This window comes from Nocardia terpenica, assembly GCF_013186535.1.
In the GTDB taxonomy this organism is placed as follows: Bacteria; Actinomycetota; Actinomycetes; order Mycobacteriales; family Mycobacteriaceae; genus Nocardia; species Nocardia terpenica.
Genome location: NZ_JABMCZ010000003.1, coordinates 731785 through 845050, shown reverse-complemented (window position 1 = coordinate 845050; position 113266 = coordinate 731785). Strand labels below are relative to the sequence as shown.

The window sequence follows — 113266 nt, the reverse complement described above, 5'->3', positions numbered from 1 at the left end:
ACCGAACCCGATGCGGCCGAACCGCCGCGGTCGATCGAGCTGGTGCCGCGACCGGCCGCCGACCTGATTCCGGTGCGGACCTCGCCCGGGCGCGCCGCCACCGGGCTGGTGCGGGTGGCGGTGGCGGCGGTGACCGAGGTGACCGCGTGGGGCGTGGGCACCGCGCTGACCGTGACCGGGACCGTGGTCCGCGGCGGCATGGCCGGTCGGCCGCCCGCCGAGGTGCTCGCGGAAGCCGGTGAGCAGGTGCGTGATTCGGTGCGGCGGGCCCTGGGCATTCCGCCGCCCGCCGAGGGTGCGGCCGCCCCCGTCTCCCCCGCCCTGCGCGATCGCGGCGCGGAGCTGCTGCGGCTGTCGGCGAGCGTGCACGGCGCCGACGACGATCATCCGGCCTACGCCCGCATGCTCACCGAACTCGCGCCCGACGAGGCCCGCATCCTGCGCGTGCTGTATCTCGACGGCGCCCAGCCCGCCCTGGATATCCGCACCGGGCGCCCGTTGAGCCCCGGCGCCGAGCGCGCCGCGATGGGCGTGAATTCGATCGGCGAGGACGCGGGCCTGCGCTTCCCCGACCGCATCGACCCCTACCTGACCAACCTGTCCCGTCTCGGCCTGATCGAATTCACCCGCGACCCGCTCGACGACCCGACCCGCTACCAGCTCCTGGAAGCCCGCCCGGAGATGCGAAAGCTCCGCAAACGCACCGCATTCGGCGCCAGGGTCCACTACCGCAGCATCGCCCTGACCGCCTTCGGCTCCGGCTTCGTCCGCACCTGCCTCCCGGTGCCGCCGGTGGGCCGGGCCCTCTGATCCACCTCACCCCACCTGGTCGGCCAGCTCCAGCCAGCGTTCCTCCGTGCTTTCCTTCTCCGACTGGACCTGCTTGAGTTCCGTGCCGAGGCCGACGAGTTTGTCGGGGTCGGTGGCGGCCTCGGCCAGGGCGGTGTGCAGGCGTTCCTCGCGTTCGGTGAGTTTTTCCAGGGCGCGTTCCAGCTTGGCCAGTTCCTTGCGGGCGGCGCGGTAGGCGGCCGAATCCGTCGCGGCGGCGGGCGAATTCGCGGCGACGGGGGTGGCCGCGGGGCGGCGGGCAGCCTCGGCGCGGCGGCGCAGATACTCCTCGATGCCGCCGGGCAGGTTGGTGAGCCTGCCGTCGCCGAACAGCGCCCAGGTCGAATCGCAGATGCGCTCGATCAGGTAGCGGTCGTGGCTGATCACCACCAGCGTGCCCGCCCAGCCGTCGAGCAGATCCTCCAGCTGCTGCAGGGTGTCGATGTCGAGGTCGTTGGTGGGCTCGTCGAGCAGCAGCACGTTCGGCTCGCTCATCAGGATGCGGGTCAGCTGCAGGCGGCGGCGCTCGCCGCCGGACAGATCGCCCACCGGGGTGCGCTGCTTGGCCGGGGTGAAGCCGAGCCGCTCGGCGAGCTGGCTGGCGGTGATCTCCCGGTCCCCCAGCATGGTTCGCTCGGCGACGTCGGAAACCGCCTCCAGCACACGCATATTCGTGGGGAGATCGTCGAGTTCCTGGCGCAGCCAGCCGATTCGGACGGTCTGGCCCTGAATGCGCTTGCCCGCGGCGAGGTCCGAGTCCCCGGCCAGGGCGCGCAGCAGGGTGGTCTTGCCGGAGCCGTTCACCCCGACCAGGCCGACGCGCTCGCCCGGGGCCAGCCGCCAGGTCAGATCGCGCACCAGTTCGCGCCCGTCGGGCGTGGCGAGGGTGGTGTCCTCGAGCTCGATCACCACCCGCCCCAGTCGCTTTCGGGCGAAGGCGGCCAGCGCCACGGTGTCGCGCGGGGCGGGGACGTCGGCGATGAGCGACTCGGCGGCCTCGACCCGGTAGCGCGGCTTGGAGGTGCGGGCCTGCGGGCCGCGGCGCAGCCAGGCCAGTTCCTTGCGGGCCAGATTGCGGCGGCGGGCCTCGGTGGCGTCGGCCTGGCGGGCGCGTTCGGCGCGGGCGAAGATCCAGTCGTTGTAGCCGCCCTCGTAGGTCTCCACCGCGCCGCCGACCACCTCCCAGGTGCGGGTGGCGACGGTGTCGAGGAACCAGCGATCGTGCGTGACCACCACGAGCGCGCTGCGCCGGGCGAGCAGATGCTCGGCCAGCCACTGCACGCCCTCGACATCGAGATGGTTGGTGGGCTCGTCGAGCACCAGCAGATCCAGTTCGCGAACCAGGGCCGCGGCCAACGCGACCCGGCGCCGCTCACCGCCGGACAGATTGGCGACCGGGGTATCCATGCCCAGCCCGGCGATACCGATGCCCTCGAGAATCCCCCGAATACGCGGATTGGCCGCCCACTCGTGCTCGGCGACACCATCGGTGCGAGCATCATCGGCCAGCCCCGCCAGCACCACCTCCCCCACGGCCGCCCCCTCCGGCAGCGTCCCCCGCTGGGTCACCACCGCCAGCCGCAACCCCCCGCGCCGACTCACCCGCCCCCCATCGGGCTCCTCGATCCCGGTCAACACCTCGAGCAGCGTCGTCTTCCCCCCACCATTGAGCCCCACCACCCCGATCCGCTCCCCCTCCTGCACCCCAAGGGAGACATCGTCCAGCAACGGCTTGATACCGAAGCTCTTACGGACTTGCTCGAGATTGATCAGGTTAACCATGGCCCCTCTGTCATCGCCGCTTACCACCAGCAAGCGTACTGGCCTCCCCACCCCAACTCCCACCGTCATCCGGCACGCGCCCTACCGCCATCCCGGCACGCACCCCACCGCCATCCCGGCACGCACCCCACCATCATTCCGGCATGCGCCTCACCGTCATCCCGGCATGCGCCTCACCGTCATTCCGACACGCACCCCACCATCATTCCGGCACGCGCCTCACCGCCATCCCGGCACGCGCCTCACCGCCATCCCGGCACGCGCCTCACCGCCATCCCGGCACGCGCCCTACCGTCATCGCGGCATGCACCCCACCGTCATCGCGGCATACACCCCACCGTCATCGCGGCACGCACCCCGCCGTCATCCCGGCACACGCCCCACCGTCATCCCGGCATGCTTTTGGCCGGGATCAGCGTGGTGGGTCCTCGATTACTCTCGCTCCCGGGACCGGGGCGGTGGCGGTGCGGACGCTGCGGCAGACGCCGGCGCCGGAGAGTTCGGCGGCTACGGCGACTGCGGCGGCTTCGTTGTCGCAGAGGAAGGCGCAGGTGGGGCCGGAGCCGGAGATCAGACCGGCCAGGGCGCCTGCGCCGACGCCTGCGCGCAGGGTGCGGCGGAGTTCGGGGCGCAGGGTCAGGGCGGCGGCTTGCAGGTCGTTGCCGAGTAGGGGGGCCAGGTGCCGGGCGTCGCCGGATGCCAACGCCTGCAACAGCTCCTGCGGCTCCGCGACGCGCGGCGGGTCGCCCTGGTCGCGCAGCCGGTCCAGCTCCCCGTACACCGCGGGGGTGGACAGGCCGCCCTTGGCCAGCGCCAGCACCCAGTGAAAGGTGTTGCGCGCCAGCACCGGGAGCAGGTCCTCGCCCCGGCCGCGGCCCAGCGCGGTGCCGCCGTACAGGGCGAAGGGCACATCGCTGCCGAGTTCGGCACCGATCGTGGCCAATTCGTCGCGGGACAGCCCCAGCTCCCACAGCTCGTTCAGGCCGACCAGGGCGGCGGCCGCGTCGGCGCTGCCGCCCGCCATGCCGCCGGCGACCGGAATGCCCTTGCGGATGGCGATCTCCACCAGCGGCGCACGTCCGGCCAGGTGCGCCAGCCGCACCGCGGCCTGCCACACCAGATTCCGGCGGTCGGTGGGAACTTCGTCGGCACCGACGCCGACCACTCGTACCGACAGCGATGCCGCCGGGGCGATCTCCACGTCGTCGCTGAGCGAGAGCGCCTGGAACACCGTGGTCAGCTCGTGGTAGCCGTCAGCGCGGAGATCACCCACACCGAGGTGCAGGTTGACCTTGGACGGTGCCCGCACGATCACGGGTCTGGGCACAACGGAAAGCACGAACCTACAGCGTACTGGGGTGCGGGCGTCCATGCCGCCACAGCACGCGAGCAACGCGCCGTCGAGACCCGGAAAAGGTGCCGGGGATCACTTGCGCATGGTACCCATGGGGGGTATTTTCATCGATGTCGGGTGATACCCCTACACCGTATAAAAGTCAGATTGAGGAGTCGATCATGGCCACCAGCACCTACACCGTCACCGGCATGACCTGCGACCACTGCGTGTCCGCGGTGCAGCAGGAGATCGGCCGGATCGACGGCGTCACCGGTGTCGAGGTGGATCTGGGCACCGGCCGCGTGCAGGTCGAGTCCGCCGCGCCGATCTCCGATGCCGCCGTCACCGCCGCGGTCGACGAAGCGGGTTACCAGGTGGCGTGATGAACTCCGGATTGCAGACCGCACAGTCGGTCGAACTCGAGATCGGCGGGATGACCTGTGCGTCCTGCGCCGCGCGAATCGAGAAGAAACTCAACCGGATCGACGGCGTGAGCGCGACGGTCAACTACGCGACGGAGAAGGCGAAGGTCTCCTTCCCCGCCTCGGTGACGCCGCGGGATCTGGTCGAGCGCGTGGTCGACGCCGGGTACACCGCCCGCGTGCACGAACCCGCCGAAACCACACGCCCACAGGACGATTCGCGACCCTCGCCCGCCGACCGGCTGCGGCGGCGGCTGCTGCTCAGCCTGGCCCTGGCGGTGCCGGTGATCGTGATGGCCATGGTCCCGGCGCTGCAATTCCGTAATTGGCAATGGCTTTCGCTGGCGCTGGCGGGCCCGGTGGTGTTCTGGGGCGGGGCGGGCTTCCACCGCGCCGCCTGGACCAACGCCCGCCATGCCACCGCCACCATGGACACCCTCATCTCGCTGGGCACGCTGGCCGCCTTCGGCTGGTCCGTGTACGCGCTGTTCTTCGGCGATGCCGGAATGCCCGGCATGAAGCACGGTTTCAGCCTCGCGGTCGAGCGCGGCGGCGCGGCGTCCAATATCTACTTCGAGGTGGCCGCGGGCGTCATCGTGTTCATCCTGGCGGGCCGCTACTTCGAGACGCGAGCCAAGGAGCGCGCCGGATCCGCGCTGCGGGCCCTGCTCGAGCTCGGCGCCAAGGATGTGGCGGTGCTGCGCGATGGCCGCGAGATCCGGGTTCCTGTCGAGGAATTGCGCGTCGACGACCTGTTCCTGGTCCGGCCGGGAGAGAAGGTCGCCACCGATGGTGTTGTGGCGGAAGGCAGTTCGGCGCTGGACCTGAGCCTGCTCACCGGCGAATCGGTGCCGGTGGAGGTCGGCCCGGGCGACCAGGTGATCGGCGCGACCGTGAACGCCGGGGGCGTACTCACCGTGCGCGCCACCAGGATCGGCGCCGACACCCAGCTCGCGCAGATGGCGGCGCTGGTGGCGGAGGCGCAGAACGGCAAGGCGCCGGTGCAGCGGCTCGCCGACCGGGTCGCGGGGGTGTTCGTGCCCATCGTGATCGCGATAGCCGTTGTGACACTGGGCTTCTGGCTCGGCGGCGGGGCATCGGTGGCGACCGCGTTCGGGGCCGCCGTGGCGGTGCTGATCATCGCCTGCCCGTGCGCGCTCGGCCTGGCCACGCCCACCGCGCTGCTGGTCGGCACCGGGCGCGGGGCACAGCTGGGCATCCTCATCAAGGGACCGCAGGTGCTGGAGTCCACCCGGCGCATCGACACCGTCGTGTTGGACAAGACCGGCACCGTCACCACCGGGAAAATGACGCTGGCCCAGGTGATTCCGGCCGCCGGTGCGGACGCGGACGAGCTGCTGGCGGTGGCCGCCGCGGTGGAGCACGGCTCCGAGCATCCGGTGGCGCGCGCGGTGGTGAGCGGCGCGGCCGAGCGCGGGCTGACACCGGAACCGTTGCGGCAGTTCGTGAGTCACGGCGGCAAGGGCGTGCAGGGCATGGTCGGCGAGCGCGCGGTGATTATCGGGCGCACCGAGCTGCTCGACGACTGGGCGATCCGTCTGCCGGAACCGTTGACGCAGGCCAAGATCGAGGCCGAGGCGGCCGGGCGGACCGCGATCGCGGTGGCCTGGAACGGCATTGCGCGCGGCGTGCTGGTGATCGCGGACGCCATCAAGCCGACCAGCGCGGACGCCATTGCCGACCTGCGCGCCCTGGGCCTCACCCCGGTGCTGCTGACCGGCGACAATGCCGCCGCCGCCCGCTCGGTCGCCGATCGGGTCGGCATCGACGAGGTCATCGCCGAGGTGCTGCCCAGCGACAAACTCGCCGAGGTGCGGCGGCTGCAGGACGGCGGCAAGGTGGTGGCGATGGTCGGCGACGGCGTCAACGACGCGGCCGCCCTCGCCCGCGCCGACCTGGGCCTGGCCATGGGCACCGGCACCGACGTGGCCATCGAGGCGGGCGACATCACGCTGGTCCGCGGCGACCTGCGCACCGTCGCCACCGCCATCCGCCTCTCTCGCGCCACCCTGCGCACCATCAAGGGAAACCTGTTCTGGGCCTTCGGCTACAACGTGGCCGCCATCCCCCTCGCCGCGGCGGGCCTGCTCAACCCGATGCTCGCCGGCGCAGCCATGGCCCTGTCCAGCATCTTCGTGGTCAGCAACAGCCTCCGGCTACGCACCTTCCGCTGACTATGGTTCCGCGAACGGCCCGGTACCCACACCGGGCCGTTCCTACGCCTGCCGAAAGCCCGCCCGATTCCAACGCCCCCACCATCATGATTCCGGCATGCTTTTGGCCGAAATCCGGTGAGATCCCGGCCAAAAGCATGCCGGGACCAAAGAGTGGAGGTGCACGCCGGGACCAAAGAGTGGAGGGGTGCACCAGGACCAAAGAGCGAAGGCACGCACCAGGAATAAGGCGTGAGGGCACGCACCAGGATCAAAGAGCGAAGGTACACACCAGGACCAGAGAGCGAAGGCACACACCAGGACCAGAGAGCAAAGGCACACACCCGGACCAAAGAGCAAAGGCACACACCCGGAATAAGGCGTGAGCGCGCCCGCCGGACGATGGCCGCTATGCCTGTTGGGCCAGGCGGACGAAGGCGGCGGTGTCCAGGGTTTCGCCGCGGGCGGTGGGGTCTATGCCTGCGGCCAGTAGGCGGCGTTCGGACTCTGTGGTGGAGCCTGCCCAGGGGGCCAGGGCGGCGCGTAAGGTCTTGCGGCGCTGGGCGAATGCGGTGTCGATGACGGTGAAGACGCGTTCGCGGTGGGCGGCGTCGATGGGCCAGGGAGGTTCGGTGAAGCGGTCGATGCGGACCAGGCCGGATTCGACCTGCGGGACCGGCCAGAACACCTGGCGGCCGACGGCCCCGGCGCGGCGGACGGTGCCGAAGAACCCGGCCTTCACGCTCGGGACGCCGTAGATGCGCGAACCCGGTTGGGCCGACAGGCGATCCGCCACCTCCGCCTGCACCATTACCAGAGCCGTTGCGAGACTGGGCAATTCGGCCAGCAGGTGGAGCAGCACCGGAACCGCCACATTGTAGGGCAGATTCGCGACCAGCGCGGTCGGCGCGGCGGGCAGGTCCGCGGCGCGCACCCGCAGCGCGTCGGCGCCGACCACCGCGAGCCGATCGGCCAGCTCCGGCGCGCGATCGGCGACGGTCCTCGGAAGATGCTGCGCCAGAACGGGATCGATCTCCACCGCCACCACCCGGTCCACCACGTCCAGCAGCGCCAGCGTCAGCGACCCGAGCCCCGGCCCGACCTCGAGCACCACGTCCTCGCGCCCCACGCCCGCGGCCGCCACGATCCGCCGCACCGTATTGGCATCATGCACGAAGTTCTGCCCGAGCTGTTTGGTCGGCCGCACCCCGAACCGCTCCGCCAACACCCGCACCTCGGCAGGACCGAGCAGCTCGGCCTGACCGCGGGCAGCAACAGCAGGTTCGGACACGCCCGACAAACTACCAAGCCGGGCGGGACCGGCGACGCACCGGCTAGCGCTCGGTCGGTGTCGCCAGCACCCGGGCGGTGAACTCGTCGATGGCCGACCACATCTGCGGGTTCAGCTGGACGTGCTTACCGGTGCCGACCACCGTGCGGAAGTCGACGCCGTTCGCCGCGAACTGGGCGGCCAGCGCGGCGTGCAGCGGGGACGGAACCGTGGTGTCGGTGGCGTTGACCAGCAACAGGATCGGGGCGTCGTAACCGCTCGTGGGGACGGCCATATAGTCGGTGAGCGCGGTGCGGAACCGGTCGTCGCCGAGCGGCTTCGCCAGCATGTCACCGAGGGACACGCCGTTGGTGCGGTCGATGATGCGGTCCAGGCACAGGTCACCGATGCTGTCGAGCACCTCGCGGCCGCGCGGGCTCAGATAGCCGTTCACATCCAGGTCGGGCCGCGACTCCCGCAACCCCGCCAGGGTCATGGCGATGAACGACGTGGTCACGCCGTCGCTGCCCGGCAGGTCCGGCAGGTGCGGGCCCGCGAGCGGCAGCACCTTCTCCACATCCGATTCCGGATCGATGGCGATGGTGCCGCGGAAGTCCAGGTCCGGCGCGTAGGTGCGCTGCAGATGCGCGGCGCCCAGCGCCGCCTGCCCGCCCTGCGACGCACCGGCCACCGCCCAGGTCCGCGACAGCTCCGGATGCGTGGCGCGGGCGGCCCGCACCAGATCGATGGTCGCGGTGGCCTCGGTCTTCAACTCCAGATACGGGTGCGGCCCGGTCCGGAACCTGCCCAGCCCCAGGTAGTCCGGGGCCACGACCGCGAAGCCCTTGGACAGGAAGTAGCGCAGCGTCTGCTCTTCCTTGGCCCGGCTCGCCGGATAGGGCGCACCGTCCGGATCGGACTGGCCGCCGCAGTTCGCGCCGAGGCCGCTGGTGCCGTGGTCGTAGGCGAGGATCGGCCAGCCACCCGCGGGTGCGGGCCCCGACGGCAGGAACACCGCGCCGCTGGCCGGTTGCGGCGTGCCGTCCGATCCGGTCATCCAGTAGTCGACCGCCTCGCCGTTGCTCAGCCCGTGCCAGCCGTCCGGCCGCGGCGTCACCTCGATGGTGGTGCCGGGCACGCCCGTACGCACCGGGGCCGCGACCGCCGGACCCGCGGTGAGGCTCAGCGCGGCACCCGCCGTCACCGCTACGGCGAGGACCGTCCGTCCCCACGAACCGGGCAATCGCATATCGGCACCACTTTCCAGCTCTCCGGGCAAAACTTGAACGAGCGTACAGTCTGTTTTTGAGAGCAGTGTGTGAAGCTACGACGGCACCGATGCCCGCACCTCGTCCAGAAAGCAATCCAGCGCCGACCACATGGCCGCGTTCAGCTGCACGTGCGCACCGGTGCCGACCACCATCCGGTACCGGACATGATTCGCGGCGAGTTGCGCGGCCAGCGCGGCGTGCAGCGGCGAGGGCACCGCGAGATCGGTGGCATTGATCAGCAGCAGGATCGGGGCGTCGAAGCCGCCGGTCGGAACACCCATGTAGTCGGCCAGCGCGGCACGAAAATGCGTGTCGCCCAACGACTTCGACAGCACATCGCCGATTCCGATCCCGTGTACCCGCGTCACGATCGCGTCCAGGCAGAGCCGCCCGATGCCATCGAGCAGGCGGCGACCCCGCGGTGTCAGATAGTCGTCGACCCGGGCATCGGGCCGCGCCGCACGCAATCCCGCGAGAATGCTGGCGACCGCCGCGGTGAGGGCGTCGCCGATCTCCCCGGGCAGATCCGGCCCCCACGGCCCGGCCGCCGGGAGCAGGTGCTCCACATCCGATTCGGGATCGATGGCGACCGCGCCGCGAAAATTCAACTCGGGCATAAGGTTTCGCTGCCGATGCGCGATACCCAATGCCGCCTGCCCACCCTGGGACCCACCCAGCACCATCCAGGTCCGCGACAGCCGCGGATGCGCGGCGCGGGCCACGCGCAGCAGATCCAGCGTGGCGCTCACCTCGGTGGTCAGCTCCAGATACGGATGCGGGCCGGTGTCGAACACCCCGAGCCCCAGATAGTCCGGCGCGACCACCGCGAATCCCTTCGACACGAAGTGCCGCAGGATCCGGTCCTCGCCCTCCAGCGCCTTGCCGAACGGCGCCCGCTCGGGGGCCGCCTGCCCGCCGCAGCCCGGCCCGAGCCCGCGGGTGCCGTGCTCGAAGACGAGGATCGGCCAACCACCGGCGGGGGCCGGACCCGGCGGCACGAACACCGCCCCGCTGGCCGGGCGCGGCGCGCCGTCCGATCCGGTTGTCCAGTACCGCACCACCTCACCGCCGGACATGCCGCGCCAGCCGCCGGGTTGCGGGGTGATCGAGAGGGCCGTGCCCGGAACCGCGCTCGGCGCGGCGGCCGCGCTCGCCTCCCCCAGCGCGAGCGCCGCCACGACGACAATGCAGGCCGCCAACCGCATCGAACACCACTCTCCGTTTCGAGGAGCACGAGCCGAATAGTCCGTAGCCAGCAGATTGCTGTTCGAGCGTGACGATCGTACCCGTTGACGCGAATTGATACACGTTCTAATTTCGGAGTGTTCGCGGAAGTGGCGGCGGCACAGCGGCTCCCGCCCCGGACGTACCCAGGAGGGACGAAACGCCATGCAGCGCAGGTTCGACGGAAGACGGGTGTTGGTCACGGGTGCGGGTTCCGGCATAGGCCGCGGGGTCGCGCTGCGCCTGCTGGCCGAGGGCGCCGCCCTGGTGGCCGCGGATGTCGCCGAGGAGGGTCTGACCCAGACCGTCCAGGCGGCGGACGACGGCGACCGCGAGCGGTTGCAGACCGTTCGCGTGGATGTCGCCGATCAGAAGTCGGTGCGGGCGGGCTGCGCGACGGCGATCGAATTCCTGGGCGGGCTGGACGTTCTCGTGAACGCGGCCGGGATCATGCGCACCGCGCACACCCACGAGATGCCGCTGCAGGCGTGGAACCAGGTCATCGGGGTGAATCTGACCGGCACGTTCCTCATGATCCAGGCCGCGCTGCCGACGCTGCTGCAGGCCGAGCATCCGGTGATCGTGAACTTCTCCTCGACCTCCGCCTTCGGGGCGCATCCGTACATGGCCGCGTACTCGGCCTCCAAGGGCGGCGTGAACGCGATGACCCACGCCATCGCGCTGGAGTACGCGAAAAAGGGCCTGCGCGCGGTGAATATCGTCCCCGGCGGCATCAACTCGGGCATCACCTCGGGCCTGGCCGTCCCCGAGGACACCGATTGGAGCCTGTTCGCCCGCCTCACCGGCTGGCTGAACGGCGGCGCCCTCGGCAATCCCGACGACGTCGCCGCCGCCGTCGCCATGGTCGCCTCCGAGGAGGGCCGCTACATCACCGGCTCCGAAATCCGCGTCGACGGCGGCGCCCTCATGTAATTCGGGCAGACGAGAGCCGTCGCGGCGGGCAGACGAGGGCCATCGCGTCGGGCAATTGAGAGCCATCCCGTCGGGCAGACGAGGGACGGGCTCAGCTGATTCCGAGGCGGCTGGTGCAGGCGGGCCAGGCGCCCCAGCCCTGGCGGGCTCGGGTGACCTCGGCGATGGCGATCTGTTCCTCGCGGGTCGCCAGGTCGGCGCGGGGGGCGTAGCGCAGGCCGCCCTGTCGCGCCCAGGTGTTCTCGTCGAACTGGATGCCGCCGTAGTATCCGTTGCCGCTGTTGATCGCCCAGTTGCCGCCGGATTCGCACTTGGCCAGCGCATCCCAGGTGCTGCCGTCGCGCACCGGGGGGACCTCGGTGCCGGGCTTGGCGCCCTTGCGAATGGTCTTGGGCTCGGCCGGGACGATGACCTTGTTGCCGATCGGGTCCTTGCTGCTCTCCTTGCCGTTGACGATGGCGACGGCGTAGGTCACGTCCTGCACGCCCGGCTTGCCCGGATTCTCGACGACGGTTCGGCTCATATTCATCGTCGGGTCCTCGATGACGTTCTCCGGCGGATCCAGCGGCACCCGCTCGACCCGGTCCTCGACCCGCTTGCGGGTGACGGTGATCTTCATGCCCTCGGTGAGCGGGGTGTTCGCGGCCGGAACCACCGAGTCCTGGTCGACCAGCGGCGTGCCCTGCACCGTCAGCAGCTCGCCCACAGTCGGCGCGGCCAGGCGCACATACCCGGCGGCCTCGCCGTTGTCGGACAGCAGCACCGTGCGCGGACTCGTCACCGCCATGGCCGCGCCCTCCAGCGGCAGCGGGGTGGGCCGCGACGGCGAGACGAAGACGTCGCTGGGAATCTGCAACTGTGACAGCGCATCCGCGACGGTGTAGCCGGTGGTCCACACCTGCTTGGCCCGGCCGTCGAAGGTGAGCGACACCTGCCGGGCCCGATTCAGCGTGACGGTCGCCCCGTTGGCGACCGAGTCACCGGCGGACGGGCTGACCGCGTCCTTGCTGTGCACCACGAACCCGGCGGCCTTGAGCACCCCGCGCGCATCGCCCGCCATGGTGGTGAGCGTGGACTTCTGCCCGTCGACTATGACCGTGACCGTCTTGCGGTCCACGATCGCGAATACCGCCCCGACAATGAGCGTGACCAGCATCGCCGCGATGGCCGCGTACAACAGCGGCGATCGCGACGAGTTGATCCGCCGCAGGGCGGACGTCCGAGAGTCCGGCATGGTCACAATACGATAACGAGGGGGTCAGAGCCTGACAACCACAAGCCGTGGAACAGGCATTTTCCACATCACGGGGCGATATCGAGACTGCGGAGAGATTACGACTCGGTAATACTAGTGAATCCGGCCACAGACCGTACAGCAATCCCTCGCGTTGTGACCTAGCGCACGTTGGGTCCCGGCCAAAAGCACGCCGGGAAAACATGAAGAGGCACGCCGGAAAACATGAAGAGGCAGGTCGGGAACACAGGAGGTAGGTCGAGAACACAGAAGGCAGGCCGAGAACACAGAAGGCAGGCCGAGAACACAGAAGGCAGGCCGAGAACACAGAAGGCAGGCCGAGAACACAGAAGGCAGGCCGAGAAGGTGAACGGGGCGGTGGCTAGTAAAGGCCGTACACCCGATAGGCGTTGGCGGTGGTGATCTTCGCCAGCTCGAGTGGGTCCTGACCGCGCAGGTCGGCCAGGGCGCGGACCGTGTAGGGCAGGCAGTACGGCTCGTTCGGGGCGCCGCGGAAGGGGTGCGGGGTCAGGAAGGGGGCGTCGGTCTCGACGAGGATCCGGTCGTCCGGCACCACCTTCGCGGCCTCCCGCAGCTCGTGGGCATTCTTGAAACTGACCGTTCCGGAGAAGCTGAGCACGTACCCCTCCTCCACGCAGGCGATGGCCATATTCGTGTCGGAGGAGAAGCAGTGGAAGATCACGGTGTCCGGCGCGCCCTCGTCCAGCAGCACCGCGAGCAGGTCGTGGTCGGCCTCGCGGTTGTGGATCATGAGCGGCTTACGCACGCGTTTGGCCAGGTCGATGTGCCAGCGGAAGCCCTCCACCTGGTCCTCGATCGTGGCGCAGCCGTCGAGCTTGCCGGGCCAGTAGTAGTCCAGCCCGGTCTCGCCGACCGCCACCACCCGCGGGTCCGCGGCCAGCTTCTCCAGCTCGGCCTCGGCCGCGTCGTCCAGCGCGTTCGCGCGGGTCGGGTGCAGCGCGACGGCCGCGTACACCCGCTGGTCCCAGTGCGCGGCCTCGACCGCGAACCGGGCGGCGGCCAGATCGTCGGCCACCGTCACGACCCGGCCGACGCCCACCGCGGCGGCCCGATCGACCACGGCCGCAACCGATTCCGCGTCGGTGGCGCCGCACGCGTCCAGGTGGGTGTGCGCGTCCACCAGGGGGGACAGCGGTTCGGGGGGTTCGGGAGCAGGTCGTTTGCTAGGCATCGGCAACCGGGATATTCGCGCGAGCGGTCGAAGGCACGCAGATTAGAGTAGACACACCATGAGCGCCTCCGAACGTCCCGCCTTCTATATCACCACGGCCATCGCCTACCCGAACGGTGCGCCGCACATCGGGCATGCCTACGAGTACATCTCGGCCGACGCCCTCGCGCGGTTCAAGCGCCTGGACGGATACGACGTGTTCTTCATGACCGGCACCGACGAGCACGGCCAGAAGGTGCAGCAAGCCGCGCGCGCCGAGGGCATCCCGGTCGAGGAGTACGCCGCGCGCAACTCGGATGTGTTCGAGCGCATGGACAAGACGCTGGACGTCTCCTTCGACCGGTTCATCCGCACCACCGACGAGGATCACCTCGCATCCTCGATCGCGATCTGGGAGCGGATGCGCGAGGCCGGGGACATCTACCTCGACACCTACTCCGGCTGGTACTCGGTGCGCGACGAGGCGTTCTACACCGATGAGGAGACCACCGTCGGGGAGGACGGCATCCGGGTCGCCACCGAGACCCGCACGCCGGTGGAGTGGACCGAGGAGTCGAACTACTTCTTCCGCCTGTCCAAGTACCAGGACAAGCTGCTCGAACTGTACGAGCAGCGGCCCGATTTCATCCTGCCCGCGACCCGCCGCAACGAGATCGTGAGCTATGTGAAGGCGGGGCTGAAGGATCTGTCCATCTCCCGCACCACCTTCGACTGGGGCGTACCGGTTCCGGGGGATCCCGCGCACGTCATGTACGTCTGGGTGGACGCGCTCACCAACTACATCACCGGGGCGGGCTTCCCGAATACCGAGTCGGAGTCGTTCCGCCGGTACTGGCCCGCGGATCTGCACATCATCGGCAAGGACATCACCCGCTTCCACACCGTGTACTGGCCCGCGTTCCTGTTGTCCGCGGGGATGGAAACGCCGAAACGGGTGTTCGTGCACGGGTTCCTGTACAACAAGGGCGAGAAGATGTCGAAGTCGGTCGGCAATGTGGTCGACCCGCTCCGGCTCGTCGAGGAGTACGGGCTCGACGCGGTCCGCTTCTTCCTGCTCCGCGAGATCTCCTACGGCCAGGACGGGTCCTACAGCCACGAGGCGATCGTCGGCCGCATCAATACCGATCTGGCCAACGAGTACGGCAACCTGGTGCAGCGCAGCCTGAAGATGGTGGCGCGCGACTTCGGTTCGGCCGTACCGACTCCCGGCGAGTTCACCGACGCCGACCGCGCCCTGCTCGACCGCGCCAACGGTCTGCTGGAACGCTCCCGCGCCGAATTCGACCAGCAGCAGTTGCATCTCGCGCTGGAGGCGATCTGGCTGACGCTGGGCGAGACCAACCGCTACTTCTCCGCCCAGCAGCCCTGGGCCCTGGCCAAATCGGGCACCCCCGAGGACGTGGCCCGCGAGGCAACGGTCCTCTACGTCACCCTCGAGGTCCTCCGCATCGTCTCCATCCTGGTGCAACCTGTAATCCCAGGCTCGGCAGGCAAGATCCTCGACCAGCTGGCCCAAACCGGCCGCACCTTCGCCGACCTCACCACCCCGATCGAACCGGGCCTGTCCCTCCCCACCCCCGAGCCGGTCTTCCCGAAGTACGTGGAGCCGAAGAACTAGCGCCTGTTCACGAGCACACCCGCACCCCAGCTCCCGACGCACCCACCCCAGCTCCCGGCGCACCCACCCCGGCTCCCAGCGCACCCCCAGTTCCCGGCATGCTTTTGGCCGGGACCTCGCAAGATTCCGGCCAAAAGCACGCCGGAATCATGAGGGTGGTTACGTGCGGAGAAGGACAGCGCGCGAATTAGTTGGCGGCGCGGGCGGCGAGCACGGCGTCGTAGAGCTCTCGGCGGGAAGCCCCCGCCGTCGCGGCTATCCGGGCGCAGGCGTCCTTGAGGCGGAGGCCCTCGGCTACCAGGGCTTCTACCTCGTCGACCAGGTCGGCGGGGTCGGTCGAAATCGGCTGGGCGCCTTCGAGGACGACGGTTATTTCGCCGCGGGCGCCGTCGGCGGACCAGGCGGCCAGCTCGGCGAGGGTGCCGCGGACGACCTCCTCGTAGGTTTTGGTCAGTTCGCGGCAGACGGCGGCGCGGCGGTCGGGGCCGAGGACGGCGACGGCGTCGGTGAGGCAGTCGGCGAGGCGGTGCGGGGCCTCGAAGAAGACGACGGCGCGCGGCTCGGTCGCCAGGGTGCGCAGCCACTCCTTGCGCTGGCCGGACTTGCGCGGCGCGAAACCGTCGAAGCAGAACCGCTCCATCGGCAGGCCGGACAGGGCCAGGGCGGTGGTCACCGCGGATGGGCCCGGCAGGCAGGTCACCGGCAGTCCGCGCTCGACACACGCGGCGACCATGCGGTAGCCCGGATCGCTCACCGACGGCATGCCCGCGTCGGTGACCAGCAGCACCGTGTGCCCCGCCTCGATCTCGTCCAGCAGCAACGGAATTCGCGCGACCTCCACATGATCGTAGAAACTCACCACCCGCCCGGTGATCTCCACCCCCAGCGCCTTGGCCAGTGCCCTGGTGCGCCGGGTGTCCTCGGCCGCCACCACCTCGGCCCCCGCCAGCGCCGCCCGCAGCCGCTGCGACGCATCCCCCACATCCCCCATCGGCGTCGCCGCCAGCACCAGCCGCCCCGCCCCGGCCCACTCACTCATCCCGCTACCGTCCACGCCTCCATCACACCGCACCGACGAGGTGGTGCTCCGTTCGGGCCATGTGTGCAGTGGATCCCGGCCAAAAGCATGCCGGGAACGCAGTGGGAGCAGGCCGGGAACGCAGGGGAGGCGGGCCGGGACTGTGGTGGACTACTCGTTGAGGGCGGCGCGGATGTAGCCGAGGGCGGTGTCGTCGTCCAATCCGAGGCGGCGGACGACGGTGACGTATTCGGTTGCCGCGCGGCCCGCTACGTCGCGGGTCGGGTCGCCGGAGGAGGCGATGAAGGAGCCGAGGCGGCCGCGGGTCTCGAGGACGCCGTCCTGTTCCAGTTCGCGATAGGCGCGGGCGACGGTGTTGGGGGCCAGGCCGAGCTGGGCGGCGAGCGCCCGGACCGTCGGGATCTTGGTTCCGGCCGTCAGCTCACCGGACCGCACTCGGGCGATGATGCCCTGTCGCAGTTGCTCGTACGGCGGAACCGTCGAGTGATGGTCGACCGGAATGTCCAGCATCGGTCCCTCACACCTCGTCCCGAGACAGCGGGCAGGACATGCAGCGGGGCCCGCCCCGGCCGGAGCCGAGTTCGGAACCGGGGATGGCCAGCACCTCGATGCCCGCATCCGCCAGCCGCGCGTTCGTGTTCTCGTTGCGTTCGTAGGCGACGACCACGCCCGGCGCCACCGCCAACGTATTGTTGCCGTCGTCCCACTGCTCCCGCTCGGCGGTGACGCCGTCCAGCCCGGTGACGATCACCCGCAGCTTGTCGATGCCCATGGCCTCGGCCGCGGCGGGCAGGAACGGGTCCGGCCCGCGCATGCTGACGCGGTGGTCGTCCTCCTTGCGAATGGTGAACGCGCACAGCTCGTCCTGGATGGCGGGGTACATCACGACGGCGTCCACGTCCACCATGGTGCACACGGTGTCCAGGTGCATGGTGGCGCGATTCTGCGCGATCGGCACCACCAGCACGGTATGCGCGAGACTGTCCTCGAACAGGCTGCGCGCCAACGCCTCCGCCCCGGCCGGCGAGGTCCGCTCGCCCACCCCGATGGCCACCACGCCCGGCGAGAGCAGCAGCACATCGCCGCCCTCCATGGGCGCGGTATGCGATTCGTAGGCGCGCCGCACGCCGAGGAAGCGCGGATGGAACGCGTAGACCAGATCGGTCAGCGAGGTCTCCCGCGCCCGCGCGGGCAGGGCCAGCGAGGTGATGGCCACCTTCGGGCCGACCCAGAACGAGGAGTCGCGGGTGAACAGCAGATTCGGCAGCGGGTCGATGACGAAGTCGGTGCCGTGGTGCATGCGCCGCACCAGCGAGGTGGCGTCGGGGTCGAACGGCAGCTCGTCGAAGGTCATGCCCGCCATGAGGATTCGGGCCAGGTCGGCGGGCGGGACGGCGCGCAGATAGCCCTTGAGATCCTCGGCCAGCCCGTGCCCGATGCGGCGCGCGTCCACCGCGGCGGTGATGCCCATGCTGCGGCCCGGGCGACTCTGCGCCAGCGTCTCCACGAGCAGATCGGCCAGCAGCAGCACCTCCACCCCGCGGCCGCGCAGGGTGTCGGCGAAGATGTCGTGTTCCTGCTGGGCGCGCTCCACCCAGGGGATACCGTCGAACAGCAGTTGGTCGTTGTTGCGGGGTGTCAGTCGGCGCAGCTCGTCTCCGGGCCGGTGCAGTAGCACCGTTCGCAGGTTGCCGACCTCGGATGTCACGGAAAACGGTCGCGCTGCCGGCACAGCCTCTGTTTCCATATTCTGACCGTAATGGTCGGCCGCGACATTGGCACGGAATTCGCTGGGCATCCGGACCGGCACAAATGTGACCCCAGTTCTTCCGTTCGGCGGCAATCTGCGCCATACCTGAAGTATTGTTAAGGTATGCAGCACACGACATGGCAAGCCAAGGAGCTCACCCCGGGACAGTTGTCCGAACGCAGCGGGGTCGCGGTGTCGGCGCTGCACTTCTACGAGCGCGAGGGCCTCATCACCAGCCGCCGTACCAGCGGCAACCAGCGCCGCTACCCGCGTGAAACGCTCCGTCGGGTCGCGTTCATCCGCATCTCGCAGCGAGTCGGCATTCCGCTCAGCGAGATTCGCAAGGCGCTGGACACCCTGCCCGAGGGCCGCACCCCCAACCGTAAGGACTGGGAGCGGTTGTCGGTCATCTGGCGCGAGGACCTGGAACAGCGCATCGAACAGCTGACCCGCCTGCGCGACAGCCTCACCGGCTGCATCGGCTGCGGCTGCCTGTCGCTGGCCAGCTGCCGCATCATCAACTGGCACGACAAGCTCGGCGACGACGGCCCCGGCGCCCGAGTCCTGGACGTCAACATCACCCCTGGCGAATCAGAGGGCTGCGCGGCCGCGGAGTTACCCGAATCCTCCGGCGCCGCGGGCGCTTAGCGCAGGAACGTGTGGAAGCGGTCGTTGGCCTTGCGCATGACCAGCTCGTACGGGAGGGCGAATTTGCGGGCCCACCAGTAGCCGAAGCGCACGTCGAAGGACGTGTAGACGAGGAAGTGGTTGCGCGCGATGCCGCGCAGGATCTGCGCGGCGACCCGCTCCGGCGGGGTGGCGTGCTTCTGGAAATGCCGGACGTAGCGCTGCACCCGCGGGTCCTCGCGGTCCACCCCGGCGATCTCGACGGTCTGCACCAGATGGGTGTTCACCGCGCCCGGCACCACCAGGTGCACGGTGATCCCGTGCCGCGCCAGATCGAACCGCAGCACCTCCGACGCCCCGCGCAGCCCGAACTTGCTGGCGCTGTAGGCCGCATGCCACGGGAATGCCAGCAGGCCAGCCGCCGACGACACATTCACCAGTGCGCCACCGCGTCCCGCCTTCACCATCGGCGGAACGAAGTTCTCGATGACGTGGATGGGGCCCATCAGGTTGACGTCGATCATCCGCCGCCAGTGCCGATGCTCCAGGTTCTCCACCGTGCCCCAGGCCGAGACCCCGGCGACGTTCATCACCACGTCCAGGCTGCCGTGCTCGTCGTGCACGTCGGTGGCGAAGGCGGTGACGGCGTCGTAGTCGCTGATGTCGAGGGGCCGCGAGGCCAGCACCTTGCCGCCCGCCTGCTCGATGAGCGCCACCGTCTCGGCCAGCCCCGCCGCGTCGATGTCGGTCAGCACCAACTCCGCGCCCTCGCGGGCGGCGGCGAGCGCCGTCGCCCGCCCGATCCCGCTGGCCGCGCCGGTGACGAGGGTCTTCTTGCCGCTCACGGACTTCAAGCGATCACGCACGCCATTCCTCGATGGTTGTAGGCGGCGACCGAATCGCGACGAATCACCCGACCCGAACGCCTGACATATTCCAGTGCTGCCGAGGAGCATACGGCCTACCCCCAACCCCGGTTCGATTCCATACAGCCCGCCCCCACTCCGACTCCCCCGGCTCAGCGGTCACGCCCACCCGCCCCGCTCAACAATCACGCCCGCCAAGCACTTCCAGCATGCCCGCGACTGCGGCGGGCCAGGTGAATTGTTCGGCGCGGATGCGGGCGGCGCGGCGGCGGGCGGCTGGGGGGAGGGCCAGGACGTTGTTGACCGCGTGGGCGAAGGCGGTGGGGTGGTCGTCGGCGACGGCGCCGCAGTCGGCGGTGACGATGTCGGCCAGGGCCGAGGAGCGGCTGGCTACCACCGGGGTGCCCGCGGCCAGGGCCTCGAGGGCGGCGAGGCCGAAGGTCTCGTGCGGGCCGGGGGCCAGGGAGACGTCGGCGCTCGCCAGCAGCGTCGCCAGGCGGGCGCGGTCGTCGATGAAACCGGTGAAATGGACCGCGGGGCGGCCGTCGTGGAGCGGGGGCAGGCCACGGGCCAAGCGGTGCAGGGACTCTCGGCGGGGGCCGTCGCCGACCACGATCAGCCGCGCGTCCACCCCGGCTCGCCGCAGCGCGTCCACCGCCTCGATGCTGCGGTCCACGCGCTTCTCCACCGACAACCGTCCGCAGTGCACCAGCAGCGGATGTTCGGATCCGCCCAGTCGCGCCCGCAGCGCCCGATCCCGTCGCCGCGGGCTGAACAGCTCGAGATCCACGCCCAGCGGCACCAGCGCCACATTCGGCACGTCGATGCGCTGAAACTCCGCGCGGGCGAATTCCGTTGTGCAGACCACGATGTCGTAGTCGCGCGCGGTCTGCCGATTGGCCGCGTCGGCCGCCCGCCGCGCCATCGGCCCCGGCAGCACCTGCCCCAGCAGCCGGTCCAGCCGCTCGTGCGAGATCATCACCCCCGCCACGTCGCGCCGCCGCGCCCAGCGCCCGAATCCGCGCAGCGTCAACCGATCCGACACCTCGAGCACGTCCGGCCGCAGCCCCGCCAGCACGTCGGCCACCCGCCGCGGATTCGCCGCCCGATACCCGCCCGTCCACGGAATCGCCAGCGCCGGAACGGTTATCCGCACCACCCCGCTCGCCAGCACCTCCTCGCCGCGGCGCGCACCCGGCACGATCAGCACGACCTCGTGCCCGGCCGCGGCGTATCCCGCCCCCAGGTGATGCAGTGCGGTGCGTAGGCCCCCCGACCGCGGACCGTAGAAGTTCGCCAGCTGAGCGATGCGCACGCGCCGATCGTGCAGGCAAACCGGACCGCCCGGGCCAACAGGGCGTGAACTCCGGCGGAAGGCTGGTCAACCGAGCGGTTCGGGCCAGACGCGCAGCATGCCGTGCGAGGGCTGGTGATGATGCAGGCCCGCGAGCTCGGCCCCGACCGCGATCCACTCGGTACCCGGAAACCGCACCCGGAACCGCAGCACCGTTCCGTCCCGCTCGGCCCCGCCGACCACGGACAGGTGCGCGGCCCGGTACGCCTCGACATCGTCCGGGTGGATCTCGGGAAGCTCGGTCGCCCACCGGTCCAGGGGCGGCGGCGGTTCCCGGACCCACTCGTACACCAGCCCCGTCGCCATGGTCAGCCCCACGCCGTTCGGCAGCGCCCGCGACGCCGCCCGCAGCATGGTCAGCTCGGTGCTGGGCGCGGACGGCACCACCATCTCGTGCATCAGCGCCCGGATGAACGGCTCCCCGTCCGGATGCACCCGGGTGATCATCTGGAAGTGCCGGACCGCGCCGTCGTCGCCGAGCATGTCGACCTCACCCTGAAAGCACGACCCCGGCTTCAGATCCTGGATCAAGCCGAAGTACGCGAGGCGGTCGTCGAACCGCACCATCCGCCCGAACGCCTCCGGCGGCGTCCGGATCACCCGCACGTCCTCGGGCGCCCGCGCGAAGATCAACTCCTCCAGACCCGGCCCGTGGTGCGCCAATTGGGTGTCGGAATTCCAGTCCCAGCAGGCCACCCGCCGCCGCGGCGGCGGCATCGCATTCAGCCGCCCGGCCCAGACCTGCACGCCGTGCACGGTGCCGAACGCGCACCGCACCGGCACCGCCACCACCCCTACGCCGGAATCGGCCAGCACCACCTCGGCGTCGGAGCTCTCGCTCGCCGCCCGCACCGCGTCGGTGATCAACCGCCGCCCCACCGGACCCAGCCCGGCCCGCGCCCGCCAAGGACTCGTCCAATCCCGCCGCTGCCCGCCGTCGGCCACCACCGTCGGTTCCGGCCCCATGATCTCGACCAGCAACCATTCATCTTCCGGCATAACGGATTTCAGGTCCGCGGCACACCCCGGGACACCCGGGGCAGCTCCAGATCCAGCGGGATGCGGCCCGCCGCCAGATGCGCGTCCAACTCGGCGGCGGGCATCGGCCGGGCGATGAGGAAGCCCTGCGCGCGATAGCACCCCAGCCCGACCAGGGTGCGCGCCGCCACGGCCGTCTCCACGCCCTCGCCGACCACCCCGAGCCCGAACGAACCGGCAAGGCCCACAATGGATTTCACGATCGCCAGATCGTCGGTGCTGACCCCCAGGCGCTGCACGAAGCCACGATCGATCTTGACCGCGTCGACCGGCAGCGCCTTCAGATGCGACAGCGAGCTGTACCCGGTGCCGAAGTCGTCGATGGCGATCTGCACGCCCATCCGCTTGAGGCCGCGCAGCGTCACCTGCGTGCGGGTCAGATCCTGCACCACGACGTGCTCGGTGATCTCCAAACACACGGAGCTGCCGTCGATTCCGTGCCGGCGCAGCACATCCTCGATCGATTCCACGAAGTCCAGGCTCACCAGCTGCACCGGCGACACATTGATCCGGATGACCACATTCGACGCCAGCCCGCGCCGCCGCCACCGCGCGAACTGCTCGCACGCCGCCTTGATCACCCACCGGCCCAGCTCACCGGCCAGATTCGTCGCCTCCGCGACACCCACGAACGCCCCGGGCGGCAGCAGTCCCCGCGAGGGATGCTGCCAGCGGACCAGCGCCTCCATGGCGACGATCCGGCCGGTGCGCAGATCCACCTCGGGCTGATAGTGCAGGACCAGCGATCCGTCCGTCACGGCGCTGCGCAGGTTGAGCTCGACGTCGTCCTGCAACTCGAACTGGGCGCGCATCGCGTCGGTGAACACCGCGACCCCGTTGCCGCCACCGGATTTCGCCGACAGCAGCGCGTGGTCGGCGCGCCGCAGCACCTCGGTCACGGTCGTCTCCCCCGGAATGCCCAGCGCGACTCCGATGCTCGCGCCGCGGCTGACCGACTCGCCGCCCACGGTCACCCGCTGCGCGATCAGCTGCTGCAATCGGGTGGCCTCGAGTTCGGCCGCCACCGCGTCCATCGGCTTGGCGGGCACGATGACGAACTCGTCGCCGCCTAGTCGCGCGATCATGTCCGTCGGATCCATGTGGTCGCGCAGCCGTTCCGACAGCGTCCGGATGAAGTTGTCCCCCGCGGTGTGACCGAGAAAGTCGTTGAGCGCCTTGAGCCGATCCAGGTCCAGGAAGAAGGTGGCCACCGGGCCGGGGCTGCCGAACCGCAACCGGTTCTCCATATGTTCCAGCAGCGCCCGCCGGTTCGCCAGCCCGGTCAGGTCGTCGTGCATGGCGATGTAGCGCAGCCGCTCCTCGGCCTCCACGCGCGCCTGCAACTGCGCGAACAGCGCGGCGATCGCCTTGAGTACATTCAGCTCCCGGGTGCTCCACTCCCGGTCACCGTGCTTGATGAAACCGAGCAGGCCGATCGGCTCCCCGCGCGACAGCAGCGGCACCGCCGCGGAGGTCACCTCGTCGAATCCCGAGGCGCGCCGGACGGTCGCCTGATACTCGGCGAACTGCGGGCCGGGCCGCACGATGGTCGGCTCGGTGGCGTGTTCCACGGCGCGGAAGGAGGAATCGGCCTGATCGAAGTAGACGACGCCGAGCGGATCGGGGTCGGGCACACAGGCGCGGCGCGGCCATTCGGCCACCAGGACCGTGGCCCGGTGCTCCCGGTCGGTGTGTCGGAGGTAGCAGAAGTCGACATCGAAGTGCTCGACCAGACTCGCCAGCACCCGTTCCGTCGCCGCCACCATCGTGGTGGCGTCGACGCCCATCAACTCGGAGGCAACCTGTGTCACCAGTGAGTCAAGTGTCCGCCGCGGCACTGTATCTCCGATCGCGTCAGCTGCGGGGCCTCGTACGCCAGGATCTCATGCACAGGCACTTCCAGTAGGTCCGAGAACCTGCCCCGAAGTGACGTCAGTGTATCGGCGAACTGGGAGGAAATCGCGTTCAACTCGTTGTTCCTACTCCGTTGCTGCGCGGTGGCGCGCGGCCTGGCCGGGGCGTCGCGACCACCGTCGATCCACGGCCGCGCCCGGGGTGTGGTCGCCTAGGCAGTATCCGTCATCGAACCAGAATTGACCAGAAGACTGGCAAATCTTCCGAAACCTAGAGGGTAGGTCTGAAATCCGCCCAGGTCAGCCCGAAGGTAGCCGCGAAGCGACATAACGGGAAGACCGGTTGGTTCCGATATAGTTACCAATCCGCAACCTAGTTGAGGATTAGACCAGTATCGAGATCAGCAGCTCCACCTCGGCGGAACCGCGCCAGATCTCGATCTCCTCGCGGTAGGCGCGGGTGATCTCGGCCGAGGCCGTCGCATCGTCGACCTGCGCCCAGACATCCTCGACCTGATCGTGGTAATCGCCGTTGGGCTCGAAGCGGGCGTAGACGCCCTTCGGCACGCGGATCATCACATCGCCCACCGGCACCGCGTCCACGGCCGGATAGTCGTAACTGACCAGTACGTTGTAATTTCCGGCCGGATCGGGCACGTACACCGTGTAGAGCGGTCGCTGCGAGCCGTCGCGGTCGCGTAACCGGTCGCGCAGGAATTCGATGAGCTCGCTGTTGCTGACCTTGAAGCTCGGGCGCATCCGAGGCACCACCAGACCGGCATAGGTGGACTCGTCGCGGACCACGATCGAATAGCTCATCTCGGGTCGACCGCCAGGTAGAGATCGATCTTGTAGGCGTGCGGGTAGCACTCGAAGTCCCCGGTGTGGGTGCGCCGGATCTGGTTGTGCTCCTCGGCGAAGGCGATCTGGGTCCACAGGTCGGTCATGATCTGCGGGAAGTTGCCGACCGAGGAGAACCGCGCGTAGGTGCCGCCCGCCAGCCGCGTCGCGATGTGGCCGCGGGTGACCTCGTCGAACGACGAGCACTGGTAGCCGACGATCTGGGTGTTGTAGGTGCCGAGGTCGGGCTGGAAGTCGGTGTAGGCCGACGCGAGCGGACCGCCCAGTTCCTGATGCAGCACGGCGGCCCAGGCCGCCTCCAGATCGTGGTCCCGCAGTTCTCCGAGCGCACGTTTCGGGCTTCGCACCGGTAGCCCGGCGACCCATGTCTCGTCTCGCTCGACGATCTCAAACTGCATGGAAGGAAACTCTCTCGACAATGATCGCGTGGGCTCGGCGCCCGCATCCCGTCCGGCCAGGAACGTCATGCTATCAACCCCTCCTGTGAGAGATCGGTGACATGTCCGCACCGCGACAAATGGTGCAAACCCATGGTTATCGATGCATAGTAGGCATGATCGAGCGGCGAACACACCACATCGGGGCACCACCGCGAACTCGCCGGGCCGTCCGTGCCGCTCGGCGTGCCCGGTACCGGGCCGCCGCGGCGATGAGCGTATGCCTGGGATCATGACCGACACGCCCGCTGCGCCCGACGGGTACCGCACGCTCGCCGCCATGGACGCCGACCTGATCGACTGCCGCGCCTGCCCCCGCCTGGTGGCCTGGCGCGAACAGGTGGCCCGCGACAAGCGCGCCGCCTTCCGCGACGAAACCTATTGGGGCCGACCGGTTCCCGGCCTCGGCCCCGACAACGCCCGTCTGCTCGTGGTCGGCCTCGCCCCGGCCGCCCACGGCGGCAACCGAACCGGCCGCATGTTCACCGGCGACCGCAGCGGCGACGTCCTCTTCGCCGCCATGCACGCGGTGGGCCTCACCAACCAGCCGACCGCCGTCCACCGCGACGACGGCCTCCGCCTCCTCGGCACCCGAATCACCGCCCCCGTCCACTGCGCCCCACCCGACAACAAACCAACCCCCACCGAACGCAACACCTGCCGCCACTGGCTCACCACCGAACTCCACCTCCTAGCCCCCACCGTCCGCACCATCCTCACCCTCGGCGCCTTCGGCTGGCAGTCCCTCCTCCCCGCCCTATCCACCGCAGGCTGGCAAATCCCCACGCCCCAACCGAAATTCGGGCACGGGGTGCGGTACAGGCTGGAACCGGCCGCACCCCACCTGAACCCTGTCGAACTATTCGGCTGCTACCACGTGAGCCAACAGAACACGTTCACAGGGAGATTGACTCCGGCCATGCTCGAAGATGTTCTCGCCCAGGCCAAGTCGGCGGCCGGGTTGTAAGCGGTCGACCACCACTTCGGCCTCCGGCCGCATGGCTTTCCCGTCATTCCGGCCCCCTAGGGCCGGAATGACGGGATCTCAACGGAACATCACCCGATCGCCCGCGAGAACCGCCCCGCTTGTGTCAGCAACGTTCGCGGAAGATCGAATACTCACGCAGGTTCTCGGCGAGATCATTGGGGACGCCCGCGAAAACGACCAGATCCTCGACGCAGGCGAGCCTGCAGACTCTCGATGCCGCAGCAATCTGGGAGGCCAATTCGGTAGTGACACCTGGCAATTGGGCAAGGATAGATTCGGGAACGTTGTTGATATCGACGAGTCCGCCGTCGTCGAACTCGCGTCGCAGATCCGGACGCCCGATCGCCAGCTCGGTCGCCAGATTAGGGTCGGTGGACAGCAATTGGCGTGCCTGCGCGCGACGCGCGCGACGCTGCAGCGCCGCCTGTACTACGGGTTCGGTCACTATTGCCGCCTCCGGCGCCGGTGGATGGAGCGCGGCAACCTGCTCTCGATGTGAGGCTTGCTGGGTCATCGCCCCGACCACGCGATCGCGGACCCACACGGCGTGGCCTGTGGCTCCGAACATCAGAATCACCAAGACTGTCGCGAAGATCGGGTCGCTATGCTTCACTGCCACGAATTCGATCACGGTTGCCACTGCGTAACCGGCCGCGCTCAACGCCAGCGACCGTGACCGTGCCGCAGCGGCCGCGACAGCGAACAGCACGGCGGTCAGCAGTCCCAAACTGAACAGCGGTACAAATGCCGCGATCCAGCTACCCGCTACCAACGGTCGTGACGGGCGGTGGTCCGAGATCTGTGCGGACGACATAACGAGTTCCTTCCGTGCCCCTCCGACTGACCCGAGGTGACAGAGAAGGTATCGGGAGTGAGTGCCGATGTGTTTCGTCCCGGTAGCCGGGACGGTGCCATGCGGGCGATTCACCACGGTGCTGATGGACTCGAAGCCGTGCTGACCGATGCCGAGGCGGCCGCCGGTCCGGTCACGTCCGACCTTGCGGGGCGCTCGCGATCAGCGCCAACCGCTCACACGCGAAATGAGCTGCCCGCCAGCCAGACCCAACCAGTACTTATCGGGAGATCAACCAACAGATCACGTTCACAGGAAGGTTGACTCCGGCGATGCTCGAAGACGTTCTCGCCCAGGCGAAGTCGGCGGCTGGGTTGTAGGGATCCCGTCGTCCCGGCCCTGGGGGCCGGAACGACGGGAACAGAGGGAGACCGTCGCCTTTACTGAGGTTCGTGACGCGATGTCGCCACCGGCCCCGACTCTCCTCACGCACCACCGGCCCCGACTCTCTTCACACACCACCAGCCCCAACTCCCCTCACAACCTCACCCGGCCCTCACCTCTACTCGACCATCATCCTTTTCCCGTCATTCCGGCCCCCTAGGGCCGGAATGACGGGATCTCAACAGGACTCACCCCACCGCCCGCAGGAACCGCCCCGCATGCAAACTCGTCCCGAAACCCTCTGCGAAATCACCATTTTCATGCACCACCGTGCCATTCACGATGGTCGCGGCGACGGCGCTACCAGACCGATTGACCATTCGATTCACCCCGGGCGCACCCGGCATCGGGGCCTCATGATAATCCCCACTGCTGCCATCGAATCCGGCAGGATCGACGACCGCGAGGTCGGCCCGGGCACCAGGGGCTATGCGGCCGGTGTCCAGCCCGTACCACTGGGCCAGTTCGCCGGTGAGGCGGTGTACGGCGCGTTCGACGGGCATGATCCGGTCGCGGTGGACGCGTTCCAGGAAGCGAATTCCCATGTTGTAGAAGGCCATATTGCGCAGGTGCGCGCCGGAGTCGGCGAAGCCGATCTGCACCTGAGGGGAGCGGGCGAGCCGGTTCAGTTCGGTATCACGATCGTTGGCGATGGTGGTGCGCCAGCGGAGGGCCGAACCGTGCTCCACTACCAGGTCCAGCAGTGCGTCGGGGGCGAGAATTCCTCGGTCGTCGGCGATTTCGCCGAAGGAGCGGCCCACCAGGTCGGCGTCGGGACAGGCGACGATTTCCGCGTCGTAGAGGTCACGGTGCCAGACGCGGGTGCCGAACTTCTTCGACATGTCCTTGCGGAAGGCGCGCCGAAAGTCGGGGTCGTTCAGAAATTCGTGCCGCCGCAACAGATCTCGGATATTGAGCGCGGTCACGCCGGACCCGAACTCCTCGAAGATCACCAGATCGACGCCGTCGGCATACACCTCGAACGGAACCGGTAGGTGCTGCCACCGGAAGTCGGCACCCAGCACCCGATTGGCCAGCGCCGCAACGACTGTCGCCAGCCGCACCACATTCCGATCGGCCTTGATGTCGGCGGCGGAGATGAGCGTCGTCTTCAACGGCCGCCCGTGCCGCCAACCCCCGCTCTGCAGCAGGAAGTTCGCGATCTCGAGCCGACGAGTCAGGTTCGGGGTGCTCTGATGGACCCGATGCCGTTGCCGCAACACATCATTGAGCGCCCGGAACTCCCGCCATCGAGCATAGGTGGACGGCAGCTGCCGCCCCGGATACCGCTTACCCTCCAGCTTCGAGAACGAACTGCGGATCGTGGACAGTCCCACGAACCCCGCATCGAGGGCATCGCCGAGCATCCGCCGCATCTGCTGCACCTCGGCCCGCGTCGCCCGCGCCCGCCGATCCGAGGCCCGCGCCAGCCCCATCGTCGCCACCCGGATATCCGAATGTCCCAGAAACGCCGCAACATTCACCCCGAGCGCCTTCGACTCCAGCGCCGCCACATACGATCTCGGATCCACCCAGTCCCGATGCTCCTTCACCGCGGAATGCACCACATCCCACGGCAGCGCCTCCACCCGAGCGAACATGTCCGCACAGTCCTCCGCCCCGGCATACACCGTCGACAGCGAACAGTTCCCCATCACCACCGAGGTAACCCCGTGCCGCACCGACTCCCCCAACCCCGGCGCGAACAACACCTCGGCGTCGTAATGGGTGTGCACATCAATAAACCCCGGCACCACCCACCGCCCCCGAGCATCAACCGTCCGCACCCCCTCCCCCAACTCGACCCCGATCGCCGCCACCTTCCCCCCGACAACCCCCACATCGGCCCGAACGGCCCCCACCCCCGTCCCGTCGTAAACCAGCCCCCCACGCACCACAACGTCGTAACCCACCATCACGACCTCCCATCTACCTGCTACACACCGTATCGGACACCCGTCCACCCCCTCCACCCCCAATCCCCACCCCTCCCCACCCGCCCCGACCAGCCGATTCGTCCCCAACCCACCCCACCTGCTAAAGTTCCTGACCGTGGCTCGGCAACGACCCACGGGGCTATAGCGCAGTTGGTAGCGCGTCTCGTTCGCATCGAGAAGGTCAGGGGTTCGATTCCCCTTAGCTCCACTCTTTCCCCAGATCAGGGCCGGTTTCCGCAGCGAGACCGGCCCTTCTTCGTTCCCAGATCTTCCAACTAAGTCCCAACAAATTCGCCTGCCGTCCCAGGTCAGAACTGCCCGCTGACGGCACGATCAAGCGCATCGACGGCAGCCTTGTGCGCGCGTCCACGAGCCATGCAGTGCCGCTGGGTCATGGCCGGGGCGACGTGCATCAACACATCCGCCCTCACTCGCGCCGATAGCCCAGCGTCATCGAGGATCGTCGCGACCGCGCCACGGAAGCTGTGCGCGGTCACATCGTCGGGGACACCGAGCGCATCGCGGACCTGCTGCCACTCGTGGCCCACGTTCTGCGGGTCGCGCAAAGTCATACCGCAGACGGGAACACCAGATCCAGCACCTTTGCCTTGGGGTTCGGCGGCGAGGCCAACCTACGGGCAGCCAGATCGGGCTTACGCCGTTTCAATGTCTCCACTGCGAACTCAGGCAGGGCGATTACGCCCTTGCGGTTCTTGGAGTCGTCGTCCTTCTCGACACGCACCAGGCCCTTACCCTTGACGCGAACCACCTTGCCGCTCATCCGGAGCGTGCGCGCCTTCAGATCGATGTCGGACCACAGCAGGCCGAGAATCTGGCTTCGGCGCAGTCCGGTTGCAGCGAGCAGCGTCACCCAGTCAGCCAGATCTGTGCTCTCGCAGTAATCCGCAACGGTCGGTGGCGTGTAGGACTTCGCCGGCGTCTGACGGTCCCGTTCGGCCCCGCGAAACTTGCGTGGACACGGCAGCTGCGAGATTCGCACCGCTGCCAGCATGAACCGCGACAGATCGGAGTCGACCCGTCCACGCTCAGCTCGAATATCGCTGGCTTCACCTCTGTCCGTGGATTCAAAACGATGCGGCGGCCACGACCTTCTACGGACCTACGCGGTCAATGTGCGGTCGCAGATCTCCGCAGTCTGCGACATCGAGCGCGGGGAAGCCGGAACTGAATTCGTGCCGGTGTCGCGAATATTGTGGTTTCCCGTTGCTGCCCGGCTGACGGTTCCGGCTGCTGGCGCAAGGAAATTATTCCGTCGCGCCCAATCGTCCGTGAGCCTGATTGGAGGATCACGGTCGCCGCTGAGGGCGGCGCACCTCCGGCTAAGAGCTCCTAACAGGTTCGGTGGGTTGCTGATGAATCATGGTGTCGGGCAGTATGTTTCGTTGTGGCGGCACCGTGGATCGTGGATGACGAGTTGTGGTCGGTGATCGAACCGCTACTGCCGGTGAAACCGGCCGGGACACCGGGGCCGCCGCAGATGGACAGCCGGAGGGCGCTGCAGGGGATCTTGTTCGTGTTGATCACCGGGATCGGGTGGGAAGACCTGCCCCAGGAGCTGGGGTTCGGGTCCGGGATGACGTGTTGGCGCAGGTTGCGGGACTGGCAGGCCGCTGGGGCGTTCGAACAGATCCATCAGGCCGTGCTCGCCCGCTGCCACGCCGCCAGGTTGATCGACTTCGACTGGGTCATGGTCGACGGCTCGCACGTGCGGGCGAAAAAAGGGGCGCCGCAACAGGACCGAGCCCGGTCGACCGCGCCAAAACCGGCTCCAAGCACCACCCTGTTGACCTGCGGGAACGGATTCCCGCTCGCGGTGGCGCTGTCGGGCGCCAGTGTCAACGACCACCTGATGTTGCCCACGCTCCTTGACCATGTGAAGCCCCTTCGCGGGCGTGCGGGCCGCCCCAGACATCGGATCACCACTCTGATCGCGGACAAGGGCTACGACTATCCCAGCGTGTATTCCGAACTGTGGCAACGCCGTATCACTGGCTACATCGCGCGCCGCGGCACCCGTGACAAGGTCACCGCCGGCCGCTGGATCGTCGAGCAATCCTTCGCCCTGCTGCACCAGTACCGGCGGCTGGCCATCCGATGGGAACGACGCACCGACATCCACCACGGCTTCCTCGACCTCGCCACCGCACTGATCTGCTGGCGACGACTCAGCAACCGAACCCGATAGGAGCTCTAATCGTGGTCATTGCGGCTACCCACCGCTGCTATAGCGACGTAGCTGGCCAGCGAACAACTGATCGACTTCTTCGTAAGTCTTGGCCGCCGACTGCGACGCCTCCGACATCTGCCGAACGTTACCGCCGATGACACCATATGCCTTGATCACGGCATCACTGGCCTGCGTCGACAATGCCTGCACCGGCGAATCGGGCATCGTGACTGCGGTCGAGATCTTGATTTGGCCGATAGCGTCGGCGTGTCCGGCCAGTGCGCCGCCGAGCTGGTGCAGCGTGTCCTGGTCGACCTGAAGCATGTAGCCCAACGATCCCCCCTGAAGAACCGAGTTCCAACCCGCAAAGCCTCCTGGGGACACTAGCATGTCGCCCCTGACCAGGGCATCCGCCGAAAGGTAGGAACCCGTATTCGCCTCCGTCTGCTCCGCCTCTTGGACCCAGGTGTGCACCGATTGACGCGAGACCCGGTACCAGGCCGCGACCTGGCCACAGGATCTGCCCGGATCAGTAACTGTGCAGTGAAGTCCAAGCCTGATGGGCTTTTTCAACTTCCTCCATCAAGATCGCGATCTTGGGGAACTCGTCCTCCAACATGCCCCAATCGCAATTCAGAGAAGAGTCGAGAGCCGTCGTCCAGACATCGACAAAGCGTTCAAGCGATTCGACGATGTGGTTGACATACACGAACGGATCTCGGACCGGCTCAGAGGCCGGCACGCGGCGCACAAATGCGGTCCGCTCCGGCGAGGGGCCCCGCTCGGGGTCAAGAATGCCCGTACCGCGCTGGTGCAGGTCGTTGGTGTGGAGAATCAAGTCATCGAAGCGGCTACGATCGACATCGCCGACTACCCGCTTGAACTCACCAACCAGATACTGCAGGTATGTCGCATCCGGGAGACCATAGCGCGGGCGGAGCCGTGCGGCCAGCCATCGCGTGCGATCGGCAACCTCCCGCAGCCGGGCGATCTCACCCTCCCACTCCGCCAGCCGCTCCGTCGTATCTCCTCTTCGCGAGTAACATCATCGTCGATCATGCAACCTCCCCTTCTGCGATGAATAGCGTTTGTACACAACGTAATCCATCAACGTCTCGTACGGCAGAGGTGACCGGGACAAACGCGCACTCAACGCGCGTGCATCAACGGAAGAGCGGCTACTGCCAGGCGAGCGGCTCTCGCTGTCAGGTGGCCCGGAATGGCGGCACCACATCCGCAGTCGGGCGGGTGCGCCGCCGACAGCACAGCAGTACGGGCTTCGACCGCAGTCCTATGACCGCCTGATCGCTACCACCCTGACCTCTGCGTTCATGGTGCGAAGCTCGATCAGTGACCTGACCAGCGAGATCTGAGAGAACGGGAACAGCGAGTCGGTAGTGATCTCCTCGCCATCGTTGAGCAGAATCGCAAACACGACCTTCAGGGTGCCGATGTCACGAACCATCGGGTGGTCAGGGTTGTGGCGCGCGATGCGGTCGCGGAACTTCTTCGCGACGTCCCTGTCGTTGCGCAAGGCCGTCACTGCGTTGATAGCCTGCGCGAACAAGTGGCTCAGCGGTGCGCTGCTGGTGGCCTTCTTGACGCAGATCAACTCGCAGTCGGGCCCGAGAACGTCGCAGATCTCCAGTCCTCCGCCACGATAGAAACCGGTGACGGAGTTCTTCTTGTCGAAGAGCTGGTAGCTGGCCTGCTCAGCAAGCTTGCGGTTGAACCAGTCCTCGTCGTGGGAGTCCTGCCCCTTCTTCGGTCCGCTGGTGCGCCGCTTACCTTTCGGCCAGGCCGGGACAGTAACTTCAGTGGTCGCGCTGAGGAGCTCGTCAAGCTCTTCGCGCAGGGTCTCCAGATACCAGGCGCCGATCTCGTGCCAGCTGCCCTGCCCGTAGTAGTAGCGCTCGTCATCGGATTCGACTTCCGCAACCAGCCAATCGGTGCCGCGGGTTTCCGGGCCGATCAGCATGGTCTGGCCCGCGTCCTGGTACATGGTGATCCGAAGGCGATGCAGGTCTTGCAGACGGCGATGTTCGTCGCGGTCGCGGATTCGCTCGAGCAGTACAGCCAGATCGATCTCACCGAACACGGTAGCGCTGCCGCCCAGCGTGATACGAAACGACCGCGCAGCGCCGTAATAGCCGACGCAGTTGTCGGGCAGGGTAATGCCGAGCCGGGCGTTGCTGGGGTCGCCGAGCAGCTTCGCCAAGACCTCGTCAGCGGCCAGCGCCGCCGGGCTGTTCTTGTTCAGCTTCCGGAACCGGTGGACGAAGGCGAGGCCGTCAAGCGGGTCTTCCTTATCGCAGACCCGCTCGATCTCGGCGAGGTCGGCCAGGAACTGGGCAGGGGTGGTCGCGAGTGGCAATTTGATGGCATGGCCGGAGCATTCGACCCGCACCGTCCGTGACGTGTGGGACTTAGCGGTGAGATTCAGATGTGCACCGCCGCAGATCCTCCGGACCAGCGCGCTGAACTTGTCGAGACCGAATCCGGCGATGTCGCTACCACCGAGCACGGTGTAGTCCTCGACGCGACCGCGGCGGTCCATGATCTCGTTGCGGAACCGAGTGACATCGGTTTCATCGAGGCAGCGGACCGCGAACCCGAGTCCGAAGTCGTCGTCACGGTAGGCGGGGTCGAGGATATGGTGGCCGAGGCTCCCATAGGTCAGGGCGTAGAGCCTACCGGTGGTGCGGGTGAGCAGCAGGCCGCCGGTCTGGCTGGTGGTCACCGATACCGGCAGGCCGGTCAGCCCCTCTGCTGCTGGGCACCATTCGGCGCGCTCCGGCGGCTTCGCGCCACTGACCAGCAGTCCGGCGAGCCCGTCGTGGCTGAATTCGCGTATCTCATAGTTGTTGTCGTCGAGGTATTTCTCGCGGATAAAATTGCGCAGGTCGATGGGGGTGCCGGCGGGGTCGGTCAGGCGGTGCAGGCTCGACCACCGAGTACCGGCCTTCGGTGCCTTCATATTAGCCATGCTGGTCTCCTTATTTAACATTGCTTAATAGCGGGTGCGCCATGCGCGAATTGGGAATATCGAGAAGCGGCGATGTCCATCGGCTTGCTGGTGGAATCAGGCTCCACCCCTACGGTATGAAGTCAGGAGTCCGCAGGTTCTGGCTGGTCAGGTGCCAGCCGTCGCAGACCCGACAGTGATAGATCCGCTGCTCGCGGCGTTTCGGATCGTCACGAGAGATGCCGGCCAAGGCCAACTCCGCGTCCGCGGCGGCAAAGTACCGATCTTGCCAGTCGCACACCGCGCCACGCGGATCAACGGTGACAGACCAGTGAGGTCGGCGCCGCTGTGCAGAGCCAGCTCGCGGCCTCCCATATGACGCGATCGGTGCCGACACTGCCTAGCTGGCTGGTTGGTGCTCATCGCGACCTCCGTGTTCGGTGTGTGATGCCACAACGATGCAGCCGCTACTAAGCGAAGTCGATGTAGAGCACTGATAAGGGGGTTTATCAGGCAGACATCTTCCGGCGGAAACCTGAGCCTCGTACCGTTGCTCTCATACCCCTGGAAGGAGACGAGGGCACCGATGGAGCATCCGACCACCGAACCGACACTGACGCTGCAGGACATCGCCGACCTCGCGAAGGTCAAGCGCTCAGTGGTGTCGACCTGGCGCAACCGGAGGTCGATCAAAAGTGAGCACGTCGCTTTCCCTCGGCCGGTCGCGGAAATCGGAGGAATCGCTCGCTTTGCTCCCGCGGAGGTGATCGACTATCTGGAGCGCACGGGCCGGGGCAACAACACCGAATTCCGCTTGGACGCGGCGGCGGTCGGCGCCCCGGACGGAGTGCAGCTCGAAGATTTGGTGACATTGCTCTGCTTGCGCCAACTGGCCGGCGATCTGGAGCAGCTGTCCGCCGACGAATGTCTCGCCGCCGCCTGGGAACACGATCCCGGCAACGAGATGCTCGCCGCCGAGGTGGCAGGGTTGAACAACACGCGCCAGGCGCGCGTATTCATCGATGGTCTGGTGGCGTCGAGTTTCGGTGGCACGGATGCGCTGGCGAAGCTCGAATCCTCGCGTGTCGGCCGTGAATTGGCGGTGCGCGACCTGAACCCGGATGCGGTGGCGCTGCTGGGCACCGTCGTGAACGCCTGCCGGATGGAGCTCGGCACGTACACCGCACAGGTGGTCTCGGCAGGCGACGAGCCGAGCGTGGTGCTGGCCCTGTCCGACGCCCACCCGGATATTGAGGTGCACGCGCTCGGCGACACCCCAGCCGCGCGGGCATTGCGCCGCCGCATGGTGATTCGTGAGCAGGAACAGGCGTCGGGGTGTGGCCCGCGGGTGCGGCTGTTGTCGGTTGTCGGCGCGGAGCTGTCACAGGCCCTGGACAATGTCGACTACGTACTGGCCGGTCTCGAACCCGGTGAGATCGCCGTGATCCTGGGGGCTGCCTCGGCACTGTGCGATTCGATTCCCCGAGTGGGAGCGCGAGCGAACATCCGGAGGGCAAGCGGGCGGACACCTTGAGGTTCGGTGGTCTCGCTGCGGCGTTGAAACTGCCCCGGGGGCTGTGGAAGGAGGCTCCCCGTCAGGCGCTGGGCGTCTGGGTGTTCAGTGGAGGGGCCACCATCGATCTGCCGATGGTCGCGGACCTGGGCGCCGTCCTCCCGACCGAGCTCGACCACGACGCGCTGGCCGCCGACCTGGCCTCCGCACTCGGTGATCGCGAAGATCGGATGGCTCGCGCCTACCGCTACGGTCGGATGGTCAAGCTCAGTGACATCCTGGCCGGGCACGCCGTGGTCTCACCCGGCACGGTGGCGGTGTGGGTGCGGGCACCCGAGGCGGTCGGCGAGTTGAACCGCGTGTACGCCGCGACACTGGTGACCTCGGTGCCTGATCACGGTTTCGACGTGGCGGCCCGCGCCGGTGCTCGTTCCCTGCAGGTGCGCCACCGCCCGCTCAGCGAACTCTCCGACCGCAAGCAGATCGTGATGCGCAAGGGCAACAAGATCGACCGATCGCACCACGACCCGAATGGCACCGTCAGAGTACTGTCGGCAGACGGTAGCTCCGCGGGGATTCAGTTGGACCCGCTCGACGCAGTGAGTCGCTATCCGCGTGCGACCCGCACCGAGGCCGGTGACGTCGTGTTCTGCGAACACCCACCCCGGGCGCTGGTCGACGAGACAGGCGGCAACTTGGTGTTGTCGCCGTCGCGGATCTTGCGGTTGTCACCCGATGCCGGTATCGGCCCCCGCGCTCTAGCGGCGCTGATCAACCAATCGCCTGCTCATCACACCGACTGGAGGTCGTGGAACGTGCCCCGCCTCACCGATGACGAGTCGACACGGCTTGAGGCAGTGCTGGCCGCTGCCACCGATTACATCGCGCGGCTGCGAGCGCGGCAGGATGCAATGGATGATCTGTGCCGTGCCCTGATCGGCGGGATCGGCGCGGGCACGGTGAGCCTGTGCGTACCAGCCGAATCGGTCCACTAATCACATGAAAGTTGTTGTCGGAGAACGAGGAGAGGAGCCCCGGGTGCCCCCCAGGAAGCGACAGGCGAGCATGCATCAGGCGCCGTCGACGATGAAGGAGCTGAAGGACACGCTATGGAAGGCAGCCGACAAACTCCGGGGTTCGCTGTCAGCGGCCCAGTACAAGGACGTGATCCTCGGCCTGGTATTCCTCAAGTACGTATCCGACGCCTACGACGAACGCCGCAACACCTTGCGCGAGGAACTCGGTGGCGACAACGCGGACCCCGTGCAGCTCGAGATGGACCTCGACGATCCCGACGAATACCAGGGGTACGGGGTGTTCCTGGTCCCAGACAACGCGCACTGGAGCTATCTGTCGGAGCACTCGAAGGGCCGCAACGTTCCCGGCGAGCCCGCCCAGTCGATCGGTCGGCTGATCGACGAGGCGATGGACGCGGTGATGGCGGCCAACGAGTCGCTGCTGGGCACCCTGCCTCGAATCTACAACCGCGACAACGTCGATCAGCGCCGCCTCGGCGAACTGGTGGACCTGTTCAACAGCGCCCAGTTCAGTCGGCAAGGCTCGCACAAAGCCCGCGATCTGATGGGCGAGGTGTACGAGTACTTCCTCGGCAACTTCGCTCGCGCGGAAGGCAAACGGGGCGGCGAGTTCTTCACCCCGCCCAGCGTGGTGCGCACCATCGTGGAAGTGCTGGAACCAAGCAGTGGCCGCATCTACGACCCGTGCTGCGGTTCGGGCGGCATGTTCGTACAGTCGGAGAAATTCGTCGAATACCACGAGGGCGACGCGCAAGACCTCGCCGTCTACGGCCAGGAAGCCATCGAGGAGACCTGGCGGCTGGCGAAGATGAACCTCGCCATCCACGGCATGGACAACAAGGGCCTCGGCGCCCGCTGGGGCGACACCTTCGCCCGCGACCAGCACTCCGGCGTGGACATGGACTACATCATGACCAATCCGCCGTTCAACATCAAAGACTGGACCCGCAACGTCGAAGACCCACGCTGGGTATTCGGCGTACCCCCGGCCAACAACGCCAACTACGCCTGGATCCAGCATGTGTTGTACAAGCTCGCTCCGCACGGCTCCGCCGGCGTGGTGATGGCGAATGGGTCGATGTCGTCGAAATCCAACGGGGAAGGGGACATTCGCGCCCGCATCGTGGAGGCCGACCTGGTGTCGTGCATGGTCGCGATGCCGACCCAACTGTTCCGCTCCACCGGGATTCCGGTGTGCGTATGGTTCTTCGCCAAGGATAAGAAAGCCGGGCAGGGCGGGGCCATCGACCGGAGCGGGGAGGTGCTGTTCATCGACGCCCGGGAACTGGGGTACATGGTGGACCGGGCCGAGCGGGCACTGGCCGATGACGACATCGCCAAGATCGCGGACACGTATCACGAGTGGCGGGGGACGCGGTCGGCTGCGATGAGGGGTCTGACGTATGAGGATGTGCCGGGGTTCTGCCGGTCGGCGACGGTCGAGGAGATCAAAGCGGCGGACTACGCGTTGACGCCCGGGCGGTACGTAGGGGCGACCGAGGGAGAGGTCGACACGGAGCCCATGGATATGAAAGTGAAACGCCTCAGCGCTGAATTGCTGGATGCGTTGAAGATCTCCGATGACGCTGGCCAGGCGGTCCGGATTCAATTGAAGAGGTTGGCATGAACGCATTCACGGAGCGGTCGCTCCTTGACTTGACCAGCTTCATTGTAGACAACCGAGGACGCACCTGTCCCACCGCTAATGATGGCATACCTTTGATCGCGACGAATTGCTTGAAGGCAGGAAGTCGTGAGGTTGTGTTCGAGAACCTACGCTATGTCGACGACGAGACATACTCAACCTGGTTCCGGTCACATCCCAAGCCCGGGGATATTCTGTTCGTCTGCAAGGGTTCGCCGGGACGTGTCGCGGTTGTCCCTGACCCCGTCTCGTTCTGCATTGCGCAAGACATGGTTGCCTTGCGGGCGGCGAACGATGTTTGGCCTGGCTATCTATACTATCGCATTTTGGCACCTGACGTGCAGTTCGGAATCCAGAACATGCACGTAGGAACAATGATTCCTCACTTTAAGAAGGGCGATTTCGGTAACCTCGCCATTCGCGTCCACCACGACGTCGGCGAACAGCGGGCGATTGCGGAGGTGCTGGGGGCGCTCGATGACAAGATCGCCGCCAACAAACGACTGATCACCTGCGCAGAGTCGCTAATGATCGCGTACGCAAGCGAGGCGACTCGTTCGACGAAGATTGGAAGTCTTGCGAGCCATTCAACTCGATCACTGAGCCCTGAAGAGTTCCATAAAACGGTGGCACACTACAGCTTGCCCGCCTTCGACAGTGGCGCACTTCCGGTTACCGAAGAGGCGAGATCGATTAAGAGCAACAAATTTATAATCGACAGCCCCAGCGTTCTCATTTCGAAGTTGAACCCGAGAATTCCACGGCTCTGGAATATTGTTGAGCCGACAGGAATTCAGTCAGTGGCTTCAACGGAATTCGTCGTTCTAGTTCCGAGAAGCAACTCGACCTCGGTATTGTGGGCACTGCTGGCCCAGCCTGCTGTATCGATCTACATTTCCAGCAAAGTAGCCGGCACATCAGGGAGTCACCAGCGTGTCAAGCCGCTGGAGATCCTAACAACCAGAGTAGGCGACCCTGAATCGCTCGACAAGGTTGTAAGAGATCTTATAGACAGCTTGGGGCGTCGCATCAACGGAGCGCGGGGAGAATCTCAAGTCCTCGCCAAAACCCGCGACGAGCTCCTCCCCCTCCTCATGTCCGGAAAGCTCCGCGTCAAGGACGCGGAAAAGAAAGTGGAAGAGATAATCTGATGATCGAGAATGTCGGTGTCAGTGAGGACCAGCTCGAGCAGATCATGGTCGACCGGTTGGGGGATTTTCACGGGTGGCAGCCGTTGGCTGGCACCGACATCGCTCCGGGGCGAGATCTGGGCCGCGAGTCGTGGCAGGACCTGGTACTGCCGGGGCGGATGTTGGAGCGGCTGCGGCAGCTGAACCCGGCGGTGCCGGTGGAGTATCTGGAGCAGGCGCGGGCGGAGGTGCTAGCGCCCACGTCGCAAGACGCGATCGCGGAGAATTTCCGGCTGCACGAGATCCTGGTCGACGGGTATCGCGGGATCAGTTACGTCGACCACCTTGGGGTGGAACAGAATCCGACGATCCATTTCCTCAGCGATCGGGTGGAAGACAACGAGTTTCTGGCCGTGCGCCAGGTCGACATCCGGTCACGGGAGCATCGGCGGCGCTTCGACATGGTGCTGTACCTCAACGGACTGCCCGTCGTGATTGTCGAGCTGAAGAAGCCGGGGACCCGGGCAGCCGATCTGGCATCGGCGCATGCGCAGCTGGCCACCTACCTGGACGAGTTCCCGATGACGTTCCGGTTCACGGTTTTGACCGTGATCAGCGACGGCGTCACTGCCCGTTACGGCACCCCGTTCACGCCGTTGAATCACTACTCACCGTGGAACGTGGACGAGAACGGGGAGCCGCTGGCGTTCGGTGCCCGCCTCGAGGACGAGGATGCCGGCATCCAGCTGGAGTACCTGATCGACGGAGTCTTGCAGACCGAACGGTTCCTGCAATTGCAGCGCGACTATGTCGCCTTCGACAAGACCCCCGACGGACTGGTGAAACGAATCGCCAAGCCTCATCAGTATTTCGCGGTTTCCAAAGCGGTCGGTTGCACCATCGAGGCGATGCGCAGCAACGGCAAAGCCGGTGTGGTCTGGCACACCCAGGGTTCGGGCAAAACGATGGAGATGGAGCTCTACACCCACCTGGTAGGCACCAAACCACAGCTGAAGAACCCGACCATCGTGCTGGTCACCGACCGCACCGAACTCGACGGGCAGTTGTTCGCGGCATTCTCGAAATCGACACTGCTGCAAGAGGAACCGAAACAGATCGGCAGCCGCTTCGAACTACGCACCGCGCTGGCCGACCGGCAGACCGGCGGCATCCTGTTCACCACACTGCAGAAGTTCGGGCTGTCCAAGGACGAGAAGGAATCCGGGTCCAGCCACCCACTGGTGTCGGATCGGCGCAACGTCATCGTGATCGTCGACGAAGCCCACCGCAGCCACTACGACGATCTCGACGGGTATGCCGCACACCTGAAGTCGGCGCTGCCCAACGCAACGCTGATCGCGTTCACCGGCACCCCGATCTCGTTCGAGGACCGCAACACCCGCAAGGTGTTCGGCGACTACATCGACATCTACGACCTGGCCCGCGCCGTGGACGACGGCGCGACCGTACGAGTGATCTTCGAGCCGCGGCTGCCGGAGGTGAAGGTGGCCGAGGATGTCACCGACGCCGAGATCGACGGCGCCGCAGATGCGGCGGTCGTGGGGCTCGACGACATCGAACGCCGCCGCGTCGAGCAGTCGGTCACCGTGCTCAATGCCCTATATGGGGCGCCGGAACGGTTGGCGAAGGTCGCCAAAGACATCGTCGAACACTGGAAGGATCGACGGGAGGTGATGGACGAGTTCATCGGTGGCCACGGCAAGGCGCTGATCGTCTGCGCGACCCGCGAGATCTGCGCGAAACTCTACGAGGAGATCATCGCGCTCGAACCCGGCTGGGAATCGGACTCGCCGGCCGATGGTGTGGTCAAGGTCGTCTACTCGGGCAGCGCCAAGGACCTACAGCCGATCCGCAAGCATGTGCGCCGCGAGTCGGAGAACAAGGTCATCACCAACCGGCTCAAGGACGAGAACGACCCGCTGGAGCTGGTGATCGTGCAGAACATGCTGCTCACCGGATTCGACGCACCACCGCTACACACCCTCTACCTGGACCGGCCGATCCAGGGCGCGCTGCTCATGCAGACTCTGGCCCGGGTGAACCGCACCTTCGAAGGCAAGAAGGACGGCCTGGTCGTCGCATACGCGCCGATCGCCGACAACCTGGAGAAGGCGCTCAAGGAATACACCCGCACTGCGGGCCGAGAACAACCGGTGGAGACGACACCGGACGAGGTCATCGAACTCACCCGGCAACTGGTCGCGGCGCTGGACGCGTTGTGCGCGGGGTATCCGTGGCGGTCGAAACTCAACGGCAAGCCAGGCCAGTTCATGCGGGTCGTCACCGGTCTGCTGGAGTTCCTACGATCCCCCACCACCCCGGGAAACCAAGTGGCCCCCGGTGATCCGACACTCGGCGACCGGTTCCGGGACTTCGCCAATCAGCTCGGCCGGGCCTGGGCGGTGTGCCAGGGCTCACAGACCCTGGCCGATCTGCGGCCGGTGATCAGCTTCTACGAACAGGTCCGGGTCTGGATGGCCAAATGCGATGCCGAGCAACGCAAGGCCGAAGGACGGCCGCTACCCGCCGACATCAAACGAGTCCTCGACAAATTGCTGGCCGATTCCACAGCCTCCGGCGCGATCATCGACATCTACGCCGCCGCGGGCATACCCAAGCCGTCACTCACCGAGCTCACCCCTGAATTCGAACGGCGGACAATGGAATCCGAGCACCCGCACCTTGCGATCGAAGCATTGCGGGATGCGCTGACCGACGAAGTCCGCCGCAGCACCCGCAACAACCTGGTCCGGCAGAAGGCCTTTTCCGAGCGTCTGCGCGAGCTGATGAATAGGTATACCAACCAGCAACTCACTTCCGCGCAGGTGATCTCCGAGTTGATCGAGTTGGCTCGCGAGGCCGCCAAGGAACGCGACCGCGGTGCCGCGTTCACCCCACGGCTGGACGAGGATGAGCTCGCGTTCTATGACGCCGTCCATGAGAACGAGTCCGCGGTCGTCGAAATGGGCAACAATATTCTCGGCGACATCGCTCGTGAATTGGTCGCCGTTATGAAACGGGATATAAAGACCGACTGGACGGTTCGCGACGATGTCCGAGCGAAACTCCGCTCCACGATCAAGCGGCTCCTGCGTAAGTATGGGTACCCGCCGGACAAGCAGCCAGCCGCGATCCGGCAGGTGATCGACCAGATGGAGGTATTGGCACCGAAATACGCGGAGGCAAAGCGAACAGCGGAGTCTGGGAGATTGCCGCGATAAGCAGAGAGCCTGCGTCGATGAGCTCACTGGTGCGCTCGAATCCCTTGCCCAAATCACAACCACCGACGGGAACGAGAGTGAGAACCGGCGGCCAGCACCCCCAGGACGGTGTGCTCAACGCTGCAACGCGGAGGTCAACGAGGGCCCCACGGCTACCAATCACCGGACTGTCGCCGACCTGCCGGTCGATGCCGACAGTTCTCTGGTGGTCGCATCGGTGGAGTTCGCCACCAAGGCCGTCGACGGCAATCGCAGCCGAGCCGAGCCTGTGGTCGCGGTAGAGTCGACCAGCATCAGATGACTTCTGTCGATATTTCGAGAATTGACGCTGGGACGGCGAACGACAACAACCGTCTACAGCTGGTAATCGGCTTCGATCACCAGCTGTCCCCGAAAACCTGACTTGGGACAGATGTTGATCTTGGCGATGGTTGCTGGCTCGTGATCAGCGGGGCCGTTGTCGAGCAGGCTTGAATTTGCACAGTAAGCCAATCTTCGTGCCTGGTTCGGGTGGCCTACGTGCGGACGGTGAAGATCGCGTCGGGCGACTGCGGTGCAGATCGTGCGGTCGACGCGGCGTGGTGCCCGCGATATCAAGCATGTCGGATCGGCGCACGACGACGCCGAGTTGGAGGCGTTGCGGGCCGCGGCGAACCAGCGCCTGGCCGCTGGCATGATCTCTGAAGCCCCAACCAAATCGCGATCGCCGAGGCCGGTCTGTCGTTCATCCTCGGCACCCGCATCCCCCGCAAACGGCAAGTGATGACCGAGTGGCGACAAATGCACCCCGGCAAGGACATTTCCGACGGATACGTATTCACTCAGCCCTGGGCGGCGACCGGCAAGGAGAAAGCGCGCGGGATCCTCGACACCGTCATCTACTACCAATACCGAGCCGATCGGGCGCGGCGCACACTGCGCGGGATCGACGAACAGGTCGCGAAGGCGGAGAAAGCCGTCGACGGGAAGGTTCCGGTGAAGAAGAACCGGTTCGTGAAACTCATCGGTGCCACCAAACCGTCGATCGCACCTTGGAAGCCAAAACCCGGGCGCTGGTCGGACTCAAGGGCTACACCACGAATCTGACCAGCCCCAACGCTGAGTTCGTCATCGGCGCCTACCACCACCTGTGGCGAATCGAGAAAGCGTTCCACATGTCCAAAAACGACCTGCAAGCCAGACCGATCTACCACTACAAACGCGAATCCATCGACGCTCACTTGACCATCGTGTTCGCCGCCCTCGCGGTCTCGCATCGGATCGAGACCCGCACCGGATAGAGCATCAAGAAATTCATATAGACCGCCCACCGCTACCGCACCATCGAGATCCGAGCCTGGCAACCGAACCCTCACCGCCGCCGACCCGCTACCCGCCGACCGGGCCGAGGCCCTGACCAAAACCCACCGAGACCGCCGAGCCGAGCCCGGCGACTTGCACACTAACTTGTCCCAAGTCAGGTCTACAGCTGGTAATCGGCTTCGATCACCAGCTATCCCCCGAAACCCCCAGGTCGTCCCGGTTCCCATGTTCGGTGCGCCCTTCCGAGGGCACGAACCTGCGGCGCTGGCCGAATTTCATGATCGTCCCTGGGTGTCCCTGATAACGATTCCCCGCTCACGAAGCCTGGCATGCACCGTCGCACGTCCACATCCAGACGCTCTCCCCCCGGGCCAGAGACCAACCCAGCTCGTACAGATGCACCGCTTCGTCGATCTGCTCGGCCACCAAACCGCGCCGACGCATCGATACCCCGTGCGGGCCCACACAAGTGCAGATGTTTGTTGAGGGCCAAGGCTTCTCGCACATGCACATCTCTCTGACGGAAGTTACGTTCAGTTGATGTATGCCCTCCACGCAGTCTCCCCCGTGGCGCGGAATCGTTCGGATCGGAGTTGACAAGGTAGTGAACCAGCGACTGGCTAGAGCCTTGAGTGTTGCTGCCCTCGGCATCGCTACCACTGGACTCTTCATTCCCCGGGCTGGCGCCCAGCAGGCCACCAATCTCGCGCCAGGTGTCGATTGCCACTGGTTATCGTGCACCAACAACGACGAAATCGGACTTCCACAACACATTGGTACTCGCACACAGCACGGACAACTCTATCGAGCAGGACTGTAGGTCAGGCCACCCGGTCGATGTGTATTACACGTCGGCGTCGGTCTTCAAGCCGATGCCACCTCGACCAGGGACCGGCTCAGCCAACTGAGCCCACAAGATCGCTCCGGGCTCAACCCGACTGCTCTCGTCGCCGAAATCTATCCCGCCGCCACCGAATTCGAGCCGCGGAATCGGCGCAACGCTGCCGCCAATGCGTCGGGTTGCTCCAGGGGCATCATGTGCGTGCCCGGGTCGAGCAGGACGTACTCGCTGTCGGGGATGCCGCGGGCCGTTCGGCGCATGTCCTCGGGTGTGGCCGAGAGGTCCTGTTGTCCGGCGATCACGAGGGTGGGGGCGGTGATTTGCGGCAGCCGGTCTACGACGTCCAGGCGGGCCATGGCCCGCCATGCCGCGGCCCAGTCCGCGACGCGGTCGCGGCGGACGCATTCGCGGGCATATCGGACTGCCCAGCCGTCCTCGGCGATGGTCTCGGGCAAGAACCAGCGCAGCAGCGAAACCGGCACCTGCGCCTGCATCCCCTGCTCCTCGGCGGCGGTGGCACGTGCTTCGAGCAGTGCGCGAGGCGATCGGGACGCGGTGGCGATCAAGGCCAGCGACCGGACCCGGGTCGGATACTCGAGCGCGACATGCTGGGCGATCGCGCCGCCATAGGAGGCCCCGTAGATGTCCGCGGCGGGGATGTGCAGGGCGTCGAGCAGGTCGATGGTGTCAGTGGCGAGCTGGTCGAGCCCGGTTGTGTCGGGCGCACCGCGGGCGTGGCCGTGGCCGCGTATGTCGTAGGCGACGACCCGGCCGAGTCCGGTCAGGTGCGGCCACACCGCGCGCCAGAATCGGTGATCCAGCGACAGCGCGTGGATCAGCACCATCGGGACGCCGTCGCCGCCGCTGTCCCACACCATCGTGTCGTGATCGCGCAACCGCACCCGTATTTCCTTGGCGGAGCGCAGGTCCGGGGTACGCAGGTCGGCGAGTCGGCCACCGAGAGCCCGGGCGGCGTTCACCGCGCGCGGCGCGCCCGCATAGGCCAGGGCGAGACTGATCACGTCGGCGATTTCCGCGTCGGTGGCGCCATGCCGCACCGCCGCGTCGAAGTAGACGCCCAGCTGGTCGTCGGTGTCGCCGAGGGCCGTCAATACGGCCAGGGTGAGCAGCGCCCAGTCGCGGTAGCCGATGGCGCGCCCGGCCAGCGGCCCACCGAACCCGTCCAGCAGCGAACGGTGTAGTTGCGGACTGATCGCCGCCAGTTCGTCGACCTTCTCCATCAGGTGCGGACCGGCCAGGGTGATTGCCTCGTGCCGGGCGATCGAATCGTGAGCCGCGCCGGGATCGGCGCGGCCGAATACTGCTGACATAACCAAACCTTTTCTGCCGAAGCCACTTTCACGCTCAGAGGACGGCGTCGATGCGCAGTGGTCCGGCGGTGATACGCCAGGTCGCGATGCGCGCCGGGTCGGTATCGGCGAGGTAGAAGATGTGCATGAACGGGGCCTGCACGACCTCACCGGGTGCGGTCTTCTTCGCCATCCTCGCCTCCCCGCGCAGCAGGCACACGCCGCCGGGGGCGGTCCAGAATTCGAGGACCTCGTGGGTGATGTGCAGGGGCTCATCGATCCGCACGAAGAATTCCTGGATGGCCTGCGCACCGACGATATGCGCTGTCCCGAGATACATTTCGGTGTCGTCGGTGAGATGCGCGAAGCCGTCCCCGAAGGACAGGGTGTCGATCTCCCGCATGATCTGGCGCACCCAGCGCGGCACCGGAGCCGCGACCGCGGTCATGACCGGGCTCCGGCAGCGGCGGGCAGGGCGGTCAGGAACGCGTCGATCTCGGCATTGACCGCGTCCGGGTTCTCCCGGGCGGCGAGGTGACCGGTATGCAAGAGCACGCGGAAAGTGCTGCCCGGTATCGCATCTGCCATCTTCCGCACCACGTGCACCGGGAACTGACTGTCCTCCTCACCGGCGATGATCAGCACCGGGATATCCGGGGAGATGGTCGCCAGCCGGCGGTGTTCGTCCTTGCGGCCGATCAGGATGCTGCGCAAAGCCCACGCCACCGACTTCGGATCGTCCCGCAGAACGAAATCGGTGAATGCCAGGAACTCCGGATTGCTCGCTTCGGCGGTCGGCCCGGCGAAGGCGCCCCGGGCGGCCCGCGCCGCGAGTGCGGGCATCGTGGCATGCAGCGATAGATAGGCCGAAAGTGCTGTGGCCCAGATGCTTTCGAACATGGTGGGCAAGGAGGCGGTAGCGTTGATGCCGATGGCGGCGGCCGTCCGGTCCGGATAGTAGGCGGGGAAGACACCGGCGAGCATGCCGCCCCAGCTGTTGCCGATCAGCACGCATTTGCCGATGCGGAGAGCGTCGAGGATCTCCACCAGCGCGTCGGCACAGTCCTTCAGGTCGATGATCTTGCGCAGCGCCTCGGACCGGCCGTGACCGGGACTGTCCACCAACACGATCCGATAGTCCGGGGCGAAGTGCTCGTACTGATACCGCCACATCGTGCCGTCCATCATCAGGCTCGGCCAGAACACCAGGACCGGACCGTCGCTACGGCCACCGTCGCGCACGTTGATCAGACCCAGCGCGGTCGGGATCAACCGCTCGGTCACGTCTTCCAACTGGTCGCCAGTCATCATGACGACTCCGTTCAACTAGTACTGATTACCTACTAGTCAGAATTTAGCACTAGCTGGATGGCGGCGCCAGAGGCTCCAAGGTGGCCGCTTCGATGGGCCGCCCGCAGCTACTACAGGCGAGATACGGTTCGGTTTCATCGCCACAGGTGGTGTGCCGCAGCGGTCGAGCATCGATCCGCTCACCGGCGGCCCGACTCTCCGCCCAGCGAGCGACCGCGACCAGCGCGGGAACGACAAGCCTGCGCGCATCGTCGGTAAGCAGGTACTCATACCAGCCCTTATCCGGCCGATACACCCGCTTCTCCAGCAGACCCAACTCCGCCAACTCGGCCAACCGCGTCGTGAGCATGGTCGCCGAAATACCCAGCGCGCGTTTGAGTTCCCCAAACCGCCGCACCCCGAAGAACACCTCGCGCAGGATCTGATAGTTCCAGCGCTCGGAGATCGCGGCCAGGAAAGCCTGACTGTACTGGAAGGTGACGTGGTCGACCATGGGCGCTCCTAGTAGTGAATTACAACTAGTTTGATGGTAGTACTTTCCAGGGTCGCGCAGAGCGCCACGGGCGAAGCCGTCAGGATCATCGTTAACGACAACCTCGCTGACCACGGGTGTCAACTGCGGCTGCCCGGCGTTGAATTCGACCACCCAGCGGACAAGGCGCCGATAACTGCGCGGTCGCTATCGGCCGCACATTTTCGGCGTGCTGCTCTAACGAGACGCCGAGACCGTAGCTCCGATGTCGTCCAGCTGTGTCCCAAATAAGATCCGGGACCATCGACAAGTATCGACGGTCATTGACCGGGTAGACATTGTGGCGTCGAAACTGGAGCGTCGTGCCCGCGACCCGTGCGAGGCTTGGGCATGGCGCGTAGCGGCCCGATTTCCGGTGTTCAGCTGGACGTCCTGAACTGGGTGTCCGAGGGATGTCCGGACGGAGTCATGATGGGCCACACCTATAAGCACAGTGCGAAGGCCCTGGAGTGGCGTCGCCTGCTCACGGTGTCAACGAAGGGCGGCGCCTGGCGCGCGGCGTTGACGGAGGCTGGCCGCTATTATCTCGACCACGGCCGGTACCCGGATGGTCACTGGGACAGCAAACGCAAGGCAAGAGCACCTCGTCGACCTGTCCGGCGGCAGGATCAACACGAAACACCTGACCGGCGCCAGCGTGTCCACGCCGATGCCGCGGTTCAGCGTGACGTGGTAGGCGGCGTCGATCGCCCCTTCGGGGATGAGAGCGAAACCAGGGGCGCCCGTTCGCCTTTGGCGGACTCCTTGCCAGTGGAAGAGCCAGTTGCTCAGTCCAAGAGGAAGCCGCCTCGCCCGCGCCCGGTCGACAATTTGATCGCTGACATCATCGACGCCGACGGAACACTCCTTGTCAGCCGGACAGCCGACGGCCCCAACTACGACAGTCTGATCCGTTCCGCTGTGCGATTGGGCAAAGTACCGAAGGGCAAGCTGCTAGTGGCCGGGCGCGGGCAGGACCCCCGAGAACTGGCCATCAGGCTGCTGGATGAGCCGAAGCCGATTATTGTGCCGATTCGACGCACGTTGTCCCATTCGGCCGTAATTCGCCTCCGGGACGACGAGAAGAGCATGCAGATCACGCCGTCGGTCCGAGTGTGGGCACTTGGCGTGCTGGATGTGCTCGCCTCGGCGCTCACAGCGCAGGGCGCCGACGTCTCCGCGGTGCCGGGACACGATCATCGGGGCGGCTATTACAACCGGCGCAACAGTTCACCACGAGTGCTACAGATCAAGATCAAGGGGCATTCCTTCGGCGTCCAGCTGGTCGAACCGACCGAGAAGGTTCCGCACGAGGCGACGACGACCGAACTCGCCCGCGCCGCAAGGGATTCCGCGTATACGATCACCAAATACGATGTCGTTCCCAGTGGTCGGATCACGCTGACGATCGCAGACGGTGTCTCATGCCTCGAGTCGTCGTGGACGTACAGTGACGACGAGGGCGTAGTCGACTTGGCCCACGTTGTGCTGGAGCTGGAACTGCGGGCAGCGGAGGCCGAGGTGAACCGGCTTGCCGACGAGCGCGACGCAGCCGAACGCCAACGCCGGTGGGAAACAGCAATGGCGACCGCCGAGTCGGCATTCGCAGATGCCCACCGCGCGAAGGTCTTCCGGGAACAGGCCAAGCGTTGGCGCCAGCTGCATGAGCTCGACGAATACCTGGCAGCGATGCAATCCCACATCGCTGGTATCGACGATGAACATGACGCGGAGGAGGCGGCTCGCTGGCTGGAATGGGCGTCGAACCACCGAAAGGAACTGGATCCGTTGCACGGGAGGCTGGGCATGCCTGCCATTCCCAAGCCCAGCGCGGAGGATCTGAAGCCGTATCTCAACGGCTGGAGCTACTACGGTCCGGACCACTCGTCGAGGTGGTGACCGAGCACGGCTTCACCACCACCTCGGCGCACGTACCTTGATGATCCGGACGGGCATTTCGGACGGGTGCTTCGGACGTTCGATCTCGGGCCGGACATTGGCAGGTGTAATGCGTTCGGTCTCGTGTTCCCGTTCGATCACCTCGGCCAAAATGTGGTTATGGTCTCGAACGACGTCGAGTAGCCGCCGCACGATGCGATCGAGTCGAAGCACTTCCGCCTCGGCGGCGGTCACCCGTTCGTATGTGGTTACAGCCCGGTGGCCGCACCACTGACGTAGCAACTCGTGCTGTGGCCGGTCGTGTTCGATGTACCACTTGTACTCCCATTCCGGATCCGAGGTGCATTCGCCCGACCTGTCATGAGCCTGGAACTTACGCCCGCTGATGCACAGGTCTCGCGCTTTTTCCTCGGCCTCCATCACCCAATCGAGAATGGGCGCGGGATTGTGGAGGCACGCCAACTCGGCGACCATCAGCGAGCCTGCCGGTGACAGTATCAACGTGCCGTCGAGCTCGAACGACGCCACGGCAGCGGTGATTTCGTCGAGCGTGGTGCCGATGAGCTTCTCGAATCCGATTCGGTCGTGGACTACCGTTACCTCTTTGACCTGCTGCCCCCAGCACGTCGCGATCTCGTCAGGTATCAGCAGTTCGAACACCGTGTCGATGGCCCATTCCTCCGGCTCGCTGATGTCGCCCTCGGCAGCGAGGCGACTCCAGTTCCCCATGAGCTCGTCATATCTCTGCACGGAGCTCCAAGGACCACGGAGCCGACCCGAAGGAATATTCTCCCGCTGCCCGGCCTTCTCGCCGTCGAGGAACTCGACGTCGACGCGTACGCTCCGCGGTCGCGTGTCGATCGCGAGTACCCGCACACGCTCAGATCGCGAATAGTCACGCAAGCAGTAGATCCACTCACGGCCGACGTCCGCCTGTCCCGGCACGGTACGAAGCTCGTCGTTGGGCGGCGGAGGCGTCATGGCCGAAGCGTCGCACACCTACCGCGATGAGGTCGGCGGATCGGCCGATCGTCGACGACGTTGGTCGATGCGTCCGTACTGTGCTCCTGCAGGGTGGTGCGGACGGACCGGATGACCGCGGCGAAAGGTCCTATGCGGAGTCGCTGTTTGGTTCCCATGGGGTGTCTTCGCGTAGATGTAGTCCTGCTCTGTGCCGAGTCCGGCACTGCACTCCAGCGCCGCCGTTCTTGCATGGCAAGCGGGTCGAGGTCGGCTGGCCACAGATTTCGTGCCAATCACCGGTGAACTCGTTGCGCGCCAGGAACATATGTGCGCCAGTCTCGGCAGTACCCTCGATTGTTCGGTTGGCGTAGGTCCGTTCGACGGTAATGCGGTCGGGGACGTCTGGGACCCGCTCCCATGCCGGAGGCTCGACCGGCTTCCATCGCTTGATCTCCACGACTGCACCGATGACGGGTGGCGTATCCACCTCGCGTTTACGCTGTTCGGCGGCTCGGGCTTCCTCGTGGGCGATACGGTCGGCTTCCTGCGCCCGCTCGATATCCCAGAGTGTGCGCCCTCGCGAGCGTTTCTGATGGTTCCCGCGGGGCTGCCCTTTCGTATCCACGCATTGCGTCCCCGGAGGGACCTCGCAGACCGGGCACTCATGGTATTTCCTGGCTGGATCGTCGATTACGACGACGGTGTCATCATACAACCCCGTGCCTCGCGGGTCGACGAACCGGTCGATGAACTTCGTGGTCCCGTAGGTGACCGATCGGAACCCACCGTTGCGGCCCAGCTCCAGCTCTGTGATTGGACCGTACTTGCGTACCGCTTCGGCCGGGGTCAGACGCTCGGTAATCGCTACGTAGCCGTCCCGAGTCCATTCCTGCCCGATGACACGCTCGCCAACCCGCACCCACGCGATGGGCTCACCACACCAGCCGTCGTAGAGAACTCCGCCACCCATAGCCTCATCGTCCCAACAGCTCAGCCGATGTGTAAGCGTTCGGCTCTGATTCGCTCCCGGTGGGGTGATAGCTCTGCGTGAGTGATGCGCCCCAACTCTCGCCGCTGACGCAGCACGCGTCGCCCGTAGTTGTTGGTGCCGACAACGCGATCCAGCTCCGCACCGGTCGGTGTACAACCCCTCGTCCCCACTCGGCGCAGGAGTGCGCCCACATCCTCTTTCGGCCGTCGCCGTCTCATCCTGCCGAGACCCGCCCGCGACGACTACGAGACGGGGCGGCCGTTCGGTCTCGGTGATCTCGTCGCTGGTCTCTCGGGTCGTCTCGGCGCAGAGTTGCTCTAGCGCGTGGTTGAGCAGCACCTGCCACTGTCAGAGAGTTCGGGCTGTGGGGCGTTAGCTCCACAAGGAGCGCGCAGCCGCAGATCTCTTGACCTGCTGCTTTCTGTTTCGCCCGGCGGCGTGTTGCATGTCTGGTCCCACAGCCGTCATTCGCTGCTGGCGAGGGCCGATCTGAGTCGGCTTGTCGCACATGCCACAAGACTGGTCGCTTCGGCTGCCGTCAGATTGACGCGGGCGGCAACTTGGTCCAAGGGTATGCCTTCGACCAGATGGAGCATTATGACCTGGAGCGCAGTCTCCGGCGAGGGTAGGTCTACCAGAGCCTTGGCAATTGAGGCGCTCAGCTCGATGTCGGCGAAACCCGCCGGAGTCGGCTCGGCGACCTGTCGATACGACCCGGGCTCGTCGCCGATCGGCAGGTCGAGCGATACGGTCCGGATGTTGGCCAGTCGGACAAGAGTCTCGACTTTGGATGGTGGAATCTTCAGCGCCTCTGATATTTCCGTGCAGCTGGCAAGCCCGGTGTGGATGCCTCCTTTCCGGATGTAGGCATCTATCCGCACGACGTGATATCTGGTCTGCCGATCCAGGTTTGGATATTTTTCCTCAAAATATGCCTGCAACATAGTTCCTCGGCACGATGCGTATGCATATCTGGCGAACGAATGGGTCGGGACGTGGTTCAGGATCGCGAACAGTATCGTCTCGTTGCAACGCTGGACAAGCTCTTCTCGGTGCCCTGCGCTTCGAGACCATCGCCGCGCGACATTCTCGGCGATTAGTTTGTGACGATCGAAGAGCTGATTGCGTAGATCCCGCTCTGCCCGCGACCCTGCCGGAGTGCCTATCAGCTTCCAAAAGAGAATTTCGTCCATGCTGTCGACCGGCTCGGTCCCGTAATACTGCACATACGTTCGCCGAAGAGCTTCTGTCAGTATGCGGTTGGGCATGTCAACAGCATCCCGGATTTTGCGAAGAACTATGACGGGCGGTGGGGTGATGCGGCGAGTTTCCATGTAGGAAACACGACCGCAGGACAGGTTCACATGGGTGGCGAACCGCGGTCGCGTCATGCCCTGGTACAAGCGAACTGCCCGAAGCCAGTCTCGTATCGAATCGAAAGCAGCCGGATCAGGCGTCGTCTCACCAGTGGGAGCCATGCGATAGCGGTAACCCCACGCCTCGGCAAACTCGTTCCACAGTCCACCCTGGCACAGAAATTGGCGATACATTCGCAGTATCATGAGGTCCGAGCTACGAGCGCCGAGAACTTCGTATCGACGCACCGATTCAGTACTGATATCCAGAAGTCGAGCCGTCTCGACTCGACTCAGCCTGTTCAGAGACCTGAATTGCCGTAAGTAGTGACCGATCGATCCGGTCGAGCGAGGGTTGGGAAACTTCATGTCCATCCCATAAAGTGGAGGGGAATAACTCAGCGAGCAGAAGGCTACTTGCTTGCCGCCGTCGAAATTAGGTGCCATCAGTCCCTATTATGGAAGCACCCTGGCCTCAACTTCGCATTTATTATCATTCCAGGCAATCCAGTCATATGAGCCATACAATCCGGGCCGACATCGTGGACATCGACCGCAACATCATCCCGGCATCGAGGGATGCCGTGCCCTGAAGTTCACTGGACGCTCTTGATCGGTTGCTTCAGGATGCGGCGGTACGTCCCATCGCAGTGTGACCTGTCGAATCAGAGTTGACTGGCTGGCACCTTTTGGCGATTCGGCTTCGGATACATAGTCACTCAGCGCGCTGTACGACCTCTCCATCCGTGAAGCCGATCAGCGCGTGCCGAATCACAGACCACTGGCAACGTTGGCCGCGCCCGCGTATCGGCATTTCTGTCATCACTCGGCCGACCGAGCCCTGCTGCGCTACCCCGTCAGTTGCTCCTCAACCCACTCCCCCACAACCCGTTCAAATAGCTCCGCCTCCTCCAAATACGGATAATGCCCACTACGGTCGAACACTACGAGCTGTGCCCCCGGTATCGCTGCTGCGATTCGTTCGCTGTTGGGTAGTGGGCATTGGGGGTCGTGTTTGCCGACCAGTATCAGTGTCGGGCAGTTGATCGCGGGGAGTTGGGGTTCGAGGTCGAAGCTGTCGAGTTCGGTTAGGAAGGACTGTAATCGGGGGGTGGAGGTGGTGCCGTCGCGGTCTGCCGGTGGGGGTGTGGAGCGGTGGGGGTCGGCGACGCTGAGTCGGAACATGGCTGCTCGGTAGGCGGCTGCGCCTTCCGGGCCTCCGTCGAGTAGGGCGTGGGCGGCGGCGGCCTCGGCGGCTCGGGGGTGGGCGGGGTCTGCGAGGCTTCCCGTCGTGAATCGGTGGCTGGCGGCGGTGCCTACCAGGATGAGTCCGCGTACGCGCTGCGGATGGCGCAGGGTGTGGAGGAGGGCGACCATTCCGCCCGTGGAGCCGCCGACCATTACCCAGGGTGGGAGCGCGGCGGTCGCGTGGAATTCGGCCAGGTCGTCGGCGAATGCGGTCATGCCGAGATCCACGTCGGGCGAGTCCAAGCCGACGGGGTTGACCGCGTGGACGCGCAGCCGCGGCAGTAGTGCCTCGGCGATCGGCTGACGCGTGGAGACTTGTCGATACTGGTGGACCAGGCATGCGTCCGGCCCGACGCCGTCGACGTCGAATTCCATTGCGCCCCTGGTGATTTCCCTCGTGGCCATCGCACCGCTCGTTCAGTTAGTCAGAATACTGATGATCAATATCCTGACTATATCGCATGGGTGCGATGATGTCAGGATGCCGTTTCCCTCGTCGCGCCTGCCGCTGTTGGTCGTCGCCCTGCACGCCGATGTGCGGGCGCGGGTCGAGCGGGCGGTGGCGGCGATAGGCGCCGACCTCAAACAGGGCATGGCCGTGTACTGCCTCGGCGAGTGCGGACCGCTGCCGCAGGGCGAGCTGGGCAAGCGCATCGGGGTGGACCGAACCACCATCGTCGGCGTGGCCGATGCGCTCGAACGTGCGGGCCTGATCGAACGCCGCCGCGACGCTTCCGACCGCCGCGCCTACGAACTGCATCTGACCGCCTCGGGCCGTCGGCTTCAGCGTTCCATCGACCAGGCCATGAACGACGCCGAGCGGGAGATCTTCAGCCCGCTCACCGCCACGGAGCGGGAGCGGTTCATCGAACTGTGCCGCCGACTGGTCGCGGGCGGCCCGGCGGCCTCGGCAGCGACCGGTCAGCCGCAGTCGTAGAGGCGGGCGTCGATACCCTCGGCGGCCCAACCCTTCAGCGTCCGGGCCGCAGCGTCCGGACCCGAATCGACCCGGCGGCAATGGTTGCGGATCCACTCGGCGCGGTCGTCGCCGGTGTAGGCCGACTCGAGCAGCACGAGGCGCAGCTGTCCGTCCGCCACCATGCGCGCGAGCCCTTCGACGCTCGGAACCGGTGCGGCACCGAGGAATCCGCCGATCGGCCGAACCTCCGCGCCGGTGGCGAAGATCATCGGGGCCGCCAGCAGCGAGGTGTATGCGGCTAGCACAGGGTCGTCGTCCGCGCCGAGATCGGTGACGACCGTCCCGGCGCCTTCGCGGGCCGCGTGCAGGGCGGTGTGCGTCACCCGGCTGACCGCTACCGGCTGGAATGCGGTGTCGAACGCGCCGCCGCCGTCGGTCACGACCGCGACCGACGCCGCGGCAGGCGGGAGCAGTATCGCGACGATCAGCGCTGCCGTGCAACGAATCCCGCGCAGTCCGGCGGCCGTTACCGCGATCGCCACGGCGAGCACGGGAACGCCCCACCGCACGGCATTACTCGCCGGGGCGAACAGCCACCACGCATACCCGGCGGTGGCGATGGCGGCGGCCGGGCCGTAGCGCCTCAGGGGGCTCGTGCCGAGTTGTCCGGCGAACTCCGCTGCCCCGACACCGAGGACCGCGGCGATGGCCGGGGCCAATACGGCCAGGTAATACGGATAGACGGTGCCCGCGACGAGGAATACCGCGGCATGTCCGACCAGCCATGACCCCCACAGCGCCAACCCTGCGGTCAGCGGGTCCGCCCTGCCGCGGTGACGGATGGCGCGAATCGTCAACGCGATCAAGCAAACCAGCGCGATCGGAACGAGCCAGCCGATCGAGCGCCCGCCCGCACCGCCGAGAAGATGATCGAACCGGTTCGCCGGACCGAGGACCAACGGCTCCGCGGTCGTGTGCCGACCCGGAAGATTGTAGACGAATACCTGCTCGAACAGCGAATTGTGTTGGCTGGCATCGACATAGGGCCGTCGATCGGCGGGGATGAGCGATACGACCGTCATCCAGCTGAACGAGACGACTCCCGCGACGGCGATCATTGCCGCCGCCCACCCCATCCGCTGCCGCCACCGACCCGCGGGGGTGCCGACGAGCCACGCGAGCAGGAACACCGGAAGTATCAACCAGGCCTGAATCATCTTGGCCTGGAACGCAAGACCGACGAGCAGGCCGGTCGGTAACAACCATCTCGGCCGGTTGGCGAGTATTGCCGTCGTCATCGTGTCGGCGGCGAGCACCAGCAGCAGAATCAGCAGCGTGTCGGAGATGTTTCCGCGATTCAGCGCGACCGTGACCGGCGTGCATGCCATGGCCGCGGCCGCCACCAGACCCGCGACGGGTCCCGCGATCCGGCGAATTGCCCGGTGCAGCACCAGGATTGTCAGCACACCCTCGATCGCCTGCGGCAGCATCACAGCCCAGACGTGCGGACCGAAGATCCGTACCGAGGCAGCCTGTATCCAGAAGGCGCCGGGCAGCTTGTCGACGCTGACGGTCCCCTCGGGATCGAAGGCCGCGAAGACGAAGTTGTGCCAGCTGGTCGACATCGACCGAGCGGCGGCCGCATAGAAGATCTCCGGCTCCACCGCGCCGATCCCCCAGCAGTAGGTCACGGCGGCGACTGCCGCAATGGCCCACAGCGCCAGTGTGGTGGTGTGCTCGGCCGCACGACATTTCACAGTAGCGAATGCCAAGGGAGCGTCATCGACGGTTGCCCCCGCGCCGATCGTCGAGATAGCGGGCCGCCGCTCTGGCCACTGTGCCCGCCAGCTCGCTGCGGGAGGTACCGGGGGCTGCGGGATCGGCCACATGCCTTGCGGCAGCACGGGTCAGCGGCTCGACGGACCGGCGGACCTGGTCCATCCCGCCCCGGCGCTTCAGGCGCACGGCGACGGCAAAGACACCCAGACCGACCACCACGAGAGCACCCGCGACCACGGCGAACCTGATCAGCAGCAGGGTGAGCATCGAACATCTCCTTCGAACGGTTTTTATCACAGCAGTGATAAAAACAAAGTATCACACCTGTGATACAAAGGGGCATGCCCAAGTTGGTGGACCGGGACTCTCGGCGTCGGGAGGTGGTCGATGCCCTGTTTCGAGTGGCCGTCCGCGATGGCCTGCACCGCGCATCGCTGCGTGCCGTGGCCGACGAAGCCGGGCTCAATATCGGATCCGTGCGGCACTACTTCGCCGACCAGCGGGAGCTCATGCGTTTCGCGATGCAGACCATGCTGGATCGGGTCGACGAGCGGCTGCAGCGCCGGATCGACGAGGCGGGAGATCCCAGCGCCTTCGGTCCGGCACGGTTACGGCATCTGGCCGCGGACCTGCTCGCCGAATTGCTCCCGCTCGATGAGACCCGCCGGGCCGAGGCCGCGGTCTTCATCGACTTCATCACGGCGGCCCGGACCAACCCCGCGATCGGCGGCGACCTCGCCCACCAAGCCGCGGTCGGCACCAGAACCCTCGTCAGGCGAATCCTGGTGCGCATCACCGAATCGGCCGCACCCCGGCTCGATCTCGACACCGAGACCGAACGCCTGACCTCACTGCTGGACGGACTCAGCCTGAACGCGATCCTGCACCCGGACCTGATCGACCCCGGGGAGTGCCTCAAGGTTCTCCAGGCCCACCTCGACCAACTGGCCGACTGACGAATTCGATCGAGAACCGCTGTAATGCCGCGCCAGGTCTGTCGGCGCTGTGGTCTCGTTCACACGCACTGGACCTCAACACCTGTTCGGGTTCCATCCTTGGATAGTCGGCGAAAGACGATGCAAGGGAAGGTGATCGGGGATGGACGCGGATGAGATCCTGCGGGCGATACAAAACAGCTGGGACGCCGGTGACAGTGCCTCCTATGCCGCGTTGTTCGCCGAGGAGGCGGTCTTCATCGACGTGCTGGGCAGGATACAGCGGGGGCGGGCGGTGATCGCGAGCGAACACCAGAAGCTGTTCGACAGCATCTACCGCGGTAGTCGATTCCGCGGGCGCATCGAACACCGCGAGGATCTGGGCAATGGCGTGGTCGTGCTCAATACCGTCTCGGAATTGTCGGTGCCGGACGGTCCGCGAGCGGGCGTGACACCCGCCGTGCAGACCATGGTCCTCGTCGACGGCCTGATCGCCTACTTCCACAACACTTTACGCACCCGGCTGTCCGAATTCGCCCACCACGACTCGACTCTCGCCGCCCTGTCCCCACTCGACTGGACACGAGACTGATTCCCAAGCCGCCTCGATCATTCGGAAGATCTCGTCCACCGCGGCCTGCGGGTCGGCCGCCTCGCGGGCCAGCGTAAAGGCGTCGATCGCGAACCTTGCGATCGTGCGGCAGGCCACGGTGGGCTGCGGCAGGTCGAGGTCGGTGGCGATGGCCGCGGCCAGGGATTCGGCGTGGCGTAGCCGCATCGACTCCTCGTATTGGCGGAGGGCGGGCGAGTTGTCGATCATGTGCCAGATCGGGGCGGCGGCGTCGGCGGTGCAGTGGCGGACCATGGCGTGGATTTCGCGGCGGAGCGCGGGGATGAGCGGCTCGTTCGGTGCGCGGTCGGCGACCGCCCGGGTGAGGCGGTGTTCGAAATTCTGGTCCTGTTCGAAGACCAGGGCCTCCTTGGCGGCGAAGTGGGAGAACAGCGTGGTGACGGCGACGTCGGCCTCGGCGGCGACATCGCGGATGCCGACCGCGTCGTAGCCGCGATCGAGGAACAGTCGCAGGGCGGTGTCGGCGATTTTTTGGCGGGTGGCCGCCTTTTTGCGTTCGCGGCGTCCGGTCGGCGCGGTCATCCTCTGATGCTATCAGTCACGAAAACGTAGTTGTTCCAAAACACTAACCGTTAGTGCTACGGTCGACGGCATGAAGAAAGTGAGCTTCGCCGAGTTCGGCGGCCCGGATGTGCTGCGACTCGTGGATGCCGAGGAGCCCCACGCGGGTCCGGGCCAGGTGCGCATTGCCGTGCGGGCGGCGGGCGTGAACCCCGTCGACTGGCGGATCCGCGAAGGCCAGTTCCTGCAAGCACATCCGATCGAGCTGCCCGCCAGTGTCGGGCTGGATGCCGCCGGGGTGGTGGACGAGATCGGCGCGGGTGTCGACGGGGTCGAGGTCGGCGATCACGTGTTCGGCGAAGGCTCGAGCACCTACGCCGAGTTCGCCGTGCTGTCGGCCTGGGCCCGCATGCCCGAGGGACTGACCTTCGAAGAGGCGGCCGGATACCCCTCCGTGGTGGAGACCGCGCTGCGCATCATCGGCCAGGTCGGTGTGCGGCCCGGGCAGACGCTGCTGGTCAGCGGCGCGTCGGGGGGAGTCGGATCGGCGGTCCTGCAGATCGCCCGCGACCGCGGCATCGCCGTGATCGGGACGGCCGGGGCCGCGAATCAGGACTATCTGCGCAGCCTGGGTGCCGTCGCCACGACATACGGGGAGGGCTGGGTCGAGCGGGTACGGCAGCTCGGCCGGGTCGACGCGGCCCTCGACTTGGCAGGCACGGGCGTGATCCGCGAGCTCGTCGAGCTGACCGGCGATCCACAGCGGGTGATCTCCATCGCCGATCTCGGCGCACCCGAGCACGGCGTCCGATTCTCCGGCGTGGCCGGAAGCATGCCGGAAGCGCTCGCCGAGGCGGCACGGCTCATCGCACACGGAAGGCTCCACATCCCGGTCGAGAAGTCGTACCCGCTCGCCGATGCCGCGGCGGCACACATCAACAGCCGGGCCGGGCACACCCGCGGACGTCGGGTCATGATCGTCTGAGCGTCTCGGCACCGTCGATCTCCTTACGGCCCAAGGGATTCGGGGGTCGGGCAGCTCCGTCGGACCGATCGGCGGTACCGTCACGGCCATGACGTCGACATCCCAGCTTCTCACCGTCGCGGTGCTCAACCGCATCGACAACCGTCTGGCCGTGTGGCACGTGGACGTCGGGCCGGGGCTGGGGCTGGCTCGGTTGTCGGGGGCCTGGGTGCTGGATATCGGGCAAACCACCGAGATCGGGATTCTGACGGACGGGCACTATGCCGTCGATTGCAGTGCCGAACCGAGGCTTCCGGAAGGGATCACCACCGCGGGGCGGCTCGACATCGATGCCATGGCCGCTGCCGTGCGTTCCGAAATCGATTCCGCCGATGCGCTTTTCACCGAGTACGTCGCGGGACTGCCGAAGTCCAAACACCCCGTGCGACCCGACTGGCCGACGGTGGCCTATCCGGCGAACACCTCCGCCCTGACGCAGCGCGCCGACGAGGTGGTTCGACCGGCGCTGGCCGCCGCGCACAGCCTGAAGGACCTGGCCGCCAACTGGTTCGAATTCGAGGGGCAGCGGGTGGCCCGGTCGTTCCTCGTCGACCACGGCGGCCCGGAGGTCCGCCCCTTCCCGCTGGTCTTTCGGTAACCAGCCGTCCGCGGGCTGTCATCGCCCTGCGGGCAACTGCCCGAGATGATCCTGCACCCACTCATACAGCCTGTCCAACAATGCAATTCCCTCCTCGAAGCCCCCCGACTCCGGATCGGCCCCCACCGTCACGGCCGTCCACCCGTCTCCGTTCGGAATCACGCCCAACTGCCGAACCATATGCGCCCCACGCGCATCCGGCCCCCACCCCGCCTTGGTGGCCGCGCCGGGGAACCGGGCCAATCCCCAGTGATGTTCGGGGACAAGCGCTCGCATCAACGCGAGAACGTCGCTCCCGGTCGCTATGTGGGGCAGGTGGGCGGTGAACAGGGCCTGTTGGGTGAGGCTCCATTCCGTCTGACCGAAGGCGGTGTATTCCGGGCGGACGCGCCGGGATTGCACTCGCGTGCGGTGGTCCCCGGCCTCGCGCAGGACGGCCTCCACCGCCGCACCGGCGTCGGCGGGGGCTCCGAGCAGCGACCACAGCTCCTCGGAGGCGGCGTTGTCCGACCAGGTAATGGCCGCTGTCACACGGTCTTTCGCGGCATCCGGGGCCGCTCGCAGGGCCGCGATCGCCACCGGCACCTTACTGGTCGACCAGGCAACGCCCCCGCGCCACTCCCCCAGCGCCACCACCCGCTCGCCCCCGACCGGGGCATACGCCAGCCCTACGGTTCCGGGCAGCGTCTCGGCGTAGGAATCGAAGCTGGATGCCAGGCTGGAAATTTCGTCGGTGGGCATAAATTCAGCATGCTCCTCCCTCGGCGGATCGAACGGGGGAAAATGGCGATCTGGTCGTGTGGGGTCGCACGGTCGTTGTCGGAAGACGAAGGGGGTGGCTATGGCAGCCGCCGAATCCACCGCAGCTCCGGGGTTGGCGCGAGGCGCTATCGGGCTGCGGGAGGTCTTGTTTCAATCCGTTACCTCGATGGCGCCCGCGGGGGCGGTGGCGTTGTCGATCGCGGTCGGGGCGGGGTATGCGGGGGGTGCGCTGCCGCTCGCCGTGCTGCTCGCGTTGGTCGCGTGTCTGCTGGCCGCGAGCTCGATAGGACAGCTTGCCAAGCATCTGCCGTCGGCGGGGAGCATCTACACCTACCCGGCCGAGGCCCTGCACCCGTCGATCGGGTTCCTGGTCGGCTGGGGATACGCGCTCGTCGAGGCGCTGATGGGGCCGACGACCACGATCCTCGTCGGTTATCTGGTCGGCTCGGTGATGCACGACGAGTTCGGGTGGCCGTTCACCGCGACCTGGATCGTGGTCATGGTCGCGGCGGCGGTGTCGATCGCGCTGTTGAACTATCGCGGCGTGCAGGTCAGCGCGAAGGTGGGCACCGTGCTGGGGCTGTTCGAGATCGTCGTATTTCTCGCGCTGGCAATCTGGCTCGTGGTCAGGGCGGGCGGGGGAAATACCGGGTCGGTCTTCACCCTGCATTTCGCGACGGTCCCGGGCTATCACGGGTTCACCGGCGTCGCCGCGGCGTCGATCTACACCGTCCTCGCGTTCATCGGTTTCGAAGCCTCGGCCCCGTTGGCGGAGGAGGCCCGTAATCCGCGCCGCGCCATCCCGATCGCCGTCGTGGTGTCGTGCTGCGCCATCGGCGTGTTCTACGTCTTCACCACCTACGCGGGCGATGTGTACTTCGGGCCGCACCGGTACGCGAGCTTCGGAGAGCTCGGTAATGGGAGCCCGTGGATTGCGCTCGGCCGCGATGTGTGGGGAGTCGGCTGGGTGCTGGTGTTGTTCGCCATTCTCAATTCGACATTCGCCAATGGGAATGCCGCCACCCTGGCGACGACGCGCACCTGGTTCGCCATGTCCCGGATCGGGCTGCTGCCCGCCGCGCTGGCCCGCACCCATCCCCGGTGGAATTCACCGCACGTCGGCATAGTCTTCCAACTGCTGGTGACGCTCGCCATCGGCCTGCCGGTGGGCATCCACTTCGGCCCGAATACGGCCTTCATCTTCCTCGCCACGATCCAATCGGGCGTCATGATCGCCGCCTACATGGTGTTCAACCTGTCGTGCACCATGTTCTATCTGCGGCGGCAGCGGTCGGAATTCAATTGGCTGCTGCACCTGGTGATTCCGATTCTCGGCATCGCCGCGTTCGTGCCCGCCTGGTTCACCGCGATGGGGATCGGTTCCTCGGCACTGAAATTCGTCACGCCGCTGACCTATCCGTCGAGCGAGACGGGCCTGATCATCGGAATCTGGTGTCTGGTCGGGATTGTCGTGCTCGTCTACCTGTACATGCGACACCCGGCCCGGCTACCGGAGATGCGGCGGGTGTTCGGCGACGAACCGCACCTGGATCACAAGGAGTCCTCCAGCGCCTGATCGAGAATCGAAAGCCCCAGCGCCAGCTCGTCTTCCGTAGCGGTGAGCGGCGGCGCGATCCGGAACACCCCACCCATGCCGGGCAACTGAACGATATTCATGTGCAGGCCCAGCTCCAGACACCGCCGCGTGACCCGCGCGCCGAGCGCGTCTGCGCCCGTTTTTGTTTCGCGATCCGTTACCAGCTCCAGACCGAGCAGTAGACCGCGCCCGCGGATATCGCCGACCACCGCATGCCGCTCGGCGAGACGCCGCAGGCCGGTGCGCAGAAAATCACCGAGCGCGGCCGCGCGAGCATCGAGCCGGTCGCGGTGCAGCACATCCAGTACGGTGTTCCCGATGGCCGCGACCAGCGGGTCCGAGACATGCGTGGTGAAGAACAGATATCCGAGTTCGTGCGCCCGCTCCTCGATCTCCGCGCTGGTCAGCACGGCCGCCAGCGGCAGCCCCGCGCCGAGGGTCTTGGACAGCGTGAGAATGTCCGGCACGATCCCGTCGCGCTCGAACGCGTACCAGGATCCGGTGCGGCACAGCCCGGTCTGGGCCTCGTCGAGAATCAGCAGCATCCCCCGCTCGTGGCACCTGTCGCGCAGCGCCGCGAAATACCCTGCGGGCGGCTCGATTACGCCGCCGGAGCTCAGGATCGGCTCGACGATGCAGGCGGCCAGGCTACCGGTCGACTGCGCATCGACCAGGTCGAAGGCGAAGTCGAGCTGCCGCCGCCAGTCGAGTTCGCCCGTGGCAGTGGTGAAATCGGGCCGATACGCATTGGGCACGGGAATGGCGAAGTTTCCCGGCGCACCGGGACCGTACCCCTGGTGCCCCGCGCTGTAGGTGGCGCTCGCCGCCGCCTGCGTCATGCCGTGCCAGGACCGGGCGAACGAGACGATCTCGTGCCTGCCGGTGACGAGCTTCGCCATCCGGATCGCCGCCTCGTTCGCCTCGGCCCCGGTGGTCAGCAGCTGCGCCTTGGACAGCGACGCGGGCAGCGTCTCGGACAGGCGTCGGGCCAGGTCCACGACCGGGCGGCTCAGCATGCCGCTGAACAGATGATCGAGCTCGCCGATCTGGCGCCGCACGGTAGCGACGATCTCCGGATGCGAATGCCCCAGAATCGCGCTCATCTGCCCGGAGGTGAAATCCAGGATCTCCCGGCCACTCTCGGTGTAGACGAAGCTCCCGGCGGCCCGGGTAATGATCTCGCGAGTGAAGTCACCGGCACCGGCGTAGCGCACCAGATGCCGCTCGGCATCGGCCCAGAAGTCCCGGGTCGACCGGCTTTCGACGGCGGAAGAAGTCATAGCCGCGACGGTAAGCCCGCCTCATCAGCGAGACAATAGCTTTCGTAGTTCCGATGCGATCTGCTCCGGGGCCTCCTCGGCCATGAAGTGGCCGCAGGTGACGGTGGTGTGGGACAGGTCCGAAGCCCAAGCGCGCCACAGCTTCTCGGCGTCGAAGCCGAGGGCTGCGCCCCAATCCTGTTGCAGGACGGTGACCGGCATCGACAGCCGGTTGCCCGCATCGCGATCGGCCCGGTCGTGCTCGATATCCATGGTCGCCGAGGCGCGATAGTCGGCGACGATCGATGTCACGGCACCCCGGCAGGCATCGAGGTAGGCGGCGCGCACATCGGCCGGAACAGCCTCGGGGTCGCGGGACCAGATGTCGAGGAAGTGGCCGAAGAAGGCGTCTGGCTCGGCGGCGATCAGTCGCTCGGGCAGGCCGGGGGGCTGGGCCATCAGATACAGGTGGAAACCGACGATGCCGACGGTGCCGCGCAGCACGTCCCAGGAGTCCAGGTTGGGCAGGACGTCGAGGCTGCACAGGTGGGTGACGGCATCGGGGTGGTCGAGTCCCGCGCGGATGGCGACGAACGCGCCGCGATCGTGCCCCGCCAGCGCGAATCGCTCGTGGCCGAGGGCGCGGGCCAGGGCGACGATATCGGCGGCCATGGTGCGCTTGGCGTAGGTGTCGCCGGTGTCGGCGGGCTTGTCGCTCGCGCCGTAGCCGCGCAGGTCGGGGCAGATGACCGTGTGGTCGGCGGCGAGGTCGGCCGCGACGTGCCGCCACATCAGATGGGTCTGCGGGAAGCCGTGCAGCAGCACGATCGGGCTGCCGGAGCCGCCGACCGCCGCCTGTAGGGCGACGCCGTCGGCGACCTGAACGCGCTGGTAGTCGAACCCGGGGATGGTGGGTGTCACGATGCTGCTTTCGTCGGGGTGACTCGGACATGTCGACTCTGCCGCCCTCGAATCAGTATCCGATCAGTACCGTTGCGGCGAGACAAGCGCAGGGAGGTGCGGATGGATCGGGTCACTTTCGGCGTTCTCGGACCGGTGGTGGCCTGGGACGCCGCCGGTGGTGTGCTCGGGCTCAAGGGGCCGCGGCACCGCGCGGTGCTGGCCCGGTTGCTGGTGGCGCGCCGCCGCGTGGTCCCGGTCTCGCGCCTGGTGGCCGACCTGTGGGAGGAGCCGCCCGCCGGCGCGGTCGGCGCGGTCCGGACCTTCGTCGCCGATCTGCGCCGCGTCCTGGAACCCGACCGCCCCAAACGCGCCCCCGCCCGCCTACTGGTCACCGAGGGCCCCGGCTACGCGCTGCGCCCCGAGCCGGATGCCGTGGACGCCTGGCGCTTCGAGGCCGCCGTCGCCGCCACGCTGCCACCCGAACAGGCGCTCACCCGCCTCGAAGACGCCCTGCACCTGTGGCGCGGCCCCTCGTATGCCGATGTGGCCCAGGAGGATTGGGTCCGCGGCGAGCGATCCCGCCTCGCGGAGTTGCGATTACACGCCGTCGAGCGCCTGGCCACCGTCCGCCTCGACCTGGGCCTGCCAACCGAGGCCATCCCCGACCTCGACGCCCACCTGACCGACCACCCCTGGCGCGAGGAAGCCTGGCGCCTCCTGGCCCTCGCCCTCTACCGCACCGGCCGCCAAGCCGATTCCCTAGCCGTCCTCCGCCGCGCCCGCACCACCCTGGCCGACCAACTGGGCCTCGACCCGAGCCGGAAACTACGCCAACTGGAATCCGACATCCTCACCCAGGCCCCACATTTGGACCTACCCGAAAGCCCCGCTCGTCATTCCGGCGCGCTTTCCCCTCGCGATCCCGGCACGTTTCCTCCCCGTGATTCCGGTGCGCTTCCCCCTCGCGATCCCGGCACGTTTCCTCCCCGTGATTCCGGTGCGCTTCCCCCTCGTGGTCCCGGTGCGTTTCCTCCTCGTGGTCCCGACGCGCTTCACCCTCGTGATTCCGACGCGCTTCCTCCCCTTGATTCCGGCACGCTTTTGGCCGGAATCCACTCTACCGCAGGCGATCCCGGCCAAAAGCACGCCGGGATCACGAGTGGAGACGGCGCCGGGATCACGAACGAGACCAACGCCGGGATCACGAGTGAGAACGACGCCCAAACGACGAATGAGAACGACGCCCGGAAGACAAGCGAGGCCGACACAGGGAAGACAAGCGAGGCCGACACCGGGGCGACGAGTGGGACGCGTGGCGGGACGACGGGTGGGGACTCTGCGGCGAAGGGGACCGAGTCGGTTGGGGCTGAACAGGTTTGGGCTTGGGCGGCTGCGGCTTATGACCGGGTGGTGGGGAAGGGGGCGCAGGCTCGGTTGGAGTCTACGGTGGGGTTGTTGCGGGGTTTGGCGGTGACGGGTGGGAGGGGGCTCGAGGCGGCTCGGGAGCATCGGGGGGTGGTTATTGCCGCGGCGGAGGAGATTGGGGATGCGGAGCTTACGGCTCGGGTGATCGGGGCCTATGACGTGCCTGCGATTTGGACTCGCAGCGATGATCCGGGGGAGGCGGAGCGGATTGTCGCGGCGGCGGAGCGGACGTTGATTGCTTTGCCGGACAGTGAATCTCACGCCTCGGCGCGGTGTCGGCTGCTGGCCACCATCGCGTTGGAGATGCGGGGGACGCGGTCGCCGCGTGGGCCCGAGGCGGCGCGGCTGGCGGAGGAGACGGCGCGGCGCCTGGATGATCCGACGCTGCTGGCGTTCGCGCTCAATGGCGTCTTCATGCAGTCGTGCACCCGGGCCGGGCTCGCGGGGCGGCGGGACGGCATCGGCGTGGAGCTCATCGGTCTGTCCGAACGGCACGGGCTGTCGACCTTCGAGATCCTGGGCCACCTGATCCGGATCCAGGCCCGCAGTGCGCTCGGCGACTTCGCCACCGCCGATCGCCACGCCGTCGCCGCCGACCGCCTGGCCGCCCGCCATGAGCGGCCGCTCACAACGGTTTTCACCGACTGGTACCGCGCCCTCCGGCTGTCCGCAACCGGACACCTCGCCGCGGCGGAGACCGCCTATCGCGCGGCCGCCACCAGGCTCGACGGTTCCGGTATGCCCGGAGTGGCACGGGGCCTGCTCCCGCTGGCCCTGCTGTGCCTGTCCCTGTCCGACGGCACCCGCTCGGCCCAGGACGCGGCCGACGAGCTCGACCCGCACGCGGAGTGGGGCCCCTACCGCCCCTGGATCGAACCCTTCCTGCACATCCGCTCGGGTACTCGAGCCGATGCTCGGGCGGCGTTGCGCGCCCTCCCGGAACCACCCGCCGACCTCATGTACGAGGCACTGTGCTGCCTGGAGGCGGCGGTGGCCCTGGAATTGGACGACCCGACGGCCATAGCAAGGGCCTACGCCCGCCTCCGCCCGGCTGCGGGCGAAATCGCCGGTGCGGGCAGCGGATTGGTCACCCTCGGCCCGGTTGACCGCTGGCTCGCCGCCCTCGGCTAGCGCGGCGCACGGTCACCACAGACCCTCGAGCCCGTACGGCCGCACGCTGTCGAAGTACTCCTCGGCGCACTGCCTGCGCTCGGCTTCCAGTCGCGCGGAATCGACTTCGGTGCGGGCGGAGACGGAGGTGAACCGAGAGTCGGCGCGGACCTCACGCATCGCCTCGTCGAGCTGCGGCGCGAGATCTTGCAGCGCAGCGCGATACGCGGCCAGCAGCGCCTCCTCGTCCTGCACCGATACCGCCACCAGATGGCAATTGGCGTCGACCACGACCCGCACGCCGTTCACCTCGCCCACTCCGCGGGCCCGCTCCAGCGCGAGCTGAGCACGCCGCACCTTCACTCCAAGGGAGTCGAAGTGCTTGCGCCGCCAGGTCATTCGCGTCGCCTCCTCCGATGCCCTACCTCGTTCGGGCGACGACGCGTGCAACATTCGTTTCGAAAACCTCGAACGGAGGTGACGGGGCAGGAATTCGGACAGCCGTTTCGCGTGCTACTCGCAGATCATCGCCCATGCTCACCGCTCGATTCATAGAACCCCCTGCAAACTTGCGCCCTTGATCCACGCTCCACGCAAGCCGCCGCAACGGCACGCCACGGAGCGAGCCTAACAGTCGAACCGAAAGTCGTTGTGCCCCCGAATCTTAGGAGCAGTATAGCTGTCCTTCCAGGTGAGCATAAAGTAACACCGCCGCGCAACAACAATCTACTGAAGTCCCCGTCCGTTCGAGTTGATACGCCAAGCGAAAACCGCCCTGCCCCAACGGTTGCTACCCGAGTGCGCGAACCGGTCGGCGGTATCGGCGAAAGAATCGGACAATTTTCCCAGCCATCGGATCGATCGCGATGGTGCGCATAATGTGTGCGGGCGTCGGGTACTCATGAAGCCACGGTGTTGCTGGCGGGGCGGTCGGATTTCAGGGCTGTCACGGCGGTGATCAGCGCGTTAGGCTGGGGTAGCTCGGGGTCCGATCGGACCGGCGCCGATTTGCGTGGCCTCCGGTCGACCTAGGTGACGTGAAAGCTGCTCGACCGTGACCGGAGGTGGTCGGCGATGGGTGTCGTGCTGAGCACCGAGGATGTGCCCGAGAACGAACGCCGTGACTATTGGACGCACGTTCTCGATCAGGTCAGCGTGTCCTGCAACGTCTTGGGCGACTCCGACCGCGATTTCCAAGCGTGGCTGCACTCCGGCGATGTCGGCCCGCTCCAGATGGCGACGGTGGCGGGCAGCGCCTACTACGTGCTGCGCACACCCGAACTCATCCGCCGCAACGATATGGGCCGCTACCTGTGCGCGGTGGTCACCGAGGGTCAGGTCGGCCTCGAGCAGGACGACCGCACCGCGCTGCTGAACCGCGGCGACGTGGCGCTGGTCGACAGCTCCCGCCCGTTCCGCTACGTCGGCGAGGCCGCCCGCCGCCTGGTCATCGTGAATTTCCCGCACAATTTGCTGCCGCTGGGCAACGACCACGTGGCGCAGCTGACCGGCACCCGCATGTCGGGCCGATCCGGCACCGGGGCGCTGATCTCGTCGCTGCTGCGCGAGATGGCCCAGCGCCTCGACGATCCGGAGCTGGCCGACAACAACCGGCTGGCCACGGCCACAGTCGATCTCATCGCCGCCGGGCTGGCCACCCGCCTGGACCGCACCGCGCTGCTCCCGATCGAGACCCGGGAGAACGTGCTGCTGAGCAGCATTCACGCATTCATCGACCGGCACCTGGCCGATCCCGCGCTGTCCCCCGACGACATCGCCGCCGCCCATCACATCAACCCCCGCTATCTGCGCAAGCTGTTCCAGGCGGAGGGGCACACCGTCACGGGCTGGATCCGCGCGCAGCGCCTGCAACGCTGCCGCCGAGATCTGCTCGACCCCACCCTGGTCGACCGCCCGGTTGCCGTGATCGCGGCCCGCTGGGGCTTCCTCGACCTCGCCCATTTCACCCGGACGTTCCGGGCCGCCTTCGGCATTCCACCGGCCGCCTACCGCCGCGCGTACCAGCCTGCCGCAGCCCGCTGATCAGGCATTCCAACGATTGGGCCGCTGCGGTCAAAAAAACGGGCCGCTCTGGACAAACCCCCTGGTCGGGACTGCGCGATGATTGCTGTTGCCCGTCCGAGTCACCCAGACCCCTGCCGACGGCGGCCCCGGCTGCCGGAGCGGGCACGCATACAGTGGAGGGGATTGTATGTTTCGAGCTCGCGCCCGGTCCCGCGCCGCCGTCGGCAGGCTTTGCCGCGGGTGAGCGGTGCGCCCCGATCGCCCGAGCGGAGGAGGACGGGATGGTGGGGGTCGCAGGGCTGTTCAGTTATCCGGTGAAGGGGTGCGCCGGGATGGCCTTGGGGGCGACGGAATTGACCGAGCGCGGTCTCGCGCACGATCGGACGTTCCTGATCGTCGACGAGGACGGCGCGGCCCGGACGCAGCGGGGGCAGCCGCAGCTGGCCAGGATCCATCCGGACATCGATCCGGACGGGCGGCGGCTGACGCTGTCGGCCGCGGGCATCGAATCCTTCGCACTGGCAGTCGATGTCGCCGCCCCGCGGCGGACCGTCACCATGTTCGGCCACCCGTACCGCGCGATCGATCAGGGCGACGGCGTGGCCGCCTGGCTCACCGAGGCGATCGGGCTGCCCAGCAGGCTGGTGCGGGTGCCGCCGGAGCACGCCCGGGTCACCGACGGGCTGGTGCCGGGCACCTCGGCGTTCGCCGACAGCTGCCCGATCCACATCCTGTCCGTCGCCTCCCTGGCGGGCCTCAACGGCGCGATCACCGCGCGCGGGTCGGATCCCGTGGCGCTGAACAGGTTTCGCCCCAATATCGTGGTCGACGGCTGGGACGAGCCACACACCGAGGACCGGGCGTGCCGCCTCACCATCGCCGACACCGCGCTCGGCTTCGCGAAACTCGCCATTCGCTGCGCCGTCACCCTGGTGGACCAGCGGCACGGAGTCCGGGTCGGCCCCGAGCCACTACGCACCCTCGCCACCTACCGCCGCGCCGCAGAGGGTGGTGTCGCCTTCGGCGCGAAATTCGCGGTACTGCGCCCGGGGCTACTCGCCGTGGGGGACGACGTCACGGTTACGGAGTGGTCCCGGCCAAAAGCACGCCGGGAAGACAGAGGAGCATGCCGGGATGACGGAAGGGCACGCCCGGATGACGGAGAATGCACCTATCCTGGCCGATCTGGAATGGCAGAAGATCCGCCCCTCCTAGTCGGTCCGGAATGACAGAGCATCCGCCCGCCCCCGCCGGTCCGGCGCGCCACCCTCGTTAGTCCGGCGCGCCACCCTCGTCAGTCCGGCGCGCCACCCTCGTCAGTCCGGCGCGCCGCCCTCGTCAGCCCGGCGGGCCACCCTCGTCAGCCCGGCGGGCCACCCTCGTCAGCCCGGCACGCCACCCTCGTCAGCCCGGCACGCCACCCTCGTCAGCCCGGCACGCTTTTGGCCGGACCGATGCCACGATGGATTGCCCACAGCTCCAGGCGGTCCAGGCTGCCGCTGCATACCCTGATGCCCTTGGGGTCGAAGAGGTTCCAGCCGTAGGGCGGATCCAGTTCGCGGGCAATGCGGTAACCGGGTCCGGCCTTGTCCTCGATGGCGAGAATCCAGGGGCGAATCGAGGGCAGTTCGCGGGCGTGTCGCTGGGGTTTTACCGAGTTTTCCTCGCCCGGAACGGGATTCGCGGCCGGCGCGGTCGTGACGCTCGGTGAGCTCATTTCCACCCAGAATTCGTGACGGACGGCGTTCCAGAGGCTGTCCAGCTTGGGCAGCTGCTCCCTGACCTGCACCAGATCGGGGCAGTCCGCGGCGTCGAAGGCCGCCACGGGATGATTGTCGCTGGTGTCGTGCACCGCCATAATCGCGATCCGATGCGGGTGCAGCAATCGCCACGTGACCTGGAACCCGTCGACCTCGGTCTGACGGACATCGTTCATGTCCCCTCCCGCGACCATTGTTACTCACCCCGCGCGCAACGCGCATGCCGGATATTGCTGGGGCAGAAACCAACGGCCCCAGCACATCTCGCGACATCGGCACATGCAAGGTCTGCATTCGCAATGCTGCGTTCCAGCCTTGTCCCCCGTCCGGTTCCGGACGATAATTACACCCACTTGCCTTACCTCCCAGAGAAATTCGACTATCCTGAGCTCTGGCACGCGATGAGTTATCCGGCAGCGATTTCCGCTGCGGCCCCAGCCTCCCGGACCGCCATCCGATTCCGAGGCGAGCCCAAGTAGATACCCGATGGAATGCCCGCTGCGCCGAAACGGCCGAATGGCCTTGTCCTCCAATGCGGAACGCACCACCAGGGGGCATTCCAGTACGGAACAAACCCAGTTAGCGAGGTTAACGAGATGGCAGGCTCCACTCTTCCCCGACGTGCAATGGGACGAGTTCTCCGCGCGATGCGAATGAAAGCAGGAAAGAGCCAGCTGGCGGCGGCGCTGGCAATAGACCTTTCCCCGCAAACCATCGGCCGCATGGAAGATGGTCAACCGGTCAAAATGAGCTCTCCCCAAATGAACGCACTACTGGAGTTCTACGGTGCCGACAAAGCCCACAGGACAATCGTAATGGGCCTGCTTCTGGAGGCGAAGAAGGCCAAGGGCAATGTCTCCGGCGGGTGGTGGAAGGCATACGCAGACGTTGTAGCAGGACATTTCAACCACTACATGTCATTGGAAGACGCCTGCTCCCGCATGACCATGTTCGAACTGACTCTGATTCCCGGGCTGTTCCAGACCGCCGCCTACCGCCGGTCGATGATCCTCATATCCGACCCACAGATGGCACCGATCGACATCGACCGACGCATCGAGCTGGCGGAGCGTCGACAAACCAAGCTCTCCGACAGCACCTTTACGATGAACGTCCTGTTGTCCGAAGCGGCACTGCGGCATCGCGTCGGCTCCCGGTTGGTTATGAAGGAACAGCTCCTGCATCTCGTAGAAATCGGGCGGCTGCCGAACGTCTCCATCCGAGTCATTCCCTTGGATGTCGAAAGCCACATCGGCCTGGTGGTCCAGAGCTTCACCATGCTCGAGTTCCCGCCGCTGCGCGCATCGCGGCTCATCGACCCTCCGGTGGTCTACATCGAGGAACACCTCGGCGCTCTGTTCCTGGAGGACGACGCTGCGCTCGAACGATATCGCACAGCGGCAGAAGACATCCGGGGCGTATCGTTGAGCGAGAAAGACACCATGAATCTCATCAAGAGGATTGCAGAGGAGTACGGCGAATGACCGACCTATCCGATGCGAAGTGGTTCAAGAGCACCCGCAGCCAGCCCAATGCCAACTGCGTCGAGGTTGCCCACCTGAACGCAGGCATGGTCGGCGTCCGGGATTCCAAGAACCCCACCGGCCCCGCACTCGTCTTCACCGCCGGTGATTGGGACGCCTTCACCACCGGCGTACAGCGCGGCGGCTTCGACCAAAGCGCATCCAGGAGCAGGATTCTGGCGGTAGCGAAGGAGTATGCCCAATGAGTATCGACCTATCGCGAGCTACGTGGTTCAAGTCCAGTCGGAGCGGGACCTCACGGGACTGCGTGGAGATCGCCCACCTCGACGACGGCTTTGTCGGCGTACGGGATTCCAAGAACCCGACCGGCCCCGCGCTCGTCTTCACCCCCGGTGATTGGGACGCCTTCACTTCCGGCGTACAGCGCGGCGGATTCGACCACTTCTGAAGTTCAGCTCGGTGAAACCCCTGGCGGTGCCGGGGGTTTCGCTGTACTCACACGCGGTACAGCGGAATTGGTTGTCGGCGTGGGTGATTCGATGACAGGGCCGTGAGGAGGTTCGCGACGTCCGCGCGGGTTGTGGGGTCGGGGCCCAGGTACCAGTGGGTGGCGATGGGTGGGTCGGTGGTTCGGTTCGGGCAGACGATGTTGTCCGCGTAGGCGGCCAGGGCGCCGAGGGAGCGGTGGTCGGCGACGGGGACGGCGATGACGATGCGGATCGCGCCCAGCAGGCGGGCGATGCGGCAGGCGTCGCGGACGACGGTCGGTTCGGTGAGGCAGTCGTGGGCGAGGATCGCCGTGCGATTGTCCAGGGCCACTCGGGTGCGGACGCCGCGGTAGGCGGATGCGTTGCGGTGCAGGATATTTTCCTGCACCCGCTCGGTGTGGGCGCGTTCGGTGGCGCGGACGGCGCCGCGGGCGAGCGCCGCGGTGTCGATGATCAGCGCGCCGTCCTCGCCCAGGATGCCGTACCGCACGGACGGCCGCCGCGCGACGACGAGGGAGCGAACCAGAATCACATCGATCAGGACGCGCAGGGCCGAGGCCACCTCCGCGGCGACGCGAACACCGCGACCGGGCAGGCACAGGACCACCACATCGTCACCCCGAAATGCCGGCAGCAGTTCGGCCAGCTGTCGGCCCGCGTCGGTTCGATCCGCGAACGGCGGCATCGAGAAGACCCTTCCGCCGGGCTGCCACCAGCACCGAGCCGGGCAAGCCCAGGGGCGGACAGAACTCCATGGTACGTCCGCACGAGTACGGTTGCGGGACGAACATATTGCGGAAATGGGCCAGCTCCGCCAGCCGCCGGTTGCGGTCGCGGGCATATCCGCGCAGTCGCTGGAAGCGATTGTTCTTGCGGCTCAAGATATTTCGTTCGAGCGTAGGCGGTGGAACCATAGTGCCGCCGACCGCTTGTAGCCCTCGGGCATTGCCAGCTCCGCGATCTCGTTCTCGCGGAACAGGCCGATCCCCCGGTACTCGCGCGAGGCGACCGGATCGGCGTCGGTCGCGGGGAGGCAGCCGTAGGTGACGACGAAGACGTGCCGGTCGATATCGTCGATGTAGCGGGTCCAGGCGTCGATGATCGTTGCCGACGCCACCGCACGGCCGGTCTGCTCCGCGATCGTGCGGATCAGGCACTCCTCGGGAGTCTCCTCCGGCTCCAGGCGGCCGCCGGGAGGTTCCCACCCGCCGTGCCCATCCTGGAGCAGAAGCACCCGGCCGCCGCGAATCACGATGCCCTTGACCGAGACCGAATACCTGTGCGGCTCATGACGAAACCCACCCATGGTGGTGACGGTACCGGTGCCCGGCCAAAAGCGTGCCGGGCACAGAAGATGGAGCCTGCCGGGCACAGAAGAGGAGCGTGCCGGGCACAGGAGAGGAGCGTGCCGGGCACAGGAGAGGAGCGTGCCGGGCACAGGAGAGGAGCGTGACTGCCAGGCGGGGGAATGTGACGGAAATTGCACTATCTGAAATTTTGCAGTCTCTGCTACTTTTGAGGCATGATCGAGGCTGAGCAGGCGGTGCCGGAGATGGGGCTGCGGGAGCAGAAGAAACGACAGACCCGGTTCGATCTGTGCATGGCCGCGCGCCGGCTGGCGGTCGAGCGGGGGCTCGACGCCACCACCACCGAGGACATCGCGAGGGAGGTCGGGGTGTCGCCGCGTACCTTCTTCAACTACTACGACACCAAGCTGGCCGCCATCGTCGGGCCGGTCGGGGAGATCGGAACACCCACGGCGCGTGCGGAATTCGTCGCGGGCGGGCCCAGCGGCGTGCTCATCGACGACCTCACCACCCTGTACGTCTCCGCCTACGAGCCCGAAGACGAAGTGCGCGAAAGCATTCAGCTGATCGCCACGATCATCAAGACCGAGCCGCGCGTGCTGGCGGCCATGATCGCTTCCGGCGTGGTGCACGAGACCGCCATGCACGAGCTGCTGTGCGCCCGCATCGGCACGGACACCCCACGCCAATTCACTTCCGTCGCAGTGGGAATCATGTCCGCGCTCGCCACCCGCGCCGCGATGTCGCTGGCCGACGACCCCACCCGGACGCTCGCCCAGGCGACCCACGAGAACTGTGAGCTTGCCGCCCGCCTGTTCGAGCGGACGGCCGACAAGCAAAGGAGAAAGGCATGACCACGACGGCAGAATCGCCGCCGCCGATCGTCCTCACCCGCAAGAGAGTGTGGCTGATCTTCACCGCACTCATCTCCGGCATGTTCCTGGCCGGGCTGGACCAGACCATCGTGGGTACCGCGATGCCGACCATCGTCGGCGAGCTCGGCGGCATCTCCAACATGGCCTGGACCGCCACCTCGTACCTGCTGGCCACGACCATCGTCATGCCGATCTACGGCAAGTTCGGCGATCTGTTCGGCCGCCGCTGGCTGTTCCTGTTCGCCATCGGCATCTTCACCGCCGCCTCCGTCGGCGCGGCCGTGTCGACCGGATTCTGGGAGTTCATCGTCTTCCGCGGTCTGCAGGGTGTGGGCGGCGGTGGCCTGATGATCCTGGCGCAGGCCATCATCGCGGATGTGGTGCCCGCCAAGGAGCGCGGCAAGTTCATGGCCCCGATGGGTGCCATCTTCGGTATCACCTCGGTCGCCGGTCCGCTGCTGGGCGGCTTCTTCGCCGATCACCTCAGCTGGCGCTGGTGCTTCTGGATCAATGTGCCGGTCGGCCTGATCGCGCTGGTCATCGCGACCCGCTACCTGAGCATTCCGAGCCACCGGCCCAAGGTGCGGCCCGACTACCTCGGCATGGTGCTGATGTCGAGCGCCACCACGCTGCTCATTCTGATCACCGACTGGGGCGGCAAGCGCTACGCCTGGGACTCGTCGACGATCCTGTCCATGATCGTGGCGCTGGTGCTCGTGGTCGGCGCGTTCATCATGGTGGAGGCGCGGGCCGAGGAGCCGATGCTGCCGCTGTGGCTGTTCCGCAACCGCACCTTCGTGCTGACCTCCGCGATCGGCCTGGTGGTCGGCCTAGTGATGCTGTCGGCGCTCGCCTTCCTGCCGACCTATCTGCAGATGGCCACCGGCGCCTCGGCCTCGGTGTCGGGCCTGATGCTGATCCCGATGATGGTCGGCATGATGTTGACGCTCACGGCGTCCATGGGCGCCATCACCAGGACCGGTCGCTACCGGATCTATCCGCCGATCGGCTCGCTGATCGTCGTCGCGGGCATGCTGTGGATGACCCAGCTCACCGCGCAGTCCACGATGTGGGTGGTCGGGGGCATGTTGTTCGTGATGGGCGCGGGCATCGGCCTGATCATGCAGGTCGTGGTGCTGGTGGTGCAGAATGCGGTGTCGCCCAACCAGATCGGCACCGCGACCAGCGCCAACAACTACTTCCGGGAAATGGGTGGCGCGGTCGGCGTGGCCATCTTCGGGTCGATCTTCACCAACCGGCTCACCGAGGGCCTGACCAACGCGTTCCGCGAGCACTACCAGCAGGCCGCCCAGTCCGGGTTGCAGCCGGGCGGGCTGGTGCCGTCGGTGGTCAAGCACCTGCCGACCGAATTGCACGACGCCATCGTCGGCGCCTACGTGCACGCGCTGGTGCCGGGCTTCTGGTACCTGATCCCCGGTGCGGCGCTGGCCTTCGTCCTGTCCCTGTTCATCCCGCACCTGAAGCTCTCCGACGAGGCGGGCATGATCGCCCGCGGCGAGGCGGTCCTGGCGGACAAGGAGAACGCGGAGCTCGTCACCGAAGGGTGAGGCTGCCGAGAAAAGGCCCGTGCTCGTGTGAGCACGGGCCTTTTCTCTTGTCCCGCAGGGTGTCCGGACGTTGTCCGCCCATCCACGCCGTCGGCCGCTCCGAAGTCCTCACAGGATTCGACACCACATCACCAAGGAAGTGAGTCATGTCGTCGCAGCTGTTGAACAGGCTGATCCAGGACTTCGCTCCCGCGTTGTTCGCGTTGTTCGCCCGGTAATCAAGCGGGCCAGGTGAACTTCGGGTCGGACGCGTAGTCGACGCGGCGCTGGTCCAGGGCCAGGGCGACCATCTCGTGGGCGCCGGGGCCGATGATCTTGCGCAGCGGTGGGTTCGGCATGGAGACCAGGTCGAGCAGTTCGGCGGCGGCGACCTCGGGGGCGGCCTCGGTCCACTCGGATTCGTAGTCGGTCACCGGGGGTGGGGCCGACGGGTCCGGGTAGTCGCGCATGCCGAGCAGGCTCGCGCGCTGGTCGTCGTAGGCGGGCAGGGCGGCGGCGAAGCGCATGCTCGACTTGGCCCAGTCGGTGTCGAAGCCACCCAGCTGCGCCATCGTGACCGCAATCCCGAAGGGGCGCAACTCGTCCGCGAGCGAGGCGCTGAAACCCTCCAGGGCCCACTTGCTCGCGTTGTACAGGCTGAACAGCGGCAGCGCGCCCACCGCGCCGACCGTGGATATCTGCACGATGTGCCCGCGGCCCTGCTTACGCAGGTGCGGGACGGCAGCCTGCGAAACCCACAGGGCGCCATAGAAATTGGCGTCCATCTGGTCGCGGATCTGCCGCTCGTCCAGCTCCTCCAGCGCGCCGACCAGGCCGTAACCGGCGTTGTTCACGATCACGTCGATCGCGCCGGTCAGCTCGAAAGCGCGGTCGACCGTGGCGCGGACGCGATCGCGATCACGAACATCCAACGGCAGCACCGTCAGTCGGCCGTCGGTGAGTTCGGCGGACAGGTCGTCCAGGCCGTGGGGATCGCGCGCGGTCGCGACGACCCGATCGCCCTGCGCCAGGGCGGCGACGGTGAACGCCCGCCCCAGGCCACGATTGGCGCCGGTGATGAACCATGTTCGGGTCACTGAGTTCTCCCTTCTTCGCGAGACGCGGCGTCTCGTTGAGATGAGCATGGCAGCGAGGGCGCGAGCTTGTCAAGACGGTACGTCTCGTCTCGCAGAATGCTATGCTCACCGCATGCCCGAGACGCCGAGCGCCGCCCGCCGCAGCGAGCGGGCACGGTCCGCCATCCTGACCGCCACCGGCGCGCTGATCCACGAGGTGCCCTACGCGAAGCTGACCATCGAGGCCATTGCCGCCCGCGCGGGCGTCGGCAAGCAGACCATCTACCGGTGGTGGCCGTCGAAGGGCGCGGTCGTGCTCGACGCGATGCTCGAAAGGGATTCCGGCCCTGCGGGTTCGGCGCTGCCCGACAGCGGGGATCTGCGCGCCGACCTGCGCCTGCTGCTGCGCGGCGCGGCGGCCGCCCTCGCCGATACCACCGAGAGCGCCTTCCTGCGCGCGATGTACGTCGAGATCCAGCAGGACCCGAAGATCCACCGCCACTACCGCGAGCGGCTGCTGCTCCCCCAGCGCGCCGCGCTCGTCGCCCGGTTGCGCTCCGCGGTCGACGCCGGTCAGGTACGCGCGGACGCCGACCTCGAACTGGCCGTCGACCTGCTGCTGGGCCCGCTGCAATACCGCTGGTCACTGGGCCTGGACGGCCTGACCGACGACTACGCCGACGCCGTCCTCGACGCCGCGCTGACCTACCTGCGGCCGGAATGACCCCATCCGCTTCGGCCTCGGCATCGAATCAAGGATCGAAGCCTGCAGTACCCGAATCGCGACCGCAAACGGAACATCTTTGACAGTCCGGACCGAGGTATCTACTATTTACGTACGTAAGCAGTAGATACTGCTTACCCATTCCGGGCCGTCACAGTCCGGAACGTCGCGGGTCGGTTGCCGGGCACCGCGAGCTGCGGGCTCCCCCTCATCAGCCCGCAGCTCCGTCGGTCGCGTCGGGACAACGCGCCGTGCGCACGGCGACCCGCCCGCGACCATCCAGCCCCGGGGCCGGCCCTCCCCCCAATTCCCCGCGCCCCGGGGCCCTGGACGAACCGACTCCCGAAAGCCTCGAGAAGGAATCAGCGTGGAAATCAATCTGCTGGGCGCACTGGAGGTGACAGTGCGTGGCATTCGCCGGCCGGTGCATGCGAAGAAGGTCCGGACGATGCTGGCGATTCTCGCGCTGGAGTCGGGGCGGGTGGTCTCCTACGAGGAGCTGACCGCGGAGCTGTGGCCCGAGGGCCGCCCCGCCGATCCGCGCAATGCCCTGCAGGCGAACGCCACCCGCATCCGGCGGCTGCTGAGCGCGCCCGACATGCTGCGCGCGGCGCGCAGCGGCTACCAGCTCAGCGTCGCGCCGGAATGCGTGGACGCCAACCGCTTTCTCGCCCTGTCGACCTCGGCGTCCGCGCTGGTCGGCGCCGACCCCGCGCGGGCGGTCCGCAGCCTGGAGCAGGCGCTGCAACTGTGGCGCGGCGACGCGCTGATGGGCACCCAGGACAGCGCCCGATGCAGTTACGAGGCGGCCTATCTGGAGGAGCATCGGCTCAACGCCTGGTACGCCCTGGAGTGCGCCCGGCTGGCCCTCGGCCACGACCGGCTCGCCATCGCCGAGCTACGCCGATTAGTGCAGGCATACCCGAACCAGGAACGCCTGATCGAGCTGTGCATGCTCGCCCTGTACCGGATGGGCCGCCAGGCCGAGGCCCTCACGCTCTACCACCGATCCCGGCGGGAACTGGCCCGCGAGATGGGTGTCGAACCGAGCCCGACCCTGGAGCGGATGTACACCGGAATCCTGGCCCACGACCCGCCGCGGCCGGAATTCGATTGCGTCTTCCAGTAAGTCGATATCACTACCCTCCTGCTCGATTGGATTCACGTTGTCTACCGCTGTCCCCCTCCCCGCGACCGACCGCCGGGACAACCGGCCGTGCCTGAGCGTCGATCCGGAGGTCTTCTTCCCCTCCGGATGGGCCGACCGCGAGACCCGCACCGCCTCGGCGCGGGCGATGTGCCGGGCCTGTTTCGCCGTGCGCGAGTGCGCGGCGGAGGCACTGCGCTCGGGCATCACGCACGGCGTGGTGGCCACCATCGATCTCGGCGACGAGGATCATCCGGCGCTCGGGCGGCGCAAACGTGAGCGGCTGCGCGCGATCGCCGAGGGCGGCGAGCTACGGCCACACCAGCGGGCCTAGCGCCCCCACCGCGCGCGCGAGCACGATGACGACCGGTATCCCGAACGCGAAAACGATGATGGCGCACAGCGAGATTCGCACCCGCAGACAGCGCCGCGACCCGGCCGCCAGCCGCTCCGCGCGGGCGACCACGTCCTGCCCGCTGGCCCCGAGCGCGCCCGAGGGCACCGCGCCCGACAGCGTCAGCAGTCCCGACAGCACCGACGCCACCCCGTGCCGGCGCGCGGCCGCGTCGTCGGCGCTCATCTCCAGCAGCCGCCCGACCTCCCGGGCGACGGTGTGGCACCACCGCATGCCGGGCAGTCCGGGAAAGGCGGCGGCCAGGCCGCGAACGACGGTGAGCAGCAACGGATGTCGCCCGTCCAGGTGCGCGGCCTCGTGCGCGAGCACCGCGCGCAGCGTCACCGGATCGAGCGCGGCCATCGCGGCGCTGGTCACCACCACGATGCCGCGGCGGCCCGCGACGCAGTACGCGGCCGGTCGGTCCGCCTCCAGCACAACGACATCGGTGGCGAGCCGGTCACAGTCGAAGCGGCGGCCCAGCAGGCGCAGCGCGTCGGCGTGCTCGTCGGCGCGGGCCCGCATCCGCCGCAGCGCGCGCACCCAGCGCACGCCCGCGACCACGACCAGCACGGCCAGCACCACGGTGGCCACGAACGCCGCCGCCGGAATGGGCCGCGACGCCTCCAGCACACCGACCAGCACCAGTATCGCCAGCGCGAGAGCGGTCACCACCGAGCCCAGGACGCACGCCAGCACGGTCAGCCAGACCGCCGTGCCCAGGCCCGGGGCGATACCGGCGCGGGTCACGCGACGCAGCATCGGCGTCGCACACAGCACCATGAGCAATGCGTGGGCGAAGAGTAGAACGGCCATATCTCAAGCCCACGGACGAGGGATTTCCGGATATCCGGACGGAATCCGAGGGCGAGTGCGGGCAGCACCTCTCAATCCCCGAATCCATACCCTCACAATGCCTCCTAGACAAACCTGCACACCGGCGACGAGTCACACGGTCCGCATCGACCGTCGTCACCGCCTACGGACGGTAGCTTGTCGCTTCACGGAGTTCCTTTCTTTGTGATTCGAATCACGACGATTTCGGCACATTACATCGGCCGATCACACAGCTACAGACGTCTGTTACAAGAATCAACAATCTTGCTACAACGATCAAATAACACACGGGTGAAACATATAATTTCCACAAGTAATGACCACCCTGCGCGAAAAGCGAATCCCAAATCGGGCAATCGATGGGTTATGTACTATCTACGTACATAGATAGTAATCAGATGGGATACCGATCGTGCACACTTTCCCCACGAGATCCCGGCTCGCCACGTCCGGCACGGCCGCGGCGCTGGCGGCCATGATCGCCCTCGGACCGAGCGCCCCGGCCTTCGGCGCCGACATTCCCGGAACCCGGCCCGCGCGGATCGATACGACGCAGCGCACCGACGCGCGCACCGAGCGGTTGCAGGTCTACTCGCCCGCCATGGACCGCGACATCACCGTGGAGGTGCAGCCCGCCGCGGATCGCACCCGGCCCCATCCCGTCCTGTATCTGCTCAACGGCGGTGGCGGCGGCGAGGACGGGGCGACCTGGCAGCAGAACACCGATGTGCTGAACTTCCTCGCGTCGAAGAACGTCACGGTGGTGCAGCCGGTGGGCGGGCAGTGGAGCTACTACACCGATTGGCGCGCACCGGATCCCGTGCTCGGGGTGAACAAATGGGCGACCTTCCTGACCCGCGAGCTGCCGCCGGTGATCGACGCCGCCTACGACAATCGCGGCGTGAATGCCATTGCCGGACTGTCGATGTCGGGTACCTCGGTGTTGCAGCTGGCCGTCGCCGAGCCGGGGCTCTACCGCGCGGTCGCCGCCTTCAGCGGCTGCGCGCGGGTCAGCGATCCCATGGGGCAGACCTTCATTCGGCTGACCGTGGAGACCTGGGGGCACGGCGATACCAGGAACATGTACGGCCCGCCGGACGATCCGATGTGGGCGGCGAACGATCCCTACCTGCACGCCGATCGGCTGCGCGGCACGAAGCTGTTCCTGGCCACGGGAACCGGGCTGCCCGGCCGCCACGACAGCCTCGGCGGGCCGCACATCCAGCCCGGGCCGAACGGCTATCTGGATCAGGTGATCGGCGGCGGCGCCATCGAGGCCGCGGTGAACCGGTGCACGCAGCAGATGCGGGATCGGTTGAACGCCTTGGGGATTCCGGCCACCTACAACTTCGATTCGACCGGCACCCACTCGTGGGGGTACTGGCAGGACGACTTCCGGCGGGCCTGGCCGACGCTGGCCGACGGGCTCGGCATCGCGCACTGAGACCGGCGGTGGTGGCCCGGACCGCGCTCCGGACCACCACCACTGATACTATCTACGTACGTAGATAGTAGAGAGTCTAGAGGCTCGGATCCGATCCGGCAAGCCTCGGCAATGAAAGGTGACAGCGAGCCGATGCGTGTGTTCCTGCGACTGTGTACGACGGTGGTGAGTCTCGTCCTCATCGCCTGCGGAGCGGTCCCCTTCGCGGCGGCGAATACGCCCGCGCCACGGTGGGATTCGGACTCGATGGCCAGATTTCGCCCCGATCCCACCGGCGACCCGTATCTCGATCGGCATTTCGCCACCACCGCCGCAATGGCCGACGGCACCGTGCTCGATTCCCGGCAGATTGCTGTTCTCCCCCCACTGGCGCTCACCTCGGCATTCACCGCATGGCAAGCCTGGTTCAAGACATCCGCCGCGGACGGATCGCCCATCGCCGCCCTGACGACGGTGCTCAAACCCGATGCGTGGAACGGGCGGATCGTGAGCAACAACTTCGCCATCGACGGCCTCGGCAGGACGTGCAATCCCTCGTACCAGCTGACCAATTCGGTGTCGATCGAGGAGCCGGACGTGACCCGGCAGCTGCTCGAGCGCGGATACGCGGTGGTGCTGACCGATTACGAGGGTCCCCTGATGGCCTACGGGCACGGCCCGACCGAGGGGCGCGAGGTGCTCGACGGCATCCGGGCCGCGCTGCGGCTGCCCGAGGCCGGGCTGTCGGGACCGATCGCCCTGCTCGGCTACAGCGGCGGGGCCATCGCCACCGTGTGGGCCGCGCAGCTCGCGCCGGAGTACGCTCCGGAACTCGATCTGGTGGGTGCGGCCGCCGGTGGCACCCCGACCGATCTGTCGCTGCTGCCCGCGACCATGGACGGCCGCCCGCCGGGCTCGGCGTTCTATCTGCTGGGCGCGCTCGGCGTCGCCCGGGCCACGCCGGGGGCGCTGAATCTGCTGAACCCGCTCGGCGCGGAACTGGCCGAGCGGTTCCGGAACGCCTGCGTCTACACGGGTTTGGCGTTCGCCGGGGTGCCGCTGCCGGTTCAGGCGCTCACCGAGGGCAACCCGTACGACACCGAGGTGGTCCGGCAGATGTTCCGTGACACCCGGCCCGGGGCCCAGGTGCCGCGGGCGCCGATCTACTTCTGGCACGGGTCCGACGACGAGTTCATTCCGCTGCGTGGCGTCGAGGAGCTGGCCCGGGAATGGTCGAGCCGGGGAGCGGAGACGACGCTGGACGTGTTGCCGTGCGGCGGGCATGTGGCGTGTGCGTTCGCGCCCAATGGAATCCAGGCCGTCGATCGCTGGATGGCGTCGGCGCAATAGGTTCTCCGCCATTCCGGCGGGGATGGAGAACCGCTGGCAAACCTGTCGGGTGCGGGGTAGCTATGGATTAATTTCCATTCGGAAATACCATTCGGTCGTTTCTATCTGGAATGCCGAATCTCGTCTGCCGACGGCACTTTCGATTCAGGAGTCGGAATGGTCTAACGCGGGTCGCCATCCCGCTCGCAGGCGCTCTATTGGGGCGTGCTGCTGGGCGGGATGGTGGGGGCGGCGGAATTGCTCGGGCGGGGTGGGGTTTCCGGCCCCGCACCTGATTCTGGCGATCGCCGCGGTGGCGGCCCTGGCCTTCGGCCTGGCGCTGCTCGTCGACCAGCGGCTGCCGGACCTGTACCTGACCACCTCCCCGGGCGGCATCAATACGGCCTTCTCCACCACGGAGGGACTGCGCGCGACCATGCCACTCCTCGCGAGGGTGCAGAGCCTGCGCCTGGTCCTGATGATCCTGGCGGTGCCGGTGCTGCAATGCATGATCGCGATTCCGGCGAAAAGCGTGCCGGAACGACGGGGCCGGGCGTGCCGGAATGACAGGGCCGAGCGCGCCGGAACGACGGGGCCGGGCGTGCCGGAATGACAGGGCCGAGCGCGCCGGAACGACAGGGCCGGGCGTGCCGGAACGACAGGGCCAAGCGCGCCGGAATGACGGGGTCGGCATGCCGGAACGACAGGGCCGGGCGTGGCGGAACGGCGGGACTGTCCCCAATCTCGTCATTCCGGCATGCTTTTGGCCGGAATGAAATGACCCCTCCGAGGTACGGCAAAGGGGTCGTACCCGGGAGGGGTCGGTCGCGACGGCGGACGGTGGGCGCTGTTCTGGGGCGCTCACTACGCGGCGACGGGGGAAGGGGTTCGATGGTCCGCCGCGTTGTGTACCGCGCTCGCCGTTGCGACTACTATCTATGTACATAGTTAGTAGATTGCTTGTCAAGTTTCGGTGGCGATGCCGGACATGGCCAGCAGGCCCGACAGCAGTGCGGCCCGGCCGTGGTGGCGGATCGCGCCGTCGTCGGCCCACATCTCGCACAGCCGCCCGACCTCTCGGGCGCCGTCGCGGCACACCGCCAGGCGCGGGAAGGTGGTCGCGAGACCCCGGAGCAGCGTGAGGATCTGGGGGTGGCGACCGGTCAGGTGGGCGCGCTCGTGCGCCAGGACCGCCGCCAGTTCCCGATCGCCGAGCGCGTCGACCGCGCCGCTGGTGATCACGATGACGTCGGGACGCCCGGCGAGGCAGTAGGCGGCGGGTTCGGCGGCCGCGAGCACCACCACACCCGGATCGAAACCTTCCGCGCCCGAACGATAGTGGCCCAGCGGGCGGCCGAGCAGGCGCAGCGCCTCGGCGTGCTCGTGGGCGCGCGCCCGCATCGCCCGGAACAGGCGCGCGAGCTGCACGGCGGCCACCGCCACCGCCCCGACCAGCACCACCGCGGTCACCACGGTCGCGACGCCCTGCGATCTGCCGGTGCCCAGGACGACGAGCACCCGGGGATGGTGCCACACCCGCACCGCCACCGCCCCGAGCGCGAAAACGATTGCCACCGACCAGGATCCGAGCACGCTGACGAGCACGGCGAGCCAGGCCGCCACCCCGAGCCGGGGCGCGGCCCCGTCGGCGGTCAGGGCGCGCAGCAGGGGCGGCGCGAAAATGGCTGCGCCCGTGGCGTACACGAACAGACAGATCGCTACGCCCACACGCCCTCCTTGCCGGAGGACCGGCGCCAGCCAACGGGATACACGACGCGGCGGATCGGGGGCGGCACCGGGGAATGCCTGCGCGACACCGGGAATCGATGGTGGACGACTCCCGATCCGCGCTCCCCGAAAACCGCCGCGTCGTGACCGGTGTCAATATACTATCCCCGTACATAGATAGTAGATCGACGCGACGAACATACACCATCACCGAGCGCCACGCATCCGAGCTTCCCGATCTTGCTCGATGCCGGTCCAGCTGTTATTACTATCTACGTAAGTAGGTAGTAATTATTGGGTCGGCCGCTCGCCCACCCGCCCCGAGGGGTCTCGTTTCATGCCTCGCTTCCCGCGTTTTTCCTTCGCATCGACCCGCGCCGACGCCGCGCCGCGGCGCGCCCACGCCGCGAACGCCGCGGACGCGCCGGTGATTCCGGCCGTCCCGACCCGGCCGCGCTGGGGCCTGCGCATCGCGGGCGGTGTGCTGATCGTGGTCGCGGTCATCGGGTCGCTGGCCGTGGTGCGGAATCTGCGCGCCACCACCCAGGTGCTGGTGCTGGCCCGAAATGTGGCCCAGGGCGGGCGAATCGACGCCGCGGACCTGACCGTCGCGACGGTCAACACCGATTCCGGCCTGCAGGTGGTGCCCAGCGACAAGCGCGGCGCGGTGATCGGGCTGGCGGCGGTGCAGCCGCTGACCGCGGGCCAGTTGCTCGTGGCGAGCATGCTCACCGATGCGGTCGTGCCCGGCCGCGGTCAGACGCTCGTGGGCGTCACGGTCGCCCCGGCCAAGCTGCCCGCCGAGCCGCTGCGGGCGGGTGACTATGTGCGCCTGGTCGACACGCCGCGCGACCAGGACAGCGCGCCGGTGCAGGCGCCCATCGCCTCGAACGCGCAGGTGGTGACGGTGCGGGCGAACACCCAGGCCGATCAGGTCACCGTGGATGTGATCGTGCCCGAGGCGGAGGCCACCTGGGTGGCGGCCCGCGCCGCGACCGGGCGGGTGGCGGTCGTGCTCGATTCCCGGGTGCGGTGAGGCCGATGTTCGTCGCCCTCACCTCCGCGAGCGGCTCGCCGGGAACCTCTACCACCGCGCTGGGCCTGGCCCTGTGCGCACCCGCCGACGACGTGTTCTATGTCGAGGCCGATCCGTGCGGCGGGAGCTTCCTGCACTCCGGCTACTACCGCTCCGAACGGCCGCGCCGGACCTCGGTGGTCGGGCTGATCGAGGCCCATCAGGCGGGGCGGCTCGCGGACGGCATTCGCGAACAGGCCGAACCGATTCCGGACACCCGCGTCCAGGCGTTGACCGGCATGTGGACCACCCGCCAGGCCATGGTGACCCGCACGATCTGGGGCCCGCTGGGCCGCTTCCTAGCCGAGAGCACGACCTGCGGGGTCACGGTGGTGGCCGACACCGGCCGCTACGGACATCGTTACGGCGCAACGGATCTGCTCACGGCCGCCGATGTGGTGGGCGTGGTGTGTCGGGCCGGTCTCGCGGAACTCGGTGTCCTGCACGGTGTTCTGCCCGATCTCCGCCGCGACCTGACCGCCGCGGGCTCGACCGCCGTCCTGGGCGTGATCCTCGTCGGCTCCCACTACAGCCCCTCGGAGGTGCGCCGAGCCCTGGGTGTCGACGTCCTGACCACCCTGCCCTACGCCCCCGACCACGCCGCCGTGTTCTCGCACGGCGCCCGCCTGCGCCGCTTCCGCCAAACCCGCTCCCGCTACCTCGCCGAACTCCGCCGCACCTGGCCCCGTCTCGCCGACGTCTCGGTCGCTCGGCCGGGCGATGGGAGGTCGGGGCGGTGAGGCGGCAGGAGCGGTCGACGGCATTGACGACCTCGCTGTGGAGTCGGTTGCAGCAGTTGCAGCCGCACGACGCGGATCGGGCCGACAGCGTCTCGGCGATGGAAACGACTCGGCCGCTGGATCTTTCGGCGCTGCGGTCGGTGCCGCCGCGGATCGTGGTGCCGCGCGCGGGCGCCGCGCCGGATCGGGCGGTCATGCGGCGCATCGTGGCCGCGGCCTCCGATGAGCTGACGGCGCTGCTGCGGGAACGGGCGGGCGAGCGGGAGACGCCGATGCCGCACGGGGAGCAGGAGATTCGCGGGCTCGGGCGGGATATCATCGCCCGCCTGGTCGAGGACGAGATCCGGACCGAGATCAACGACGGTGAGCAGACCGTTACCGGGGATCAGCGTGAGGCGCTGGCGAAGTCGGTGGAGGACTACATGTTCGGCCTCGGGCCGATCCAGTCCCTGGTCGACGAGCCCGAGGTCACCGATATCGTGATCAACGGGTCGCATGTGCGAGTGCTGTTCCCGGACGGGCGATTCGAGGCGCGGCCGCCGATCGCCGACTCCGATCAGGAGATCATCGAGTGGCTGGTGACCGTCGCGCAGCGGGCGCCGGGCGGCGGGCGGCCGTTCTCCCCGGTCAGCCCGCATCTGCGGCTGGACCTGCCCGGGCACATCCGGTTGTCGGCCATGGCGTGGACGGTGCCGCATCCCAATATCGCCATCCGCCTGCACCGGCTCACCAACGTCTGCCTCGACGATCTCGTGCACCGCCGGATGCTGCCGCAGCCACTGGCCCGACTGCTCAGCGCCGCCGCCAATGGCGGTGTGTCCCAGGTCGTTTCGGGACCGATGGGGGCGGGCAAGACGACGCTGCTGCGGGCGCTGGCCAATGCGCTGCCGGTGGAGACCCGGATCGGGACCGCGGAGACCGAGCGCGAGCTGTATCTGGACGAATTGCCCGGCCGCGCACCGTATGTGGTGAGCGGGGAGACCATCACCGGCGGCGGCGAGCGCAACGATCTCACCGGAGAACTGCGCGGCGCGATCGGATTGACCGATCTGCTCTACGCATTCGTGCGCATGCAGCTCGAGGTGGTGATCGTCGGCGAGGTCGCGGGCAAGGAGATCCTCAGCATGTTCAAGGCCATGCAGTTCACCCCCTCCTCGATGTCGAGCGTGCACGCCACCGACGCGCGCGCCGCCATCCACCGGCTCGCCACCATCGCTCGCGAGGTGCCCGGCATCACCGTGGAATACGCGACGGCGCAGGTGGCCCACCACATCGATCTGATCGTGCAGCTGGAGCGGCGCACGCTGCGCGACGCGCGCGGCGAGATCGTCGGCATGCGTCGGTTCGTGCGCGAGGTGATCTACGTGGAGCCCGGCGAGTCCGACCTGTCGCCCGCGGTCACCACGGTCTATCTCGGAAACACCGACGGCACCGGCCGATTCGGCTCGGTGCCGACGGCGCTGCGCACGGCGCTGCTCGAGGGCGGCATGCGCGAGCACGAGATCCCGGTCTCCACACTGGATTTCTCGGAGGCGCTGTGAACGACTATCGGATCGCCGTGCTCGGTGTGGATCTGGCGCTGTTGGTCGGGGGGTATCTGATTTATCGGGGGCGGCGGGCGGCGGTGGTAATGCCGGAGCCGAAAGCCGGTGTCGTGCTGTGGGATCGGATGTCTGCCCGGACGCGGATGCGGCTGGCGATCGGCCTGTTCGCGGGGATCGCGGGCTGGGTGACGACCGGATGGCTCGCCTGGATGGCGGCCGGGCCGCTGGCGCTGGTCGTGCTGCCGCAGATCTTCGGCCCGACGGCCGCCGCCGGGCAGATCGAGCGGCTCGACGCCCTCGAGGAGTGGGTGCGCAATCTGGCCGGTGTCGCTTCGGTCGGCAACGGTCTGGAGCAGTCGATTCTCGCCACGGAACGGTCCGTCCCCGATCCGCTGCGACCCGAATTGAGCGCGCTGCTGGCCGCGGTGCGCGCCAACGCCCCGGTGACCGAGGCGCTGCGCCGCTTCGCCGACGCCGTCGACGACGCCTCCGCCGATGCCGTCGTCGCCGCGCTCCTACAGGTGGCGAGCCTGCGCGGCAGCGGGCTGACCACCATCCTGGAGGGGTTGTCGGTGTCGATCGGCGAGGACGTGCGCAATCGGCGCGAGATCGAGGCCAAGCGCAGGCAGACGGTCACCAGCGTCCGCTACACCACGATCATCATCATCGGCCTGCTCGCCTACCTGTTCGCTGCCACCGACTATTTGGCCGCCTACCGGCACGGGGGGCTGCAGTTGCTGTTCACCGGGCTGGTGGCGGCATTCGGCGGACTACTGCTGTGGATGCGGGCCATCGTGCGACATCGCCCGCGGACCCGGTTCATCCGGGTGCGGCATCGGGAACCCGCCGGGAGCTCGTCATGACCTACGAGCTGCACCTGGCCCTGTTCGCCTGCCTCGGCGTGCTCGGATTCTGCACTGTCGTCGGCACTTTCCTGCGCAGCCGCCCGGCCCTGCGGCAGGCGCTGGAACGCCTGAGCCCGGCGGCGGGCCCGGTGCCCATCGCCTGGGACACCGGCAGCATCAAGGCCCGGGTGGGCGCGCTGGCGTATCCGTATCTGGCGCGCTGGCAATGGTTCCGACTGCCCGAGCACGATCTGCGGTTGCTGGAGATCGATCCCGCCCGCTTCCTCGGCGACAAGATCCTTTCCGGCGCTGCCGGATTCGCGCTACCGCTCGTTCTGGCCGTGTCCGGGCGGGCGATCGGCGTCGGGATCCCGGAATCGCTGGCGCTGGCGGCCGCACCGATATTGGGCGCGGCGCTGTTCCTCGCGCCGGATGCCGAGCTCCGGGCGAAGGCCGCACGAGCCCGGACGGAGTTCGCGCAGCACCTGCAGATCTATCTGGATCTGGTGACGCTCAACCGAATCGGCGGCGTCGGCGCGCTGCAAAGCCTGGAGCGGGCGGCCGCGGTGGGCGACAGCTGGGTGTTCCATCGGCTCACCGAGGTGTTGCAGCGCTCCCAATTGGCCGGGCAGCCACCATGGTCCGCACTGTCGGAGTTGTCGCGCCGACTGGCGCTGCCGGATCTCGCCGACCTCGGCGACATCATGACGATGTCGGGCGAATGGGGCACCAGCGTGGTCGACGGCCTCCGGGCGCGCAGCCGGTCGCAGCGACACGAGGTCGTCACGAGCGAACTCGGTGCGGCCGAGGCAGCTTCGGAGCGGCTCCGGATTCCGGCGGCATGTATTGCGTTGCTGCTGGTCGTCATGCTTTCGGTGCCTTCAGTGGTGAACATCATGCACCCGTGAGACCACTCGTCATCGAAACCTACCCTGATGAAAGGAATACACATGTACAGATCACTCTCGGCACGTACCACCCGACTCGCACTCGACAGAGTGACGGTGAGCCTGCTTGTAGTGGTCGCCACGGTGTCGGACTATGTCTCGGCGCGGACCGCCGACGAGCACCGGGATCGGGGCGACGTCATGGAGAAGGTCATCATCATCGCCGGGATGGTCGGGTTGGCCATCGCCCTGGTCGTGGCGGCGAAGGCCGCTTTCGCCAGGTACGTTATCCAGATCATCTAATGCGCCGCTCGGACGATCGCGGTTCGGTGCTGGAGACGGTGATCATCACGCCGATGGTGCTGCTACTGCTTTTCACAGCGCTACAGGGCGCGTTGTACTTTCACGCCCGCAATGTGGCGGTGAAGGCCGCCGAGGCCGGACTGCGGCAGGCTCGTGGGCAGCATGGAAACGGCCCACTGGGCACGGCAGCGGCCTACGCCTTCATAGCTCGCAACGGTCCCACCGTGCTGCGATCGCCCAAGGTCCTCGTCCTACGCGGGCCGAGGGAGGCGTCGGCACACATTGTGGCCCAGCCGATTCAGCTCGTCCCGTTCCTGAATCTCACGGTGACGGTCGACCAGACCCAGCCTGTGGAACGGGTGACACGGCCCGGGCAGATGTGATGAGAGACGGAACCGACCGAGGAGCAGTCCTCGAACAGGTGATCATCACCCCGGTGGTCCTCCTGTTGATCGGGATCATCATCGTGGGCGGACGAATCAGCTTCGCGCACGAGAAGGTCGAGCTCGCGGCCTATACGGCCGCCCGCGCCGCGTCGATCGCCCGCACCGGAATCCAGGCCGCAGCCGACGCCCGGATAGCGGCCGAGCAGAACCTGATCGCGCGTGGGCTCGACTGCGTGGGAGCCCCCGTCGTGACCACCGATGTAGCCGGATTCATGCGTCCCCCAGGTCAACTCGCCTCGGTCACCATCGTGGTCACCTGCGTGGTCTCCCTGGATGCCTTGCTGCTACCGGGAATCGGCGGTACCCGGGTGATCACCGCGTCGGCGACCTCACCGATCGATACCTTCCGGGAGCGAGCACGATGAGCACAGACGACCACGGATCGTTCGTGCTGTGGTGGGCCATAGTACTTTTCGCGGGCCTGCTCGCGCTGGGGCTGGTGGTCGACGGCGGCGGCAAGTTGCATGCCGGGCAGCGGGCGCAGCTGGTAGCGGAGGACGCGGCGCGGGCGGCGGGGCAGGCCATCGTGGTGCCGTTGGCCAAGCAGGGCACCGCGGTCACCCTGGATCCGCTGACCGCGACCGGATACGCGCAGCTGGCGTTGGTACGGGCACAGGTGCCCGGTACGGCGATCGTCACCGGGCCGACGACGGTCGAGGTCACCACGACCGTCGTCTACCAACCGAAGATCCTCGGCCTGATCGGCATCGGGCCGCAGTTCGTGACCGGTAAGGCCACCGCACATCTCGAACACACCAATACCGGACTTTGACGGAGGAGAAGCGGTGTATCAGCGAAATACCGCGCGGCGGAACATGATTCGTGCCGCCTACGGCGGACTCACCGTCGCGCTGCTCGCCGGATGCAGCAGGGTGACCACCGGGCCGATCCCCGCGCACGGCCCGGGGCTGTCCGGCCCCGCCGGGGTGACCGCCTCGCCCGAGCAGCAGGCTGTCGACCAAGCCACCGCCCTGCTGCGGAACTACTACGCCGTGCTCACCCGCCTGGCACACGACGATGGCGCCGATCTCGAGGCGCTGCAGACGGTTTCGAGCGGCGACCAGGTGGACCGGGCGCGGCGTGAGGTGTCGAAGCTCCGAACCGGCGAGGGGATCAATCCGACCCTGATCGGCAGCCGCCCCACGCGCCACACGGTGCCCAAGGATCCCGACACGGGCGCGCCCGCACCCGGGCACGCGACTATCGACTTCGACACTTGTGTCGGCGCCGATCGCAACCGATCCGCCTCCGTCATAACCAAGGTCGATGATCCGGACTGGCCCGACCCGGCCGGATGGCGGGTCACCCTCGCCGTCGCGCTGCCGGATCAGCGCTGCGACACCAGCCTGTTCTGAACGGCCGGAGAGTCTCGTGAATCCTCGTCTCCCCCTTGCCCTGATCGGCGTCCTGCTCGCCGCCGGTTGCGCGACACACAGTTCCGATGACACCACTCCCAGCGGCTCCAGCCCCGTATTCGGCGGCTACCGTGACGATTCCACCGACCCCACCGACGCGGCCGAGCGGCAGGCGGTCGCCAAGGTGCGGGAGTTCTACGACACCTGGTCGCGGCTGGAGGGCAACCCGGTTGCCCCGCTGGATCAGCTCCGGGCCGTCGCGGACGATCCGATCCTGACGGCCTGGACCGAGGACATCCTGGTGCGCCGCTCGCAGAGCATTATCGGATCCGGTGCGTTCCGGGTCGTCGACGCGACCGCCACCGGCGCGGGAATTCCCCAGCGCCCCAAGGACACCGGGGCACCGGCGTGGGTGCATGTGCGGGTCTGTCTGGACATCTCCGGACTCACCTGGCGCGACCACGACGGCGTTCCCTCCGTCGATCCGAAACGCCCGCAGCGCGTCCGGGCCGATCTCACCGTGCGCGATCACGCCTACCCCGACCCGAACGGCTGGCGGGTGACCGGCGATTCCGCCCCGCAGTATGCCCCGTGTGCCGATTCCTGAACTCCCGGAGAGGATTTCGCCGATGTCCCCGCGTTCCGTCCGTCTGCTGACCACCGCATTGTGCGCCTTGCTGCTGTCCGTGATGCCACCGATCGTGGGCACGGCCGCGGCCGAAACCGATGACGGCGGTACCGATATCGCCCCGAGCACCACCCATGTCGGTGCGACGGAGGTGCTCAACCGCGACCCGTCCATCCCGGTGGCCCCGACCGAGGTGCAGGGCAAACCGATCAGCGGCAAGGGCGGCGGCTGGTTCTGGATCTGGGAGGCCCCCAAGATCATCGAACGCTGGATGAACCTGGAACAGCCACCCATGTGCTTCGCCCCGGGCACCACCGACTCCGGCAGCACCGGCGTGGTCGGGTTGAACTCCTGGGCGTGGATCTGCCCGGACGAGATTCGAGATTCGACGGTCGGCCCGAAATACCTGAGCATCAAGAACATCATCGGGCTCTACGGGATCGAACTGTCGGCGTTCAACCCCGGGGTGCTCGTGGACTGGGGCGACGGATCACTGCCGTCGCTGTGCGTGAACCCGACTCCAGTCATCACCCAACAGCCGTTCGTGCCCTATACGGGCGCCTTCGACGCGCTGTCGCGGCCCGGCGCCGGCGATGTGCCGTCGCCGAGCTGCGGCCATTTCATCGGCAAGAGCAGCGTCGACGCGCCGGGCGGCACCTTCACCGTGACCGCGACGAGCGGATGGACGGTGCCGTTCTCGGTCTGGATCCGAAACCTGTTGCCGCCGTGGAACCGGATCACCGTGTTCGCCGGGGTGGTCCCGTGGCCGACGATCGCGCAGTTCCATCAGCGCATCGGAGAGGCGCAGGCGCTCAACGGGATTACCCTCACCCCCGGTCGCTGAGTGCCGGAATCACTTGCCTCCGCGTCGGATTCGGCGCAGCGCCGCCACCAGCCGCTCCGAATCCTCCGGACCGATCTGCTCGACGAAATGCGCGAGCACCAGGTCGGAATCGCCGCCGCCGTCCAGTGTCTCGCGCATCAGCCGCGCGCTGTGCTCCTCCCGGGTGAGGGTGGGCCAATACAGGAACGCCTTGCCCTGACGGCGGCGCTCCAGCCAGCCCTTGCGATGGAGATTGTCCATGGTGGTCATGACCGTGGTGTAGGCGATCTCGCGCTCGGCGGCGATGCCGTCGTAGACCTCGCGGACGGTCGTCGTCTCGCCCTCGCGGTCCCATACCCGGTCCATCACGACCGTCTCCAAATTTCCGAATCCACGAGTCCCCACTCTGGCTCTCCTTGCCCCTTCGCCTGCTCGGCTCGCTCTTCAGCTATCACTAGCTACTACTGAATACGTACATAGATAGTAATACGCTGTCAAGTCGCCGCCGACCGGCGACTCCCGGACTCTCGGCGGAATTTACCGAATTTCGAAAGTTCGGGTTGGCGAAGAATTATTCGCCTCGGCGCTCAATTGGCTGCTCGAGCGCGCTATCTCGGATCGATTACGACGGCGTCGCGCACAATCCGAAGGAGGCGCGAACCAGCGCGACCCGGTACACGGCATCGCCGTTGCGGGCGGGCATCGTGTCCAGGACGCTTCCCGCGAGGTCGGTGGCGCAGCCCGGGGCGGACAGTTCCGCCCGGTGCGCGGCCAGCTGCTCGACGATCTCGACATTGGCCCGATCGATGACGGGGCGGACGCCCGCGAGGTCGGTCGCGGGCACGGGCGCTGCGGCCACCCCGGCCCGCCAGCGCTCGACCAGGCCACGCTGCACGATCTTGTTGGCCTCGATCTGCCCCGCGAACACCTGCCGCACCCACGGCTCCGGCAGGCCGCGCTCGGCGCCCAGCCGGGCCATCGCCTCGTAGATCCGCGCCTCGCGCGCCGGATCGTCGATGACCGGTTCGGCGCCCTCGCGCGCCGCGGCGGCCCACTTGACCGCCGCCACGGTGTCGGCGGTGTCGAGCCGGTCGGCGACCAGCGCCACCAGGCGATCCAGCGGATGCGAATCCGGTTCCGCCGCAGCGGATCCGGCATCCGATATCGAAACCGCCAGGAACGCCGCCGTGGTCACCGCGGCCGCGGCAAATCCCTTCATGACCCCTCACCTTTCACTGTCACGTGACCCCCTCCGGGCCACGTCATCTACTATCTATGTACGTTAATAGTAATTGGGAGGTGTGGGCCGATGCCATCGACCACGGCCCGATCGGGCGAACCGGTCGCGGCACCGGCGGCCGACCGGCTGGACGGGCCGATTCGGATCGGCCTGATCGTCGCCGCGAGCGCGGCGGCGACCGGTGCGGGACTGCTCGCGCTGGATGCGGTGGCGGTGGCGTTCGCGGGCATTGCCGGGGCGCTGGCGGCGCGGCTCGCGCGGCCGGTGGTCGAGCGCTGGTGCGCGACGGTCGGCATCGCGGTCGACACCCGACACATCCTGCCTATCGCCGCGAATGCGGCGCTGTGGTGCGCGGCGATCGCGAAGGCGGGCGACCGGCCCGCGGTCATCGCCTGGCTCGCGGTGTCGGCCCTGGCGGTCTGGGCGGCGTGGATCGATGCGCACGCCCACCGAATCCCGTTGGCGCTCAGTCGGGTCGGCGCGATCCTGGCGGCCTTCCTGCTGGCGGCGGCGAGCGCGACCTCCGGGGATATGGCGGCGCTGGCGCGGGCCGTCGCGGCGGCGGGCGGGATCTTCGCGGCGACCTGGACATTCGCGGTCGTCTCCCGGGGGATGCTCGGGCTGGGGGATGTGTGGTTTCTGGTGCCGCTCATGTTGATCGCGGGATACGAGGGCTGGGATCGGGCGGGCGTGGCGCTCGTGCTCGGGCTGGGCCTGATGGTGCCCGCGGTGATCGTGCGGTCGATCCGGCGGGGCGGCGCGGCCGCCGAGGCGCTTCCCGCCGCACCGTATCTGGTGGCGGGAACCGCTGCGGCCCTGGCCGATTCGACCTCGGTCACCCGGTTCGTCGGCGGGGTCGCGGTGGTCGCCATCGGCCTCGGCCTGCCGTTGACGGCGCCGCGGCGGCTGGCCCGGTATCTGGGTGCGGGCGACCGGCTGCTGATCACGATGGTGTTCGGCGTGCTGCCGATGTCGCTGGTGGCCATGGTGATCGCGCTGGCCGTGGATTCACCGCTGCCGGTCGTCCGGCTGGTGGTGATTCTCGCCGTGGTCGCGCTCGCGCTCGGACCCGTTGCGCTGTGGCGACTGTCGCGGGCCTCGGCGGCCGCGCAGGCCGATCCCGTTGTCGGACAGCTGCGACAGCACCAGCCCGGTGGCGGCCACCAGGAAGATGTGTAGCGGCGCCCGGCTCCCGGCCCACTCCGGCCAGATCCAGCGCAGCGGCCACTCGTTTCCGACGGTCAGAAATCCGAAGGCGGACAGGAGAATTTCGACACCCCAACCGAAATCCGTCATCCTTTCGGCCATCCCCGGACCGGCGGTCGCCCGATCGGCGGCCAGCGAACGCACCCACAGCGGCGCGGCGGTGAACATGACCGCCGCGATGGCGAACTCCACCGCGATCACGGCAATCCACCCGGCCAGCGTGATATACGCACAGGAACCGGGTGTTTCGGCCTCCGCCAGCGCGCAGTGCAGTCCCCGGTCGACATCGACGACATGCGATATCGCGCCCATGAGACAGCCGACTCCGGTCAGTGCGGCCAATGCCGCCACCGATATTCGCCGGATGCGCCCCCAGGTTGCGAGATCGGTCACCAGATCGGCGATTGATAGTAAATAGAAATGATTACCATGTTCATACTCCTCTCGACCTGCGAGAATACCCCGAGTTGGTCCAGCGTCCAATTGCGGAGAAAACGGTCGCGGGAAATTCGGTGGCTCCGCGTCCGTGTCGGTGGTTACCTGAGACGGCACGGCTTCTCGCCGTCAGGAATGTCCGCTCGACTCGAGGATGCCTATGACCCGGCTCGCGCCGCGTGCGCCTCAACACACGGTTATCGCCGACCTCCACGTCGTCGCGCACTGACGACGTAGGTTTCCAGGCGCACTCGGCCTGCTCCCGTTGCTCTGTTTCCAGTCGACGAAGGAGTTCCGGGTGTCGAACAACACCTCCGATCAGCACACCTCCACCCAGCACGGGCCGAGTCCGGCGCTGCGCACCGCGACCTTCCCCTGCATGCGCTGCGGCCTCGTCGTGGCCACGCTCGCGCCGGACAACACCCGCCGCAATCACTGTCCGAGCTGCCTGAGCTCGCGGCACATCCACGATCACGTCGACGGTGGCGTGTCGCAGTGCCAGGGCCGGATGGCTCCGCTGTCGATCGCGGTGCTGCGCACCGGCGACTGGGCCCTGGTGCACCGCTGCACGCGGTGTCACGAGTTGGCCATGCATCCGGTGAGCGGGGACGACAATCAGCTCATGCTGATGCGGCTGGCGGTGCGGCCGCTGGCCGAACCGCCTTTCCCGCTCGAAGTTTTCGGCGATCTGTGAGGTCCGGCATGCCACGGAGAAAACCGTCGGCCCGCCGGCCGCAACGACCGAAACAGGTGCTGCACGGCCCCGGCGGCGAGTCCGGCGACGCGTTCCGCTGCGTCGGCTGCCGCCGGGACGTGCCCACGCACGCCCCCGGCACCGCCCACCGCAACCACTGCCCAACCTGCCTGACCAGCAAGCACATCGACCGCCGCACCCCCGGCGACCGCGCCGACCCCTGCGGCGGCCGCATGACCGCCGTCAGCCTCACCACCCGCGACAATGGCGAATGGTCCCTGGTCCACCAGTGCCTCGCCTGCGGAATACTGAAGGTGAATCGCATTGCGGGAGACGACAACGCCCTCGCACTGATGCGAATAGCCTTGCGCCCCTTGGCCAGCCCACGGCTCGGCCATCGGGCCCTGCTGGCGCTGTGAAGTACGGCTGCGCGTACTCCGCGCGGTCATACCTGCTGGCGCTGTGAGGACGGCCGCGTACATCTCGTGCGCGGCCATTCCTCCGGCAGCGGCGCAGGCCCACCCGTCGGACAGCGCGGCGCGGGCGCGCTCGTCCCCCATTGCGGCGCAGACATAGTTGTCGATTCCGGCGTGCTTTTGGCCGGAATCTCGGTGGGTGGATCCCGGCCAAAAGCATGCCGGGATCATTGGGTACTGCTCATGCCGGGGCTACTGGGTACCGCTCATGCCGGGACGATCGTGTGCTGGTCGTGGCGGGATTATTGGGGGCGGGTGATGTGGATGGTGACTGGGGTGGGGCCGGTGGCTTCTAGGGTGAGGGTGGGGGCGTTTGGGGGGGAGGTGATGGTGGCGTCGGCGGCTTGGGCCTGGTAGCCGTGGGGGTAGGCGATGTCCGAGATGTAGATTTCGGTGGGCTTGGTGGCGGGGTGGGGGGTGTAGGTGTAGGTGAATGTGCCTGTGGTGGGGTCGTAGGACAGGTGGGTGGGGGTGCCTGCGGTGGCTCGGGGATAGGTGCGGACGAGTTCTGGGCCTATGGCGCCGAGGAAGGGGTCGGGGCGCGGGGCACCGGGGCCGTAGCTCGACTGGTAGTGCCAGTACGCCCAGCCGATGGTGCGCTCGTCGGCGCGGGTCGTGGTGTTGTGCAGGACCGTGGGGTCGCCGTCGCCGAATTCGTCTACGAGCGCGGGGATTCCGGTGCGCCGGGTGAAGGAGTCGATATTGCTCCAGGTCTTGTCCTGCTGCACCGGGCACAGGCCGCGCAGCTGCTCGGGCAGGCCGAGGTAGATCGCCAGCTGGCTGGGGATGCAGTAATCGTGCGGCGCGAACACGATATTCGGGTCGGTGATGGGCGGATTCTTGCCGAGGTAGGTCGGCATGGTCTCGTTCCAGGTCACATTGGGTTCCCACAGCACCGGGACGGACGCATTGCGGGCGCGCACCGCCGTGGTCAGCTTCTGCATGGCCGCTTGGTATTCGGCGTCGAAGTCGGGGCACCCGTTGGGATAGCAGGAGGCGAAGGCCGAGCCGGGCCAGGGCTCGTTGAGCAGTTCGATACCGAGCACCCCCGAATGGCCCCGCACCTTGGCGGCCAACTCACCGAGCGCCGTGCCGAGCTGATCGAGCACGCCGTAGGTGTTGTTCCACACCTCGTCCCAGCCCCGATTCATGCTGGGCATCAGGTAATACAGCGGGAAACCGGGATTGGGCTCCCAGGGCGCGGGCCGCGACCTGATGGCCCAGTCGGGAAATCCGTTGCCGCCCCAGATCTTCGACAGCCCGTCCTGGTGATCGTCGAGCAGGGTGTAGATCCCCTGTGCGGCAAGGGTATCCACAACCTGGACGACCCGGTCCAGCAGCGCGGTATCGATCGTGCCCCGGGTCGGCATGAGCGCCTCGAACGGGACGCCGAGCCGCACAACGTCGAATCCGTGCTGCGCCAATAACTTCGCATCCCGATCGGAGACGGTGAAGCCGTCCCCGGCCTGCACGAACGGGGCCTGCTTGTGCACATTGTTCACCCCGTGCAGCAGCACCGTGCGGCCGTACTCGTCGACGATCGCAGAGCCCTGGGCGTGCAGCGCGGGGATCGGATCCGGCGGGTCGGCGGCCGAATTGCCCACTCCCGCACACAGTCCCGCACCGATCACGGCCGCGGCGATCATCGCGCATCCCCGCCGCACCGCGTGCCGACATCCCATCATGCGCAGGCCGTCCTCACGTGCCGTCGACTGCATGAAAGCGAAAATGACGCTATTCGGAATATAGCAGCGGGGGTGCGAGCTCGGGCCTGGAACAGGGAAACGGCTGTGCTGCCTGTGATTCCGGCCAAAAGCACGCCGGAATCACAGGCGACAGAGCCGGACCGACGGGAACCACCGGCGACAGAGCCGGACCGACGGGAACCACAGGCGACAGAGCCGGACCGACGGGAACCACCGGCGATAGTGCCGGACCGACAGGCAGTACAGCGAGGAGGGTCAGTTCCAGCGGGACTGCGCGCGGCGGTGCAGGGTGCCGTTGGCGAGGGCCTCGAGGTCGTCGATGAACTTCTCGATGCTGTCGGAGCGAACCTGATTCGAGGCGACCTGGGCGCGCACCTTCTCCTCGGTGCGATCCAGCATGGACATGGTGAGGTCGTGCTGTAGGTCGCGAATGAGCTGGCGGCGCAGCTGCAGGATCTGGTCGCGACCCTGCTTGCGGACCCGCTCGACCTCGACGGCCGCGGCCTCGCGCATCTGCGCGATGATGTGCTCGGCGTCGGACTGGGCGTCGGTGCGCATCCGCTCGAGTTCGGCCTGCGCCTCGGCGGCGGCCTTGTCGTAGGACTGCTTGGCCTCGGCGAGCCGGTTCGCGGCCTCCGCGCTCTCCTCCAGCTGTTTGCGGATGGCGTCCTGACTGCGCTCCATCATCCGCTTGACCGGTGGCACAATCCATTTCACGGTCACGAAGACGATGACCGCGAAGCCGAAGAGCTGGCTGAAGAAGACCGGCCAATCGAAGGTGATGTGGTAAGGGCCCGCGGCCAGGACGCCGCCGGTGTGGATCATGACTGTGCCCGTCCCCTCTGGTGACCCGAACTCGTTCCGGCGTGTCCCTCCGGCCCGCCGACCACGCGGTCGGCCAGCGAATCCGCGAGCGGCTCCACGGCCTGGCGCAACTCCGCCGCGACCTGATCGGCCTCGGCGCGCAACTGGGTCTGCGCCTCCGCCACGATGGCGTCGGCCTCCCGCTGCGCCTCACCGCGAAGCTCTTCGAGGATGGCCCGGCCCTCGGCGCGCGCCCGGTTGCGAATATCCGCGGCCTCGGCGCGCGCCTTCTCCAGCCCCTCCTCGTAGTGGGCCTGGGCCTGGGCGAACAGCTCCTTGGACTCCTTGCCGCGAGCCGTCGTCTCGGATACCCGATTCTCCCGCTCCTCCAGCACCTTACGGATCGGGGGAACGACGAAGATCCAGATGACGGCGAGCACGATCAGGAAGATCGCCAGCTCGACGAAGAAGGTGCCGTTGGGAATGAGAAAGTTGCCTTCGGCAACCGTATCCGTTCGCGCAGCCATGGCGCGCTACTTACCGGGTGTCGCGAAGACGAACAGCGCCATGAACGCCAGGTTGATGAAGTACGCGGCCTCGACCAGACCAACGGTCAGAAAGAAGTTACCGCGCAACCGGCCCTCGGCCTCCGGCTGCCGAGTCACACCGTTGATCAGCGCGGAACCGGCCAGACCGTCACCGATACCGGCGCCGATGGCGCCGCCGGCCATGATGAGGCCGCCACCGATGAGCGCGCCCTGGACGATTGCGGGATCTGCAGCCATTGTCACTTCCTGTTCTCGACGAAGGTCGACCGACGGTGCCGGTCAGTGGTTTTCATGCTCCAGCTCCATGGACTGGCTGAAGTAGAGGACGGTCAGCAGGGAGAAGATGAAAGCCTGGATGGCGCCGACGAACAGGTCGAACATCTTCCAGATGGCATTCGGGCCCCAGCTGATCCAGAACGGGAACAGCGTGATCACCGAGATCATCACGCCGCCGGCGAACATATTTCCGAACAACCGCAGCGAGAGCGACAGCGGCTTGGCGATCTCCTCGATGATATTGATGAAAATCATCGGGCCCCAGCCGGTATGCCCCTTGAGCATTTTCTTCACATGGTTGAACGGGCCGCGCCGTGCGATGCCGGCGGACTGATAGAAGATGAACACGAACAGCGCCAGCGCGTAGACGAAGTTGACGTCGGACGCGGGCGGGGCGATGAGTTCACCGTGGCCGTACTGCACCGGCAGCACCGACAGCCAGTTCGACAGCAGGATGAAGGTGAACAGCGTGACCGCCAGCGGCAGCGCGAACGGCGCCACCTTCATGCCGATGGCCGCCTCGACCTGATTGCGCATCTGAACGGTGACGGCCTCGAAGAACAGCTGCACCCCGTTGGGCACCCCGGAGGTGATCTTGATCCGCAGGAAGACGGCCAGCGCGAGCACGATCACCGCGGCCACCGCCGTCGACACGATGGTGTCGACATTGAAGTCCAGTCCCCACAGGTGTGCGACCGCGTGCTCGCCGACCTCGATGGATGCGGCGAGCGGAGTCGAGGCAGCGGAACTCGTCATGACGGCTGACGCAACCCTTTCCATCCGGGGATCGCGGTGTGCAGGACCACGATGATCTGAAAGACGGCCAGGCCGAAGAAGATTCCGATACCGTTCGGCCGGGTCATAAAGGCCACCAGAATGGCCAGGCCGGTCAAGGCGAACAAACGCACCGCCGACGACAGCAGCAATCCCTGCCGGTTCGGCGTCTCCGATCGAATGGTGCGGGTGACGGCTTTCCAGGTGAGCTGAGCATTGATCCAGCCGAGCCCGAGGCCGAGGCAGATGAACACGCCCAGCAGCCAACGATCCAGTTCTCCGGTCACCAACAGGGCCAGCACGCCTAGAACGGCCGCGATAATGGCCGCACGGCGCAACCGGAGTTTGTCGATGCTCACTGCGACACCGCCCTCGCCGTCAGCCCACTCCGTAGTGGGGTGTGATTGATCGTCAGCTTACACATCTCAACGACGTTGTGTAGCAACATTTTTGATCTTCCTATTGATGATCTTGAAACCGTCTCGGCGCGCGTTGCGGCGATCAATTCAGCCACCGCCAGGCTATCCTGTGACGGCGGCATCGTGGCCCAAATCCGACGGTTCTATAGAAGCACTCGACATGCCTGTTCGTCGGCAATTCCGGACATCGGCGGCTTATTCGGGTAAATCCGGCAAAACAGTCAAACAGGACCACGTAAGCAGCTTTGTGGCAATCGTATTGGCAATCGGCCAGCCATCACCCCTACACCGACAAATCGGACCTCGAGGTTTTCGGGCGAATCGGGCAGAACCCGGCCCGTCGCGGGCGACACGGCCCGTTCGCGGTGGCGGCGCGGGCCGGGCATGGACGAAGGTGTGACGAGTTCGCCCCTACCCCACGGAGGTCGGCCATGTCCGAACCCACTCCCCCGGACGGCGCCGAGCCGCCCGCGATCCCGCTGCGCCGGCGCGGCCCGGTGCTGTGGCTGCTCACGCTGCCGGGCGTGTTGTACCTACTGGCCCCGGTCGTGGCCAATCGGATCGAGCCGCGGGTGTTCGGCATTCCGTTCCTCGTCTTCTATCTGCTGGCGGTCACCGCCGCGACCGGGCCGCTGGTCGGTCTGGTCGCGCGTTTCGATCCGGCCTATCGGCTGGGCGCGCCGGAATTCGTACCCGCCGACCGGGACACGCCGCGGATGCCGGAGGACCGGGGGTGAGCGATCGCGCGGCGGTGGCCGTCTCGCTGTTCTCGGTGGCGATGCTCGCCACGGTGGTCGTCGGGGTGCTGTCCGGACGGGGGCGCGCCCGCTCGATGGCGGAGTGGTCGATCTCCGGGCGCGGGCTGGGCACGCTGTTCGTGCTGCTGCTCATGGCCGGTGAGTCCTACACCAGCTTCTCGTTCCTGGGCGCGGCCGGGTGGTCGTACCGGTACGGCGTACCGATCTTCTATCTGATCGCCTACCTCAGCACCGGGCTGGTGGCCGCGTACTTCGTCGCGCCGCTGCTGTGGACCTACTGCGCGCGGCATCGGCTGGTGTCCATCGCCGATATCGCCGAGCATCGGTTCCGGTCGCGGCCGCTGGGGATCGTCGTCGCCGTGATCTGCACGGTGTTCCTGGTTCCCTACGTGCAGTTGCAGATTCAGGGCATGGGCGTGGTCGTGCACGCCATGTCCTACGGCGCGGTGGATCTGCGGGTGGCGGCCGTCGTGTCGTTCGTGGTGGCCGAGGTGTTCATCCTGACCTCCGGCCTGCGCGGGTCGGCCTGGGTGAGCGTGCTCAAGGACGGGCTGGCGGTGCTGTCGGTGGTGTTCCTGGCGGTCTATGTGCCCTGGCACTATTTCGACGGTCCCGGGGAGCTGCTGAACCGGCTGGTCGCGGAGAAGCCGCAGTGGCTGACGTTTCCGGGCGCGGGCGGCGGCGCCTTCGGGGCGGGCTGGTTCGTGTCGACGGTCGTGCTGAACGTCGTGACCATCAGCATCTTCCCTACCACCGTGGCAGGCTATCTGTCCGCCGCCGATCCGACTGCGCTGCGGCGGAATTCGATTTTCCTGCCGTGGTATCAGCTGCTGCTGGCGATCCCGATGCTGATCGGCGCCGCGGCGCTGTTCGTGGTGCCGCACCTGGCGAATCCGGATCTGGCGCTGTACCAACTGGTTACCGACGCGCTACCGCCGCCGGTGGTGGCGGTGATCGGGATCGCCGGGGCGCTGTCGGCCATCGTGCCGATGAGCGTATTCCTGGTGTCGATCGGAACGCTGTGGGGCCGAACGATTCTCGGCGGCGGACTGCGCGACGCCGGGGCGGGCGATCGCCGCCAGCGCGGCCGGTCGCGGCTGATCTGCCTGGTGGTCGGCGCGGTCGCGCTGGCGGGTGCGCTGCGCTTTCCCGAGGTGCTGGTGAATCTGTCGGTGCTGTCGTACGAGGGCATGGCGCAACTGGTTCCGGCGGTGCTGCTGGCCCTGTACTGGCGGCGGCTGACGGCTCCCGGGGTTACCGCGGGGCTGGTCGTGGGGACCGCGATCGTGCTGATCCTGCATGCCGCCGGGCGCGACCCGCTGTGCGGCGTGAACGGCGGGCTGATCGCGCTGGTGGCGAATCTCGCTGTGGCCGTCACCGTTTCGCTGATCTTCGGACGTGCGCGGGTCACCGCCTGACCGCCGTGGTTGACAGACCAACTCGCGCTATCTACGTTCTACTTACGTAGATAGTAATAAATCGACGGAGGTCGTGCGAGTGGCTGGTCAGGGTCTGCGTTCGGGTATGCGCAGGAAGGGCGGGCGCCTGATCGGTGCGTTCGCCGGGCTCACCGTCGGCCTACTGATGGCCGCGACGGCGACCGCGCAGCCGATCTATCCGCAACCGGATCCCGACCCCTTCTATGCCGCGCCGCCGGATCTGGACCGGCGCCAGCCCGGCGACGTGCTCGCGACCCGGGAACTGCCGTCGCTGGGCGCGTTCCCCGGCACCACGGTCACGCTGATCAAGTTCCGCTCCACCAACTCCCAGGGCAGGCCGATCGCGGCGACCACCACCGTGCTGACCCCGGCAGGGCATCGCCCGGACGGCCCGCTGCTGTCGTACCAGCACATCATCAACGGGCTCGGCACCGGATGCGCGGTCTCGCACGTGCTGTACACCGACGACCCGAACCGGATGGTGCGCGAGGCGCCCGCCCTGAACGTGCTGTTGCAGCGCGGCTGGAGCGTCGCCCTGCCGGATCACCTGGGACCGCAATTCGCCTATGGCGCAGCGCGATTGGGCGGGCAGATCACCCTGGACGGGATCCGCGCGGTGCAGCGGGTGCCGGAGCTGGGCGTCGCGCGCAGCCCGGTCACGATGGCCGGGTACTCCGGCGGCGGCATGGCGACGGCGTGGGCGGCGGCGCTGCAACCGACGTACGCGCCCGAGCTGAGGATCGCCGGGGCCGCCACCGGCGGGGTGCCGATGAACCTGAAGACGATGGTCGAAGCGCTGAACACCAATTCGCATCCGGCGTTCGGGCTGGCCATGGCCGCGGCGATCGGGCTGGAGCGCGAGTATCCGGACCGCCTGCCGATCAGCAATTACATGAACGAGCGCGGGCTCGCGGTCCGCAACGCGATGGCCAACGGCTGCACGAACGACATCATGGCCGCCGGTGCGGGGCACAGCGTCCTCGAATTCGCCACCAGCACCGCGCTGATCCAGAGCCCCGAGGCCTGGTCGGTGGCGGAGGAGAACAGCCTGGAGCTCTACGACGGCGTGCCGACCATGCCGATCTTCGAATGGCATTCGCCCACCGATCCGCTGATCCCGGTCGACGCGATCGTGAATACCAACCGCCGGTACTGCCGGGCCGGGGTGCGGCTGCAGACCGAGGAGACGCCCTCCCCCGAACACCTGTCCGCCGCCGTGCTCGGCCTGCCGTCGATGGTCGACTGGCTCGACGCCCGCTTCCGCGGCGAACCCGCGCCCTCGAACTGCCGGCTCTGACCGACCGCGGCCCGGTGGTTGACCGGGTGTCGGGTACCGGGCACAGTGAGGCCATGAGCGGCGAGGAAGTCCGGGCGGGTGTCACGCTGACCAATCTGGACAAGCCGCTGTTCGACGGGGCCGAGGCCACCAAGCGCGATCTGATCGACTACCTCGAGGCCGTCGGGGAGCGCATGGTGGGGCACCTGCGGGACCGGCCGCTGTCGGTGGTGCGGATCCGGCCGGGGCAGGAGCCGTTCATGCAGAAGAACCTGCCCAAGTACACGCCCGAGTGGATGGAGCGGGTGACCCTGTGGGCCGAGAGCTCGCATCGCGAGGTCACCTACGCGCTGTGCAACGACGTGCGCACGCTGGTGTGGTTCGGCAATCAGCGGGCCATCGAATACCACCCGACGCTGCTGCTCACCGACTACGGCAAGGGGCAGACCCACCTGGTGCTGGACCTGGATCCCGCACCGGGACAACCGTTCCGGCAGGCGGTGCTGGCCGCGCAGCTGATCCGGCAGGCGCTGGCCGACGACGGATTGTCCGGGGCGGTCAAGACCAGCGGCTCCAAGGGCGTGCACGTGTTCGTCCCCATCGAGCCCGGGATCGCGATCGAGGACGCCGCCGCGGCCACCCGCGCCGTCGCCGCGCGCGCCGAGCGCCTCGATCCGGCCCTGGCGACCACCGCGTTCATTCGAGAAGACCGGGGCGGCAAGGTATTTCTCGACTCCACCCGGTCCGGCGGGGCGACCGTGGCGGCCGCCTACAGCCCGCGGGTGCGGCCGGGCGCGACGGTGTCGTTCCCGCTGGCCTGGTCCGAGCTGGAGTCGGTCGTTCCCGGCGACTTCACCATCCACACGGCCGCGCGGGCGCTCGGCGATCGTGACCCGTGGGCCGAGGAGATGCCGCGACCGCAGGCCCTGCCCGCGGACCTGATCGCGGAGGGCCACACCATTCCGGTGGCCCGGGTCCAAGCCATGCACGAGGGCAAACGACGCGCCCGCGCCCGGCGGGAAGGGTCATAGGCATTCCGCGGTTCCGGCCCTTTTGCTGGATCGGCAAATATTCTTGCCCGTTCGGGCCGGTGCGCCGCATCGTGGGGCATGACCTTCCAGGTGTTCTCCGCAGCGAACGAACAGATGACCAGTGACCTCGCGATGGGTGATCGCCGCCATGGCTTCGACAGGAGACCGGACCCCATGACCACGCATCGGCACGCGCCCCACCCCGGCTTCGACACCACCGGCACGCCGCAGGAGGTGTGGAACAAGCGCTACGGCACCGAGCACATCTGGAGCGGCAATGCGAATGCCGTTCTGGTCCGGATGGTTTCGGATTTTCCCGCGGGACGTGCGCTCGACCTCGGGTGCGGTGAGGGCGGCGATTCCGTCTGGCTGGCCGCGCGCGGCTGGCGGGTGACGGGGGTGGACGTCGCCGATGTCGCGCTCGACCGGGCCCGCGAGCTCGCCGCCGAGCTGGACGTGAGCGATCGGATCACCTTCGAACGGCACGACCTCGCGGAGTCGTTCCCCGACGGCGCCTTCGACCTGATCTCCGCCCAATTCTTCCACAGCCCACTGGAATTCCCGCGCGCCCGCATCCTCCGCACCGCGGCCGAGGCATTGGCGCCCGGCGGGGTGCTGCTCGTGGTGGATCACGGGGCCGCGCCGCCGTGGGCCCGGGACCTGCCCGAGGATGTGCGGTTTCCGAGCGCACAGGAGGTGGTCGACGAGCTGGACCTCGATGAAAGCCGTTGGCGGGCCGAGCGAATCGAGTCGGCGGAGCGGGAAGCGGTGGGGCCGAGCGGAGAGACGGGGATGTTGCTGGACAATATTGTTTTGATTCGGCGGGTGGGGTGATCCCGGCCAAAAGCATGCCGGGATCATGAATGGTGCGCATGCCGGGATCATGAATGGTGCGCATGCCGGGACCATGAGAGGTGCGCATGCCGGGACCATGAGGGGTGCGCATGCCGGGATCATGAGAGGTGCGCACGCCGGGATCATGAGAGGTTGGGCGGGCCGGGATCAACGTCCCTCCGCACCTCGGCGGGCGACGGAGTCGATTGCTACCGACACGGCGAGGACGGCGGCGGTCACCATGAAGCGGACCGAGGAGTCGACGTTCAGGAGCAGCATGCCGTTCGTAATCGATTGGATGACAAGGATTCCCAGGAGGGCGGCGTAGGCGCGGCCACGGCCGCCGAACAGGCTGGTGCCGCCGATGACGGCGGCGGCGATGGCATTGAGCAGGATGTCGCTGCCGCCGGAACTCTGGTTCACCGCGACCAGTCGCGACGCGGCGAGGATGCCGCCGACCGCCGCCAGCATCGAGCAGCCGACGAAGGCGGCGAGGCGCACCCGGGTCACGTTGATTCCGGCCCGGCGCGCGGCCTCGGCATTCCCGCCGACCGCGTAGACGCGGCGGCCGAAGACGGTGCGCTGCAGGAGAAGATCCACGATCACCACCAGCCCGCCGAAGACGATCAGCGTCAGCGGCACTCCCCGATCGGAATTCAGCACCAGCGCGGTCGCCGCCAGCAGCACCACCAGCCCGCCCGACCGCGCCACCACCCAGCCCAGCCCCGGCACCCGCAGCCCCGCCCGCGCCCGCCGCCGCCGCGTGCGCAGGCTCGCCAGCAGGTGGCCCCCGGCCAGCAGCACCACCAGCGCCCACGACACCCCCGGCTGCATCCAGGTGTCGCTGATCTTGGCAATGCCGTGGTCGAAGGGCAGATTCACGGTGCCCTCCTTGCCCAGCAGGTACAGCATCAGCCCCTGCCAGCCGATCAGGCCCGCGAGCGTCACCACGAACGACGGCATGCCGAGCATGGTCCGCGCGAGCCCGTGCAGCAGGCCGACCGCCGCCCCGGCACCCAGCGCGGCCGCGACGGCGAGCACCGGATTCCAGCCGTGGTGCACATATAGTTGCGTCATCACGACGGCGGTCAGTCCGCTGACCGAGCCCGCGGACAGATCGATCTCGCCGAGCAGCAGCACCAGCACGATGCCCAGCGCGATGGTCCCGGTCGCGGCCATCTGCAGGGCCAGATTGGTGAGATTCTCCGCGGACAGGAAATGCGCGTTGAGCCGGTCGAACACCACCGCGATGACGACCAGCCCGATCACCACCGGCAGCGAGCCGACCTCACCCCGGCGGAACCGGTCCAGCCCGGCATCGATCAGGCCGTGCAGCGAATCGCCCTGCCGCACCCGCGTTTTCAGCGCCATCTCACTCATGACGTCGCCCCCGTGATCGCCGCGACGATCTCCTCCTGGCTGGCCCGCGCCGTCTCGAATTCCCCGGCGTTGCGGCCCAATCGCAGCACCACCACCCGGTCGCTGATCGCCCGCACGTCGACCAGATTGTGGGTGATCAGCAGGATCGCGAGACCCCGCTCGCGCAGCCGCCCCACCAGCGCCAGCACCTGCGCGGTCTGTTCGACGCCCAGCGCCGCCGTCGGCTCGTCGAGGATCACCATGCGCGGATCCCCCAGCAGCGCACGGGCTATGGCGACCGATTGCCGCTGCCCGCCCGACAGCGCGCGCACCGGCGTGCGGACGTCCGGGATCCGTACGTCCAGGGAGGTGAGCAGGTCGCGGGCGCGGCGCTCCATGACGATCTCGTCGAGCACGCCGATCCGGCGAGTCTCGGTGCCCAGGTGCAGATTTGCGACCACGTCGAGGTTGTCGCACAGCGCGAGGTCCTGGAATACCGTGGTGATGCCGAGCGCCTGCGCGTCCTGCGGGCGGGTGATGCGCACCGGGTCTCCGGAGAAGGCGATCTCCCCTTCATCGGCGATGATCGCGCCCGAGATCGCCTTCACCAGAGTGGATTTCCCCGCGCCGTTGTCGCCGACCAGCGCGACCACCTCGCCCGCGCGCACCCGCAGATCCGCGCCCGCCAGCGCCTGCACCCCGCCGAAACGCTTGGTAATGCCGCGTGCCTCGAGAATCGTTGTCCCGGCGCTCATTTCAGACCTGCCGCCCGGCATGCGGCCGCGAGGTCCGGCGTGCAGATCTGGTCGACGGTGTAGAGGCGGTCCTTGACGATGGTGTCCCGCACGGTGTCCCGGCTCACCGCGACGGCGTCGAGCAGGAACGAGGGGATGTCGGCGGTGCCGTTGTCGGTCGTCGCCGGGGCGGGCGGGTGCTGGCCGTGGCCGAGCGCGACGGCCAGCTCGGCCGCCTGCTCGGCCTGGGCGCGGTAGTTCAGGTAGATCGTCATGGTCTGCTCGCCGGTCAGAATCCGTTGCACCGCAGCGAGTTCGCCGTCCTGGCCGGTGAGCGGCGGCAGCGTCGCGTACCCCGCGCGCTTCAACGCGGCGACCGCGCCGCTGGCCATGCCGTCGTTGGCGGAGTACACGCCGACGATGGCGTCCCTACCCAGCGCGGTGATGGCCTGCTCGGTCTCCTGCTGCGCCTTGTCGGGACTCCAATCGGGAGTGTCGAATTCGCGCCCGATCCGCACCTTGCCGTCCAGCGCCTGGTGCGCGCCCTTCTTGTAGTCACCCGCGCTGGGGTCGGTCGGGGCGCCGTTGAGCATGAGGATCTGGCCCCTGTCGGTGCTACCGCGCCTGGCCATTTCGTTCAGCAGCGCCTCGCCCTGCACCCGGCCGACCTTCACATTGTCGAAGGACACGTAGTAGTCGTAGCCGATGCCGGAGATCAGCCGGTCGTAGGCGATCACCGGGATCTTCTTCTGCCTGGCCGCATTCACCTGTGGCGCAACGGCATCGGCGTTGACGGCGTCGAACACGATGACGTCGGCGCCCTGGGTGAGCGCGGACTCGAACTGGTTCTGCTGCTTGGCGGCGTCCTGATCGGCGTTGAAATACAACACCGTGCACGCCCCGCACTCCTGTTTCACCTTTGCCTCGAACAGCGGTCGATCGAATGCCTCGTAGCGGGTGGTCTTGGATTCGGGGAGCAGCAGCGCGATGGTGGGGGCGCCGGTGGCCTTCGTGGCGCCACCGCCGCCCGAGCTACAGCCTGCCGTCAGGGTGATCGCGGCCAGGGCCGCGGTGACGATCAGAATTCGACGCATGGGAATCACCGTGCCGAAAGAGGGTGGGGCACACTCGGTTGAGCGTTGGTAAGAAAGGTAGTTTACTAACTTCCGAGTGTCCAGGGGTGCGAGGAAGGGATCGGCGATGGGTCAACCCGGCAAGCCGCGGCTGCTGCGCACCATGAACGAGCGTCTGCTGCTGGAACATCTGCGTGTGGACGGGCCCGCCTCGCGCGGCGATCTGGCCAAGGCCAGCGGGCTGTCCAAGCCGACGGTGTCGGCGGCGCTGGCCGGGCTCCAGGAGGCGGGGCTGGTGCACCTGGTCGGCTCGCTGAGCGGTCGTCCGGGCCCCACCACCGCCATCTACGACGTGAACGTGCGCGCCGGGTTGGTCGCGGGAATCGATATCGGGCGCAAGTGGATTCGGATCGCGATCGCCGATCTGCGCGGCGGGTTCATCGGCCGCCGGGAGGTGCGCAACTCCGCGCGATCGGCGGCGGATCTGGTGCGCCGGGTGCGCGCGCTCGCCGACGAGGTCGCGGCGGAGGCCGGAATCGAATGGGCGGCGGTGACTTTCGCGGTCGTCGGCAGCCCGGGGGTGCTCGATCGGGAGACCGGGCGGCTGGTCTACGCGCCGAATCTGCCGGGCTGGGGCCGCGCCGGGCTGGCCGACCGGCTGCGCGCGGCGCTGGAGGTGGATTCGGCGATCGAGAACGATATCAATCTGGCGGCGGTGGGCGAGCTCGCCTTCGGCGCGGGGGCGGGGGTGCGCAACTTCGTGCTGATCTCGGTGGGCACCGGGGTCGGCATGGGCATCGTGATCAACGGCGAACTGTACGTGGGCAGTTCGGGCGCGGCCGGGGAGGTGTCGTTCCTGCCCGCGACCGAGGTGGACGCCGTGCCCGCGGCCGCGCGCCATCGCGGTTTCACCGAAACCGTCGCCGCCGCAGGCGGAGTCGCGCGCTCGGCGCAGCGCGCCGGGCTGACCGGCTCGGCCGAGGAGATCTTCGCCGCGGCCGCGGCCGGCGATCCGCGCGCCCGCGAGGTGGTGACCGCCGAGGGCCGCCGGATCGGGGCGCTCGTCACGGCCGTGGCGGCCATCCTGGATCCGGAACTGGTGGTGCTGGGCGGCGGCATCGGGCGCAATCTGGACCTGCTCGGGGAGGCGCTGGCCGCGCGCATGGCCGAGCTCGGGCCGCTGCGCCCGCGCGTGGTGGCGAGCGCGC

General features: G+C 67.4%; 111 protein-coding genes, 1 tRNA gene and 2 pseudogenes (3 of these 114 only partly in view). 58 read left to right on the top strand and 56 right to left on the bottom strand.

Features of this window, described 5'->3' with window-relative positions:
• A protein-coding gene (locus tag HPY32_RS25455; protein WP_231951846.1) for a DUF445 domain-containing protein crosses the window boundary here: on the top strand, window position 1 shows a 1-nt sliver of it. The gene continues 1286 nt to the left of window position 1, outside the view; only 1 of the gene's 1287 nt is visible here; its start codon lies off the left edge, out of view; only part of the stop codon is in view: it crosses the left edge, with 1 base visible at window position 1.
• Window positions 1–810 carry the 3' portion of an Abi-alpha family protein gene (locus HPY32_RS25450; protein ID WP_231951848.1) on the top strand. The gene continues 3 nt to the left of window position 1, outside the view, so only the last 810 of its 813 coding nucleotides appear in the window; the start codon falls outside the window, past its left edge; the stop codon is at window positions 808–810. The genes HPY32_RS25455 and HPY32_RS25450 overlap by 4 nt, the downstream gene beginning before the upstream one ends.
• Before the next feature lie 6 nt (window positions 811–816).
• On the opposite strand, the gene HPY32_RS25445 is transcribed toward HPY32_RS25450, so the two are convergent.
• Window positions 817–2610, bottom strand: a complete 1794-nt coding sequence (locus HPY32_RS25445) for an ABC-F family ATP-binding cassette domain-containing protein (protein WP_171983053.1) — start codon at window positions 2608–2610, stop codon at window positions 817–819.
• A 412-nt stretch (window positions 2611–3022) separates the two neighbouring features.
• On the bottom strand, window positions 3023–3949 hold the full coding sequence (locus tag HPY32_RS25440) for a 4-(cytidine 5'-diphospho)-2-C-methyl-D-erythritol kinase (RefSeq protein WP_067596192.1): 927 nt from the start codon (window positions 3947–3949) through the stop codon (window positions 3023–3025).
• Between the two features lie 176 nt (window positions 3950–4125).
• Here HPY32_RS25440 and HPY32_RS25435 point away from each other — a divergent pair, with 176 nt between their 5' ends.
• A complete protein-coding gene (locus tag HPY32_RS25435; RefSeq protein WP_067593451.1) occupies window positions 4126–4329 on the top strand; it encodes a heavy-metal-associated domain-containing protein in 204 nt (67 codons plus the stop codon).
• Complete coding sequence (locus HPY32_RS25430) at window positions 4329–6563, top strand: heavy metal translocating P-type ATPase (protein WP_067593454.1); 2235 nt, start codon at window positions 4329–4331, stop codon at window positions 6561–6563. The genes HPY32_RS25435 and HPY32_RS25430 overlap by 1 nt, the downstream gene beginning before the upstream one ends.
• A gap of 388 nt (window positions 6564–6951) precedes the next feature.
• Here the strand turns inward: HPY32_RS25430 and rsmA are convergent, their stop codons facing one another.
• The 3 genes from rsmA to HPY32_RS25415 form a co-directional block, all read right to left on the bottom strand.
• Window positions 6952–7833: a 16S rRNA (adenine(1518)-N(6)/adenine(1519)-N(6))-dimethyltransferase RsmA gene (gene rsmA / locus HPY32_RS25425; protein WP_067593457.1), complete on the bottom strand. Its 882-nt coding sequence runs from the start codon at window positions 7831–7833 to the stop codon at window positions 6952–6954.
• Between the two features lie 43 nt (window positions 7834–7876).
• Window positions 7877–9061, bottom strand: coding sequence for a lipase family protein (locus HPY32_RS25420; protein ID WP_067593460.1), 1185 nt, complete (start codon window positions 9059–9061; stop codon window positions 7877–7879).
• Between the two features lie 75 nt (window positions 9062–9136).
• Window positions 9137–10288 (bottom strand): alpha/beta hydrolase family protein, encoded by a 1152-nt coding sequence (locus tag HPY32_RS25415; protein WP_067593463.1) that lies wholly within the window; start codon window positions 10286–10288, stop codon window positions 9137–9139.
• Between the two features lie 184 nt (window positions 10289–10472).
• Here HPY32_RS25415 and HPY32_RS25410 point away from each other — a divergent pair, with 184 nt between their 5' ends.
• Window positions 10473–11240 carry an SDR family NAD(P)-dependent oxidoreductase gene (locus HPY32_RS25410; RefSeq protein WP_067593466.1) on the top strand — a complete coding sequence of 256 codons (768 nt, stop codon included), beginning with the start codon at window positions 10473–10475 and terminating at the stop codon, window positions 11238–11240.
• Between the two features lie 91 nt (window positions 11241–11331).
• Here the strand turns inward: HPY32_RS25410 and HPY32_RS25405 are convergent, their stop codons facing one another.
• Window positions 11332–12474, bottom strand: coding sequence for a resuscitation-promoting factor (locus tag HPY32_RS25405; protein ID WP_067596193.1), 1143 nt, complete (start codon window positions 12472–12474; stop codon window positions 11332–11334).
• 382 nt (window positions 12475–12856) lie between these two features.
• Window positions 12857–13687: a TatD family hydrolase gene (locus HPY32_RS25400; protein ID WP_067593469.1), complete on the bottom strand. Its 831-nt coding sequence runs from the start codon at window positions 13685–13687 to the stop codon at window positions 12857–12859.
• A 58-nt stretch (window positions 13688–13745) separates the two neighbouring features.
• Between HPY32_RS25400 and metG the strand changes: the two genes are divergently transcribed.
• Complete coding sequence (metG, locus tag HPY32_RS25395; protein WP_067593472.1) at window positions 13746–15305, top strand: methionine--tRNA ligase; 1560 nt, start codon at window positions 13746–13748, stop codon at window positions 15303–15305.
• A gap of 187 nt (window positions 15306–15492) precedes the next feature.
• On the opposite strand, the gene rsmI is transcribed toward metG, so the two are convergent.
• The 3 genes from rsmI to arcA all read right to left on the bottom strand — a co-directional run bounded on the left by rsmI (window position 15493) and on the right by arcA (window position 18091).
• Complete coding sequence (gene rsmI / locus HPY32_RS25390) at window positions 15493–16344, bottom strand: 16S rRNA (cytidine(1402)-2'-O)-methyltransferase (RefSeq protein WP_067593475.1); 852 nt, start codon at window positions 16342–16344, stop codon at window positions 15493–15495.
• A 150-nt stretch (window positions 16345–16494) separates the two neighbouring features.
• Complete coding sequence (locus HPY32_RS25385; protein WP_067593479.1) at window positions 16495–16854, bottom strand: GntR family transcriptional regulator; 360 nt, start codon at window positions 16852–16854, stop codon at window positions 16495–16497.
• Window positions 16855–16861: 7 nt separating this feature from the next.
• On the bottom strand, window positions 16862–18091 hold the full coding sequence (gene arcA, locus HPY32_RS25380; RefSeq protein WP_067596194.1) for an arginine deiminase: 1230 nt from the start codon (window positions 18089–18091) through the stop codon (window positions 16862–16864).
• Between the two features lie 126 nt (window positions 18092–18217).
• Between arcA and soxR the strand changes: the two genes are divergently transcribed.
• Window positions 18218–18742 (top strand): redox-sensitive transcriptional activator SoxR, encoded by a 525-nt coding sequence (soxR, locus tag HPY32_RS25375; protein WP_067593482.1) that lies wholly within the window; start codon window positions 18218–18220, stop codon window positions 18740–18742.
• Here soxR and HPY32_RS25370 read toward each other — a convergent pair.
• The 6 genes from HPY32_RS25370 to HPY32_RS25345 all read right to left on the bottom strand — a co-directional run bounded on the left by HPY32_RS25370 (window position 18739) and on the right by HPY32_RS25345 (window position 25091).
• Complete coding sequence (locus tag HPY32_RS25370; RefSeq protein ID WP_067593485.1) at window positions 18739–19587, bottom strand: SDR family oxidoreductase; 849 nt, start codon at window positions 19585–19587, stop codon at window positions 18739–18741. The genes soxR and HPY32_RS25370 overlap by 4 nt on opposite strands.
• Window positions 19588–19765: 178 nt before the next feature.
• Window positions 19766–20902 carry a glycosyltransferase gene (locus HPY32_RS25365; RefSeq protein ID WP_171983052.1) on the bottom strand — a complete coding sequence of 379 codons (1137 nt, stop codon included), beginning with the start codon at window positions 20900–20902 and terminating at the stop codon, window positions 19766–19768.
• A gap of 66 nt (window positions 20903–20968) precedes the next feature.
• On the bottom strand, window positions 20969–21940 hold the full coding sequence (locus tag HPY32_RS25360; protein ID WP_067593496.1) for a GAF domain-containing protein: 972 nt from the start codon (window positions 21938–21940) through the stop codon (window positions 20969–20971).
• An 8-nt stretch (window positions 21941–21948) separates the two neighbouring features.
• Window positions 21949–23790, bottom strand: coding sequence for a putative bifunctional diguanylate cyclase/phosphodiesterase (locus HPY32_RS25355; protein ID WP_171983051.1), 1842 nt, complete (start codon window positions 23788–23790; stop codon window positions 21949–21951).
• A gap of 426 nt (window positions 23791–24216) precedes the next feature.
• A complete protein-coding gene (locus HPY32_RS25350; protein ID WP_067593498.1) occupies window positions 24217–24651 on the bottom strand; it encodes a GyrI-like domain-containing protein in 435 nt (144 codons plus the stop codon).
• Window positions 24648–25091: a GyrI-like domain-containing protein gene (locus HPY32_RS25345; RefSeq protein WP_067593501.1), complete on the bottom strand. Its 444-nt coding sequence runs from the start codon at window positions 25089–25091 to the stop codon at window positions 24648–24650. Before HPY32_RS25345 ends, HPY32_RS25350 begins: the two co-directional genes overlap by 4 nt.
• A 271-nt stretch (window positions 25092–25362) precedes the next feature.
• On the opposite strand from HPY32_RS25345, the gene HPY32_RS25340 reads away from it, so the two are divergent.
• Complete coding sequence (locus HPY32_RS25340; RefSeq protein ID WP_067593504.1) at window positions 25363–26097, top strand: uracil-DNA glycosylase; 735 nt, start codon at window positions 25363–25365, stop codon at window positions 26095–26097.
• Between the two features lie 124 nt (window positions 26098–26221).
• Here HPY32_RS25340 and HPY32_RS25335 read toward each other — a convergent pair whose 3' ends face one another.
• Window positions 26222–26932, bottom strand: coding sequence for a ComEA family DNA-binding protein (locus HPY32_RS25335; RefSeq protein ID WP_156674685.1), 711 nt, complete (start codon window positions 26930–26932; stop codon window positions 26222–26224).
• A 269-nt stretch (window positions 26933–27201) separates the two neighbouring features.
• Between HPY32_RS25335 and HPY32_RS44840 the strand changes: the two are divergent.
• Window positions 27202–27291: pseudogene (locus HPY32_RS44840) on the top strand (uracil-DNA glycosylase); the annotation flags it as partial.
• A gap of 252 nt (window positions 27292–27543) precedes the next feature.
• Here the strand turns inward: HPY32_RS44840 and HPY32_RS25330 are convergent.
• Window positions 27544–29271, bottom strand: coding sequence for an N-acyl-D-amino-acid deacylase family protein (locus HPY32_RS25330; protein ID WP_171983049.1), 1728 nt, complete (start codon window positions 29269–29271; stop codon window positions 27544–27546).
• A gap of 156 nt (window positions 29272–29427) precedes the next feature.
• On the opposite strand from HPY32_RS25330, the gene HPY32_RS25325 reads away from it, so the two are divergent.
• A tRNA-Ala gene (locus HPY32_RS25325) sits at window positions 29428–29500 on the top strand.
• Window positions 29501–29600: 100 nt separating this feature from the next.
• On the opposite strand, the gene HPY32_RS25320 is transcribed toward HPY32_RS25325, so the two are convergent.
• On the bottom strand, window positions 29601–29864 hold the full coding sequence (locus tag HPY32_RS25320) for a site-specific integrase (protein ID WP_067593512.1): 264 nt from the start codon (window positions 29862–29864) through the stop codon (window positions 29601–29603).
• Complete coding sequence (locus HPY32_RS25315; protein WP_171983048.1) at window positions 29861–30292, bottom strand: site-specific integrase; 432 nt, start codon at window positions 30290–30292, stop codon at window positions 29861–29863. The genes HPY32_RS25320 and HPY32_RS25315 overlap by 4 nt, the downstream gene beginning before the upstream one ends.
• A gap of 405 nt (window positions 30293–30697) precedes the next feature.
• On the opposite strand from HPY32_RS25315, the gene HPY32_RS25310 reads away from it, so the two are divergent.
• Window positions 30698–31498: an IS5 family transposase gene (locus HPY32_RS25310; protein ID WP_067593518.1), complete on the top strand. Its 801-nt coding sequence runs from the start codon at window positions 30698–30700 to the stop codon at window positions 31496–31498.
• A gap of 24 nt (window positions 31499–31522) precedes the next feature.
• Here the strand turns inward: HPY32_RS25310 and HPY32_RS25305 are convergent, their stop codons facing one another.
• The 3 genes from HPY32_RS25305 to HPY32_RS25295 form a co-directional block, all read right to left on the bottom strand.
• Window positions 31523–31804: a hypothetical protein gene (locus tag HPY32_RS25305; RefSeq protein ID WP_156674686.1), complete on the bottom strand. Its 282-nt coding sequence runs from the start codon at window positions 31802–31804 to the stop codon at window positions 31523–31525.
• A gap of 205 nt (window positions 31805–32009) precedes the next feature.
• The gene (locus HPY32_RS25300) at window positions 32010–32318 is read right to left on the bottom strand and encodes a hypothetical protein (protein WP_067593521.1); all 309 of its coding nucleotides are present in this window, start codon (window positions 32316–32318) and stop codon (window positions 32010–32012) included.
• Between the two features lie 453 nt (window positions 32319–32771).
• Entirely contained in the window at window positions 32772–34457 is a 1686-nt protein-coding gene (locus tag HPY32_RS25295) for a DUF6119 family protein (protein ID WP_082871710.1), read from the bottom strand.
• Between the two features lie 574 nt (window positions 34458–35031).
• On the opposite strand from HPY32_RS25295, the gene HPY32_RS25290 reads away from it, so the two are divergent.
• The 6 genes and pseudogenes from HPY32_RS25290 to HPY32_RS25265 all read left to right on the top strand — a co-directional run.
• Entirely contained in the window at window positions 35032–35979 is a 948-nt protein-coding gene (locus HPY32_RS25290; RefSeq protein WP_082871711.1) for a helix-turn-helix domain-containing protein, read from the top strand.
• Between the two features lie 23 nt (window positions 35980–36002).
• Complete coding sequence (locus HPY32_RS25285) at window positions 36003–36953, top strand: hypothetical protein (RefSeq protein ID WP_082871712.1); 951 nt, start codon at window positions 36003–36005, stop codon at window positions 36951–36953.
• A 43-nt stretch (window positions 36954–36996) separates the two neighbouring features.
• A complete protein-coding gene (locus HPY32_RS25280) occupies window positions 36997–38622 on the top strand; it encodes a class I SAM-dependent DNA methyltransferase (protein WP_067593524.1) in 1626 nt (541 codons plus the stop codon).
• Complete coding sequence (locus tag HPY32_RS25275) at window positions 38619–39791, top strand: restriction endonuclease subunit S (RefSeq protein WP_082871713.1); 1173 nt, start codon at window positions 38619–38621, stop codon at window positions 39789–39791. Before HPY32_RS25280 ends, HPY32_RS25275 begins: the two co-directional genes overlap by 4 nt.
• Window positions 39791–43012, top strand: a complete 3222-nt coding sequence (locus HPY32_RS25270; protein WP_067593527.1) for a type I restriction endonuclease subunit R — start codon at window positions 39791–39793, stop codon at window positions 43010–43012. Before HPY32_RS25275 ends, HPY32_RS25270 begins: the two co-directional genes overlap by 1 nt.
• Before the next feature lie 667 nt (window positions 43013–43679).
• Window positions 43680–44425: pseudogene (locus tag HPY32_RS25265) on the top strand (IS1634 family transposase); the annotation flags it as partial.
• 846 nt (window positions 44426–45271) lie between these two features.
• On the opposite strand, the gene HPY32_RS25260 reads toward HPY32_RS25265, so the two are convergent.
• The 4 genes from HPY32_RS25260 to HPY32_RS25245 are packed head-to-tail and all read right to left on the bottom strand — an operon-like array spanning window position 45272 to window position 48269.
• A complete protein-coding gene (locus HPY32_RS25260; RefSeq protein ID WP_082871714.1) occupies window positions 45272–46486 on the bottom strand; it encodes an alpha/beta hydrolase in 1215 nt (404 codons plus the stop codon).
• A 34-nt stretch (window positions 46487–46520) separates the two neighbouring features.
• Complete coding sequence (locus HPY32_RS25255) at window positions 46521–46913, bottom strand: hypothetical protein (protein WP_067593534.1); 393 nt, start codon at window positions 46911–46913, stop codon at window positions 46521–46523.
• The gene (locus tag HPY32_RS25250; RefSeq protein WP_067593537.1) at window positions 46910–47776 is read right to left on the bottom strand and encodes an alpha/beta fold hydrolase; all 867 of its coding nucleotides are present in this window, start codon (window positions 47774–47776) and stop codon (window positions 46910–46912) included. The genes HPY32_RS25255 and HPY32_RS25250 overlap by 4 nt, the downstream gene beginning before the upstream one ends.
• A gap of 49 nt (window positions 47777–47825) precedes the next feature.
• Window positions 47826–48269: a winged helix-turn-helix transcriptional regulator gene (locus HPY32_RS25245; RefSeq protein ID WP_067593540.1), complete on the bottom strand. Its 444-nt coding sequence runs from the start codon at window positions 48267–48269 to the stop codon at window positions 47826–47828.
• A 369-nt stretch (window positions 48270–48638) separates the two neighbouring features.
• On the opposite strand from HPY32_RS25245, the gene HPY32_RS25240 reads away from it, so the two are divergent.
• Window positions 48639–50186, top strand: a complete 1548-nt coding sequence (locus tag HPY32_RS25240; RefSeq protein WP_156674687.1) for a hypothetical protein — start codon at window positions 48639–48641, stop codon at window positions 50184–50186.
• A gap of 12 nt (window positions 50187–50198) precedes the next feature.
• Here the strand turns inward: HPY32_RS25240 and HPY32_RS25235 are convergent, their stop codons facing one another.
• The 4 genes from HPY32_RS25235 to HPY32_RS25220 form a co-directional block, all read right to left on the bottom strand.
• Entirely contained in the window at window positions 50199–51167 is a 969-nt protein-coding gene (locus tag HPY32_RS25235) for a hypothetical protein (protein WP_156674688.1), read from the bottom strand.
• Between the two features lie 130 nt (window positions 51168–51297).
• Window positions 51298–52119 carry a hypothetical protein gene (locus HPY32_RS25230; protein WP_156674689.1) on the bottom strand — a complete coding sequence of 274 codons (822 nt, stop codon included), beginning with the start codon at window positions 52117–52119 and terminating at the stop codon, window positions 51298–51300.
• Between the two features lie 485 nt (window positions 52120–52604).
• The gene (locus tag HPY32_RS25225) at window positions 52605–53942 is read right to left on the bottom strand and encodes a sigma-70 family RNA polymerase sigma factor (protein ID WP_156674690.1); all 1338 of its coding nucleotides are present in this window, start codon (window positions 53940–53942) and stop codon (window positions 52605–52607) included.
• A 402-nt stretch (window positions 53943–54344) separates the two neighbouring features.
• The gene (locus HPY32_RS25220; protein ID WP_171983047.1) at window positions 54345–55148 is read right to left on the bottom strand and encodes an alpha/beta fold hydrolase; all 804 of its coding nucleotides are present in this window, start codon (window positions 55146–55148) and stop codon (window positions 54345–54347) included.
• A gap of 76 nt (window positions 55149–55224) precedes the next feature.
• Between HPY32_RS25220 and HPY32_RS25215 the strand changes: the two genes are divergently transcribed.
• Entirely contained in the window at window positions 55225–55680 is a 456-nt protein-coding gene (locus HPY32_RS25215; RefSeq protein WP_067593554.1) for a MarR family winged helix-turn-helix transcriptional regulator, read from the top strand.
• On the opposite strand, the gene HPY32_RS25210 is transcribed toward HPY32_RS25215, so the two are convergent.
• Both HPY32_RS25210 and HPY32_RS25205 read right to left on the bottom strand, forming a co-directional pair.
• A complete protein-coding gene (locus tag HPY32_RS25210) occupies window positions 55665–57434 on the bottom strand; it encodes a glycosyltransferase family 39 protein (protein ID WP_216676369.1) in 1770 nt (589 codons plus the stop codon). The two genes, HPY32_RS25215 and HPY32_RS25210, sit on opposite strands and share 16 nt — an antisense overlap.
• Window positions 57435–57441: 7 nt before the next feature.
• Entirely contained in the window at window positions 57442–57708 is a 267-nt protein-coding gene (locus HPY32_RS25205; RefSeq protein WP_067593560.1) for a hypothetical protein, read from the bottom strand.
• A gap of 74 nt (window positions 57709–57782) precedes the next feature.
• Between HPY32_RS25205 and HPY32_RS25200 the strand changes: the two genes are divergently transcribed.
• On the top strand, window positions 57783–58397 hold the full coding sequence (locus HPY32_RS25200; protein ID WP_067593563.1) for a TetR/AcrR family transcriptional regulator: 615 nt from the start codon (window positions 57783–57785) through the stop codon (window positions 58395–58397).
• A gap of 142 nt (window positions 58398–58539) precedes the next feature.
• Window positions 58540–58968 carry an SgcJ/EcaC family oxidoreductase gene (locus HPY32_RS25195; RefSeq protein WP_067593565.1) on the top strand — a complete coding sequence of 143 codons (429 nt, stop codon included), beginning with the start codon at window positions 58540–58542 and terminating at the stop codon, window positions 58966–58968.
• Here the strand turns inward: HPY32_RS25195 and HPY32_RS25190 are convergent.
• Window positions 58888–59529: a TetR/AcrR family transcriptional regulator gene (locus HPY32_RS25190; protein WP_082871720.1), complete on the bottom strand. Its 642-nt coding sequence runs from the start codon at window positions 59527–59529 to the stop codon at window positions 58888–58890. The genes HPY32_RS25195 and HPY32_RS25190 overlap by 81 nt on opposite strands.
• Before the next feature lie 70 nt (window positions 59530–59599).
• Between HPY32_RS25190 and HPY32_RS25185 the strand changes: the two genes are divergently transcribed.
• Window positions 59600–60493, top strand: coding sequence for an NADP-dependent oxidoreductase (locus HPY32_RS25185; RefSeq protein WP_067593568.1), 894 nt, complete (start codon window positions 59600–59602; stop codon window positions 60491–60493).
• Between the two features lie 88 nt (window positions 60494–60581).
• On the top strand, window positions 60582–61130 hold the full coding sequence (locus HPY32_RS25180; RefSeq protein WP_067593571.1) for a hypothetical protein: 549 nt from the start codon (window positions 60582–60584) through the stop codon (window positions 61128–61130).
• 18 nt (window positions 61131–61148) lie between these two features.
• Here HPY32_RS25180 and HPY32_RS25175 read toward each other — a convergent pair whose 3' ends face one another.
• Window positions 61149–61871 (bottom strand): serine hydrolase, encoded by a 723-nt coding sequence (locus HPY32_RS25175; protein ID WP_067593574.1) that lies wholly within the window; start codon window positions 61869–61871, stop codon window positions 61149–61151.
• Between the two features lie 100 nt (window positions 61872–61971).
• Here HPY32_RS25175 and HPY32_RS25170 point away from each other — a divergent pair, with 100 nt between their 5' ends.
• Window positions 61972–63468 carry an APC family permease gene (locus tag HPY32_RS25170; protein WP_067593577.1) on the top strand — a complete coding sequence of 499 codons (1497 nt, stop codon included), beginning with the start codon at window positions 61972–61974 and terminating at the stop codon, window positions 63466–63468.
• Here the strand turns inward: HPY32_RS25170 and HPY32_RS25165 are convergent.
• Together HPY32_RS25165 and HPY32_RS25160 are read right to left on the bottom strand one after the other, a co-directional pair.
• Window positions 63444–64769 carry an aspartate aminotransferase family protein gene (locus HPY32_RS25165; protein WP_067593580.1) on the bottom strand — a complete coding sequence of 442 codons (1326 nt, stop codon included), beginning with the start codon at window positions 64767–64769 and terminating at the stop codon, window positions 63444–63446. The genes HPY32_RS25170 and HPY32_RS25165 overlap by 25 nt on opposite strands.
• A 24-nt stretch (window positions 64770–64793) precedes the next feature.
• The gene (locus HPY32_RS25160; RefSeq protein ID WP_067593583.1) at window positions 64794–65669 is read right to left on the bottom strand and encodes an alpha/beta fold hydrolase; all 876 of its coding nucleotides are present in this window, start codon (window positions 65667–65669) and stop codon (window positions 64794–64796) included.
• Between the two features lie 102 nt (window positions 65670–65771).
• Here HPY32_RS25160 and HPY32_RS45755 point away from each other — a divergent pair, with 102 nt between their 5' ends.
• Window positions 65772–68207: an AfsR/SARP family transcriptional regulator gene (locus HPY32_RS45755; RefSeq protein WP_067596200.1), complete on the top strand. Its 2436-nt coding sequence runs from the start codon at window positions 65772–65774 to the stop codon at window positions 68205–68207.
• A 12-nt stretch (window positions 68208–68219) separates the two neighbouring features.
• Here the strand turns inward: HPY32_RS45755 and HPY32_RS25150 are convergent, their stop codons facing one another.
• Entirely contained in the window at window positions 68220–68585 is a 366-nt protein-coding gene (locus HPY32_RS25150; protein WP_067593586.1) for a hypothetical protein, read from the bottom strand.
• 675 nt (window positions 68586–69260) lie between these two features.
• Between HPY32_RS25150 and HPY32_RS25145 the strand changes: the two genes are divergently transcribed.
• A complete protein-coding gene (locus HPY32_RS25145; protein ID WP_067593589.1) occupies window positions 69261–70229 on the top strand; it encodes an AraC-like ligand-binding domain-containing protein in 969 nt (322 codons plus the stop codon).
• Between the two features lie 263 nt (window positions 70230–70492).
• Window positions 70493–71440: an MOSC domain-containing protein gene (locus tag HPY32_RS25140; RefSeq protein WP_067593592.1), complete on the top strand. Its 948-nt coding sequence runs from the start codon at window positions 70493–70495 to the stop codon at window positions 71438–71440.
• 197 nt (window positions 71441–71637) lie between these two features.
• On the opposite strand, the gene HPY32_RS25135 is transcribed toward HPY32_RS25140, so the two are convergent.
• On the bottom strand, window positions 71638–72147 hold the full coding sequence (locus tag HPY32_RS25135) for a hypothetical protein (RefSeq protein ID WP_156674693.1): 510 nt from the start codon (window positions 72145–72147) through the stop codon (window positions 71638–71640).
• A gap of 420 nt (window positions 72148–72567) precedes the next feature.
• Between HPY32_RS25135 and HPY32_RS25130 the strand changes: the two genes are divergently transcribed.
• The 3 genes from HPY32_RS25130 to HPY32_RS25120 are packed head-to-tail and all read left to right on the top strand — an operon-like array spanning window position 72568 to window position 73903.
• Entirely contained in the window at window positions 72568–73455 is an 888-nt protein-coding gene (locus HPY32_RS25130) for a helix-turn-helix domain-containing protein (RefSeq protein WP_231951852.1), read from the top strand.
• Window positions 73452–73700, top strand: coding sequence for a DUF397 domain-containing protein (locus HPY32_RS25125; protein ID WP_067593599.1), 249 nt, complete (start codon window positions 73452–73454; stop codon window positions 73698–73700). Before HPY32_RS25130 ends, HPY32_RS25125 begins: the two co-directional genes overlap by 4 nt.
• Window positions 73697–73903 (top strand): DUF397 domain-containing protein, encoded by a 207-nt coding sequence (locus HPY32_RS25120; protein ID WP_067593602.1) that lies wholly within the window; start codon window positions 73697–73699, stop codon window positions 73901–73903. The genes HPY32_RS25125 and HPY32_RS25120 overlap by 4 nt, the downstream gene beginning before the upstream one ends.
• Window positions 73904–73950: 47 nt before the next feature.
• On the opposite strand, the gene HPY32_RS25115 is transcribed toward HPY32_RS25120, so the two are convergent.
• Both HPY32_RS25115 and HPY32_RS25110 read right to left on the bottom strand, forming a co-directional pair.
• Window positions 73951–74628: a hypothetical protein gene (locus HPY32_RS25115; protein WP_067593605.1), complete on the bottom strand. Its 678-nt coding sequence runs from the start codon at window positions 74626–74628 to the stop codon at window positions 73951–73953.
• A gap of 192 nt (window positions 74629–74820) precedes the next feature.
• Window positions 74821–75249 (bottom strand): NUDIX domain-containing protein, encoded by a 429-nt coding sequence (locus HPY32_RS25110; RefSeq protein ID WP_067593608.1) that lies wholly within the window; start codon window positions 75247–75249, stop codon window positions 74821–74823.
• A gap of 216 nt (window positions 75250–75465) precedes the next feature.
• Between HPY32_RS25110 and HPY32_RS25105 the strand changes: the two genes are divergently transcribed.
• Entirely contained in the window at window positions 75466–76104 is a 639-nt protein-coding gene (locus HPY32_RS25105; protein ID WP_067593611.1) for a TetR/AcrR family transcriptional regulator, read from the top strand.
• Window positions 76101–77693 (top strand): MDR family MFS transporter, encoded by a 1593-nt coding sequence (locus HPY32_RS25100; RefSeq protein ID WP_067593614.1) that lies wholly within the window; start codon window positions 76101–76103, stop codon window positions 77691–77693. Before HPY32_RS25105 ends, HPY32_RS25100 begins: the two co-directional genes overlap by 4 nt.
• Before the next feature lie 218 nt (window positions 77694–77911).
• On the opposite strand, the gene HPY32_RS25095 is transcribed toward HPY32_RS25100, so the two are convergent.
• Window positions 77912–78769, bottom strand: coding sequence for an SDR family NAD(P)-dependent oxidoreductase (locus tag HPY32_RS25095; RefSeq protein WP_067593617.1), 858 nt, complete (start codon window positions 78767–78769; stop codon window positions 77912–77914).
• A gap of 112 nt (window positions 78770–78881) precedes the next feature.
• Between HPY32_RS25095 and HPY32_RS25090 the strand changes: the two genes are divergently transcribed.
• The 3 genes from HPY32_RS25090 (at window position 78882) to HPY32_RS25080 (ending at window position 80953) form a co-directional block, all read left to right on the top strand.
• Window positions 78882–79472, top strand: coding sequence for a TetR/AcrR family transcriptional regulator (locus HPY32_RS25090; RefSeq protein ID WP_067593620.1), 591 nt, complete (start codon window positions 78882–78884; stop codon window positions 79470–79472).
• A 367-nt stretch (window positions 79473–79839) separates the two neighbouring features.
• Window positions 79840–80601 (top strand): AfsR/SARP family transcriptional regulator, encoded by a 762-nt coding sequence (locus HPY32_RS25085; RefSeq protein ID WP_067593623.1) that lies wholly within the window; start codon window positions 79840–79842, stop codon window positions 80599–80601.
• Window positions 80602–80638: 37 nt separating this feature from the next.
• Entirely contained in the window at window positions 80639–80953 is a 315-nt protein-coding gene (locus tag HPY32_RS25080; protein ID WP_067593626.1) for a WhiB family transcriptional regulator, read from the top strand.
• Here HPY32_RS25080 and HPY32_RS25075 read toward each other — a convergent pair.
• Complete coding sequence (locus HPY32_RS25075; protein WP_067593628.1) at window positions 80930–81829, bottom strand: M56 family metallopeptidase; 900 nt, start codon at window positions 81827–81829, stop codon at window positions 80930–80932. The two genes, HPY32_RS25080 and HPY32_RS25075, sit on opposite strands and share 24 nt — an antisense overlap.
• Window positions 81830–82325: 496 nt before the next feature.
• On the opposite strand from HPY32_RS25075, the gene HPY32_RS25070 reads away from it, so the two are divergent.
• The 3 genes from HPY32_RS25070 to HPY32_RS46250 all read left to right on the top strand — a co-directional run bounded on the left by HPY32_RS25070 (window position 82326) and on the right by HPY32_RS46250 (window position 85215).
• Complete coding sequence (locus HPY32_RS25070; RefSeq protein ID WP_082871927.1) at window positions 82326–83294, top strand: alpha/beta hydrolase; 969 nt, start codon at window positions 82326–82328, stop codon at window positions 83292–83294.
• 132 nt (window positions 83295–83426) lie between these two features.
• A complete protein-coding gene (locus HPY32_RS25065; RefSeq protein WP_171983045.1) occupies window positions 83427–84623 on the top strand; it encodes a lipase family protein in 1197 nt (398 codons plus the stop codon).
• A 250-nt stretch (window positions 84624–84873) separates the two neighbouring features.
• The gene (locus HPY32_RS46250; protein WP_171983044.1) at window positions 84874–85215 is read left to right on the top strand and encodes an AbrB family transcriptional regulator; all 342 of its coding nucleotides are present in this window, start codon (window positions 84874–84876) and stop codon (window positions 85213–85215) included.
• Between the two features lie 350 nt (window positions 85216–85565).
• Here the strand turns inward: HPY32_RS46250 and HPY32_RS46245 are convergent, their stop codons facing one another.
• Window positions 85566–86330, bottom strand: a complete 765-nt coding sequence (locus tag HPY32_RS46245) for a M56 family metallopeptidase (protein ID WP_067593643.1) — start codon at window positions 86328–86330, stop codon at window positions 85566–85568.
• 337 nt (window positions 86331–86667) lie between these two features.
• Here HPY32_RS46245 and HPY32_RS25050 point away from each other — a divergent pair, with 337 nt between their 5' ends.
• The 12 genes from HPY32_RS25050 (at window position 86668) to HPY32_RS24995 (ending at window position 94997) form a co-directional block, all read left to right on the top strand.
• Window positions 86668–87366 carry an SAF domain-containing protein gene (locus HPY32_RS25050; RefSeq protein ID WP_067593650.1) on the top strand — a complete coding sequence of 233 codons (699 nt, stop codon included), beginning with the start codon at window positions 86668–86670 and terminating at the stop codon, window positions 87364–87366.
• Window positions 87367–87371: 5 nt separating this feature from the next.
• Window positions 87372–88145: a hypothetical protein gene (locus tag HPY32_RS25045; protein ID WP_067593653.1), complete on the top strand. Its 774-nt coding sequence runs from the start codon at window positions 87372–87374 to the stop codon at window positions 88143–88145.
• The gene (locus HPY32_RS25040; RefSeq protein ID WP_156674694.1) at window positions 88142–89686 is read left to right on the top strand and encodes a TadA family conjugal transfer-associated ATPase; all 1545 of its coding nucleotides are present in this window, start codon (window positions 88142–88144) and stop codon (window positions 89684–89686) included. The genes HPY32_RS25045 and HPY32_RS25040 overlap by 4 nt, the downstream gene beginning before the upstream one ends.
• The gene (locus HPY32_RS25035; protein ID WP_082871724.1) at window positions 89683–90552 is read left to right on the top strand and encodes a type II secretion system F family protein; all 870 of its coding nucleotides are present in this window, start codon (window positions 89683–89685) and stop codon (window positions 90550–90552) included. Before HPY32_RS25040 ends, HPY32_RS25035 begins: the two co-directional genes overlap by 4 nt.
• Window positions 90549–91442, top strand: a complete 894-nt coding sequence (locus HPY32_RS25030) for a type II secretion system F family protein (RefSeq protein ID WP_067593658.1) — start codon at window positions 90549–90551, stop codon at window positions 91440–91442. The genes HPY32_RS25035 and HPY32_RS25030 overlap by 4 nt, the downstream gene beginning before the upstream one ends.
• A 96-nt stretch (window positions 91443–91538) precedes the next feature.
• On the top strand, window positions 91539–91724 hold the full coding sequence (locus HPY32_RS25025; protein WP_171983043.1) for a hypothetical protein: 186 nt from the start codon (window positions 91539–91541) through the stop codon (window positions 91722–91724).
• Window positions 91724–92107, top strand: coding sequence for a TadE family protein (locus tag HPY32_RS25020; RefSeq protein ID WP_067593665.1), 384 nt, complete (start codon window positions 91724–91726; stop codon window positions 92105–92107). The genes HPY32_RS25025 and HPY32_RS25020 overlap by 1 nt, the downstream gene beginning before the upstream one ends.
• A complete protein-coding gene (locus HPY32_RS25015; RefSeq protein WP_067593668.1) occupies window positions 92107–92535 on the top strand; it encodes a TadE/TadG family type IV pilus assembly protein in 429 nt (142 codons plus the stop codon). Before HPY32_RS25020 ends, HPY32_RS25015 begins: the two co-directional genes overlap by 1 nt.
• Window positions 92532–92942 (top strand): pilus assembly protein TadG-related protein, encoded by a 411-nt coding sequence (locus HPY32_RS25010; RefSeq protein WP_067593670.1) that lies wholly within the window; start codon window positions 92532–92534, stop codon window positions 92940–92942. The genes HPY32_RS25015 and HPY32_RS25010 overlap by 4 nt, the downstream gene beginning before the upstream one ends.
• 13 nt (window positions 92943–92955) lie before the next feature.
• Window positions 92956–93525, top strand: a complete 570-nt coding sequence (locus HPY32_RS25005; protein WP_067593673.1) for a hypothetical protein — start codon at window positions 92956–92958, stop codon at window positions 93523–93525.
• A gap of 16 nt (window positions 93526–93541) precedes the next feature.
• Window positions 93542–94132 (top strand): hypothetical protein, encoded by a 591-nt coding sequence (locus HPY32_RS25000; RefSeq protein WP_067593676.1) that lies wholly within the window; start codon window positions 93542–93544, stop codon window positions 94130–94132.
• Between the two features lie 22 nt (window positions 94133–94154).
• Window positions 94155–94997: a hypothetical protein gene (locus tag HPY32_RS24995; RefSeq protein ID WP_067593679.1), complete on the top strand. Its 843-nt coding sequence runs from the start codon at window positions 94155–94157 to the stop codon at window positions 94995–94997.
• A 9-nt stretch (window positions 94998–95006) separates the two neighbouring features.
• Here the strand turns inward: HPY32_RS24995 and HPY32_RS24990 are convergent, their stop codons facing one another.
• The 3 genes from HPY32_RS24990 to HPY32_RS46240 form a co-directional block, all read right to left on the bottom strand.
• Window positions 95007–95381: a BlaI/MecI/CopY family transcriptional regulator gene (locus HPY32_RS24990; protein WP_082871725.1), complete on the bottom strand. Its 375-nt coding sequence runs from the start codon at window positions 95379–95381 to the stop codon at window positions 95007–95009.
• 217 nt (window positions 95382–95598) lie between these two features.
• Complete coding sequence (locus HPY32_RS24985; protein ID WP_067593685.1) at window positions 95599–96195, bottom strand: chorismate mutase; 597 nt, start codon at window positions 96193–96195, stop codon at window positions 95599–95601.
• A gap of 1029 nt (window positions 96196–97224) precedes the next feature.
• Complete coding sequence (locus HPY32_RS46240; protein WP_082871726.1) at window positions 97225–97815, bottom strand: DUF2165 family protein; 591 nt, start codon at window positions 97813–97815, stop codon at window positions 97225–97227.
• Window positions 97816–98155: 340 nt separating this feature from the next.
• Between HPY32_RS46240 and HPY32_RS24975 the strand changes: the two genes are divergently transcribed.
• Window positions 98156–98551: an RNHCP domain-containing protein gene (locus tag HPY32_RS24975; protein WP_067593691.1), complete on the top strand. Its 396-nt coding sequence runs from the start codon at window positions 98156–98158 to the stop codon at window positions 98549–98551.
• An 8-nt stretch (window positions 98552–98559) separates the two neighbouring features.
• Complete coding sequence (locus HPY32_RS24970) at window positions 98560–98970, top strand: RNHCP domain-containing protein (RefSeq protein ID WP_067593694.1); 411 nt, start codon at window positions 98560–98562, stop codon at window positions 98968–98970.
• A 299-nt stretch (window positions 98971–99269) separates the two neighbouring features.
• Here the strand turns inward: HPY32_RS24970 and HPY32_RS24965 are convergent, their stop codons facing one another.
• The 6 genes from HPY32_RS24965 to HPY32_RS24940 all read right to left on the bottom strand — a co-directional run bounded on the left by HPY32_RS24965 (window position 99270) and on the right by HPY32_RS24940 (window position 103494).
• Entirely contained in the window at window positions 99270–100745 is a 1476-nt protein-coding gene (locus HPY32_RS24965) for an endoglycoceramidase I (protein WP_253949863.1), read from the bottom strand.
• Between the two features lie 243 nt (window positions 100746–100988).
• Window positions 100989–101558: a F0F1 ATP synthase subunit B family protein gene (locus HPY32_RS24960; RefSeq protein WP_067593697.1), complete on the bottom strand. Its 570-nt coding sequence runs from the start codon at window positions 101556–101558 to the stop codon at window positions 100989–100991.
• The gene (locus HPY32_RS24955; RefSeq protein ID WP_067593700.1) at window positions 101555–102064 is read right to left on the bottom strand and encodes a F0F1 ATP synthase subunit B; all 510 of its coding nucleotides are present in this window, start codon (window positions 102062–102064) and stop codon (window positions 101555–101557) included. Before HPY32_RS24955 ends, HPY32_RS24960 begins: the two co-directional genes overlap by 4 nt.
• 6 nt (window positions 102065–102070) lie before the next feature.
• A complete protein-coding gene (locus tag HPY32_RS24950) occupies window positions 102071–102322 on the bottom strand; it encodes a F0F1 ATP synthase subunit C (protein WP_025352811.1) in 252 nt (83 codons plus the stop codon).
• Window positions 102323–102364: 42 nt separating this feature from the next.
• Complete coding sequence (gene atpB / locus HPY32_RS24945) at window positions 102365–103117, bottom strand: F0F1 ATP synthase subunit A (RefSeq protein ID WP_156674695.1); 753 nt, start codon at window positions 103115–103117, stop codon at window positions 102365–102367.
• Complete coding sequence (locus HPY32_RS24940) at window positions 103114–103494, bottom strand: hypothetical protein (RefSeq protein WP_067593706.1); 381 nt, start codon at window positions 103492–103494, stop codon at window positions 103114–103116. Before HPY32_RS24940 ends, atpB begins: the two co-directional genes overlap by 4 nt.
• A gap of 491 nt (window positions 103495–103985) precedes the next feature.
• Here HPY32_RS24940 and HPY32_RS24935 point away from each other — a divergent pair, with 491 nt between their 5' ends.
• From HPY32_RS24935 to HPY32_RS24915, 5 genes are all read left to right on the top strand, one after another.
• On the top strand, window positions 103986–104291 hold the full coding sequence (locus tag HPY32_RS24935) for a DUF3311 domain-containing protein (RefSeq protein ID WP_067593709.1): 306 nt from the start codon (window positions 103986–103988) through the stop codon (window positions 104289–104291).
• A complete protein-coding gene (locus tag HPY32_RS24930; protein WP_067593712.1) occupies window positions 104288–105730 on the top strand; it encodes a sodium:solute symporter family protein in 1443 nt (480 codons plus the stop codon). Before HPY32_RS24935 ends, HPY32_RS24930 begins: the two co-directional genes overlap by 4 nt.
• A 106-nt stretch (window positions 105731–105836) precedes the next feature.
• Window positions 105837–107048: a lipase family protein gene (locus HPY32_RS24925; RefSeq protein ID WP_067593714.1), complete on the top strand. Its 1212-nt coding sequence runs from the start codon at window positions 105837–105839 to the stop codon at window positions 107046–107048.
• A 53-nt stretch (window positions 107049–107101) separates the two neighbouring features.
• Complete coding sequence (ligD, locus tag HPY32_RS24920) at window positions 107102–108058, top strand: non-homologous end-joining DNA ligase (protein WP_067593717.1); 957 nt, start codon at window positions 107102–107104, stop codon at window positions 108056–108058.
• A gap of 174 nt (window positions 108059–108232) precedes the next feature.
• Entirely contained in the window at window positions 108233–108892 is a 660-nt protein-coding gene (locus HPY32_RS24915; RefSeq protein ID WP_067596202.1) for an SAM-dependent methyltransferase, read from the top strand.
• Window positions 108893–109060: 168 nt separating this feature from the next.
• Here the strand turns inward: HPY32_RS24915 and HPY32_RS24910 are convergent, their stop codons facing one another.
• The 3 genes from HPY32_RS24910 to HPY32_RS24900 are packed head-to-tail and all read right to left on the bottom strand — an operon-like array spanning window position 109061 to window position 112079.
• Window positions 109061–110272 (bottom strand): sugar ABC transporter permease, encoded by a 1212-nt coding sequence (locus tag HPY32_RS24910; RefSeq protein ID WP_231951853.1) that lies wholly within the window; start codon window positions 110270–110272, stop codon window positions 109061–109063.
• The gene (locus HPY32_RS24905) at window positions 110269–111006 is read right to left on the bottom strand and encodes an ATP-binding cassette domain-containing protein (protein WP_082871727.1); all 738 of its coding nucleotides are present in this window, start codon (window positions 111004–111006) and stop codon (window positions 110269–110271) included. Before HPY32_RS24905 ends, HPY32_RS24910 begins: the two co-directional genes overlap by 4 nt.
• The gene (locus HPY32_RS24900; protein WP_067593723.1) at window positions 111003–112079 is read right to left on the bottom strand and encodes an ABC transporter substrate-binding protein; all 1077 of its coding nucleotides are present in this window, start codon (window positions 112077–112079) and stop codon (window positions 111003–111005) included. Before HPY32_RS24900 ends, HPY32_RS24905 begins: the two co-directional genes overlap by 4 nt.
• A gap of 106 nt (window positions 112080–112185) precedes the next feature.
• On the opposite strand from HPY32_RS24900, the gene HPY32_RS24895 reads away from it, so the two are divergent.
• On the top strand, window positions 112186–113266 hold the 5' portion of the coding sequence (locus tag HPY32_RS24895; protein ID WP_067593726.1) for an ROK family transcriptional regulator. The gene runs 98 nt beyond the window's last position; 1081 of the gene's 1179 nt are visible here — the first part of the coding sequence; the start codon lies at window positions 112186–112188; its stop codon lies beyond the right edge, outside the window.

Bases quoted from the DNA above. Each gene is read 5' to 3' on its own strand.
- HPY32_RS25445 (WP_171983053.1), bottom strand. From the start codon at position 2,610: ATGGTTAACCTGATCAATCTCGAGCAAGTCCGTAAGAGCTTCGGTATC.
- HPY32_RS25435 (WP_067593451.1), top strand. From the start codon at position 4,126: ATGGCCACCAGCACCTACACCGTCACCGGCATGACCTGCGACCACTGC.
- HPY32_RS25430 (WP_067593454.1), top strand. From the start codon at position 4,329: ATGAACTCCGGATTGCAGACCGCACAGTCGGTCGAACTCGAGATCGGC.
- HPY32_RS25420 (WP_067593460.1), bottom strand. From the start codon at position 9,061: ATGCGATTGCCCGGTTCGTGGGGACGGACGGTCCTCGCCGTAGCGGTG.
- HPY32_RS25415 (WP_067593463.1), bottom strand. From the start codon at position 10,288: ATGCGGTTGGCGGCCTGCATTGTCGTCGTGGCGGCGCTCGCGCTGGGG.
- HPY32_RS25410 (WP_067593466.1), top strand. From the start codon at position 10,473: ATGCAGCGCAGGTTCGACGGAAGACGGGTGTTGGTCACGGGTGCGGGT.
- HPY32_RS25405 (WP_067596193.1), bottom strand. From the start codon at position 12,474: ATGCCGGACTCTCGGACGTCCGCCCTGCGGCGGATCAACTCGTCGCGA.
- HPY32_RS25400 (WP_067593469.1), bottom strand. From the start codon at position 13,687: ATGCCTAGCAAACGACCTGCTCCCGAACCCCCCGAACCGCTGTCCCCC.
- metG (WP_067593472.1), top strand. From the start codon at position 13,746: ATGAGCGCCTCCGAACGTCCCGCCTTCTATATCACCACGGCCATCGCC.
- rsmI (WP_067593475.1), bottom strand. From the start codon at position 16,344: ATGAGTGAGTGGGCCGGGGCGGGGCGGCTGGTGCTGGCGGCGACGCCG.
- HPY32_RS25385 (WP_067593479.1), bottom strand. From the start codon at position 16,854: ATGCTGGACATTCCGGTCGACCATCACTCGACGGTTCCGCCGTACGAG.
- arcA (WP_067596194.1), bottom strand. From the start codon at position 18,091: ATGGAAACAGAGGCTGTGCCGGCAGCGCGACCGTTTTCCGTGACATCC.
- soxR (WP_067593482.1), top strand. From the start codon at position 18,218: ATGCAGCACACGACATGGCAAGCCAAGGAGCTCACCCCGGGACAGTTG.
- HPY32_RS25360 (WP_067593496.1), bottom strand. From the start codon at position 21,940: ATGCCGGAAGATGAATGGTTGCTGGTCGAGATCATGGGGCCGGAACCG.
- HPY32_RS25350 (WP_067593498.1), bottom strand. From the start codon at position 24,651: ATGAGCTATTCGATCGTGGTCCGCGACGAGTCCACCTATGCCGGTCTG.
- HPY32_RS25345 (WP_067593501.1), bottom strand. From the start codon at position 25,091: ATGCAGTTTGAGATCGTCGAGCGAGACGAGACATGGGTCGCCGGGCTA.
- HPY32_RS25340 (WP_067593504.1), top strand. From the start codon at position 25,363: ATGACCGACACGCCCGCTGCGCCCGACGGGTACCGCACGCTCGCCGCC.
- HPY32_RS25335 (WP_156674685.1), bottom strand. From the start codon at position 26,932: ATGTCGTCCGCACAGATCTCGGACCACCGCCCGTCACGACCGTTGGTA.
- HPY32_RS25330 (WP_171983049.1), bottom strand. From the start codon at position 29,271: ATGGTGGGTTACGACGTTGTGGTGCGTGGGGGGCTGGTTTACGACGGG.
- HPY32_RS25320 (WP_067593512.1), bottom strand. From the start codon at position 29,864: ATGACTTTGCGCGACCCGCAGAACGTGGGCCACGAGTGGCAGCAGGTC.
- HPY32_RS25305 (WP_156674686.1), bottom strand. From the start codon at position 31,804: ATGCTTCAGGTCGACCAGGACACGCTGCACCAGCTCGGCGGCGCACTG.
- HPY32_RS25295 (WP_082871710.1), bottom strand. From the start codon at position 34,457: ATGAAGGCACCGAAGGCCGGTACTCGGTGGTCGAGCCTGCACCGCCTG.
- HPY32_RS25290 (WP_082871711.1), top strand. From the start codon at position 35,032: ATGGAGCATCCGACCACCGAACCGACACTGACGCTGCAGGACATCGCC.
- HPY32_RS25275 (WP_082871713.1), top strand. From the start codon at position 38,619: ATGAACGCATTCACGGAGCGGTCGCTCCTTGACTTGACCAGCTTCATT.
- HPY32_RS25270 (WP_067593527.1), top strand. From the start codon at position 39,791: ATGATCGAGAATGTCGGTGTCAGTGAGGACCAGCTCGAGCAGATCATG.
- HPY32_RS25260 (WP_082871714.1), bottom strand. From the start codon at position 46,486: ATGTCAGCAGTATTCGGCCGCGCCGATCCCGGCGCGGCTCACGATTCG.
- HPY32_RS25255 (WP_067593534.1), bottom strand. From the start codon at position 46,913: ATGACCGCGGTCGCGGCTCCGGTGCCGCGCTGGGTGCGCCAGATCATG.
- HPY32_RS25250 (WP_067593537.1), bottom strand. From the start codon at position 47,776: ATGATGACTGGCGACCAGTTGGAAGACGTGACCGAGCGGTTGATCCCG.
- HPY32_RS25245 (WP_067593540.1), bottom strand. From the start codon at position 48,269: ATGGTCGACCACGTCACCTTCCAGTACAGTCAGGCTTTCCTGGCCGCG.
- HPY32_RS25240 (WP_156674687.1), top strand. From the start codon at position 48,639: ATGGCGCGTAGCGGCCCGATTTCCGGTGTTCAGCTGGACGTCCTGAAC.
- HPY32_RS25235 (WP_156674688.1), bottom strand. From the start codon at position 51,167: ATGACGCCTCCGCCGCCCAACGACGAGCTTCGTACCGTGCCGGGACAG.
- HPY32_RS25230 (WP_156674689.1), bottom strand. From the start codon at position 52,119: ATGGGTGGCGGAGTTCTCTACGACGGCTGGTGTGGTGAGCCCATCGCG.
- HPY32_RS25225 (WP_156674690.1), bottom strand. From the start codon at position 53,942: ATGGCACCTAATTTCGACGGCGGCAAGCAAGTAGCCTTCTGCTCGCTG.
- HPY32_RS25220 (WP_171983047.1), bottom strand. From the start codon at position 55,148: ATGGCCACGAGGGAAATCACCAGGGGCGCAATGGAATTCGACGTCGAC.
- HPY32_RS25215 (WP_067593554.1), top strand. From the start codon at position 55,225: ATGCCGTTTCCCTCGTCGCGCCTGCCGCTGTTGGTCGTCGCCCTGCAC.
- HPY32_RS25205 (WP_067593560.1), bottom strand. From the start codon at position 57,708: ATGCTCACCCTGCTGCTGATCAGGTTCGCCGTGGTCGCGGGTGCTCTC.
- HPY32_RS25200 (WP_067593563.1), top strand. From the start codon at position 57,783: ATGCCCAAGTTGGTGGACCGGGACTCTCGGCGTCGGGAGGTGGTCGAT.
- HPY32_RS25195 (WP_067593565.1), top strand. From the start codon at position 58,540: ATGGACGCGGATGAGATCCTGCGGGCGATACAAAACAGCTGGGACGCC.
- HPY32_RS25190 (WP_082871720.1), bottom strand. From the start codon at position 59,529: ATGACCGCGCCGACCGGACGCCGCGAACGCAAAAAGGCGGCCACCCGC.
- HPY32_RS25185 (WP_067593568.1), top strand. From the start codon at position 59,600: ATGAAGAAAGTGAGCTTCGCCGAGTTCGGCGGCCCGGATGTGCTGCGA.
- HPY32_RS25180 (WP_067593571.1), top strand. From the start codon at position 60,582: ATGACGTCGACATCCCAGCTTCTCACCGTCGCGGTGCTCAACCGCATC.
- HPY32_RS25175 (WP_067593574.1), bottom strand. From the start codon at position 61,871: ATGCCCACCGACGAAATTTCCAGCCTGGCATCCAGCTTCGATTCCTAC.
- HPY32_RS25170 (WP_067593577.1), top strand. From the start codon at position 61,972: ATGGCAGCCGCCGAATCCACCGCAGCTCCGGGGTTGGCGCGAGGCGCT.
- HPY32_RS25165 (WP_067593580.1), bottom strand. From the start codon at position 64,769: ATGACTTCTTCCGCCGTCGAAAGCCGGTCGACCCGGGACTTCTGGGCC.
- HPY32_RS45755 (WP_067596200.1), top strand. From the start codon at position 65,772: ATGGATCGGGTCACTTTCGGCGTTCTCGGACCGGTGGTGGCCTGGGAC.
- HPY32_RS25150 (WP_067593586.1), bottom strand. From the start codon at position 68,585: ATGACCTGGCGGCGCAAGCACTTCGACTCCCTTGGAGTGAAGGTGCGG.
- HPY32_RS25145 (WP_067593589.1), top strand. From the start codon at position 69,261: ATGGGTGTCGTGCTGAGCACCGAGGATGTGCCCGAGAACGAACGCCGT.
- HPY32_RS25140 (WP_067593592.1), top strand. From the start codon at position 70,493: ATGGTGGGGGTCGCAGGGCTGTTCAGTTATCCGGTGAAGGGGTGCGCC.
- HPY32_RS25135 (WP_156674693.1), bottom strand. From the start codon at position 72,147: ATGAACGATGTCCGTCAGACCGAGGTCGACGGGTTCCAGGTCACGTGG.
- HPY32_RS25130 (WP_231951852.1), top strand. From the start codon at position 72,568: ATGGCAGGCTCCACTCTTCCCCGACGTGCAATGGGACGAGTTCTCCGC.
- HPY32_RS25125 (WP_067593599.1), top strand. From the start codon at position 73,452: ATGACCGACCTATCCGATGCGAAGTGGTTCAAGAGCACCCGCAGCCAG.
- HPY32_RS25120 (WP_067593602.1), top strand. From the start codon at position 73,697: ATGAGTATCGACCTATCGCGAGCTACGTGGTTCAAGTCCAGTCGGAGC.
- HPY32_RS25115 (WP_067593605.1), bottom strand. From the start codon at position 74,628: ATGCCGCCGTTCGCGGATCGAACCGACGCGGGCCGACAGCTGGCCGAA.
- HPY32_RS25110 (WP_067593608.1), bottom strand. From the start codon at position 75,249: ATGGGTGGGTTTCGTCATGAGCCGCACAGGTATTCGGTCTCGGTCAAG.
- HPY32_RS25105 (WP_067593611.1), top strand. From the start codon at position 75,466: ATGATCGAGGCTGAGCAGGCGGTGCCGGAGATGGGGCTGCGGGAGCAG.
- HPY32_RS25100 (WP_067593614.1), top strand. From the start codon at position 76,101: ATGACCACGACGGCAGAATCGCCGCCGCCGATCGTCCTCACCCGCAAG.
- HPY32_RS25090 (WP_067593620.1), top strand. From the start codon at position 78,882: ATGCCCGAGACGCCGAGCGCCGCCCGCCGCAGCGAGCGGGCACGGTCC.
- HPY32_RS25075 (WP_067593628.1), bottom strand. From the start codon at position 81,829: ATGGCCGTTCTACTCTTCGCCCACGCATTGCTCATGGTGCTGTGTGCG.
- HPY32_RS25070 (WP_082871927.1), top strand. From the start codon at position 82,326: ATGATCGCCCTCGGACCGAGCGCCCCGGCCTTCGGCGCCGACATTCCC.
- HPY32_RS25065 (WP_171983045.1), top strand. From the start codon at position 83,427: ATGCGTGTGTTCCTGCGACTGTGTACGACGGTGGTGAGTCTCGTCCTC.
- HPY32_RS25050 (WP_067593650.1), top strand. From the start codon at position 86,668: ATGCCTCGCTTCCCGCGTTTTTCCTTCGCATCGACCCGCGCCGACGCC.
- HPY32_RS25045 (WP_067593653.1), top strand. From the start codon at position 87,372: ATGTTCGTCGCCCTCACCTCCGCGAGCGGCTCGCCGGGAACCTCTACC.
- HPY32_RS25030 (WP_067593658.1), top strand. From the start codon at position 90,549: ATGACCTACGAGCTGCACCTGGCCCTGTTCGCCTGCCTCGGCGTGCTC.
- HPY32_RS25020 (WP_067593665.1), top strand. From the start codon at position 91,724: ATGCGCCGCTCGGACGATCGCGGTTCGGTGCTGGAGACGGTGATCATC.
- HPY32_RS25015 (WP_067593668.1), top strand. From the start codon at position 92,107: ATGAGAGACGGAACCGACCGAGGAGCAGTCCTCGAACAGGTGATCATC.
- HPY32_RS25010 (WP_067593670.1), top strand. From the start codon at position 92,532: ATGAGCACAGACGACCACGGATCGTTCGTGCTGTGGTGGGCCATAGTA.
- HPY32_RS24995 (WP_067593679.1), top strand. From the start codon at position 94,155: ATGTCCCCGCGTTCCGTCCGTCTGCTGACCACCGCATTGTGCGCCTTG.
- HPY32_RS24985 (WP_067593685.1), bottom strand. From the start codon at position 96,195: ATGAAGGGATTTGCCGCGGCCGCGGTGACCACGGCGGCGTTCCTGGCG.
- HPY32_RS24970 (WP_067593694.1), top strand. From the start codon at position 98,560: ATGCCACGGAGAAAACCGTCGGCCCGCCGGCCGCAACGACCGAAACAG.
- HPY32_RS24965 (WP_253949863.1), bottom strand. From the start codon at position 100,745: ATGCAGTCGACGGCACGTGAGGACGGCCTGCGCATGATGGGATGTCGG.
- HPY32_RS24960 (WP_067593697.1), bottom strand. From the start codon at position 101,558: ATGATCCACACCGGCGGCGTCCTGGCCGCGGGCCCTTACCACATCACC.
- HPY32_RS24955 (WP_067593700.1), bottom strand. From the start codon at position 102,064: ATGGCTGCGCGAACGGATACGGTTGCCGAAGGCAACTTTCTCATTCCC.
- HPY32_RS24950 (WP_025352811.1), bottom strand. From the start codon at position 102,322: ATGGCTGCAGATCCCGCAATCGTCCAGGGCGCGCTCATCGGTGGCGGC.
- atpB (WP_156674695.1), bottom strand. From the start codon at position 103,117: ATGACGAGTTCCGCTGCCTCGACTCCGCTCGCCGCATCCATCGAGGTC.
- HPY32_RS24935 (WP_067593709.1), top strand. From the start codon at position 103,986: ATGTCCGAACCCACTCCCCCGGACGGCGCCGAGCCGCCCGCGATCCCG.
- HPY32_RS24925 (WP_067593714.1), top strand. From the start codon at position 105,837: ATGCGCAGGAAGGGCGGGCGCCTGATCGGTGCGTTCGCCGGGCTCACC.
- ligD (WP_067593717.1), top strand. From the start codon at position 107,102: ATGAGCGGCGAGGAAGTCCGGGCGGGTGTCACGCTGACCAATCTGGAC.
- HPY32_RS24915 (WP_067596202.1), top strand. From the start codon at position 108,233: ATGACCACGCATCGGCACGCGCCCCACCCCGGCTTCGACACCACCGGC.
- HPY32_RS24910 (WP_231951853.1), bottom strand. From the start codon at position 110,272: ATGAGTGAGATGGCGCTGAAAACGCGGGTGCGGCAGGGCGATTCGCTG.
- HPY32_RS24905 (WP_082871727.1), bottom strand. From the start codon at position 111,006: ATGAGCGCCGGGACAACGATTCTCGAGGCACGCGGCATTACCAAGCGT.
- HPY32_RS24900 (WP_067593723.1), bottom strand. From the start codon at position 112,079: ATGCGTCGAATTCTGATCGTCACCGCGGCCCTGGCCGCGATCACCCTG.